Annotated in this window: 108 protein-coding genes and 2 pseudogenes (2 of these 110 only partly in view); 47 read left to right on the top strand and 63 right to left on the bottom strand. The window is 69.7% G+C overall.

The features are described 5' to 3' along the window. Positions 1-154, top strand: the 3' portion of a protein-coding gene (locus ACFY2X_RS08695; protein WP_389934442.1) for a hypothetical protein. The gene continues 158 nt to the left of window position 1, outside the view; only the last 154 of its 312 coding nucleotides appear in the window; its start codon lies off the left edge, out of view; it ends in the stop codon at positions 152-154. Between the two features lie 123 nt (positions 155-277). Here the strand turns inward: ACFY2X_RS08695 and ACFY2X_RS08700 are convergent, their stop codons facing one another. The 3 genes from ACFY2X_RS08700 to ACFY2X_RS08710 form a co-directional block, all read right to left on the bottom strand. Next, a complete protein-coding gene (locus ACFY2X_RS08700) occupies positions 278-580 on the bottom strand; it encodes a hypothetical protein (protein ID WP_389934445.1) in 303 nt (100 codons plus the stop codon). Positions 581-800: 220 nt separating this feature from the next. Then, positions 801-1,088: a hypothetical protein gene (locus ACFY2X_RS08705; RefSeq protein WP_389934448.1), complete on the bottom strand. Its 288-nt coding sequence runs from the start codon at positions 1,086-1,088 to the stop codon at positions 801-803. Then, positions 1,085-1,441, bottom strand: coding sequence for a hypothetical protein (locus tag ACFY2X_RS08710; RefSeq protein ID WP_389934451.1), 357 nt, complete (start codon positions 1,439-1,441; stop codon positions 1,085-1,087). Before ACFY2X_RS08710 ends, ACFY2X_RS08705 begins: the two co-directional genes overlap by 4 nt. 250 nt (positions 1,442-1,691) lie before the next feature. Between ACFY2X_RS08710 and ACFY2X_RS08715 the strand changes: the two are divergent. Next, positions 1,692-1,865: pseudogene (locus ACFY2X_RS08715) on the top strand (helix-turn-helix domain-containing protein); the annotation flags it as partial. A 45-nt stretch (positions 1,866-1,910) separates the two neighbouring features. Continuing rightward, positions 1,911-2,930 carry a hypothetical protein gene (locus tag ACFY2X_RS08720; protein WP_389934802.1) on the top strand — a complete coding sequence of 340 codons (1,020 nt, stop codon included), beginning with the start codon at positions 1,911-1,913 and terminating at the stop codon, positions 2,928-2,930. A 137-nt stretch (positions 2,931-3,067) separates the two neighbouring features. Here the strand turns inward: ACFY2X_RS08720 and ACFY2X_RS08725 are convergent, their stop codons facing one another. From ACFY2X_RS08725 to ACFY2X_RS08735, 3 genes are all read right to left on the bottom strand, one after another. Beyond that, positions 3,068-4,153 (bottom strand): NAD(P)-dependent alcohol dehydrogenase, encoded by a 1,086-nt coding sequence (locus tag ACFY2X_RS08725; protein ID WP_389934454.1) that lies wholly within the window; start codon positions 4,151-4,153, stop codon positions 3,068-3,070. Positions 4,154-4,337: 184 nt separating this feature from the next. After that, entirely contained in the window at positions 4,338-5,312 is a 975-nt protein-coding gene (locus tag ACFY2X_RS08730; protein ID WP_389934457.1) for a permease prefix domain 1-containing protein, read from the bottom strand. Further along, positions 5,309-5,644 (bottom strand): PadR family transcriptional regulator, encoded by a 336-nt coding sequence (locus ACFY2X_RS08735; protein WP_389934460.1) that lies wholly within the window; start codon positions 5,642-5,644, stop codon positions 5,309-5,311. The genes ACFY2X_RS08730 and ACFY2X_RS08735 overlap by 4 nt, the downstream gene beginning before the upstream one ends. Before the next feature lie 153 nt (positions 5,645-5,797). Here ACFY2X_RS08735 and ACFY2X_RS08740 point away from each other — a divergent pair, with 153 nt between their 5' ends. Beyond that, entirely contained in the window at positions 5,798-6,712 is a 915-nt protein-coding gene (locus ACFY2X_RS08740; RefSeq protein WP_389934463.1) for a phosphotransferase, read from the top strand. A gap of 372 nt (positions 6,713-7,084) precedes the next feature. Here ACFY2X_RS08740 and ACFY2X_RS08745 read toward each other — a convergent pair whose 3' ends face one another. Beyond that, a complete protein-coding gene (locus ACFY2X_RS08745) occupies positions 7,085-7,705 on the bottom strand; it encodes a hypothetical protein (protein ID WP_389934466.1) in 621 nt (206 codons plus the stop codon). A gap of 174 nt (positions 7,706-7,879) precedes the next feature. Between ACFY2X_RS08745 and ACFY2X_RS08750 the strand changes: the two genes are divergently transcribed. Both ACFY2X_RS08750 and ACFY2X_RS08755 read left to right on the top strand, forming a co-directional pair. Further along, entirely contained in the window at positions 7,880-11,560 is a 3,681-nt protein-coding gene (locus ACFY2X_RS08750; RefSeq protein ID WP_389934469.1) for a helix-turn-helix domain-containing protein, read from the top strand. 635 nt (positions 11,561-12,195) lie between these two features. Then, a complete protein-coding gene (locus ACFY2X_RS08755; protein WP_389934472.1) occupies positions 12,196-13,080 on the top strand; it encodes a glycerophosphodiester phosphodiesterase in 885 nt (294 codons plus the stop codon). 111 nt (positions 13,081-13,191) lie between these two features. Here the strand turns inward: ACFY2X_RS08755 and ACFY2X_RS08760 are convergent, their stop codons facing one another. From ACFY2X_RS08760 to ACFY2X_RS08780, 5 genes are all read right to left on the bottom strand, one after another. After that, positions 13,192-14,139, bottom strand: coding sequence for an RNA-guided endonuclease InsQ/TnpB family protein (locus ACFY2X_RS08760; protein WP_389934789.1), 948 nt, complete (start codon positions 14,137-14,139; stop codon positions 13,192-13,194). Continuing rightward, positions 14,034-14,300, bottom strand: a complete 267-nt coding sequence (locus ACFY2X_RS08765) for a helix-turn-helix domain-containing protein (protein ID WP_389934475.1) — start codon at positions 14,298-14,300, stop codon at positions 14,034-14,036. Before ACFY2X_RS08765 ends, ACFY2X_RS08760 begins: the two co-directional genes overlap by 106 nt. Positions 14,301-14,799: 499 nt before the next feature. Then, positions 14,800-16,020, bottom strand: coding sequence for a Dyp-type peroxidase (locus ACFY2X_RS08770; protein ID WP_389934478.1), 1,221 nt, complete (start codon positions 16,018-16,020; stop codon positions 14,800-14,802). Then, the gene (locus ACFY2X_RS08775) at positions 16,020-16,583 is read right to left on the bottom strand and encodes a copper chaperone PCu(A)C (protein WP_389934481.1); all 564 of its coding nucleotides are present in this window, start codon (positions 16,581-16,583) and stop codon (positions 16,020-16,022) included. The genes ACFY2X_RS08770 and ACFY2X_RS08775 overlap by 1 nt, the downstream gene beginning before the upstream one ends. Before the next feature lie 374 nt (positions 16,584-16,957). Next, positions 16,958-17,539, bottom strand: coding sequence for an MFS transporter (locus ACFY2X_RS08780; protein WP_389934483.1), 582 nt, complete (start codon positions 17,537-17,539; stop codon positions 16,958-16,960). Between the two features lie 330 nt (positions 17,540-17,869). Here ACFY2X_RS08780 and ACFY2X_RS08785 point away from each other — a divergent pair, with 330 nt between their 5' ends. Next, positions 17,870-18,451 carry an ATP-dependent Clp protease proteolytic subunit gene (locus tag ACFY2X_RS08785; RefSeq protein WP_389934486.1) on the top strand — a complete coding sequence of 194 codons (582 nt, stop codon included), beginning with the start codon at positions 17,870-17,872 and terminating at the stop codon, positions 18,449-18,451. Between the two features lie 7 nt (positions 18,452-18,458). Here ACFY2X_RS08785 and ACFY2X_RS08790 read toward each other — a convergent pair whose 3' ends face one another. Continuing rightward, the gene (locus tag ACFY2X_RS08790) at positions 18,459-18,638 is read right to left on the bottom strand and encodes a hypothetical protein (RefSeq protein WP_389934489.1); all 180 of its coding nucleotides are present in this window, start codon (positions 18,636-18,638) and stop codon (positions 18,459-18,461) included. Between the two features lie 9 nt (positions 18,639-18,647). After that, on the bottom strand, positions 18,648-19,376 hold the full coding sequence (locus ACFY2X_RS08795) for a DUF2470 domain-containing protein (RefSeq protein WP_389934492.1): 729 nt from the start codon (positions 19,374-19,376) through the stop codon (positions 18,648-18,650). Between the two features lie 87 nt (positions 19,377-19,463). On the opposite strand from ACFY2X_RS08795, the gene rpsD reads away from it, so the two are divergent. Beyond that, positions 19,464-20,078 carry a 30S ribosomal protein S4 gene (gene rpsD / locus ACFY2X_RS08800; protein WP_389934495.1) on the top strand — a complete coding sequence of 205 codons (615 nt, stop codon included), beginning with the start codon at positions 19,464-19,466 and terminating at the stop codon, positions 20,076-20,078. A 74-nt stretch (positions 20,079-20,152) separates the two neighbouring features. On the opposite strand, the gene ACFY2X_RS08805 is transcribed toward rpsD, so the two are convergent. From ACFY2X_RS08805 to ACFY2X_RS08815, 3 genes are all read right to left on the bottom strand, one after another. Next, the gene (locus tag ACFY2X_RS08805) at positions 20,153-20,953 is read right to left on the bottom strand and encodes an ion transporter (RefSeq protein WP_389934792.1); all 801 of its coding nucleotides are present in this window, start codon (positions 20,951-20,953) and stop codon (positions 20,153-20,155) included. Positions 20,954-21,063: 110 nt separating this feature from the next. Further along, complete coding sequence (locus ACFY2X_RS08810) at positions 21,064-21,558, bottom strand: nitroreductase family deazaflavin-dependent oxidoreductase (RefSeq protein ID WP_389934498.1); 495 nt, start codon at positions 21,556-21,558, stop codon at positions 21,064-21,066. 64 nt (positions 21,559-21,622) lie between these two features. Beyond that, complete coding sequence (locus ACFY2X_RS08815) at positions 21,623-22,297, bottom strand: TetR family transcriptional regulator (protein ID WP_389934501.1); 675 nt, start codon at positions 22,295-22,297, stop codon at positions 21,623-21,625. Between the two features lie 77 nt (positions 22,298-22,374). Here ACFY2X_RS08815 and ACFY2X_RS08820 point away from each other — a divergent pair, with 77 nt between their 5' ends. Further along, complete coding sequence (locus ACFY2X_RS08820; protein WP_389934503.1) at positions 22,375-23,109, top strand: ABC transporter ATP-binding protein; 735 nt, start codon at positions 22,375-22,377, stop codon at positions 23,107-23,109. Further along, the gene (locus tag ACFY2X_RS08825; protein ID WP_389934506.1) at positions 23,106-23,876 is read left to right on the top strand and encodes an ABC transporter permease; all 771 of its coding nucleotides are present in this window, start codon (positions 23,106-23,108) and stop codon (positions 23,874-23,876) included. Before ACFY2X_RS08820 ends, ACFY2X_RS08825 begins: the two co-directional genes overlap by 4 nt. Positions 23,877-23,881: 5 nt before the next feature. Here ACFY2X_RS08825 and ACFY2X_RS08830 read toward each other — a convergent pair whose 3' ends face one another. Then, a complete protein-coding gene (locus tag ACFY2X_RS08830; RefSeq protein WP_389934509.1) occupies positions 23,882-24,076 on the bottom strand; it encodes a hypothetical protein in 195 nt (64 codons plus the stop codon). A gap of 85 nt (positions 24,077-24,161) precedes the next feature. On the opposite strand from ACFY2X_RS08830, the gene ACFY2X_RS08835 reads away from it, so the two are divergent. Then, positions 24,162-25,118 (top strand): LysR family transcriptional regulator, encoded by a 957-nt coding sequence (locus tag ACFY2X_RS08835; RefSeq protein ID WP_389934512.1) that lies wholly within the window; start codon positions 24,162-24,164, stop codon positions 25,116-25,118. Positions 25,119-25,177: 59 nt separating this feature from the next. Here the strand turns inward: ACFY2X_RS08835 and ACFY2X_RS08840 are convergent, their stop codons facing one another. After that, the gene (locus ACFY2X_RS08840) at positions 25,178-25,411 is read right to left on the bottom strand and encodes a hypothetical protein (protein WP_389934515.1); all 234 of its coding nucleotides are present in this window, start codon (positions 25,409-25,411) and stop codon (positions 25,178-25,180) included. A 4-nt stretch (positions 25,412-25,415) separates the two neighbouring features. Next, entirely contained in the window at positions 25,416-26,774 is a 1,359-nt protein-coding gene (locus ACFY2X_RS08845; RefSeq protein WP_389934518.1) for a S8 family serine peptidase, read from the bottom strand. 173 nt (positions 26,775-26,947) lie between these two features. On the opposite strand from ACFY2X_RS08845, the gene ACFY2X_RS08850 reads away from it, so the two are divergent. Further along, a complete protein-coding gene (locus ACFY2X_RS08850) occupies positions 26,948-28,993 on the top strand; it encodes a spermidine synthase (protein ID WP_389934520.1) in 2,046 nt (681 codons plus the stop codon). Between the two features lie 112 nt (positions 28,994-29,105). Here ACFY2X_RS08850 and ACFY2X_RS08855 read toward each other — a convergent pair whose 3' ends face one another. Continuing rightward, positions 29,106-30,674, bottom strand: a complete 1,569-nt coding sequence (locus tag ACFY2X_RS08855; protein WP_389934523.1) for an LCP family protein — start codon at positions 30,672-30,674, stop codon at positions 29,106-29,108. 329 nt (positions 30,675-31,003) lie between these two features. Beyond that, positions 31,004-32,044, bottom strand: coding sequence for a neutral zinc metallopeptidase (locus ACFY2X_RS08860; RefSeq protein ID WP_389934526.1), 1,041 nt, complete (start codon positions 32,042-32,044; stop codon positions 31,004-31,006). 786 nt (positions 32,045-32,830) lie between these two features. Here ACFY2X_RS08860 and ACFY2X_RS08865 point away from each other — a divergent pair. Beyond that, complete coding sequence (locus ACFY2X_RS08865) at positions 32,831-33,700, top strand: LysR family transcriptional regulator (RefSeq protein ID WP_389934528.1); 870 nt, start codon at positions 32,831-32,833, stop codon at positions 33,698-33,700. 90 nt (positions 33,701-33,790) lie between these two features. After that, a complete protein-coding gene (gene folP, locus ACFY2X_RS08870; protein ID WP_389934531.1) occupies positions 33,791-34,651 on the top strand; it encodes a dihydropteroate synthase in 861 nt (286 codons plus the stop codon). A 243-nt stretch (positions 34,652-34,894) separates the two neighbouring features. Here the strand turns inward: folP and ACFY2X_RS08875 are convergent, their stop codons facing one another. From ACFY2X_RS08875 to ACFY2X_RS08890, 4 genes are all read right to left on the bottom strand, one after another. Continuing rightward, positions 34,895-36,313 carry a pyridoxal phosphate-dependent decarboxylase family protein gene (locus ACFY2X_RS08875; protein ID WP_389934534.1) on the bottom strand — a complete coding sequence of 473 codons (1,419 nt, stop codon included), beginning with the start codon at positions 36,311-36,313 and terminating at the stop codon, positions 34,895-34,897. A 147-nt stretch (positions 36,314-36,460) separates the two neighbouring features. Further along, on the bottom strand, positions 36,461-37,099 hold the full coding sequence (locus ACFY2X_RS08880) for a TetR/AcrR family transcriptional regulator (RefSeq protein WP_389934537.1): 639 nt from the start codon (positions 37,097-37,099) through the stop codon (positions 36,461-36,463). Between the two features lie 58 nt (positions 37,100-37,157). Then, positions 37,158-38,540, bottom strand: a complete 1,383-nt coding sequence (locus ACFY2X_RS08885; RefSeq protein ID WP_389934539.1) for a sensor histidine kinase — start codon at positions 38,538-38,540, stop codon at positions 37,158-37,160. Continuing rightward, positions 38,530-39,204 carry a response regulator transcription factor gene (locus tag ACFY2X_RS08890; RefSeq protein ID WP_389934542.1) on the bottom strand — a complete coding sequence of 225 codons (675 nt, stop codon included), beginning with the start codon at positions 39,202-39,204 and terminating at the stop codon, positions 38,530-38,532. Before ACFY2X_RS08890 ends, ACFY2X_RS08885 begins: the two co-directional genes overlap by 11 nt. 154 nt (positions 39,205-39,358) lie before the next feature. Between ACFY2X_RS08890 and ACFY2X_RS08895 the strand changes: the two genes are divergently transcribed. The 4 genes from ACFY2X_RS08895 (at position 39,359) to ACFY2X_RS08910 (ending at position 44,038) form a co-directional block, all read left to right on the top strand. After that, on the top strand, positions 39,359-40,573 hold the full coding sequence (locus ACFY2X_RS08895; protein WP_389934545.1) for an outer membrane lipoprotein carrier protein LolA: 1,215 nt from the start codon (positions 39,359-39,361) through the stop codon (positions 40,571-40,573). Between the two features lie 5 nt (positions 40,574-40,578). Next, positions 40,579-41,700 (top strand): ATP-binding cassette domain-containing protein, encoded by a 1,122-nt coding sequence (locus ACFY2X_RS08900; RefSeq protein WP_389934548.1) that lies wholly within the window; start codon positions 40,579-40,581, stop codon positions 41,698-41,700. Next, positions 41,687-42,646 (top strand): ABC transporter permease, encoded by a 960-nt coding sequence (locus ACFY2X_RS08905; protein ID WP_389934550.1) that lies wholly within the window; start codon positions 41,687-41,689, stop codon positions 42,644-42,646. The genes ACFY2X_RS08900 and ACFY2X_RS08905 overlap by 14 nt, the downstream gene beginning before the upstream one ends. Before the next feature lie 231 nt (positions 42,647-42,877). Next, positions 42,878-44,038: a glycosyltransferase gene (locus ACFY2X_RS08910; RefSeq protein WP_389934553.1), complete on the top strand. Its 1,161-nt coding sequence runs from the start codon at positions 42,878-42,880 to the stop codon at positions 44,036-44,038. 77 nt (positions 44,039-44,115) lie between these two features. Here the strand turns inward: ACFY2X_RS08910 and ACFY2X_RS08915 are convergent, their stop codons facing one another. Both ACFY2X_RS08915 and ACFY2X_RS08920 read right to left on the bottom strand, forming a co-directional pair. Further along, positions 44,116-44,898: a YcnI family protein gene (locus tag ACFY2X_RS08915; protein WP_389934556.1), complete on the bottom strand. Its 783-nt coding sequence runs from the start codon at positions 44,896-44,898 to the stop codon at positions 44,116-44,118. Between the two features lie 104 nt (positions 44,899-45,002). Further along, on the bottom strand, positions 45,003-45,557 hold the full coding sequence (locus tag ACFY2X_RS08920; protein WP_389934559.1) for an MFS transporter: 555 nt from the start codon (positions 45,555-45,557) through the stop codon (positions 45,003-45,005). A gap of 104 nt (positions 45,558-45,661) precedes the next feature. Between ACFY2X_RS08920 and ACFY2X_RS08925 the strand changes: the two genes are divergently transcribed. Then, a complete protein-coding gene (locus tag ACFY2X_RS08925) occupies positions 45,662-46,138 on the top strand; it encodes a hypothetical protein (RefSeq protein WP_389934561.1) in 477 nt (158 codons plus the stop codon). A 96-nt stretch (positions 46,139-46,234) separates the two neighbouring features. Here the strand turns inward: ACFY2X_RS08925 and ACFY2X_RS08930 are convergent, their stop codons facing one another. Genes ACFY2X_RS08930 through ACFY2X_RS08940 form a run of 3 tightly spaced genes read right to left on the bottom strand, consistent with a single transcriptional unit; the run spans position 46,235 to position 48,602 of the window. Then, entirely contained in the window at positions 46,235-46,999 is a 765-nt protein-coding gene (locus ACFY2X_RS08930; RefSeq protein ID WP_389934564.1) for an ATP-binding cassette domain-containing protein, read from the bottom strand. A gap of 4 nt (positions 47,000-47,003) precedes the next feature. Beyond that, positions 47,004-47,792 carry an ABC transporter permease gene (locus ACFY2X_RS08935; RefSeq protein ID WP_389934567.1) on the bottom strand — a complete coding sequence of 263 codons (789 nt, stop codon included), beginning with the start codon at positions 47,790-47,792 and terminating at the stop codon, positions 47,004-47,006. Positions 47,793-47,828: 36 nt separating this feature from the next. Further along, entirely contained in the window at positions 47,829-48,602 is a 774-nt protein-coding gene (locus tag ACFY2X_RS08940; RefSeq protein WP_389934569.1) for an ABC transporter permease, read from the bottom strand. Between the two features lie 295 nt (positions 48,603-48,897). On the opposite strand from ACFY2X_RS08940, the gene ACFY2X_RS08945 reads away from it, so the two are divergent. Further along, positions 48,898-49,947, top strand: coding sequence for an alpha/beta hydrolase (locus ACFY2X_RS08945; RefSeq protein ID WP_389934572.1), 1,050 nt, complete (start codon positions 48,898-48,900; stop codon positions 49,945-49,947). A 133-nt stretch (positions 49,948-50,080) separates the two neighbouring features. Beyond that, complete coding sequence (locus tag ACFY2X_RS08950; protein WP_389934795.1) at positions 50,081-50,884, top strand: ABC transporter ATP-binding protein; 804 nt, start codon at positions 50,081-50,083, stop codon at positions 50,882-50,884. A 49-nt stretch (positions 50,885-50,933) separates the two neighbouring features. Here the strand turns inward: ACFY2X_RS08950 and ACFY2X_RS08955 are convergent, their stop codons facing one another. From ACFY2X_RS08955 to ACFY2X_RS08965, 3 genes are all read right to left on the bottom strand, one after another. After that, positions 50,934-51,641 (bottom strand): FadR/GntR family transcriptional regulator, encoded by a 708-nt coding sequence (locus ACFY2X_RS08955; protein WP_389934574.1) that lies wholly within the window; start codon positions 51,639-51,641, stop codon positions 50,934-50,936. Positions 51,642-51,727: 86 nt separating this feature from the next. Beyond that, positions 51,728-52,015, bottom strand: coding sequence for an HU family DNA-binding protein (locus tag ACFY2X_RS08960; protein WP_031163487.1), 288 nt, complete (start codon positions 52,013-52,015; stop codon positions 51,728-51,730). Between the two features lie 500 nt (positions 52,016-52,515). Then, positions 52,516-52,689 carry a hypothetical protein gene (locus ACFY2X_RS08965; RefSeq protein ID WP_389934578.1) on the bottom strand — a complete coding sequence of 58 codons (174 nt, stop codon included), beginning with the start codon at positions 52,687-52,689 and terminating at the stop codon, positions 52,516-52,518. Between the two features lie 160 nt (positions 52,690-52,849). Here ACFY2X_RS08965 and mihF point away from each other — a divergent pair, with 160 nt between their 5' ends. Beyond that, positions 52,850-53,158 carry an integration host factor, actinobacterial type gene (mihF, locus tag ACFY2X_RS08970; RefSeq protein WP_389934581.1) on the top strand — a complete coding sequence of 103 codons (309 nt, stop codon included), beginning with the start codon at positions 52,850-52,852 and terminating at the stop codon, positions 53,156-53,158. An 82-nt stretch (positions 53,159-53,240) separates the two neighbouring features. Here mihF and ACFY2X_RS08975 read toward each other — a convergent pair whose 3' ends face one another. The 3 genes from ACFY2X_RS08975 to ACFY2X_RS08985 all read right to left on the bottom strand — a co-directional run bounded on the left by ACFY2X_RS08975 (position 53,241) and on the right by ACFY2X_RS08985 (position 56,980). Next, positions 53,241-55,058: an aminotransferase class III-fold pyridoxal phosphate-dependent enzyme gene (locus ACFY2X_RS08975; protein ID WP_389934584.1), complete on the bottom strand. Its 1,818-nt coding sequence runs from the start codon at positions 55,056-55,058 to the stop codon at positions 53,241-53,243. 121 nt (positions 55,059-55,179) lie between these two features. After that, positions 55,180-56,601, bottom strand: a complete 1,422-nt coding sequence (locus ACFY2X_RS08980) for an HAD-IA family hydrolase (RefSeq protein ID WP_389934588.1) — start codon at positions 56,599-56,601, stop codon at positions 55,180-55,182. A 43-nt stretch (positions 56,602-56,644) separates the two neighbouring features. Next, positions 56,645-56,980 carry a hypothetical protein gene (locus ACFY2X_RS08985; RefSeq protein ID WP_389934590.1) on the bottom strand — a complete coding sequence of 112 codons (336 nt, stop codon included), beginning with the start codon at positions 56,978-56,980 and terminating at the stop codon, positions 56,645-56,647. A 2-nt stretch (positions 56,981-56,982) separates the two neighbouring features. Here ACFY2X_RS08985 and ACFY2X_RS08990 point away from each other — a divergent pair, with 2 nt between their 5' ends. The 3 genes and pseudogenes from ACFY2X_RS08990 to ACFY2X_RS09000 all read left to right on the top strand — a co-directional run bounded on the left by ACFY2X_RS08990 (position 56,983) and on the right by ACFY2X_RS09000 (position 59,680). Further along, a complete protein-coding gene (locus ACFY2X_RS08990; RefSeq protein ID WP_389934592.1) occupies positions 56,983-57,300 on the top strand; it encodes an Lrp/AsnC family transcriptional regulator in 318 nt (105 codons plus the stop codon). A gap of 145 nt (positions 57,301-57,445) precedes the next feature. Then, positions 57,446-57,805 carry a hypothetical protein gene (locus ACFY2X_RS08995; RefSeq protein ID WP_389934595.1) on the top strand — a complete coding sequence of 120 codons (360 nt, stop codon included), beginning with the start codon at positions 57,446-57,448 and terminating at the stop codon, positions 57,803-57,805. Between the two features lie 231 nt (positions 57,806-58,036). Next, a pseudogene (locus ACFY2X_RS09000) lies at positions 58,037-59,680 on the top strand (IS1182 family transposase). 60 nt (positions 59,681-59,740) lie between these two features. Here the strand turns inward: ACFY2X_RS09000 and ACFY2X_RS09005 are convergent. Together ACFY2X_RS09005 and aceA are read right to left on the bottom strand one after the other, a co-directional pair. Beyond that, positions 59,741-60,103, bottom strand: coding sequence for a hypothetical protein (locus ACFY2X_RS09005; RefSeq protein WP_389934598.1), 363 nt, complete (start codon positions 60,101-60,103; stop codon positions 59,741-59,743). 362 nt (positions 60,104-60,465) lie between these two features. Beyond that, entirely contained in the window at positions 60,466-61,755 is a 1,290-nt protein-coding gene (gene aceA / locus ACFY2X_RS09010) for an isocitrate lyase (RefSeq protein WP_389934600.1), read from the bottom strand. Between the two features lie 241 nt (positions 61,756-61,996). Between aceA and ACFY2X_RS09015 the strand changes: the two genes are divergently transcribed. Further along, positions 61,997-63,466: a helix-turn-helix domain-containing protein gene (locus tag ACFY2X_RS09015; protein WP_389934602.1), complete on the top strand. Its 1,470-nt coding sequence runs from the start codon at positions 61,997-61,999 to the stop codon at positions 63,464-63,466. On the opposite strand, the gene ACFY2X_RS09020 is transcribed toward ACFY2X_RS09015, so the two are convergent. Next, positions 63,451-65,319, bottom strand: coding sequence for a hypothetical protein (locus tag ACFY2X_RS09020; protein ID WP_389934605.1), 1,869 nt, complete (start codon positions 65,317-65,319; stop codon positions 63,451-63,453). The genes ACFY2X_RS09015 and ACFY2X_RS09020 overlap by 16 nt on opposite strands. Positions 65,320-65,452: 133 nt before the next feature. Between ACFY2X_RS09020 and ACFY2X_RS09025 the strand changes: the two genes are divergently transcribed. Continuing rightward, the gene (locus tag ACFY2X_RS09025) at positions 65,453-66,409 is read left to right on the top strand and encodes a glucosyl-3-phosphoglycerate synthase (RefSeq protein WP_389934607.1); all 957 of its coding nucleotides are present in this window, start codon (positions 65,453-65,455) and stop codon (positions 66,407-66,409) included. A gap of 93 nt (positions 66,410-66,502) precedes the next feature. Further along, the gene (locus tag ACFY2X_RS09030) at positions 66,503-67,033 is read left to right on the top strand and encodes a Ku protein (protein ID WP_389934610.1); all 531 of its coding nucleotides are present in this window, start codon (positions 66,503-66,505) and stop codon (positions 67,031-67,033) included. A 27-nt stretch (positions 67,034-67,060) separates the two neighbouring features. Here ACFY2X_RS09030 and ACFY2X_RS09035 read toward each other — a convergent pair whose 3' ends face one another. The 7 genes from ACFY2X_RS09035 to ACFY2X_RS09065 all read right to left on the bottom strand — a co-directional run bounded on the left by ACFY2X_RS09035 (position 67,061) and on the right by ACFY2X_RS09065 (position 75,447). Then, complete coding sequence (locus tag ACFY2X_RS09035) at positions 67,061-69,493, bottom strand: AAA family ATPase (RefSeq protein WP_389934613.1); 2,433 nt, start codon at positions 69,491-69,493, stop codon at positions 67,061-67,063. Beyond that, entirely contained in the window at positions 69,490-70,692 is a 1,203-nt protein-coding gene (locus ACFY2X_RS09040) for an exonuclease SbcCD subunit D (protein WP_389934616.1), read from the bottom strand. Before ACFY2X_RS09040 ends, ACFY2X_RS09035 begins: the two co-directional genes overlap by 4 nt. Continuing rightward, positions 70,689-71,570 (bottom strand): hypothetical protein, encoded by an 882-nt coding sequence (locus tag ACFY2X_RS09045; protein WP_389934619.1) that lies wholly within the window; start codon positions 71,568-71,570, stop codon positions 70,689-70,691. Before ACFY2X_RS09045 ends, ACFY2X_RS09040 begins: the two co-directional genes overlap by 4 nt. A 70-nt stretch (positions 71,571-71,640) precedes the next feature. After that, a complete protein-coding gene (gene recA, locus ACFY2X_RS09050) occupies positions 71,641-72,666 on the bottom strand; it encodes a recombinase RecA (RefSeq protein ID WP_389934621.1) in 1,026 nt (341 codons plus the stop codon). A gap of 239 nt (positions 72,667-72,905) precedes the next feature. Further along, the gene (locus ACFY2X_RS09055) at positions 72,906-73,379 is read right to left on the bottom strand and encodes a single-stranded DNA-binding protein (RefSeq protein WP_389934624.1); all 474 of its coding nucleotides are present in this window, start codon (positions 73,377-73,379) and stop codon (positions 72,906-72,908) included. Between the two features lie 84 nt (positions 73,380-73,463). Continuing rightward, positions 73,464-74,447 carry an ATP-binding protein gene (locus ACFY2X_RS09060; RefSeq protein ID WP_389934627.1) on the bottom strand — a complete coding sequence of 328 codons (984 nt, stop codon included), beginning with the start codon at positions 74,445-74,447 and terminating at the stop codon, positions 73,464-73,466. Between the two features lie 412 nt (positions 74,448-74,859). Next, positions 74,860-75,447, bottom strand: coding sequence for a TetR family transcriptional regulator (locus ACFY2X_RS09065; protein ID WP_389934629.1), 588 nt, complete (start codon positions 75,445-75,447; stop codon positions 74,860-74,862). A gap of 83 nt (positions 75,448-75,530) precedes the next feature. Between ACFY2X_RS09065 and ACFY2X_RS09070 the strand changes: the two genes are divergently transcribed. Beyond that, positions 75,531-76,754 (top strand): MFS transporter, encoded by a 1,224-nt coding sequence (locus ACFY2X_RS09070; protein ID WP_389934633.1) that lies wholly within the window; start codon positions 75,531-75,533, stop codon positions 76,752-76,754. A gap of 175 nt (positions 76,755-76,929) precedes the next feature. After that, positions 76,930-78,144 (top strand): acyl-CoA dehydrogenase family protein, encoded by a 1,215-nt coding sequence (locus ACFY2X_RS09075; RefSeq protein WP_389934635.1) that lies wholly within the window; start codon positions 76,930-76,932, stop codon positions 78,142-78,144. Between the two features lie 111 nt (positions 78,145-78,255). Here the strand turns inward: ACFY2X_RS09075 and ACFY2X_RS09080 are convergent, their stop codons facing one another. Together ACFY2X_RS09080 and ACFY2X_RS09085 are read right to left on the bottom strand one after the other, a co-directional pair. Then, positions 78,256-78,906, bottom strand: coding sequence for a formylglycine-generating enzyme family protein (locus tag ACFY2X_RS09080; RefSeq protein WP_389934797.1), 651 nt, complete (start codon positions 78,904-78,906; stop codon positions 78,256-78,258). A 163-nt stretch (positions 78,907-79,069) separates the two neighbouring features. Continuing rightward, the gene (locus ACFY2X_RS09085) at positions 79,070-79,531 is read right to left on the bottom strand and encodes a helix-turn-helix domain-containing protein (protein ID WP_389934638.1); all 462 of its coding nucleotides are present in this window, start codon (positions 79,529-79,531) and stop codon (positions 79,070-79,072) included. 253 nt (positions 79,532-79,784) lie between these two features. Between ACFY2X_RS09085 and ACFY2X_RS09090 the strand changes: the two genes are divergently transcribed. From ACFY2X_RS09090 to ACFY2X_RS09105, 4 genes are all read left to right on the top strand, one after another. Beyond that, the gene (locus ACFY2X_RS09090) at positions 79,785-79,934 is read left to right on the top strand and encodes a hypothetical protein (protein WP_389934641.1); all 150 of its coding nucleotides are present in this window, start codon (positions 79,785-79,787) and stop codon (positions 79,932-79,934) included. A 98-nt stretch (positions 79,935-80,032) separates the two neighbouring features. After that, a complete protein-coding gene (locus ACFY2X_RS09095) occupies positions 80,033-83,062 on the top strand; it encodes a lantibiotic dehydratase (protein WP_389934643.1) in 3,030 nt (1,009 codons plus the stop codon). After that, complete coding sequence (locus ACFY2X_RS09100; RefSeq protein ID WP_389934645.1) at positions 83,056-84,330, top strand: lanthionine synthetase C family protein; 1,275 nt, start codon at positions 83,056-83,058, stop codon at positions 84,328-84,330. The genes ACFY2X_RS09095 and ACFY2X_RS09100 overlap by 7 nt, the downstream gene beginning before the upstream one ends. Positions 84,331-84,341: 11 nt before the next feature. After that, the gene (locus ACFY2X_RS09105; protein ID WP_389934648.1) at positions 84,342-84,929 is read left to right on the top strand and encodes a flavoprotein; all 588 of its coding nucleotides are present in this window, start codon (positions 84,342-84,344) and stop codon (positions 84,927-84,929) included. Between the two features lie 414 nt (positions 84,930-85,343). On the opposite strand, the gene ACFY2X_RS09110 is transcribed toward ACFY2X_RS09105, so the two are convergent. Then, positions 85,344-85,658 (bottom strand): hypothetical protein, encoded by a 315-nt coding sequence (locus ACFY2X_RS09110; protein WP_389934650.1) that lies wholly within the window; start codon positions 85,656-85,658, stop codon positions 85,344-85,346. A gap of 541 nt (positions 85,659-86,199) precedes the next feature. Here ACFY2X_RS09110 and ACFY2X_RS09115 point away from each other — a divergent pair. The 5 genes from ACFY2X_RS09115 to frdD all read left to right on the top strand — a co-directional run bounded on the left by ACFY2X_RS09115 (position 86,200) and on the right by frdD (position 89,715). After that, entirely contained in the window at positions 86,200-86,379 is a 180-nt protein-coding gene (locus ACFY2X_RS09115) for a hypothetical protein (protein ID WP_389934653.1), read from the top strand. Between the two features lie 65 nt (positions 86,380-86,444). Continuing rightward, positions 86,445-88,196 carry a fumarate reductase (quinol) flavoprotein subunit gene (gene frdA / locus ACFY2X_RS09120; RefSeq protein ID WP_389934656.1) on the top strand — a complete coding sequence of 584 codons (1,752 nt, stop codon included), beginning with the start codon at positions 86,445-86,447 and terminating at the stop codon, positions 88,194-88,196. 5 nt (positions 88,197-88,201) lie between these two features. Then, complete coding sequence (locus ACFY2X_RS09125) at positions 88,202-88,945, top strand: succinate dehydrogenase/fumarate reductase iron-sulfur subunit (protein WP_389934659.1); 744 nt, start codon at positions 88,202-88,204, stop codon at positions 88,943-88,945. Further along, a complete protein-coding gene (locus ACFY2X_RS09130) occupies positions 88,942-89,358 on the top strand; it encodes a hypothetical protein (protein WP_389934661.1) in 417 nt (138 codons plus the stop codon). The genes ACFY2X_RS09125 and ACFY2X_RS09130 overlap by 4 nt, the downstream gene beginning before the upstream one ends. A gap of 3 nt (positions 89,359-89,361) precedes the next feature. Continuing rightward, complete coding sequence (frdD, locus tag ACFY2X_RS09135) at positions 89,362-89,715, top strand: fumarate reductase subunit FrdD (RefSeq protein ID WP_389934664.1); 354 nt, start codon at positions 89,362-89,364, stop codon at positions 89,713-89,715. 107 nt (positions 89,716-89,822) lie between these two features. On the opposite strand, the gene ACFY2X_RS09140 is transcribed toward frdD, so the two are convergent. Next, positions 89,823-90,374 (bottom strand): hypothetical protein, encoded by a 552-nt coding sequence (locus ACFY2X_RS09140; RefSeq protein ID WP_389934667.1) that lies wholly within the window; start codon positions 90,372-90,374, stop codon positions 89,823-89,825. A 147-nt stretch (positions 90,375-90,521) separates the two neighbouring features. Here ACFY2X_RS09140 and ACFY2X_RS09145 point away from each other — a divergent pair, with 147 nt between their 5' ends. From ACFY2X_RS09145 to ACFY2X_RS09155, 3 genes are all read left to right on the top strand, one after another. Beyond that, complete coding sequence (locus ACFY2X_RS09145) at positions 90,522-91,202, top strand: response regulator (protein WP_389934669.1); 681 nt, start codon at positions 90,522-90,524, stop codon at positions 91,200-91,202. Positions 91,203-91,330: 128 nt separating this feature from the next. Further along, positions 91,331-92,764, top strand: a complete 1,434-nt coding sequence (locus ACFY2X_RS09150) for an ATP-binding protein (RefSeq protein ID WP_389934671.1) — start codon at positions 91,331-91,333, stop codon at positions 92,762-92,764. Next, positions 92,761-93,258 carry a hypothetical protein gene (locus ACFY2X_RS09155; protein ID WP_389934674.1) on the top strand — a complete coding sequence of 166 codons (498 nt, stop codon included), beginning with the start codon at positions 92,761-92,763 and terminating at the stop codon, positions 93,256-93,258. The genes ACFY2X_RS09150 and ACFY2X_RS09155 overlap by 4 nt, the downstream gene beginning before the upstream one ends. Before the next feature lie 88 nt (positions 93,259-93,346). Here the strand turns inward: ACFY2X_RS09155 and ACFY2X_RS09160 are convergent, their stop codons facing one another. Both ACFY2X_RS09160 and ACFY2X_RS09165 read right to left on the bottom strand, forming a co-directional pair. Beyond that, positions 93,347-94,363: a (2Fe-2S)-binding protein gene (locus ACFY2X_RS09160; RefSeq protein ID WP_389934677.1), complete on the bottom strand. Its 1,017-nt coding sequence runs from the start codon at positions 94,361-94,363 to the stop codon at positions 93,347-93,349. A 293-nt stretch (positions 94,364-94,656) separates the two neighbouring features. Further along, complete coding sequence (locus ACFY2X_RS09165) at positions 94,657-95,067, bottom strand: hypothetical protein (RefSeq protein ID WP_389934680.1); 411 nt, start codon at positions 95,065-95,067, stop codon at positions 94,657-94,659. Between the two features lie 215 nt (positions 95,068-95,282). Here ACFY2X_RS09165 and ACFY2X_RS09170 point away from each other — a divergent pair, with 215 nt between their 5' ends. Then, a complete protein-coding gene (locus ACFY2X_RS09170; protein ID WP_389934683.1) occupies positions 95,283-96,437 on the top strand; it encodes an aromatic ring-hydroxylating dioxygenase subunit alpha in 1,155 nt (384 codons plus the stop codon). Between the two features lie 13 nt (positions 96,438-96,450). Beyond that, the gene (locus ACFY2X_RS09175) at positions 96,451-97,248 is read left to right on the top strand and encodes a TetR/AcrR family transcriptional regulator (RefSeq protein WP_389934685.1); all 798 of its coding nucleotides are present in this window, start codon (positions 96,451-96,453) and stop codon (positions 97,246-97,248) included. Here the strand turns inward: ACFY2X_RS09175 and ACFY2X_RS09180 are convergent. After that, the gene (locus tag ACFY2X_RS09180; protein WP_389934688.1) at positions 97,181-97,609 is read right to left on the bottom strand and encodes a MarR family winged helix-turn-helix transcriptional regulator; all 429 of its coding nucleotides are present in this window, start codon (positions 97,607-97,609) and stop codon (positions 97,181-97,183) included. The two genes, ACFY2X_RS09175 and ACFY2X_RS09180, sit on opposite strands and share 68 nt — an antisense overlap. Before the next feature lie 172 nt (positions 97,610-97,781). On the opposite strand from ACFY2X_RS09180, the gene ACFY2X_RS09185 reads away from it, so the two are divergent. From ACFY2X_RS09185 to ACFY2X_RS09195, 3 genes are all read left to right on the top strand, one after another. Then, on the top strand, positions 97,782-98,792 hold the full coding sequence (locus ACFY2X_RS09185) for an NADP-dependent oxidoreductase (protein ID WP_389934800.1): 1,011 nt from the start codon (positions 97,782-97,784) through the stop codon (positions 98,790-98,792). Between the two features lie 593 nt (positions 98,793-99,385). Continuing rightward, complete coding sequence (locus ACFY2X_RS09190; RefSeq protein ID WP_389934691.1) at positions 99,386-99,715, top strand: hypothetical protein; 330 nt, start codon at positions 99,386-99,388, stop codon at positions 99,713-99,715. Between the two features lie 142 nt (positions 99,716-99,857). Next, on the top strand, positions 99,858-100,622 hold the full coding sequence (locus tag ACFY2X_RS09195; RefSeq protein ID WP_389934694.1) for a dienelactone hydrolase family protein: 765 nt from the start codon (positions 99,858-99,860) through the stop codon (positions 100,620-100,622). A gap of 13 nt (positions 100,623-100,635) precedes the next feature. Here ACFY2X_RS09195 and ACFY2X_RS09200 read toward each other — a convergent pair whose 3' ends face one another. The 9 genes from ACFY2X_RS09200 to ACFY2X_RS09240 all read right to left on the bottom strand — a co-directional run. Beyond that, positions 100,636-101,781, bottom strand: a complete 1,146-nt coding sequence (locus ACFY2X_RS09200; RefSeq protein ID WP_389934697.1) for a cystathionine gamma-synthase — start codon at positions 101,779-101,781, stop codon at positions 100,636-100,638. 68 nt (positions 101,782-101,849) lie between these two features. Beyond that, complete coding sequence (locus tag ACFY2X_RS09205) at positions 101,850-102,788, bottom strand: LysR family transcriptional regulator (protein WP_389934701.1); 939 nt, start codon at positions 102,786-102,788, stop codon at positions 101,850-101,852. 147 nt (positions 102,789-102,935) lie between these two features. Continuing rightward, a complete protein-coding gene (locus tag ACFY2X_RS09210) occupies positions 102,936-104,852 on the bottom strand; it encodes a response regulator (RefSeq protein WP_389934704.1) in 1,917 nt (638 codons plus the stop codon). A 252-nt stretch (positions 104,853-105,104) separates the two neighbouring features. Then, positions 105,105-105,599 (bottom strand): response regulator, encoded by a 495-nt coding sequence (locus ACFY2X_RS09215; protein WP_389934707.1) that lies wholly within the window; start codon positions 105,597-105,599, stop codon positions 105,105-105,107. Then, positions 105,596-107,020, bottom strand: a complete 1,425-nt coding sequence (locus tag ACFY2X_RS09220) for an ATP-binding protein (protein WP_389934710.1) — start codon at positions 107,018-107,020, stop codon at positions 105,596-105,598. The genes ACFY2X_RS09215 and ACFY2X_RS09220 overlap by 4 nt, the downstream gene beginning before the upstream one ends. Positions 107,021-107,099: 79 nt before the next feature. Then, a complete protein-coding gene (locus ACFY2X_RS09225) occupies positions 107,100-108,377 on the bottom strand; it encodes a hypothetical protein (RefSeq protein WP_389934713.1) in 1,278 nt (425 codons plus the stop codon). Positions 108,378-108,862: 485 nt separating this feature from the next. After that, on the bottom strand, positions 108,863-109,567 hold the full coding sequence (locus ACFY2X_RS09230; protein WP_389934716.1) for a response regulator transcription factor: 705 nt from the start codon (positions 109,565-109,567) through the stop codon (positions 108,863-108,865). Between the two features lie 464 nt (positions 109,568-110,031). After that, complete coding sequence (locus tag ACFY2X_RS09235; protein WP_389934719.1) at positions 110,032-110,805, bottom strand: family 16 glycoside hydrolase; 774 nt, start codon at positions 110,803-110,805, stop codon at positions 110,032-110,034. 32 nt (positions 110,806-110,837) lie between these two features. Continuing rightward, a protein-coding gene (locus tag ACFY2X_RS09240) for a glycosyltransferase (RefSeq protein ID WP_389934721.1) crosses the window boundary here: on the bottom strand, positions 110,838-111,583 show its 3' portion. The gene runs 592 nt beyond the window's last position; the window shows 746 of its 1,338 coding nt (coding positions 593-1,338); its start codon lies beyond the right edge, outside the window; it ends in the stop codon at positions 110,838-110,840.

The raw sequence follows: 111,583 nt of genomic DNA on the forward strand, positions 1-111,583 counted from the left end.
CGACGAGGACCGGTACGGGGGTTTGACCTATGCCCAACTGGATCTCGACGAGTTCGCTCCGTACGAGATCAGCGAGCTTGAGTTCCACGAGGAGACGGGACGTTTACACCCCATGCGCTCCGCTCCCCATGACGGGCGATCGGGCGATCGGTGAGGGAGCCCGCGGGGCACATTGAGGGCACATTGCATCGGCGAGCCCAGCAGCGCCAGACGATGACCCACCCGGGGTGTCAGGCCTCCAGGTCGCGGGCGATGTCGGCGGGGGTGCGCAGGGGCGTCACCGGCTTCGGCCCGTCGGGGTCAGGACGTGGCGGATCCGCTGGGCGACGGCGCTGGCTTCGGCGACGGGGGCGATCTTTTCGTGCCAGGACCACCAGAACCACCAGGTTCCTTCCTGCGCTGCGGCGTAGATGCTCTCGGACAGGGCGGGGGTGTCGGGGTTGACGGCGACCAGCTCCGGGGGACGGCGGTGGGCCACGCGGACCCGGGCGTGCAGGCCGTGCTCGCGGAGGCGTTCGGTCAGGCGGGTCAGGTGGGCGGTGGCCGTGGTCGTGGCCTCGGCGTCGGGGGTCATGGCCATGAGGTCGCTCCGGTAAAGGGGGGTGGGCGTGCCGTACCCCACTGGTCGGGATGCGGGCATGGGGCATTGGCGCATGGCGGATCGGTGCGGGTGGCCCCCGATGGTTGTGGGGAAGCGCATCGGGGGCCGGGTCCGACCGGGATGACGGGGGCGGCATCCGGTCGGATGTTCGAGGTGGCTCCACCGCTTCCCCTCCACGAAGAGGCGGAGCCACCCGTTTTTACCGGGCTCTTCCGGACAGCAACGCCGCCCAGATCGCCCGAGCCTCATGGATTGAGCCGACGAAGGTCTCCTGGACCTCGTTGATGTCGTCGCGCTGGATAGTCCGTCGGATGAATGCCCGGCCGCCTCCTTCGCACAGTTCGTATACCGTGGCGCGGCAGAAGCAGGTCCAGGCCACCGGGCGCACCCGCGCGAGCACCGGGTACGGCTTTCGCCGCTCCAACCGCAGGTGGTCACGCTGGGCCATCACCACGTGTGGGCTCAGGCATTCATTCAGCGTGATCATGACATGCTCTCGGCGATCAGCTCCGACAGTGGATGCGTCTCCCGAAGTTCCCGGTAGTGGAAGGTGATGCGACGGGCGGCGCGGTCAGGATCGGCCGCCGAGTGCCAGGCGTAGACGAACCGCCGACGTCGGGCATCCCACCCGGTGCGCCACCAGAACCGTTCTCCGTCGCACCACACCACCAGGCCAACCCAGACCGATACCAGCGCCAGCCCGTAGCCGTCGTGCACGTCGCAGGCGATGCCGTACTTCTCCAGAGTCGTTCGCAGGAGTTCGGCCCGCTGGCAGGGATCGGCCGGGATGGTGCGCCGGGTCTGATGCTGGAGGTTCGTGCCCGTTTTGAGGCTGCTCACGGTGCCGTCCTTCGCCATAGTCATTGACCGCGTCCCTATGTCGGAGCCACCATGGATTGCGCCGTATTCGCGTTACGGCAGTTGCTTTCGATGGTTGCTGAACAGGGAAATGAACTTTCGGGGCGAGGAAGACGATTGATGCCCCTCCGCTCCTCGCCTGTGTAAAAGCATCACGGTCAACATCCGGAAATTCACCGTTGCGTGGTTGCCGCAACAGTCGTTGCCGCAACGATCAGAGAGGGCGTTCGGCGTGGTCAGTGGCCAGGACCTACGGGCAGCTCGTCAAAGCGCGAAGGTCAGTCTCGACGTGCTCGCCGAGAAAATCGGCATGTCAAAGGGGCATCTCAGTCGAGTGGAACGCGGGCAACGCGAGGTCACGCCTTCCTTACTCCGAAGCTACCAACAAGCATTAGGTGTGAATGTTGCGGCAATGGATAGGAAAGACCTCTTACCGGACAATATGGAAGATATGAAACGCAGAAGTGTTTTAGGAATCATCGCGGCGGCCTCAGTAGGATCGGCCGCGCTGGAGCCGCTCACCCGACTCCTGGACGGCCTGGACGGCAAGGACCTGACGAGTGTGGGCATCGCCGAGGTTCAGGCGGTCGAGGCCGCCGCCGACCTCTACACCCGCATGGACCTGGCCCACGGCGGAGGCATGGCGGCAGCCATGGCTCGGGGCTCCCTCAGCTGGGCGATCGACTTGCTGGACAAGCCGATGACCTCACCGATCCGCGAGCGCCTGTCCTCGGCCATCGGGTTGCTGGCCGATCGACTGGGCTGGGCGATCTACGACGCGGGCGACACCGCCAAGGCCAGCAGGGTTCTCACGCTTGCCCTGGACAACTCCGCACGCGGAGCTGATCGGGACCTGCGAGCTCACGTCATGCTCGATCTGTCCACCGTCATCACCGACGCAGGCCGCCCGTCCGAGGGCGTGGAGATTCTCCGGCTGGCGCTGGGGGATGAGCGGATCAGCTCGGCCGAGCGCGCCAACCTGCACGCCGTCGCCGCCCGCCACTGCGCCGCAGCTCATGACCGCCAAGCAGGGCTACGGCACGTCGATCTCGCCGAGGAAGCATTGGCCAGATCGCAACCGGCCTCGTCACCTGAATGGGCACGGCGCATCACCGTCTCTCCCGGCCACCATGACAGTGCTCTGGGTCTGGCGCTGTTCGCTCTCGGTGAGGACACTCGAGCGCGTGAGCGTCTGTCATCGGCTGTGGCGAGGCTGGACACCGGCCGGACCCGGACCGGGCTGCGTTGCCGTACCCGGCTGGCGATCCTGCACATGCGCGCCGGAGATCGGGAATGTGGTGAACGAGAGGCGCGCCGGGCCGTACGGGATGCCGATGGTGTCCGGTCTCGGCGTGTGTCGAGTGATCTTCAGATGATGGTCACCGGCGCCCGTACTTACGGCATGAGCGGGCTTGCCGACGAGCTGACTCGCTCGATCACACAGGGAACAGCAGTTTCGGCAGAGGTGTAGAAGCTTCTTGGGGCGCTGGGCTGGCTCTACGCCCTCCAGAGTCCCTCATCCTTCGGGCGTCTCAGTTCGGAGCGGCGGTGGAGAGTTCGGGTCGTACGGCTTGCTGAAGACTCTTGAAAGGGCGGGTTGAGGCGGGTTCACAGTGTGAGGACGACTTTGCCGCGGGCGTGTTCTGTTTCGAGGGAGTGGATGGCGGCGGCGGTCTCGCCCAGGGGATACGTCTGTTGGATCACCGGGGTGATCTTTCCTGTTGCGACGAGTTCGGCGAGGTGGGTCAGGTCCTCGGTGCTGCGCTTGACGTACAGCCCGCGGAGCTTCTGGCTCACGAACGGTGAGATGACGGCGGCGGCGAGCAGTCGTGGCAGGGGGCCGAGCATCGGGCCGCCGGTGCCGCTGGAGGAGATGTAGACACCTTTCGGGGTGAGCAGCCGGCGGAACTCGGAGATCCGATAGTTGCCCGCCAGGTCGACGATGACGTCGAACCGGCCCGCGTCTCGCCCCGCGTCACGGCTGACGTCATGGCCTGCGCCTTGGGTGGTGTCTCGGTCCGTGTCTCGGGTGACGTCACGGCCTGTGCCCCGGGTGACGTCACGACCCGTGTCTCGGCCCGTGCCTGGGATGAGGTCCTCGCGGGTGTAGTCGATCACGTGATGGGCGCCGATGGAGCGCACCAGCTCCGCGTTGCGGGTGCTGCAGACGCCGGTCACCTTCGCGCCGAGCGCGTTGGCGAGCTGCACTGTGAAGGTGCCGACCCCGCCGGAGGCTCCGTTGACGAGCACCGTCCGGCCGGGACCGACCTCGCCGAGCCGTAACGCCCGCAGCGCGGTCGTCGCCGCCACGGGCAGGGTGGCCGCCTGCTCGAACGTCACCCCTGCGGGTTTCGGGGCCAGGTGTGTTTCCGGTGCCGCCACGTACTCGGCGAAGCCCCGCTGGTTCATCTCGCCGAATACCTCGTCGCCGACCCGGAAGCGCGTCACTTTCGCCCCGACCGCCTCCACCGTCCCGGCGATGTCGCGGCCCAGGATGGTCTCCTTCGGGCGCCGGAGTCCGAACGCTAGGCGCATGATGCTGGGGGAGCCGTGCATGATGGCCCGGTCGGCGTAGTTGATCGAGGCCGCGCGGACCCGTACGAGCACCTGGTCGTCGCCGACGGCGGGCTTGTCGACGTCGGTGTACCGCAGGACCTCGGCTGAGCCGTACTCCTTGTAGACGATCGCTTTCACGAGAGCTCCTTGTTTCGGTTCGTTTCGGTGATGATCGGGACTGTCGCCGGGCGGCAGGCAGCGGACATCGCACCGGCGGCTTCGAGCGGCGTGGTTCTTTGGAGGGGCGACGTGGTTTTCGAGGGCCGACGTGATTCTTCGGAGTCCCAGAGCGGTTCTTCGAGAAGCGGGGATTCGTGACCGTTCAGCGGCGGCGCGACTGGGCGATCCTCTCGGCGACAGTGAGGACGAGCGAGCCGATGGAGATCACGATGAGTACCGTTCTGACCCACTGCGGTACGGCCGGCGACCACCCGGCCGCCTCGGTGAAGGCCGGGTTGAGCACCTTGTCGTTGGTGGCGAGCCAGATCAGCGCGATCGGGCAGGTGATGTCGGCGAGCGACCCGGTGATGGCCAGGGGAACGCTCCAGGGCACGTAGTGCTTCGCGAACGAGAAGCCGAGGCTGACGACCACGAGGGCGATGAAGAGGTAGACGACACCGGTCTCCCACAGCCAGGGCGAGAGCAGGCCGACGGGATCTCCGTTCGCGTCCGTCTCGGTGCTCACCACCGGCGAGAGCAGGATGAAGGTCGTGAACAGGACCGTCATGACGGTCAGGGTGATCAGCTCGCCGTACCGGGCGCGGCGGCTGGGCGGCTCCGGGAGCGCGGCGGGGGTCCAGGGCCGTGCGGGCGTCCGGCGCGGAGCGGCGGTGCGTTCGATGATGGCGAAGACGAGCGTCGTCCAGAAGGCGATGTGGATGCCCGCCGTGAGCGCCGCGCCGAGGGCGTCGCCGATCACGCGGAGGGCGGGGGCGCCCTGCAGGCCCCGCACGAGTCCGACGGCTGCGGCGGCGGTGGGCACGATCGTCGCGAGCAGGGCGGTCAGCAGTCGCGTGTAGCCGAGATAGAGCCCGGGGCCGATGAGCTGGAGCGGGCGATCCGCGTAGCCGGCGGCCAGCCGTACCGGGTCGCCGAGTTCGGTGAGCACCGCGAGCTCCGCTTCGGCGGGATCGCTTCCGGCGTCGAGGCGGTCGTCGACGGCGTCCGCGATCGACGCGCGGAGTTCCTTCTCGATGTCGGGGCGCTGTCTCCCGGGCAGGCGGCGCAGGGTCGCTTCGACGTAGCGATCGGTGAGGGTGCGTGTGGTGGTCACCGTGGTGGTCGCAGGGGATGTCATGGCTCGCCCTTCAGGGTGCGGAATGCGGCGTGAAGCGCATCCCAGTCGTGGCTCAGGGTGTCGGCGAGTGCGAGGCCTTCGGCGCTCGTGCGGTAGAACTTGCGCGGCCGGGACTCTTCGGTGTTCCAGTCGCTGGTCAGGAGCCCCTGCTTCTCAAGGCGGCGCAGGAGTGGGTAGAGGGTGTTGGCGTCAACGGCGAAGCCGCGCCGGTCGAGCAGGTCGAGCAGCGCATATCCGTAGTTCGGCTGCTTCAGGATGAGCAGGCAGGCGAGCACGACGGTCCCCCGGCGGAGTTCCTGAAGGTGTGCCGAGAGAAGCTCGTCGCTTAGCATGTGCGTCACAATAGTGTGTGTCACACAATAATGCAACGGCGAGAGGTGGCAGTCGAAGGGAAGCAGTACGCCCGGTCAACGGCCAAGGCGCCGGGTGGTGGGTGGCGGAAATAATGACAATCGCGACGGCGCCTTTTTGGATACGGTGTGGCCATGATCAGGGATGTGTCGTTGCCGGATGATTGGGAGCCGAGGGTCAGGAGCGCGCTCGGTGGCGTGTTGCCCGAGCTGAGGGACGCCTCGTTGCAGCCGCTGGGTGCGGGGCTGGACAACGTGACGTTGCTCCTGAACCAGGAGATCGTGCTGCGGTTTCCGAAGAACGACGACGGGGCCGAGAGCGTCGAGCGGGAGGCGCGGCTGCTCCCTGAGCTCGTTCTGGACCTGGCGATCCCGCGGTTCCTGTTCACCGCGCCCAACCCGCTCGGGCCCGGCTCCTTCTGCGGCTATCACCTGATCCCGGGGGAGGTGCTCTCGCCCGAGCAGTGGCACACGCGAGGGCTGCCGGACCTGCCGGGGCCGGCGAGGCAGATCGCCTCGGCACTCGACGTCATCCACGCGTTCCCGGCGGACAAGGCGGAGAGCCTGGGGGCGCCGGTATGGGATCTGCGGGAGGAGTTCGCCGAAGACCTGTCCGCGATCAGGGAAGAGGTGCTTCCCCGGCTGACGGTGGGGGAGGGGAAGGCGCTGGCCGCGGCCTGGGAGGGCTACCTCGACGACGACGCCAACTTCGCCTACGAGCCGACGATGACGCACGGCGACGTGAGCCTGGATCACCTGCTGGTCACCGGTGACGAGATCACCGGGCTCATCGACTTCGGCGACGCCGAGGTCGGAGATCCCGACTACGACCTGTCCTACCTGTGGGCCGAGGCGGGGCCGGATTTCGTACGGCGGGTGCAGTCCTTCCGCGGTCTGCCATTCACCGAGCGGCTGGCGGCGAAGCTCGAATTCTGGATGCTGGCCGACCCGGCGCGGGACATCGTGTACGGCCTGGAGACCGACGATCCCGAACTGATCGACGACGCGCTGCGCACGCTCCGCGCCCGCCTCGCCACCGGGACCCGGTAGGGCCCATGACGACGTCGCCCGGTGGCGGGACCCGGTAGGGCTTACGACGGCGGCGGAAGGCGCGGAAGGTAAACGCGGCACCCGCAGGACGGGCGGCGTGGAGGCCGCCCGCCCTCTTTCTGTTGTGACCGGGAAGGTCTACCGGGTTGCGCGCCGTTCGAAGGCGCCGGTCATGCCCGTGCCGCCGCTCGCCGTACCGGCGCCCGGAAACACCACGAACCCGGTGAAGGTATGCGGTCACCGCTTTCTCGGGCACCGTCCTGCTTTCTCGGGTACTGCCCTGCTTTCTCGGGCGCCGTCCCGCTATCCCAGGCGCCGCTCTGCTTTCCCAAGCATGGCCCTGAGAAATCTGCGCCGATTCGAGCAGGAGGCTCAGCAGTCCGGGTCGATCGATCCCGGGCAGTTGCGCCACAGGCGGATGGACACGTTGAACCCGTCGTTGTTGTCGCCGAGGTTGGCGTCGTTGACCTTGAACTCGAACTGCGGGATGTGCCTGGGGTGCGTCATGGTCGCGGTGACCCTCAGACAGTCGCTGTCGGTGCCCACGGTGTACCAGTCTCCCGAGTTCAGGCGCTGGCCGCGGACGTCGCCGCTGACCACCATCACGTTGGCAAGATAGGGGCGGACGAGCAGCGCGTACTTCGGCTCGCCCGCGGCGGGCCAGCGGCCGTCGCCGGGGGCCGGGTCGTCCCAGCCGTTGCCCCACGGGCCCTTGTGGTCGCCCCAGGTCGCGATCTGGGTGCTGCCCGAAGCCCTGAAACGCAGAACGTCCCCCACACGCAGTGCCCGTACGGGTGCCCAATTCAGTTTGCGGTCGCCGGGGACGAACATGGTGCTCCTCAGCCGCCACGTGCCGCCGCGGGCCCAGGAGCCGCTGTTCGCGCAGTCGTCGATCGGGCCCGCCGCGGCGGCGGGCCGTACACCGATCAGGCCGGTCGCGGCCAGCGCCAGACCGGTTCCCAGGGACAGCAGACGACGGGTCATCGAGCGCATGGCTGATTCCTCCTCTTCGACGGGTGGGAGAGACGGTGAGACCGCCTCGCCCCGACCATCGGCTGGGAGAACCGGGACGGGGAAGCGAACGGCCATTATCCGTACAGGCCCGTACACGGTGTAACTCTCCGCGTCCCCAGCGCGACTTCCTGATGACCTGAAGGAAGGAACGCCGTGCCCGACCCCGTGACCGAGTACCCCTCGGCCATCCGCACCCGAGACGACTTCGCCAGACGGCTGTCCGCCCTGCGTGACCGGGAAGGCCTGACGGTTCGGCAGGTGGCGGCGCTGGCGGGCAGCCCCGGCGCGCACAGCACGATCGGCGACTGGTTCGCCGGCAGAGGGCTGCCCTCGCTCGCCCTGCGCGACCTGTTCACCCGCGTGCTGAAGGTCTGCGGCACCGACGACCCCGAGCTGGTGGAGGAGTGGCTGCTGGCCTGGCAGCGAGTACGGCGGGCGCCCGGACGCAGGACGGGAGGGATCGAGCCGTATCGGGGGCTGGCCGGGTTCCAGGCCGAGCACGCCGAGTGGTTCTTCGGCCGCGCGGCACTGACCGGCAGGCTCCTCGCCCGCGTGGCCGAACTGGACGGCGGCGGCGTGCAGTTCGTGGTGGGCGCGTCCGGATCGGGCAAGTCCTCGCTGCTGCGCGCCGGACTGATCGCCGCGCTGCGGGCGGATGGACGCCCCGTGACGCTGCTCACCCCCGCCACCGTGCCCGCGCCCGAGCTGAAGGGGACGCCGGGCCTCGTGCTGGTCGTCGACCAGTTCGAGGAGGTCTTCACCGCGTTCGACGGAATCGCGTTCGATGGAGAGGAGCGGCGCGACGCCTTCATCGCCGCGCTGCTGGAGGCGGCCGCGGACGGCGCGATCGTCGTGGCGGGGCTGCGCGCGGACTTCTACGGCCATGTGCTGCGCCGTCCCGAACTCCTGAAGGCGGTCCAGGAGAGGCAGCTCGTCGTGGGACCGATGACCGGGGAGGAGATGCGCGAGGCCATCGTGGAGCCGGCGCGCAAGGCGCGGATCGACGTCGAGGACGGGCTGGTCGAGCTGCTGCTACGCGAGGCGAGCCGCGCCCACGACACGGGCGTGCTGCCGCTGCTGTCCCACGCGCTGTACGCCGCCTGGCTCCAGGGCCAGGGTCGCAGGCTCACCGTCGCCGGCTATCGCGAGGTGGGCGGCATCGAGGGAGCCATCGCGGCCAGCGCGGGCGACGTCTACGACGACCTGACGGGCGGGCAGCAGGAGCTGGCCCGCCGCCTCTTCCTCCACCTGGTCCACGTGGCCCCGGACACCGCCGACACCCGTCGCAGGGCCGCCACGGCCGAGCTGCTCGCCGAGGACCCCGAGACGGCGACCGTGCTCGACCGTTTCGTCGCCCAGCGGCTGATCACGATCGACGAGGGCACCGTCGAGATCACGCATGAGGCGCTGTTGTCGGCCTGGCCTCTGCTGAAGGGCTGGATCGACGCCGACCGCGTCGGGCTGTTCGTAGGCCGCAGGCTGGTCGCCGACGCCGAGTCATGGCGGCGCGACCAGCGCGACCCCGACGCGCTCTACCGGGGGACCCGGCTGCTGGCCGCCCAGGAGTGGGCGCAGGCGCACGGGCACGGGGTGCCGCCGTCGGCGCGGGAGTTCCTGCAGGCGGGCACCGGACACGCGCGCCGCCGGGTGCGCCGCCTCTACCAGGCCGTCACCGCGCTCCTCGTACTGCTGGCCCTCGCCCTCGTCTCCTCCGGTGTGGCCTTCCAGGCGCAGCGGACCGCCACCAGGCAGCGCGACGAGGCGCTGTCCAGAAAGGTCGCGGCCGAGACCGTCGCCCTGCGGCAGGCCGATCCGGCGCTCGCCGTCCAGCTCAGCGTGGCCGCCTACCGGCTCGCGCCCACCGTGGAGGCGCGCGGCGGAGTGCTGAGCCTGTCGGCCGAGCCGTACGCCACGAGGCTGACCGGCCACACGGGCACCGTGTACGCCGCCGCGTTCGCTCCCGGAGGCCGCCTCATGGCCACCGCGGGTGACGAGGGCGTGGTGCGGGTGTGGGACACGGCCGACCCGCACAGGCCGCGCCCGCTCGCCGCGCTGTCCGCGCATCAGGGCGGGGCGCTGACGGCCGCGTTCAGTCCCGACGGGCGCACTCTGGCGACCGCGGGGGTGGATCGGGTGATCCGGCTGTGGGATGTGACCGATCCGCGCCACCCGGCCGCGCTGGCCACCCTCGAAGGACACGGGGACACGGTCCGCCGCGTGGCGTTCCGCGGCGACGGGCGGGTCCTGGCCAGCGCGAGCTACGACAGGACCGCGCGCCTGTGGGACGTGGCCGACCCCCGGGCTCCCCAGCTGCTGGCCGTGCAGCGAGGACATCGCGACGGGTTGTCGGCCGCGGTGTTCAGCCCCGACGGGCGCAGCCTCGTCACGGCGGGGGCGGACCGGGTGATCCGGCTCTGGGACGTCGCCGACCCGCGCAGGCCCCGCGCCGTGACCACCCTCGAAGGGCACACGGGGCCTGTCCTGTCCGCCGCGTTCAGCCCTGACGGCCGCCTGCTCGCGACCGGTGCGTTCGACAACACGATCAGGCTGTGGGACCTGAAGACGCGCAAGACGCTCACCGTCCTCAACGGCCACGCCAACGGCGTCATCGCGCTCGGGTTCAGCCCCGACGGGCGGACCCTCGCCAGCGGCAGCTACGACCTCACCGTCCGCCTGTGGGATGTCTCGACCCCGCTCGCCGAGCGGCTTCCGCTCATCCTGAACGGGCACGGCGACATCGTCTACACGGTCGCCTTCAGTCCCGACGGCCGCACGCTCGCCTCGGGGAGCAAGGACACCATGGCCAGGTTGTGGGACCTGTCCGCGCTTGCGATGGCGGGGCATCCAGGGCGGGTCTACGCGGCGGCCTTCGCCCCCGGCGGCCGCTCGCTGGTCACGGGCACCGCTGACGGCGCACGGCTGTGGACCGTGGGCGGCCGCCCCGCGCCGCCGGTGGCGCTGGGCGGTCACGACGACTACGTGGTGGCCACCGGGTTTGACCCGCGCGGACGCCTGCTGGCCACCGGCAGCCTCGACTACACGATCGGGCTGTGGGACCTGTCCGCCCCCAAAACCCCGGCCACGATCCTGCGAGGCCACAGCGACAACGTGCTGGCGGTCGCCTTCGACCCGGCGGGCGCACTGCTCGCCACCGGCGGGGCCGACCGCGTGATCAAGCTGTGGGACGTCCGCGACCCCCGGCGGCCTGCGGCCGTGGCCACGCTCCCCGGCCACGCCGCTTCGGTGTCCGCGCTCGTGTTCGGCCCCGACGGTCGCACGCTCGTCTCGGCGAGCCTCGACGGGACGGCGCGGCTGTGGGACGTGGCCGACCCTCGCCGCGCCTCGGTGCTGGCCACCATGACCGGGCACACGGGCGGCCTGTACGCCGTCGCCCGCAGCGGGCGCGTGCTGGCCACCGGTGGTGCGGACGGCACCGTGCGGCTGTGGGACACGAGCGTTCCGGCGCGGCCTGTGGCGCTGGCCACGCTCACGGGACACACCACCACGGTCTCCGGCCTGGCCTTCAGCCCCGACGGGCGCACACTCGCCTCCGGCGGCTTCGACAAGACGGTCAGGCTGTGGGACGTCTCCTCGCCCCGCGCCCCCGTCGCGCTCGGCACGCTCACCGGGCATCCCGAGCGTGTCGAATCCGTCGCGTTCAGCCCCGACGGCGGCACCTTGGTCACGGGCGGCGCGGACGGCACCGCCCGGCTGTGGCCTCTCGACGTGAGCGCCTTGTCCTCGAAGCTGTGCGCGATGGCCTATCCGCCCATCACGGCCGAGCAGTGGCGTGCGTATCTCCCCGATGTTCCCTTCACTCCGCCATGTCCATAAGTGCCCCCACCGTCCTCTTCGCTTCGCCGTATCCATGAGGGCTGACCTGCGCTCCAAGGGCGAGTACGCCTCGCCGTACCTGCGGATCGACAGGCCGCGTCACGCCCGCCGGCAGACCTTCGACGGCGCTGATGCCCTGCCGGTGCCGTGCGTGTTCGGTCGCTCGCCGCGCACGACGAGAACGGCGACGGCCCTCGTTGCACCGTCGTGCCGTCCGGGCGCTCGAATCGGCCGACGGCAAAGAGACGGCAAAGAATATTTAAGTGCTTGACCATGTGTTTGTACTTTAAGTAATTGGACATCTACTTTGCGTGAGCATTGCTGATCAAGTGCCAGGGCTTGGCGTTCCGTGGCCCGGGATCGGCGGAGACGATGCGGACCAAGGGAGATGTTCATGACGCGGATCGCGCCCCTGTCCACCGTGTGTGCCGCCCCGGGTTCGCCGTGATCACCGGCTCGTGCTCGGCCCTCACGACCCCCAAGGGCAGGGTGGCGTCCGGATCCTTGGGCGGCGGGCTCACCTGGGGCTCGGTCACATGCCTGCGGAAAGTGGCGGGCGGGTAGCCGTGGGGCGGTCCACTTCGTGCTTCCGGCGAATCCCGCCGGCCGGGGGCCGGGCATTTCAAGCGAGCGGTGTGCGCGGCCCGAGCGCCGGCCGGGGAGAGTTCCGGGTCCACCGGCGCGGAAGGGCCAGGACGGCGCGGATTCTGGCCGGTGGCAACGGGATCCTGCGGTGGGCCGCGAAGATCTCGCTGCTGTGGGCGATGATGCTGGGCGGGGCGGGAGAAACTCACGACGTCGCCCGCCCGGTTTCCTCCGCCTCCTGTTCGACCCCGGAGGTGGTGTCCCATCGGGGCTACTGGGCCGAAGCCGTGGAGAACACGATCGGGGCGTTCGAGCAGGCGCTCGACGCGGGCTCTTCGCGCGTCGAGCTCGACGTGCACTTCACCAAAGATCACCATCCGGTGCTGATGCACGACGACCTGGTCGACAGGACCACCACGGGCAGGGGCCGGGTCTCCGGCATGACGCTGGCGCGGTTCGGCAGGCTCCGCACCACGGACGCCCAGCGCCCGCCGACCCTGTCCGAAGCCCTGGAATTCCTTCAGGGCGGAGTCGAGGAAGTGCTGATCGAGCTCAAAGAGGTTCCGGACGCCCAGGACCTGCGTGCCCTGCGAAGCGACTATCGCCGGTTCGGCGCCTACCGATGGGCGAGCCTGATGTCGTTCTTCCCGTCGGCTCTGGAGGCCGTCAAGTCCATACCCGCCCGCAAAGGCCTGCTGTCGAGGACGGCACCGCGGCTCTCGCTCGCCATGCAGTTCTCCTTCGTCGGGGTCAGGCACGACAGCCTGACGCGGACGCTGGCCCGCGCATATCTCGACCACGGCGTGGCCGTCTACGCCTGGACGCCCAACGACGAAAGCACGTGGCGACGCCTGGCGGGGTACGGGATCGACAGCGTCATCACCGACGAGACGTCCGCCTATCTGGACTGGTCATGGGAAACATGCCAGCTCTGAGGGCTCGCGGGGATTTCGTCGACGGGGCGGTCAAGCCCGCCGCGGGCAAGTTCCCGGCGGCGAGCGGAGCGGGGGGTGACTCCTCCGCTCCCTGAAGGGAGCGGCTTCTCGCTAAGCCGCTTTCGCGGCCTCACGAAGGGCAAGCCCTGCCCGGAGAATATTGCGGGCCGCGTTCACATCGGCGTGCGCGGCATGCCCGCACGCCGTACACCGGAACACCGCCTGGCTGACACGGTTCTCCGCAGCGCAGTGCCCGCATTGGGCACACGTGCGGGAGGTGTTGGCGGGGTTGACTGCGATCAGCTCACGACCGGCGCTTTCAGCCTTGTACCCGAGGACCCGCAGGAACACCCCCCAACCCGCATCCAGGATCGACCGGTTCAAACCGGACTTGGCCGCGACGTTCGTGCCGGGCGCCTCGAGAGTGCCGGACGCGCTGCGGGTCATGTTCGCGATCCGCAGGTCCTCATACACGATCACGTCATAGCCGCCGACCAGCGCGAGCGCCGCCTTGTGCGCGCCATCGAGCCGCTGGCGGCGCACCTTCGCATGCAGCGCGGCAAGCCGGGCCACGGCCTTACGCCGCCGGGTGGACCCGCGTTCTTTGCGGGCCAGAGCGCGTTGTGCCGCCGCGAGCCGATCCGCGGACGCGGCCAGGTGACGCGGGTTGTCGACGGGGTCGCCATCCGAGGTGGTGACCAGGGAGGCCACCCCCATGTCGATCCCGACCGCCGCGCCCGTGGCGGGCAGCACCTCGGCGGGCACCTCGTCGCACGACAACACCACGAACCAGCGGGAGCCCTCCCGTGTGACGCTGATCGTCTTCACCCGGCCCTTGACCCGGCGGTGCCGGTGCACCCGCACCTGCCCGACGCCCTGCAGCCGCACGAACGTGGCGGCCGGGTGGTGCGGCTGGGCATCCCACCGGCAGCCGTCGCCGTCCCTGGGCCAGGTCACCGTGTCGAACCGGCCGCGCCCCTTGAACCGCGGAAACCCCGGCGCGCGCCCGGAGCGGACCCGGGTGAAGAAGGCGGTGAACGCCGCCTGCAGGCGGCGCAGGGTGGCCTGCTGGGAGGAGAACGACCACCGGCCCTGCGGTAGGCGGTGCGCCGGTGTTCCAGCGCCGCGTTGTACAGGACCCGGTGGTCCTCCAGGCAGGCGGCCAGCGCGGCGGCCTGCTTGCTGGTGGGGCGCAGCAGGAATTTATAGGATCTACGCACGGCCGCTCACCGGGGCGCCGATCGGCTGCTCAAGGCTGGCCCGGATCAACCCCTCAGGGCGCACCTTGACGCGCTCCCCCGGAGCGGGGCGGCGGCATCGGGGGTAGCACGCGCCGCAGCATTCGAGGGCAGACGCCGCGCCGGGGAAAGGGCGTACCCGAGGAACCACCCGATCAATGTAACGGCGCCGCCCGCCCCAGGTCCGGGGAAAGGACCGGAAAGACATCCCGGCGGGGACGGCATTCCCCCGCCGCCTAAAGGCGACGGTCCCCTGCCGAGGTTTTGATGGAGCCGGTCCAGCCGGTTGAGAGGCGCAGAGCTGGAAAGGGAACGAGCTGGTCAAAGCGCCGATCGATCAATGCGGTGGCCGGTCAGAGTGCCGATCGATGCAGTCGACCTGGTCAGTGGGGTCGATCCGGTCGGTGCGATCGATCTGTTCGATCCGGTAGATCTGGCCGGTGCGGTGATCGATCGGCGCTTTGGAGGCTCGGAACGCGGCTCAGGACAGCAGGGTTTCACCGATCCAGCCGCCGGGGGAACAGCCCGGCGGGATGGCGAAAACGGCCGAGCCGATCGGCGTCGTCCACTCGTTCAGCAGGTCGGCCTCGGCCAGCCTCTTCTGGATCGGGATGAACTGCCGGGCGATGTCGGCCTGGTAGGAGGCGAACAGCAGCCCGGAGTCGGAGTGCCCTTCCGGGGTCAGCCCCTCGTCGTAGTTGTAGACCCGGCGGAAGATCCGCATGCCCGGGTCTTCGACGCGGGCCCGGCGGATGTGGGCGTACTCGGAGATGACCGGGAATCCGGCCGGTGTGAGCTTGGTGAAGTCAGGCTCGTCGTGTTCCTTGCTCCCGGTCAGCGGGGCACCGGTGTCCAGACGGCGTCCCACCGAGAACTCCTTGGCCACCCGGTCGGCGGCGTCCCACGTCTCCAGCTCCGCTCGGATGCGCCGCAACACCAGCGTGGTGCCGCCGCGCAGCCATTGCGGGCCCTCGCTGACCCACACGGACCGGTCGAAGTCGGACGTGCCCGGCTTGGGGTTGACGGTCCCGTCGAGCTGGCCCATGAGGTTGCGCTGGGTCATGCCGGGAGTCAGAACCTGCGGACTGCGGCGGAATCCCCGCTGGGTCCAGCGCACCCGTGCGAAGGAACGGGCGTCCTTGATCGTCATGCGCAGGGCGTGCGCGAGGGTGACGCCGTCGTCGGCGCAGATCTGCAGCAGCAGATCCGCGCCCGTCCACCGCTTCTCCAACTTGTCGATCTTGAATTTCGGGAGGGGCGCCACCGACTCGGGGCGCTGGTCCTCCACCCCGGCCGCCGTGAACAGGCCGGGACCGAACCCGAAGGTGACGGTCAGCCGGGAGGGGAGCACGGCGAGCTCCGGTTCGGTGTCCGCCAGGGCGGGTTTCCCCTCGGTCAGGCGGCGCACGTCGTCGGTGAGCAGGTGCATCATCCGGACGATGGCCTCGCGGCCGGTGCCGGGCAGCAGGTCCAGGCCGACGAACGCGGCATGGGTCTGCGGCATCGTGGCGATTCCGGCCTGATGGACACCGTGGAAGGATTCGGCGGCCGAGCCGACCGGGGCCGCTGTCGCCGCGTTCGGTGCCGCCTCGGAGGCGGCCTTGGAAGTGGCTTGCTCGGGGGCGCATGCCGCGAGGGCGCCGATCGCTGTGACGGCGCCCCCCGTGAGCAGTCCCCGGCGTGTCAGTCGGGGTTGGCGCATCAGCCGTGGTCCTTGCCCATGTCCATGCCCGGCTGGTAGTCCTCCTTGCCCCCGGCGAAGTCCTTGCCGACCGCGGTGAACTCCAGCTTCTCGCCGTTCTGGAGGGTGAGGATGAAGGGGATCTGCGCGCCGGGCTTCACCTCCTCGGTGACACCCATCAGCATGATGTGGTCACCGCCGGGCTGAAGCTGGTGCGTGCCCCGGGCGGAGATCACGAACCCGCCCTCCTTGGGCCGCATGACCATCTTCCCCTTGGACTCGACCACCTCGTGCAGTTCGATCTTCGGCGACAGCGGAGAGGCCCCGGAGACGACGGTCACGTCGGCGTCGGTGTTGTTGACCAGGGTGCCAAAGGCGGCGGACATGCCCTCCTTGGTGGTCTTCACCCACGGGTCGGTGATCGTGAGGGGCGGGGCGGTGGCGGAGGGGCTGGCCGGTGCGGCCGCGGTGCTTCCGGAGGCCGGTGCGGCCACCTTCGAGGTGGACTGCGCGCCGCAGGCGCTCACCGACGTGGTGGCCAGGGCCGCCAGCAGCCCAGCGGAAAGAGCACGACGAACGATCATGAAAAAGGCCTTTCAGGTGTACGGCGCCGCGGCTGGAGCCGTGCTCGACATGCCGCGCCAAGGACGCCGGAGAGATCTTGTGAAATACCCGGTGCCGGGTGGTCCGGCCCGGGGCGTCAGATGCGGGGCCCGTCAGGTCCCAGGGGACGAGATGATCAGAAGGCGAGGTGGCCGGAAGACGAGGTCGCCGAAAGCTCAGGCGGCCGGAAGACGAGATTGCCGAAAAGTCCGGGTCGCCTGGAGATCAGGTCGTCGAGGTCGCCAGAAGACCGGCTCAACCGGCCCGACCGGCTCAGCGGAATCGTCAAAGACCAGGTCGCCGGAGGGTACGGAGGGGGTCGCCGGAAGGCGAGACCGCCGGAGGAACGAACTCGTCAGAAGGACGTGACGGGACGGAGCGTGGGAGGGCCGCGCCGGCTCACCACGTGACGCAGCAGGGACGGGCGGAGGACGACCGGCCCGTCGGAGCGGGGAACCGCCGAGGGCGGCACGGGGACGGGGGAGGGCTCGGCGAGAACCGGGCCGAGCCGTGCGCCCAGCCGCCGCAGCAATGCCCAGAGCAGGGCCTCGCCTCGGGCGAGCCACAGCGCGGTCAGCCCCACGGCCCAGCCGTGCATGACGAGCATGGCGAGCCCCGGCAGCAGCCCCGCCGAATGCGGGTGTGCGTGGCCCGGGTGGAAGAGCGCCGAGTCCGTCGTGGTGAACAGCAGATGGAGCGCCGCCTGCGCGCCTCCGAGGAGGGGCAGGATCACCCTGACGCCGCGCTCGCGTCCGGTTGCCGGAAACGCCGCCGTGAACACCAGAGCCAACGCGCCCGCCGCGCTCCACGCCGGCACCGTGCCTCCGGCGAACACGTGCGCGACCACGCTCAGCCCGACGGACACCACGGCGAAAGCCGTGGAGCGGGCGAGGCGGAAGGGCATGGTCGCGGGCATGGTGCCGTAATCATCACACACGACGGGGTCGCCTTCCACGCCGGAGCCCGGCTGTCTCCAGGACGCGTGAGCCCGGGGCCGCTTTCCCCGGGGTGCGCGGGTGGGGGCCTCACTGTCTTCGGGCAGGTGGGAGCCCCGCCGCCCCGGGCAGGTGGGAGCCCCGCCGTCCCAGGCGGGCGGGAGCCTCACCGTCTCCGGGCGGGTGAGCCGGAGCCCGGAGAAATGAATTCACCCGATCTGCGCTGTCAGCGAAAAGCGCTGTCAGCGAACGAGCTGAAATCGCGGCGCCGGACCGCGTTATGGTCGCATCGATTCACCGTTTATACATTTCTGGATTCGGGGTAGGTGAGAATGACCGGTCCACAGCCCACGTTCGAGGACCAGCTGTACCAGCGGCTGCTGCGCAAGCGGATCATCGTGCTCGGCACCGAGGTGAACGACGAGGTGGCCAACCGCATCTGCGGTGAGCTGCTGCTGCTCTCCGCCGACGACGATCAGCGCGACATCTGGCTTTACGTCAACTCGCCCGGTGGCTCGATATCGGCAGGCATGGCCATCTATGACGTGATGCAGTTCGTCCCGAACGAAGTCGCCACCGTCGGCATGGGGCTGGCGGCTTCGATGGGGCAGTTCCTGCTCTCCGCGGGCGCGCCCGGCAAGCGGTACGCGCTGCCGCACGCCCGCGTGATGATGCACCAGCCGTCCGGCGGCGTCGGCGGCACCGCCACCGACATCGCCATCCAGGCCGAGCAGATGCTCTACACCAAGCAGGTGATGAGCGAGCGGCTCGCCTTCCACACCGGCCAGCCGCTGGAGCAGATCGAGGACGACTGGGATCGCGACCGTTGGTTCACGGCCACCGAGGCCAAGGACTACGGGCTCGTCGACGAGGTTATTCGGAGCACCAGGGTGGTGGGGGCGGACAGCCGGTGATTCGCCCTCAGAATAATTTCTTGACGCAATTCCGGTGTATGCCGAGAATCGCGCCGAGTTTTTCCTGGGAGTCACGCGGGGGCTCGCCGCGAAACCGGCGATAGGCCCCGGCGTGGGTGTGGCGGGCCGCCGCCTTCCGAGAGCGGCCCGTCACGCCGGTGTCGCCCACCTCGCGCCGCATGTCCATGATTCGCAGTCAGTGGTGGCAGAGCAGGCAGCGCAGGGCGCGCTCCAGGGATTCGGCGTCGCCGACCGGGGCGGGCCAGGGCAGGCGGATCAGGGTGGGCTGGTCGATCCCGGAGCGGACGGTCGCGCCGAAGCGGTCGAGCTCCCAGAGCCAGGCCTCGGGGGCCGGCGCGGCGAGCAGGGAGCCCAGCGCGCGCTCCAGCTGGCTCCGGTGGACGTTGTTGACGTGGCGGAGCATGCGCTCGGCCTCGCTCATCAGGGGGTCGGGATCGGCCCCGAAATACTCTTCGGCGTCCAGGACGCCTGATTCCGGCCCGGTGAGATAGATCACCTGGCCGACGTCGACACGGAGCAGCCGCGGGCCGTCGGTGCCCTCCAGGATGTCGAACAGCGCCTCGTCCGGGCAGTGCTCGGCGATCGCCACCGCGGTCCGACGAGCCTCCTCGGCCGGTACGGCCTGCACCCACCCCTGCATCTTGAGCAGGCCGCGCGAGAGCTCCCGCTCGCCCAGAGAGCGGTTCGCGGTCAGGTCCACCGTCACCACGGGCTCGTCGCGCACGCCGTGGAGAGGATCTCCCGGCAGGACCAGCAGCACCGGGCGGCCCGCGTCGTCCACGCCGCCTCTGGCGGGCGTCGCCGGCCGGGCCGTACCGGCGAAGGACACGTGGGTGGGGGCGGCCATGGCGGCCAGCGTGCGAACTCGCTCGGGGATCGGCGGAGCGGTGACGGGCTGCTGCATGGTCCGGCTCTCCTTGAGATCGGGGGACTCGGTCAGTTAAGGTAAGCGTTACCTAACTAAGGTAAGCCTAACCATAGAGGAGTGACCGTGCGCTACACCGGACCCAAGGTCCGCCTGTCCCGCCGGGCCGGCGTCCCGCTGACCCGCAAGGCCGTCCGCTACTTCGAGGAGCGTCCGTACCCGCCGGGTGAGCACGGGCGCAAGACCAACCGGCGGCAGACCGGCGACTATGGGCTACGGCTGATGGAGAAGCAGAAACTGCGCTGGTACTACGACGTCTCCGAGCGGCAGATGCGCCGCTACTGGGACATGGCGGTGCGCGGCACCGGCCGTTCCGGAGCCGAGCTGGTCGTTCTGCTGGAGAGCCGTCTGGCCTCGCTTCTCCTGCGCGCGGGTTTCGCCCCGTCCATTTACGCGGCACGCCAGTACGTCTCCCACGGTCACATCACCGTGGACGGCCGCAAGGTGGACATCCCCAGCTATCTGGTCAAGCCGGGCCAGGTCATCGCGGTGCGGCAGAGGTCCCGAGGGATGCAGCCGTTCGTCGCCGCCGCCGAGGGCACCTACGCCGACGACCGGATCGCCCCCTACCTGGACGTCAACCACACCGACCTCCGGTTCACCGTGGTGGACCGTCCCCTGCGCGAGCAGATCACGGTCCCGGTGGACGAGCAGCTCGTGGTGGAGTTCTACTCCCGCTGACCCGTTCGGCCCAGCCACCGGGGCGCCCCCGGTGGATCATTCCCTCCCGAGTCGCCGGAGCGCCCGCGTGCGGATCATCCGCCGCCGGGCGTCACCGGGGCCCGGTCCCGGTCTCGCAGTTCCCGCACCTCCGCCCTGAGGGCGGCCAGCTCCGCGAGCACGGCGACCCTGAGATCATGGGTCGCCTGGACCGACTCCTCGGCGTGCTCCTCATCCATCGCGCTGACCACCACCGCGATGAAGAGGTTCAGCACCACGAAGGTGCACACCAGCATGAACAGCACGAAGAAGATCCACGCCGACGGATGCTCGGCCATCACCTTCCTGGTGATGTCCGACCACGCGTCTCCGGTCATCATCTGGAACAGGGTGAACAGCGAGGTGGGCAGGTCCCCGAAATACTCCGGCGCGGTGGCGTGATAGAGCTTCGTGCCCATCACGGCCGCGACGTAGAGCACCAGGCCGAGCAGCAGCACGATCGACGTCATCCCCGGCACCGCGCTGAGCAGGGCCGTCACCACCTTGCGCAGGCTCGGCACCACGGAGATCAGCCGCAGTGCCCGCAGGATCCGCAGCGCCCGCAGGACCGAGAGCCCGCCCGCCGTGGGGAGCAGGGAGATGGCGACGATCGCCGTGTCGAACAGATTCCACGGGTCCCGGAAGAACTCCCGTCGGTAGACGTAGATCTTCACGATCAGCTCCACCATGAAGATGTAGAGCGCCAGATGATCGACGATGGTCAGCGCCGTGCCGTAGTGCTCGACAGCCGTGGTCGAGGTCTCCAGTCCCAGGGTCGCCGCGTTGATCACGATGACGGCGATGATGGCGTGCTGGAAACGCGATGCCTCCAGAGCGGCGCGGGCGCGCTCGCGCATCGGCACGGATGGCTCCCCGATGGATCGTAAAGGCCGGGTGGACTGCCGGTAGATCATATCGCCCGAGGATCTTCCGCTCCGCCCGGCGGTCCCGGCGGCTCAGCCCGTGATCACGACCTGGGGGTGAGCCGGAAGACGCGGATGTCGCGGCCCGACTTCTCGGTGTAGCGGTCGTAGACGGGCCAGATCCGGAGCAGCCGTGACCAGGCTTCGGCCCGCTCCTCGCCGGTCAGCAGGCGGCCGGTGACGGGGATCTCGCGCCCCCGGAAGCTCACCGTGGCCTCGGGGGTCTTGAGCAGGTTGCCGCTCCAGGCGGGGTGGTGCGCGCGGCCGAAGTTGGAGCCGACCACCAGGAAGCCGCCGCCGTCCCCGTCCTCGGGCAGGCAGGCGAGCGGGGCCACACGGGGCTCGCCGCTCTTGGCGCCGGTCGTGGTGAGGATGAGGGTGGGGATCAGTCCGTCGCTCATCACCAGCCTGCCCCCGGTCAGGCGGTGCGCGACCCGGTCCATCCGCGGGACGACCTTCGGCCCGACCTTCGCGAACACGTCGGTCGCCGCCAGCCACTGGAAGAACGGCTTGAGCATCCCGATGAGGCGTTGACCCACAGCGATCTCACAATCCCGCGCCGCCCCGATCCGATTTTCGCCCCACCGTAGAGCGTAGCAAGCGCTAGGTCAACTCCTTGATCTGGGAGATCCGCGGGCTCTCCTCCCAGCGAACGCAGTAGCCGCCGATCCCGGCCTCCAGGAGGTGGAAGGCGTGATCGGCCTGCTCGCGCAGGCCCGGGGTGATGGTGGCCATGTTCTCTCCGGCGAGCATGCGCTGGATGGCGTGCGCCATCAACGTGTGGAGCGTCGCGCAGATCTGGCCGGCGACGAGTGCGGGGGTGAGATCGCCGGGATCGGCGTCGGCCTCGTCGGCGAGGGCTCGGGCCAGGGCCTCCAGCCGGAGTTCGTTCATCTCCCGCAGCCGGGCGGTGAGAGCCGGGCTGGCGCTGATCATGCGGGTGAAGACATCGCTTCCCTCGTGAAAGCCGTATCTCCAGTCCTGGGCGTCGAGGGCGCCCAGGAAGTCGCGGCGCACCGCCTCCACCGCGCTCTCTCCCGGCCTCCGCGCTCGCACGACCTTGCCCAGCAGCTCAACCGCCTCGTCCTGCCGGTCGAAGAGCAGGTCCTCCTTGGTCGGGAAGTAGTTGAAGACCGTGTTGACCGAGACGTCGGCGGCCCTGGCGACCTCGGCCACCGTCACGTTGTCGAAGCCGTGGACCATGAACAACCCCGTCGCGACGTCGGAGATGCGCCGCCGGGTCTCTCTCTTCTTGCGCTCACGCAGGCCCTCGCTCATGAGGGTCATTCTATGGTGTCAGACAGATTTTGGTGTCACCACAAATTTGGTGCTACTTTAAAAATGGAGGCGATCAAGTGATCAAGACATCTGGATTGACCAAGACCTTCCCCGGCGGCGTCGAGGCCGTCCGAGGGGTTGACCTGACCGTTGAGGCCGGAGAGATCGTGGGCTTCCTCGGTCCCAACGGCGCGGGCAAGACGACCACCATGCGCATGCTGACCACGCTGCTGCGCCCCACCGGGGGCAACGCCATGGTCGCCGGGCACGACCTGCTCGCCGACCCCCGGGGCGTACGGCAGCGCATCGGCTATGTCTCCCAGGGGGGCGGGATCGGCCCGGCGAATCTGGTGGGGGAGGAGCTCGAACTTCACGCCATGCTGTACGGCATGCGTCCCGCCGAGGCGCGCGAGCGGGTCCGGGAGGTGCTCGACCGGCTTGAGCTCGACGGCCTGGAGACCCGGCTGGGAGGGGCGCTCTCCGGCGGTCAGCGCCGCCGCTTCGACCTCGCGTTCGGGCTGGTCCACGGGCCGTCGCTGCTTTTCCTCGACGAGCCGACCACCGGCCTGGACCCGCAGAGCCGGGCCAACCTCTGGGACCACATCAGGCGCCTGCGCGAGGAACAAGGCCTGACGGTCTTCCTGACCACGCACTATCTCGACGAGGCGGACGCGCTCGCGGATCGCCTGTTCATCATCGACCACGGTGTGATCGTCGCCGAGGGTACCCCGGCCGAGCTCAAGGGCGGCACTCGCACGCTCGACGACGTCTTCCTGTCCATCACCGGCCGATCCCTGAGAGAGGAACAATGAGCCATCCGACGACCCCGGCGAACTCGACGAGCCGGGTGAGCGCCCTCCGGGAGATCTGGCTGGTCTTCCGGCACAACGCCCGCATCTCCCTGCGGCAGCGGTTCGGAATCGCCTTCGGCGTCATCCAGCCCCTGCTCTATCTGGTGCTGTTCGGGCCCCTGTTCGCCACGATCGGCACCTGGGAGACGCTGGTCCCCGGCCTGCTGGTCCAGGTCGGCCTGCTCAGCGCGGGCATGGCCGGGTTCGGCATCGTCTTCGACGCCCGCTCCGGCGTGCTGGAGCGGCTCCGGGTCACCCCGGCGCGCCGCGTCTCCCTGCTGCTCGGCCGGGTGCTGAGCAACTCCCTCACGTTGCTGATCCAGTCGGTCATGTTGATCCTGGTGGGATACGCCTTCGGCCTGCGCGCGGCGGTTCCCGGAGTGCTGGCCGGGCTCGTTCTCATGATGCTGCTCGGGGTCAGCTTGGCGGCGCTGTCCAACGCGATCGCGCTCACCATGAACTCCGATCTGTTCGCGCCGATGGTGAGCACCGGGATCGTCCCGCTGGTCCTGCTGTCGGGCGCGTTCCTGCCGATGTCCATGGCGCCGGTCTGGCTGGACGCGCTGTCGCGGGTGACCCCGTTCCGCTACGTGCTCGAAGCCATCCGCGACCTGTTCAACGGGCACTACGCGACCTGGACCGTGGCCGCGGGGGTCGCGGTGACCCTGGTGCTCTCGGTTGCCTGCGTGACCGTCGGCACCCGCGTCTTCAACCGAGAGAACGCCTAGCGTCTTCAGTCGCGAGAACGCCTGGCCGGCGCGAGCGCGGAGCGAAGCACGGAAAGGAAGGAGCGGGAGTGGAATCCGGCGTCCGCGGCTCGGGCGCCGGGTGGCGGGGCGGAGCGGTGGACGATCAGCTGAATGAGCGAGTGGTCGGGGGTCATGGTGAAGCGGGCGTCCGGATCCGGACGCCGGAGATGGTGGGTCATGTGATCAAGCGTGGCGGTGAAACAGACTCCAGGTCCAACACCGGATATTTCGTGATTAACGCATTTCTGTTGTTAATCTTCTGGCGTGCCCGCTGACATCCACCCCCGCCTCGTCAGGACCTTCGTCGCCGTCGCCGAGGAACTGCACTTCGGCCGCGCCGCCACCCGCCTCTACGTGGCCCAGCAGGCGCTCAGCAGGGACATCCGCCGTCTGGAGGAGCAACTCGGCGTCACGCTGTTCGCTCGCAGCACGCGGCGGGTGGAGCTGACCACGCACGGGCACCGTCTGCTGCCCAAGGCCCGCCGCCTGCTCGCCGCCCACGACGACCTCTTCGATGACGGCTCGCGCCCCCTGCTGGTGGACCTCAACGGCCCGGGGTTCACCACCACGCGCCTTCTCGCCGAGGCACGGGCCCTCGCTCCGGACGCGGAACTGCTCGCGCGTTTCGAGGGAGGGCTCGCCGCGGGGGCGGCGAGCATCCTCGCGGGACGGCTCGACGTCTCCTTCGGCAGGTTCGCCGGGCTCGATCTGGGGCTGCGCTCACAGTTCAGACAGACGCCGATCCGGCTGGAGCTGATGAGCCTGCTGCTTCCCGAAGGGCATCCGCTGGCGGAGCTGGAGGCGATCCCGCTGCGCGACCTGCGCGGTCATCAGGTGGACGCGAGCGCGGGAAACCCGGCCACCACCGAGTGGACCGGTTTCGCCCTCATCCTGTTCGGCGAGCACGGTGTGCGTCTCGCGCCGCCGCGCACTCCGCCGGTGGGCATCGAGGAGATGGCGCTCTATCTCGCTAGGCATGGCGACCCGGTGCTGTTCAACATGGCGGGTCCGGACATCCCCGGCGGCGTGGTCCGGCCTCTGGTGGATCCGGTCCCGCTGAGCCTGGTCAGCATGATCCACCTGCCGAATCTGCGTCATCCCGGCCTCGACGCGCTCCAGGCCGCCGCCCGCGACCTGACGGCGGCCGAGGGATGGCTGCGTCGCCCGCCGGGAAGCTGGCTGCACGTCGCCGACGAGGAGTTGCTCCGGCCGGTGACATGACGGCGGGCCGCCCTGATCGGCGGAGCGCCTCCCCGGCGCCCCGCCGCGTCCGAAGCCCCCTACTGGGGCGGGCCGTAGGGCTCGATCCTCGGGTCGGAGTAGGGGCCGCCGCCCACCGCCGGGTCGATCCGGCGGGCGGCCGCCTCGGTGACACGCAGGCCGTACAGGCCCTGGCCGGGGTCGATCAGGACCAGGCCGTAGCCGGTGTCGACCTCCTCCTCCGACAGTTTCAGGCGGCGCATGGCCTGTGCGAGCGTCGCCTTGGGCGGAAGCCGTACGGTGACAAGAACCATGACCTCACGGTACGCGCTTGGCCCTGCGCCGCAACGAGGAGAGTAGCCCCGAGGTGTCGACGACGCCGTAGCCGTAGTCGTGGTCGAACCCGACGTCGCTGCGGTCGTCGGCGGTACGGCGGAGCAGGGTGCGCAGCTGGGCGGGCGCCAGGCGGGAGGACGGCCACAGGGTGCGGATGGCCGCGACCAGGCCGGCGGCGACGGGGCAGGCGGCCGAGGTGCCCGAGTCGGGCTCGTCGGCGCCGAAGGCCTTGGAACCGGAGAAGTGGGTGTAGGAACAGATGTCCGGTTTCCGGTCGGAGAGGCGGCCGGGTCCCTGGGAGGAGTATCCGACCCGCTCGCCGTCGGTGTCCACGCCGCCGACGGACAGCACGCTCGGATGGGAGTTGGCACCCGTGATCGGCCGGTCCGGGTAGGCGCACCGGCCGTCCTTGCATTCGCGCCCGCAGTTTCCGGCGGCGAACAGCACGTCGGCGCCCGCCTGCTCCAGGCTGGAGATGATCAGGTTGAAGGGGTGGGCCGGGTTGTCGGAGTAGTTGCCGGGGTGGCCGACGGGGAAGTCCCAGCGGGGGGAGAAGGACCCCCAGCTGTTGCTGATCACCAGGGACCGGGACTCCTCGGGCTGGGCCTCGAGGACGGTGCGCAGGTGGGCGAAGGCCGCGACCGCGTCCGACAGCAGGCCGTCCAGGGCCGAGCCGCCCGGGCGGCGGGAGAGCAGCACGGGGATGTCGATCAGCGACGCCTGCGGGGCGGCGATGAGCGTGTCGAAGGCGCACATCGTGCCGTGGTTCACTGCGAACTCGCCCGGCCTTCCGGTCACCCCGTCGGGGTTCCAGCTGCGCTCCCTGTCGAGGGTCAGGCTCCGGCCGAGGTGGTCGGTGACGTGTGCGACGTTGATGCCGGTGTCCAGCACCGCCAGCGCGACCCCGGCCCCGTTCATGCCCTCGGCGTGCAGCTCGGTGATGCGCAGCAGCCGCTCCACGTCGTGCCAGTCGCCCACCGGGGCGCTGCCGCCGCAGGTGAGGTTGGTCTCGATGACCGGGTCGGCGAACACCCCCACGACGTCGCGGCGGAGGGAGGGCAGCAGGGAGAGCCGGGTGGACAGCTCGTCGTCGGAGATCTCCCCCCGGACCATGACCGAGGCGTCGCCGGGGGCCATGGAGAAGGTCAGGGCCTGGTTCAGGGAGAGGGGGTCGCCTCCGGCCGGGGGCACGGGGCGGGGAACGGCCACCGGCGTGAAGGAACGGTCCAAAACGACCCCTGGCAGATCGTCGGCGACGTCGGCCGTGGTCGCGGTCACATCGGGGTCGGCCACGGCCGCCACGATGTCGGGGGAGGGGCGGAGCTGGAGCAGGACTCGCATGATGCACCACCGAGATTCGAGGGTCGGCGAACGCCACCACGTTCCTCCATCGACCTCGATCTCGTCCACCCATACAATGCATCCGCTATCGGTATCTATACCTGTCGAACCCCGCAAACGATCGGCACTGATTTCCTTCCCTGAGGGGACGGCGGTCACTAGCGTTGGGCGGCATGACCGCAGCGGCGGAGACAACGCCATCCCCATATTCCGACGCCCCGCCCGCGCATTGGCTGAGCACACGGCCGAGGCTGATCGTGGCCAGCGCCTTCATGCTCTTCCTGGAGCTGGCGTTGATCCGGTGGACCGGATCGAACATCGTGCACCTGAGCTACTTCACGAACTTCGTCCTGCTCGGCTCGTTCCTCGGCATCGGGCTCGGCTTCCTCAGGGTCGGGCGCACGACGCGGCAGCCGTACTACTCGCCGATCGTGCTGGCCGTCCTCGTGGTGGTCATCCTTCTCTTTCCCGTCACCGTGGACCGGCAGACCGAGGGCGTCCTGTACTGGACGAGCCTCGGCACCCACGGGCCGCCGCCGTGGCTGATCCTGCCGGTGATCTTCGCCGCCGCCGCGGTCGTGCTGATGGGCCCCGCCGAGCTCGTCGGCCGGTGCTTTCCCGAGCTGGACCGGCTGGAGGCCTACCGCTACGACCTGATCGGCAGCCTCACCGGCATCGGGCTGTTCACAGCGCTGTCGTTCCTCAGCGCGCCCCCGGTCGTGTGGGGGGCGATCGCCGCGCTCGCCTACACCGTGCTGCTGCGGCCCCGCAGGCTCTGGGGACGGATCGCGCTGGTCGTCCCGTCCCTGGTCGTCGTCGGGGCGCTGGCGGTGGAGACGCTGACCGCGGGAGCGCTCTGGTCGCCCTACTACAAGGTGACCTACAAGCGCTTCGAGCACGACGGTGTCCCGGTGATGGACATCCAGGTCAACGGCATCCCGCACCAGCAGGCCATCCCCGCGGCCAACCGGTTGGAGTGGGAGCGGCAGTACGCGCTGCCGTACGAGCGGGCGGCCGCGCGGAAGCTCGACGACGTGCTCATCGTCGGCGCGGGCAGCGGCACCGACGTGGCGATCGCGCTGTCCAAGGGCGCCAAGCACGTGGACGCGGTGGAGATCGACCCCAAGCTTCGCGAGCTCGGCGGGACCTACCACCCGGACAAGCCATACGACGACCCCCGGGTCACCACCGTCGTCACCGACGGACGCGCCTTCCTCGAACGCACGTCCAAGAAATACGACCTGATCCTCTTCGCGCTGCCCGACTCGCTCACCCTGGTCGCCGGGGCGAGCTCGCTGCGGCTGGAGAGCTACCTGTTCACCCAGCAGGCCATGGAGGCGGCCAGGGAGCATCTCAAGCCGGGCGGCACCTTCTCGATGTACAACTACTACCGGGAGAGCTGGCTGGTCGACCGGCTCGCCTCCACCATGCAGGCCGCCTTCGGGCACAAGCCGTGCGTGGACATCGTCAGCGAGACCGGTCAGCAGGCCGTGATCACCGCGGGTCTCGACGCCCGGGCCCAGAGCTGCGGCGAGGAATGGGCGGGTGCCACCGCCGACACTCCGCCGCCGACCGGCGACGACCGGCCCTTCCTCTACCTGAAGGACCGGACGATCCCGCGGATCTACATCATCACCCTCGGCCTGATCCTGATCGTGAGCATGCTCGCGGTCCGGGCGGTCGCCGGGCCGTACACCCGGATGCGCCCCTATACCGACCTGTTCCTGCTGGGCGTGGCGTTCCTGCTGCTGGAGACCAAGAGCGTGACCGGGTTCGCGCTGCTGTTCGGGACGACCTGGGTGGTGAACGCGATCGTGTTCGCCGGGGTGCTGGTCGCCGTGCTCGCCGCGGTGGAGGTGACGCGCCGCTTCAGGACCCCGCCCCTGCCCGTCATGTACGGCGTGCTCCTGGGGGGCCTGCTGCTGGCCTGGCTGGTGCCGAACTCCTGGCTGCTGAGCCTGCCGCTGCCGCTGCGGGCGGTGGCCGCCGTGGCCGTGGCCTTCCTGCCGATCTTCGCGGCCAACGTGGTGTTCGCCAAGCGTTTCGCCGACTCCGGCGACGCCACGGTGGCCTTCGGGGCGAACCTGCTGGGCGCGATGGTCGGCGGCTGCCTGGAGTATGCGGCGCTGGTCATCGGCTACCAGGGCCTGCTGATCGTGGCGGGCGTGCTCTATCTCGGAGCCTTCGTCCTGCTGCCCAGGGCCGCCCGGACCGCCTGAGCGTCCGGGCTCCCGAACCTCCGGACTGCCCGGGTGTCCGGGTGAAAAGGCGGTGGCCCGGCCCCCGGGAAGGGGAGCCGGGCCACCGGGCGATCGGGTGCCTGTAAAGGGATCAGAGCCCGCAGAGCTCGTTGAGGGACTTGGCGCCCGCCCTGCCGTTCCTGGTGGGGGTCTGGCTCGGCTTCGCGGTCCTGGGCGCGGTCATCGTCGGCGTCGGCGAGGCCTCGGTCGTGCCGGGGGAGGCGGTCACGTTGGCGGCCTGGACGCGGCTGGAGGACTGCTGCGTGGACTGGCGCACTGCCCGGGCGGCGGCGGCACGGATCTTCTGCCAGTCGGGGGAGCCGCTGTAGAACTCCGGCGGCACGAACTGCAGGCTGGTGATCTTCGCGTTCTTGACCTTGAGGCCGAGCCCGGCAAGGTGCTCCAGGAGCTCGCGCGGGATGTTGGTCTGAGCCATCCGCTTGGCCACGCTGGCGATCTTGGAGAGTTTGGTGATGACGACCTGGGGGGTGGCCTGCTGGGCGAACGCGCCGATGACGCAGCGCTGACGGGCCATCCGGGAGAAGTCGTCGCTGCCGACACGCGAGCGGCCGTACCAGAGGGCCTGCTCACCGGACAGCCTCTGGTAGCCGGCCTTGATCGTGCCGGCGGTGCCGAACGTGCCGCCGTATTTGACGTCGCTGTCCACCCGGATCTTCAGGCCGCCGATGGCGTCCACGAGGTGGGCGAAGCCGTACATGTTGACCAGGGCGTAGTAGTCGATCTTCAGGTTGAGGGTGTAGCCGATGGCGTCCATGAGCGCCCGGGGCCCCTGGTGCTTGCGGCCCATGATCTGCGGGTTGTCCTCGGCGTACTGCCAGACCTCGTTGAGCAGGCCGCCGTTGGGCAGCTCACGCATGAAACCGTTGGGGAACTGCTTGCCCAGCGGGGTGTTCGGCGGGAAGTGCACGTGCTGCATGTTGCGGGGGAGGCTGAACATGACCGTGTTGCCGGTTTTGACGTGGACGCTGGCCACGGTCATGCTGTCGGTCCGCACGCCCTGCCTGTTGCCCGCCCCGTCGCCGCCGACGAGCAGGAAGTTCACCCGCTCGCGCCCGCCCCACGGGTCCTCGTGCTTGATCGGAGCCGCGGTCGGATCGGTCTCGGCGCTCGGGAAGATGGCGTTGGCCGTCTCCTTGAAGGTCAGCACGGTGTTCGCGGTCAGCGCGAACGGCGCCGTCACCGACACGCACAGCACCCCGATCACGATGCCCGACACGATCTGGCCCGCGCCGGTCAGCTGCTTGGGCTTCAGGGTGATGTAGGACGACAGCACCAACAGGAACCAGGCGAGCGCGCCGACCCCGGCGAGGATCGCCCCGATCAGGAGCGCGCTGTCGCGGGCGAGGAAGGCGGCGTTCTCATCCTTGGTCAGGATGAGAACGCCGACCGCCGCGGTCGCCAGCAGCAGGCCGAAGACGCCGAGCAGGATGTAGCCGGTACGGCGGCGCCCCGAGCGCAGGTGCGCCGCGCCCGGGAGGATCGCCGACAGCACGGTCCAGCCGATGAGCGAGGCGGTCGTCATCGGCTTGGCGAACCGCATCCGGTCCTTGGGACCGTGGCCGGGAGGCGGAGCCTGAGGCTGCTGCGCCGGGCCCGGCGGCAGGGTCTGGGCCTGCTGAGCCAGGCTCGGCTCCGTCATCTGCGGAGCCTCCGTCTGTCCGGGTTCCCGCGCGTGGCCGGTCGCCTGGGCCTGGTCGGCCCGTGCGTCGGAAGAGTCCTGCGCGCCGGGGTGAGGTCCTGCGCCGCGGCTCTCGCCGCGCCGCCGGGTGCGCCGTTTCCCGTCCTCACCGGCAGGATCCCCCGAGTCTTGCCCAAGGCGCATCGTCACACCGCTTCCTAGTACGTTTATCCAGGTCAACCTGGCAAAACGGCCATGGTTCCCTGATTACACGGAATTTGCCAGGATTCTAGCCCCCATATCTGGACATGACAGACAGATGACCAATCCTGGGTTAATGGCCATCAAATCTAGGATGTCGTCGATGAGGGGGCCAGCCAGGTGTTGCACTGGAAGGTCTGGTTCTTCTCAAAGCCCTGGCGGAACCAGCGATTGTTGTTCGTGGGCGTGCCGTGGTCGCGAGGGTGGCCCGGCCCGTCACCGACCTGGGAGTAGAAGTAGTAGAGGATGTTGCGCTGCGCGGGGGTGACCGGGTAGCTGGCCGACACCGAGCGCATGAACATCCCGGCGAAGCAGGTGGCCTGGAGCTCGTGCCGGCGGCCCAGCGCGAGCTTGGCGCTCGTGCCGGAGGTGTGCAGGGTCTGCTGCCACCAGCTGTTGGAAATACCGGACAGCTCCTGGATGTGATGCCCGTACTCGTGGGCCATCGCGCTGATGAGCCCGCCGTGCCAGTCGGTGAGCGAGCCGTATCCCTTGGTCATGGCCGTGGTCGAGCCGTAGATGGTGTAGTTCTGCGGGCAGTAGTAGGGCACGGTGCTGCCGGTCGGGGGGAAGTCCCCGCAGGCGCCGCGACCCCTGGAGGCCGTCAGGACGTAGCCCGGACGACGCCAGGGAATGCCCTGCTGGCTCATGATCTGCGACCAGCCCTTGTCCAGGCATCTGGAGGCCTTCAGGATCAGCGCCTTGAACTGGCTGTGGTTGTAGATGCTGGCCGAGCCCGCCGGGCAGTAGATCTTCGGCAGGCCTCCGGTGCGGTAGAGCGTGTTGTTCTTCACGCTGGTGTTCAGGACCTGCTTGGCGGGGGGATCGACGGTGTCCTCGGTGGGTTCGGAGGAGTGCGTCGCGGTGGGCTCGGAGGAGCTCTCCGACTCGGCGGGGGTCGGCTCGTCGGTCCTCGCGAAGGTGGGCCGCTCAAGCGGGGTGAAGGTGGGGATCGCGACCGGGGAGATCGGGTCCGAGCGGTGGCTGCTCTTGATCAGCGCTCCGACCACCACGAGCCCGACGAACACCAGGGCGACCACGCCGAAGATCCCGCCGATGATCGCTCCGGCGCCGCCACGGGAGCGGGCGCGCTGCGGCTGCCAGGGGGGCGGGGGCTGGCCGTACGGCATCTGCCCCTGCGGCGGGGGCGGCGGAGGGTAACCCTGACCCGGTGAGGGCTGGGCCGGATACCCCTGCCCCGGCGGGGACGGGTATCCCTGGGGCGCGGGCGGCTGGGACGGGTATCCCTGCGGTGGTCCCTGAGGAGGAAAGCCCTGACCCGGTGACGGCGCGGGCGCGTGCGGCGGCGGATAGCCGTAACCGGGGGGAGGGGCCTGGTCCGGACGCGGCGGATACCCCTGCCCCGGCGGGGGCGGGTATCCCTGGGGCGGTCCTTGGGGCGCGGGCGGCTGCGGCGAGTACCCCTGGGGCGGGCTCTGCGGCATGGCCGGCTGGGATCGATGGCCCTGCGGTGCGGGCGGTTGAGACGGATATCCCTGCGGTGCGGGTGGCTGGGAGGGGTATCCCTGAGGCGGTCCTTGGGGCGCGGGTGGCTGGAAGGGGTGGCCCTGCGGGGCGGCCGGGGGGTAGCCCTGGGGTGCTCCTTGAGGGGGATGACCCTGGGGTGCGCCCTGAGGTGGGGCGGGGGGCCAGGCGGGTGGCGGGGCGGGGTGTGGATGCCCCTGAGGTGGGGGTTGTTGCGGAGGATATTGCCCGTTGCCTGTCACACTTTCTCCCCGTTAACCCGAGCATCCGATATGACCTGAAGGTCCGGACCTTTGCCGAATTTGGGGCGTAAGCATACTGATTTCTCACCCGTCACGGATGTCGCCGTGGTTGATTACATTGCGTAATCGTTCGAGGTGATCTCAGCGATGTGCAGGACCGGGCCGGGCGCTGTGACCTAGCTTCAAGTCATGAATCTGCAGCAGCTCCGCTACGTGGTCGCGACGGCGGAGCACCGCACCATGACCGACGCGGCCAGGTCGCTGTACATCGCGCAACCAGCGCTTTCACGTGCGATCAGAGATCTGGAACGAGAGCTCGGGATGACGTTGTTCGCCCGTTCGGGGCGCGGCGTGGTCGTCACGGCGCAGGGTCGCCGGGTGGTCAAGCTCGCCCGTGAGGCGCTCGACGCCGTCCGCGAGATCGAGGCACTGTCCACCCACGGCCATCCACCCGAGGCGGAACTGCGTATCGCCTCGATCCCCAGCCTTGAGCCGGGGCTGGCCGGACGCCTCCTCCCCGCCTACACCGCGGAACATCCTGAGGTGCGTGTGCACATCGTCCGCTGTGACGGACGGGACGGCGTGATCAACGCCATCAGGGACCAGCGGGCCGACCTCGGCCTCACGGACCTGCCCGTCCCCACCGACCTGATCAGCCATCCGCTGGAACGCCAGGAGATCGTGCTGATCTCCCCGCCGGGCGTGGACCTGCCCAGCCCGGTGCCGATGAACAGGCTCAACGGCATGCGTATGGTTCTGCCGGCCCCCGGCAGCACCCGGCGCAGGGAGCTCGACGCGCTGTTCGCCAAGTACGGCATCGCCCCGGTGGCGGCCGCGCATCTGGAGGAGCGCGGCAACTGGCTGAACGCGGTCCGTTCGGGCAGGGCCTCCCTGCTCTGGTACCGGGGGGTGGCCGAGCAGGCCGCCCGGGCCGGGCTGACGGTCCGCCCGCTCGATCCCTCGGTCCGCCGGGTGATCGCCCTTGTCCACGCGCGACGGCGGCTGCCCGCCATCGCCCAAGAGTTCCTGTCCGTGGCCGAAGGTGGGTCGGCCGCCTAGGAACGCCTGGTTCGACCGTTCCAAAACCCACAGAGGCGGCGCAGGTGGGAGCGCCGGCCTCTCCGGCACCGGGCGATAGGCTCGGTCTCGATGAGTATCTTGCGCCTACGCGGCCGTGAGTTCCGGCCCGGCGAGTTCGCGATCATGGCGGTGGTCAACCGCACTCCCGACTCTTTCTTCGACCGGGGGAAGACATACGGCTTCGCGGCCGCCCTGGAGGCGGTGGACAGGGCCGTCGGCGACGGCGCGGACATCGTGGACATCGGTGGAGTCAAGGCGGGCCCCGGCGACGAGGTGGACCCCGCCGAGGAGATCCGCCGGGTGGCCGATCTGGTCGCGGCGGTCCGGGAGCACCACCCCCAGCTGATCATCAGCGTTGACACCTGGCGTGCCGAGGTCGGCGAGATCGTCGCCCAGGCGGGTGCCGACCTGCTCAACGACACCTGGGGCGGGGTCGACCCCGCCCTGGCGGACGTCGCCGCCAAACACCGCATCGGGCTGGTCTGCGCGCACGCCGGACGTGTCGTCCCCCGCACCCGCCCGCACCGCATCGCCTACGCCGACGTGGTCGCCGACGTCATCGGCTACACCACCGATCTCGCCGAGCGGGCGGTGGCGGCCGGGGTCGCCAGGGAGTCGATCCTGATCGACCCGGCACACGACTTCGGCAAGAACACCTGGCACTCCCTGGAGGTCGGCCGCCGCCTGGACGAGATGGTCGCCACCGGCTGGCCGGTGCTCGTCGCGGTCTCCAACAAGGACTTCGTCGGGGAAACCCTCGGCGGCCTCCCGGTCGACGAGCGCCACGCCGGCACCCTGGCCACCCTGGCCGTCTCCGCCTGGCAGGGCGCCCGGGTCTTCCGGGTCCACGACGCCGCCTCCGCCCGCACCGCGCTGGCCACCGTCGCCGAGCTGCGAGACCAGGGCGAAGATCCACGAAACGCGTCGTAGCCTCACGGCGCCGGAAAAGGATCAGGCCACCCACCGGGGGAGAGGCGGGTGGCCCGATCGCGAGACGGGGGGCACGTCTCGCTTTTCGCGAAGGCTCGTGTTCGACGATCGTGATATCGCCGCCCCGGACTCCACCAGGATCGAACCGGCGGGAGGGGTATTCCCATCGTCGGCTGACGAGATATTTACCGCAATATCATTACAGGAGTAAATTAATTTGTTATCTACTCTCGTCGCACACGGTCAGGTGTAGATCACCGACAGGAAGCGGAGCAGGATCGCCTCACGCCTGTCAGCCGGGAGCGCGTCCAGGACCGCGTTGACCACGGCCATCTCCGGCTGGCCGGACCCGCCGAGATCCACCCCGACGGACGCGGCGAGCTCGCCGAAGGTGCCGTCGTCCAGCGCGTCGAGGTCCAGGCCCGCGATGAGCTCCACCAGCCCCTCGGGCAGCGTGACCGGACCGCGTTCCCGCGCCGCCTCGGCGGACCGCGCGATCACCTCCAGCATCGCCTCCACGCCCTGGAGGGTCACCCCGGTCACCGTGATGTGGAGATTGGCCGGGATGCCCGCGTAGGAGAGCTGCGGCTGCAGGAACCAGCCGCGCTTCCTGGCCTCGTCGGACAGCACGAACACGTCCACCTCGTCCGAGCCGAAGGCGACCAGAGCCGACTCGGGGTCGCCGAGCACCCGCAGACCGGGGATCCCGGCGATGCCCTCACGGAGCCGGCGGGCCGCCGCGAGGGTGGCGCGGCCGAGTTCGAGGTAACCGTCCCGGCCGAGGGCCTGCAGGGTGGCCCAGGCGCCGCCCAGCGGACCGGCGGACCTGGAGCTCTGCACCGTGGCGTTGACGATCGTGTAGCCGGGCCATGAGGCCGACGCGAAGTACGCCCGGCGCCGCAGTTCCGGATCCGCGAACAGCACCACCGAGGCGCCCTTGGGGGAGTAGCCGAACTTGTGCAGGTCGCAGGAGAGCGAGGTGACTCCGGGCACCGACAGGTCGAACGGCGGAACCGGCGCTCCGGCCTCGCGCAGCCACGGCAGCAGCCACCCGCCCACACAGGCGTCCACATGGCAGGGCACGCCGCGGGCGGAGGCGATCGAGGCGATCTCGGCGACCGGATCCACCACGCCCTGCGGGTAGGACGGCGCCGAGACGACCACCAGCACGGTGTCCTCGGTGATCGCGGCCTCCACGGCCGCCGGGATCGCCCGGAACGTCACCGGATCCACCGGCACGGCGTCCACCACCAGTCCCAGATAGTGCGCGGCCTTGTGGAAGGCCGGGTGCGCGGTGACCGGGACGGCCATCCGGGGACGGCCCCCGACCGCCCGCGAGTCCCGTGCCGCCTTCACGGCCAGCATGACCGACTCGGTGCCGCCGCTGGTGAAGATCCCGGAACCTCCGCCGAGCAGCCCGGCGACCGCGCCGACCACCTGCCTCTCCATCTCCACCACGCTGGGGAACGCCGTCGGATCGAGGGCGTTGACCTCCAGCATCTCGAAGTAGGCGCGGGACGCGGCCTCGTGCACCTCCGGCCGCCCGGTGTCGTACACGTACGCGGTCACCTTGCCTCCGCGCACCGGCAGGTCCTCCTGCTTGATCCGGGCGATCTCGGCGAGCAGCTCCTCAAGGCCGCGGCCCTTCTCGGGCAGGCTCATGAATCTCCTTCGGGGGGTACGGCTTGCGCAAGCCGGAGCGAGCGGCACAGCGGTCGCGGAGCCGCAAGGAAGATCAGGTGCCGCCGACCCTAGGGCCTGGCCAGGCGGCCGTCCACGGGCGGAACCGGGGGCGGCGGAGCGCCTGGGTCAGGGAGGGTTTCCGGGAAGGCCGATGGTGCGATGGATCATCTTGTGGAGGTAGGTGCGGAACCTGCGCAGGGCCTCCGGGTCCTCGGTGCCCCTGCGGTTGCCCTCCGCGTCGAGAACTCCGCCCCGGGCGAAGCCGTGCACCGACCAGATCACCGACTGCAGGACGTACTCCACGTCGGTGTCGGAGTCGATGTACCCGGCGGCTATCGCCGGGCCGAACGCGTCGGCGACGAGCTTGATCAGCGGCTGGACGTACTGCCGTTCCAGCTCGGTGACGTCGCTGGCGTCGGAGAGCCACCGGTGCATCCAGAGCGCGGGGACCTCGGGATGGGTGAGGCAGAAATCGAGGTAGCGGTCGATGACGCGGTGGACGGCGACCGCCGTCTCCTCGGGGCTCCTCGCCGGGGGCCCCTTGATCGCTCCCTCCATCGACGCGCGCTCGGCCCGGTTCGAGCGCTCCATGACCGCCAGATACAGTTCCCGCTTGCTGCCGACATGCTCGTTGACACTGGCGACGTTCAGACCGGCGGCCTCGGCGATCTGGCTGGTGGAGGTCGAGTCGTAGCCCAGCGCAGCGAACAGTCGAGTCGCGACCCGCAGGATCAGCTCCCGCTGGCCGCCGTCAGCGGAAGTCATGGAAGTGACGCTAAATCTGGAACGTGCCGCCGCCAATCATCAGACGGGCAATCCTCGGTCAAGAAAGCGGAAGTCTCACCACCGCCCGGAGACCGGGGGAGGCGTCCTCCAGGTGCACCGCGCCGCCGTGGGCGTGAACGGTCTCGCGGACGATCGCCAGGCCCAGCCCGGCTCCGCCGTCGTCGCGGCTGCGCGCGCTGTCCAGGCGGGTGAACCGGTCGAAGACCCGCTCCCGGTCGGCCTCGGGGATGCCGGGCCCGTCGTCGGTGACGGTCAGCACCGCGTCGGCGCCTGCGGCCCGCAGCTCGACCACCACCGGGGCGACCGTGTGCCGCAACGCGTTGTCCACCAGGTTGACCAGCACCCGTCCCAGGTCCAGCGCGTCCCCGGTCACCACGATCGGGTCGTGCCCGACCTTCACCGTGACGGCCTCGCCGTACCGCTCGGTGGTCTGGGGGACCAGCTGGTCCAGCTCCACCGGCTCCCTGCGGGCCAGGGCGCCGCCGCGCTCGTCCAGGCGGGCGAGCGCGAGCAGGTCCTCGGCCAGCCGGGCCAGGCGCATGGTGTCCTCCAGGACACCCTCGGCCGTCTCCCGCCAATCCTGTCCCTCCGGATGGCCGAGCGCCACCTCCAGCTGGAGCCGGATGCTGGCCAGCGGACTGCGCAGCTCGTGCGCCGCGTCGGAGACCAGGGCCCGCTGCCGGGCGTCGGCCTTCTCCAGCCGCGCCAGCATGTCGTTGAGCGTGACGGCGAGGCTGTGCACCTCGTCACGGGCCTCGGGCACCGGCAACCGCCGGGAGCGGGCGGTGTCGGTGATCTCCTCCGCGCCCCGGCGCAACGAGGCGATGGGCCGCAGGGTCCTGCCGATGATCACCCAGCTGGCCCCGGCGAGCAGCACCAGCAGCAGCGGCGTGCCGACGAGCAGCACGTGCCCGGTCGTGGTGATGCTGGCCTGCACCTCGCTGAAGGGACGCGCGGCGATCACCGTGCGGTTCCGGTCGGCGCTGAGCACCCGCACGCGCAGCACGTGCGGGATCCCGTACGGCTGGCCGTCCAGGAACCGCGCCTGGCCCTTCTGGATCGCCCTCGCCCGCTCCCGGGCGTCCAGCAGCGGGACCAGCCGGTCGGTGCCGGTGGTGGCGTGGGTGATCCGCCCGGCGCCGTCGATGACCTGCAGAAGGGTGCCGTCGGGCGAGGTCAGCTCGTCCGGCAGCCGTTCGGCGTCGGAGAGCGAGACCGTCTCCCGCGCCCGCTGGTAGATCGAGTCGTCGATGGCGGAGATCAGTGACCTGCCGAGCACGCCGACCATCACCCAGGCCGAGACGGCCAGCGCGACCGCGAGCACGGCCGAGGCCACCGCGGTCAGCCGGAAGCGCAGGCTTTTCCGCCGCCACCAGCCGACCGGGCGCCGCCTTCCCCGCGCGGGCGGGTCAGCCTCCATCGCCGGCCAGCCGGTATCCGGCCCCTCGCACCGTCTGCAGCGCGTTCCTGGAGAACGGCGCGTCGATCTTGCGGCGCAGGTAGCCCACGTAGACCTCGACCACGTTGGGATCGGTGTCGAAGGTGTCCCAGACGTGTTCCAGGATCTCCACCTTGGAGACCACCTCGTCGTGGCGGCGCATCAGGTATTCCAGGAGCGCGAACTCCCGGGGCGTCAGCTCCACCGGCTTCTCGCCCCGCGAGACCCGCCGTCGCGCGGGGTCCAGTGACAGGTCTCCGGCCCGCAGTACGGCGGGGCGCCGGTTCGCACCGCGCCGCAGCAGCGCCCTCAGCCTGGCCACCAGCACGACGTAGGAGAACGGCTTGGTCAGATAGTCGTCGGCGCCCAGGTCGAGACCGTCGGCCATGTCGTATTCGCCGTCCTTGGCCGACAGCATCAGGATCGGCACCCAGTTCTCCTCGGCCCGCAGTTGCTTGCAGACGTTGTAGCCGGAGAGCCTGGGCAGCATGATGTCCAGCACGACCACGTCGTAGTCGCCGTGCCTGGCCAGGTGCAGACCTTCCTCGCCGTCGTGCGCCAGATCGACCGCGAACCCCTCGGCCTGGAGCCCGCGCTGGAGCGCCGCGGCCATCCGCCGCTCGTCCTCCACGACGAGAACCCGCATGCCACCTCCTTCGTCGAGGTTCCATCTTCGGCCAGCCGACCTGAGAGGCGGCTGAGAACCCTGTGAGCCCTCTCAGTCTGTCTCAGCTTCGGCACAGGACCTTTCACGCAAGCTGCGGATGACAGTGATCGACGCAATACCGTGAAGGAGTGACATGTCAGAGCAAGCGAGACGGGGCCGCGTCGTGAGGTGGGGGGTGCCGATCGCCGCGATGGCGCTGGTGGCCGGGGCCATCACCGCCGGTCCGGTCATCGCCGCGGTTCAGGGGGATCCGGCGCTGCCCGAGCGCACCGCCGAGCAACTGCTCGCCGACGCCGCCCAGGCCACCAGGGCCGGTATGAAGCCCATGTCGGGCACCCTGATGCAGACCGCGTCCTTCGGCCTGCCCGGACTGCCGGATATGTCGGGCATGGGCGGTGCTTCGCCCGCCACCCTGTTGGCGGGCTCCCACGAGATCAAGGTCTGGTACGGCGGCGCGGGTCAGGTCCGGCTCGCTCTCCCCGGGCGGATGAGCGAGACCGACCTGATCGTCAACCGCGACCAGATCTGGCTGTGGGAGAGCGATGCCAACAAGGCCACCCGGATCAAGGCGAGCGGCGGGGAACTGCCGCCTGCCAGGCCCGAGAACGCCGTGCCCTCGGCGACGACCCCGCAGCAGGTGGCCCAGGAGGTGCTGAAGAACGCCGACGCCGACACGGTGGTCAGCGTGACCAACAACGAGAAGGTGGCCGACCGTCCCGCCTACCAGCTCGTCCTCGCGCCCAAGGACAGCTCCTCGCTGGTCAGGGAGGTCAAGCTGGCGCTCGACGGGGAGACCTTCGTCCCGCTGCGGGTCCAGCTCTACGCCAAGAGCGCGGCCGAACCGGCCTTCGAGGTCGGCTTCACCTCGGTCACCTTCACCCCGCCCGCCCAGGACAACTTCACCTTCACCCCGCCCGCGGGCGCGAAGGTGGAGGAACGGTCGATCGGCGACCTCGGCCAGGGGATGAAGGCCCGGCACGAGAGGGCCGAAGGACTGAAGGACAAGGTCAAGGTCGTCGGCGACGGCTGGACCGCGGTCGCCGTGCTTCCCGTGTCCGAGCAGGACCTCAAGGGCCGGCTGTCGCAGCAGGGCGAACAGCCCGGCGGGCAGAACCCCGAGGGCGCCTCCGAGGGCGAGGCGTCACGGTACGGTGGCCGGTTCGGCGGGGCGGACGCGAGCGGGATCGTCGACGCCCTGCTGAAGTCGGCCAAGCCGGTCAGCGGGGCGTGGGGCAGCGGCAAGGTCATCCAGACCAAGCTGATCTCCGTGTTGCTGACCGACGACGGCCGCCTGCTGGCCGGCGCGGTCACCCCCGAGAAGCTGGTCGAGGCGGCCGGACAGAAATGAGCGGGATGCCGGGAGACACACGACTCCTGGCGGGCAGCCGTGGGGATCGCACCGCCGCGACCCACGGCGTGGAGCTCGACGAGAGCCCTGGGGCGCCCGCGAGGGCGCCCCAGCCCGCCGCAGAGGACGCGAAGATCAGTGGGGGAGCCGTGCCGACGGTCCAGGAAGCGATGCCGCCCGGCGAGGCCTCCGCGGAGGAGTGCTCGATCGTCACGCGCGGGCTGACCAAGCGGTTCCGGGGCGGCCAGGTGGCGGTGGACAACCTGGACCTTGCCGTGCCCAGGGGGTCGGTCTTCGGTTTCCTCGGACCGAACGGCTCGGGCAAGACCACCACCATCCGCATGCTGCTCGGCCTGGTCACGCCGACGGCGGGCACCTGGGAACTGCTCGGCACTCCGATGCCGGGCGGGATGCCCGCCGTGCTGTCCCGGACGGGGGCGCTGGTGGAGGGGCCGGCGTTCTATCCCTACCTGTCGGGCGAGGCGAACCTGCGCCGCTACGACGCCGCCGATCCGGCGGCGGACCCGCGCACGGCCACGGCGAGGATCGGGCTCGCCCTGGAGCGGGTGGGGCTGGCCGCCGCGGCCCGCAAACGCTACCGGGCCTACTCGCTGGGCATGCGCCAGCGGCTGGCGATCGCGGCCGCGCTGCTGGGGCCGCGGGAACTGCTCATCCTCGACGAGCCGACCAACGGCCTGGACCCGCAGGGCACGCGTGAGGTGCGGGGGCTGGTCAAGGAGATCGCCGCCGAGGGGACGACCGTGTTCGTCTCCTCCCACCTGCTGGCCGAGGTGGAGCACATGTGCTCCCACGTCGCCGTCATGCGGGCCGGGCGGCTGGTCGCCCAGGGCCCTATCGCCGGGCTCCGGGACGCCGAGGCGGCCAGGATCCGGGTGGAGACCCCGGACACCGCCGAGGCGACGGCCGTGCTGGGCTCTCTCGGGTTGCCGCAGGTCCGCGTCGGTGACGCGGAGGTCAGCGCCGAGCTGGGCGCCGAGGCTCCGGAGCGGGTCTGCGCGGCGCTGGTGGCCGGTGGTGTCGCCGTGCGGGGCCTGGCCGTGCAACGGCCGAGTCTCGAGGACGTGTTCGTGGGCCTGACCGGGGAGGGTTTCGATGTCGACGGTTAGCGAGGAAAGGCCGGTGGCCGGCGGGGAGGAGGCCATGCCCGCTCGCGGTGCCGAGGCCGTTCCGGCCGTCGCCGGGGCGGTCACGAGTGCGGTACCGGCTTCCCGGACGCGGGTCGCGGCCGCTCCCCGGGCATGGCTGCGGCTGCTCGGCTCGGAGCTGGGGCTGACCTTCCGGCGGCCCAGGAACATCGGCATGCTGGCCGTGCTCGCCCTGGTGCCGGTGCTGGTCGGCATCGCGCTGCGGGCGTTCGGCGGGCCGGACGGGAACGGCGAGGGTCCCGCGCTCATCGGTCAGGTCACCGGAAACGGGCTTTTCCTCACCTTCGTCGCGGTCTCGTTCCTCGTGCCGCTGTTGTTGCCGGTCTCGGTCGCGGTGATCGCCGCGGACTCGGTCGCGGGAGAGGCGGGCATCGGCACGCTGCGCTACCTGCTGGCCGCGCCGGCGGGACGGGGCCGGCTGCTGGCCGTCAAATACGTCAACGCCGTGGTCTTCTGCCTGGTGGCCGTCACCGCGGTCGCGCTGTCCGCGCTGCTCACCGGGCTGGTGCTGTTCCCGGTCGGCCCGATCACCCTGCTGTCCGGCGGGACGATCCCCTTCCTCGACGGCCTGCTGAGGATCGGCCTCGTCGTGCTGTACGTCACGGCGGGCATGGCGGCCCTGGCGGCCGTCGCGCTGGCGTTGTCGACGCTGACCGAGGTGGCCGTCGGCGCCATCGCCTCGACCGTGGTGCTGGTCATCGTCGGGCAGGTGCTCGGCGCCATCCCGCAGCTCGCCGGGCTCCGGCCGTACCTGCTGATGAACTGGTGGGGCGGCTTCGACGGGGTGCTGCGCGATCCGATGGCCACCGACCAGATGGGCCAGGGCCTGCTGGTCTTCGCCGCCTACATCCTGGTCTTCGGCTCGACCGCCTGGGCCCGCTTCACCGGCAAGGACATCACCTGCTGACCGTAGACCGGCCGGGACCACCCGCTGCCGGGCCCGGAGCGGGCGCGGTGGCCGAGCGTGCGGCTCGGCCACCGTCCACCGGCAGGTGATCGCTCCGGTGTTCGGGGCGGCTTCCTCTCTCGTAGCAAATTGGATCTTCGTTGAAACTCCGGGTAGCGTGCGCGGAGCCGTCGAGTACGTCGATGCGGCCGAGGTACGACGATGACCGTAACGCTGAGAGGACACGCACGTATGAACGCCGGAAACCGCCGAACCCTGCGGATGCTCGTCACCGGAGGCGGGACCGGCGGACACACCTACCCCGCGTTGACCACCGTCGCGGCCGTCCGGGAACAGACCGCCGCGCGGGGGATCGACCTCGACGTGCTCTGGGTGGGTACGGCGAGCGGCCTGGAGGCCCGCATCGCGGCCGAACACGACATCCCGTTCCGGGTGATCAAAGCCGGAAAGCTGCGGCGCTCGCCCAGCGCCCGCGAGCTGGTCACCAACCTCGCCGACATGTTCCGGATCCCGGTCGGGATCCTGCAGGCCTTCGGCGTCGCCGCCGGCTACCGGCCTGACGTGGTGCTCTCCACGGGAGGGTACGTGTGCGTCCCCCTGGGGCTCGCGTCCCGGATGCTCGGCCGTCCGCTGGTGATGCACGAGCAGATCACCGCGCTCGGCCTGGCCAACCGCATCCTGTCGCGCTTCGCCACCCGGATCGCGCTCACCCATCCGTCGTCGATCGAGCACCTGCCCGCCTCGGCGCGAGGCCGGGCCGTCGTCACCGGAAACCCCGTCCGGCCCCACCTGCTGCACGGCAACGCCCCGTCCGGCCGGTGGCACTTCCGGCTGTCGCCCGAGCTGCCCGTCGTCTACGTGACCGGCGGCGCCCAGGGAAGCCGCCAGATCAACACCATGGTCGAGCAGATCCTGCCCTGGCTGCTCACCCGGACGCAGGTGCTCCACCAGTGCGGTCCCGACTGGATCGCCCAGCTCACACAGGCCGCCGCCGGGCTTCCCGCCCAGTTGAGGGAGCGCTACCAGCCGGTGGCCTACGTCGGTAAGGAACTGGCCGACGTGTTCGCCGCCGCCGACATCGTGGTCTCCCGCAGTGGCGCGGGCACCATCGCCGAGCTGACCGCGGTGGGCAAGCCGTCCGTCCTGATCCCCCTGGTCCCGTCCGCGGGAGACGAGCAGCGCCAGAACGCCCGCTACCTGGCCGAGGCGGGAGCGGCTCGGGCTCTTCTTGAGGACGGCCCTCGCGCCGACCGGCTTCTCGCCGAGCTCGACGCGCTGCTCGGAGATCCCGAGGCGCGCGCTCTCATGGCCAAGACCGCCAGGTCGCTCGGCCGCGTCGACGCGGCCGACGCCCTCGCCCGGGTGATCCTCGAAGAGGCCGGCGTCGCCTGAACGGAACGGCCCCGCGAAGGGGTTCGCGGGGCCGTTCCGTCAGATCTCGATCTCGCGGGGCCCGGTTTCGCCGGGACTCAGGAGGCGCGGCCGCCACGGCGCAGGCCGAGCACGCCGACCACGGTGCCGATGAGCCCGACCAGCAGGCCGGCGCCGCCGAGCAGCCGGGCGGTGCCGTCGGAAGAGGCGGTGTGGCCGGTGTCGCCGGTGGCCGCGAGGGAGCGCACCGAGGGAGCGGCCGCGGTGGCCGACGACGACGGGCCCGCCGCCGGGTTCGCGGCGGCCGGGTCGTGACCGTGACCATGGCCGTCGCCCTCGGCGGGGGCGGGCGTGAGCTTCAGGACCGGAGCCGGGCGTTCGGGCTCGGAGCCGTCGGCCTTGGGCTCGTCGTCCCACTTCACGACCTCGCCGCCGGTGTAGGTCTGGGTCGCGGGGAAGACGAGATGGTCGGTGTCCTTGGGCAGCGCTCCCATGGAGACCTCGAACTCCTGGAACTGGCCGGGCTCGATCTTCCCGCCCGACCAGGTGATCTTCGTGACGGCCTCGGTGATCTCGCCGTACTCGGTGGCGACCGGCTTGGGCAGCTTGCCCTCGGTCACCTTGACCTCCCAGCCGGGAAGCGGCTTGACCGAGACGAACGAGAGCGGGTGGTCGACGGGGAAGGCGACCTCGACCTTGCTGGTCGAGGCGTCGTCCTTCTCGTTCGGGACCCGGAAGGCGACCTTGGTGAAGCCGCCCTGCTCGGCGCTGCCGGGATCGATGGTCACGTGCGCGAGGGCGGGCAGGGCCAGGCCCAGGGTGAGGGCGGTGACACCGGCGGCGACGGCCACCGTACGACGGCACGCGGAAGAAAGCGACATGGGGTTCTCCACTTCGGGGCTTCGGGAACGCGCTTCGGGAACGCGTTTCAGGAACGCGTTTCGGGAACGCGGAACTCGCGGTGACGAGGGTGATGAGAGGGGAGTCAGGCGGCGGGAAGTGGAGGACCGCGCCGGCTGACGGTGTGGCGGAGGACGCCCCGCGGGGGGATGACCGCGAAGGCGGGGAAGGCCGCACGCCCGGGAACATCGGGCGTCACGGGGAAGGGGAGCAGGCGAAGCATCAGGCCGAGGCGCCGTCCCGCCCTGCGGAGCAGCGCCCACAGGACGGCCTCGCCGCAGGCCAGCCACCAGCCGGTGATCAGGGTCGCGGTGAGGTGCGCGATGAGCATGCCCAGGCTCTCGCCCAGCCCCTGCCCGTGGAGGTGCGCGGCCAGTGAGCTCCCCGACGGGTCGCTGAAGGCGAACAGCTCATGCAGGAACAGCTCTGTGGCCGAGAGACCGACGTTGATCGTCGTGGCGGACCGCTCGCGCCCGGCGAGCAGCACCGCCGTCGCCGTGGTCGCCGCGCCCCCGGCGGCCATCGCCCATGGCGCGGGCCCCGAGCCGCCCGCGGCCAGATGGCCGAGAGCGGCGAGCGTCACGCAGACGGCCGAGAAGACGGCCGCGCGCATGAGGCGTAGCGGGAGGTGTGCGCGCATGGTGCCCCATATGCTCTCACGCTCCCGCGACGCCTGCCCTTTTGCAGCTTTTATCGCTAGGGTTGCCGCGACCGTGACAGGCGGTCCGAACCGAGGTGGTGACGATGCGGCATTTCTTCGGGCTGGTCATAGGGCTGGTCCTGACTGCCGTCCTGCTGATCGGCGGAGGCTGGGCCGTGCAGGAGGGCGGGGCGGCCCTGAGCTCGCCCGCCGCTGAGAGCGGCCCGAAGACCTGGGCCGCGCTGGGTGCCATGGCGGTGATCGGCCTTCTGGTCGGCCTGGTGCTCGCGGGCCGGGCCTCTCCGGTGACCACCTTCGTCCCGTCGATGGTCCTGCTGTCCTGGACGGTGGTCTACGCCCTCGACGTCAGGCGAGCCATGGACCTGATCCCCGACGACCCCTCCTTCCACCAGGCGCTTGTGCAGTCCGGCCGCGGCATGGGGCTGCTGCTGACCACCGGCGTCTACGCCCTTCTCGGCGTCGCCCTCTTCCTGCCCGTTCTCATGCCCTCCCGCTGGGCCGGCCGGGCCCGCGACGATGACGACGAGTACGAGCGGTTCGAGGCTCTGAGCCACCGCTGAGCCGGACTCCGCCGCCTCGGTGAACGGCTGGACCGCCGGAGGCCGTGCGGAACCCCGGGCCCTTTGAAGGGGACGCCGGGCGTGCCGGCGCGATCGTCAGGGACTTGCGGTCCTCTCGGTGTAGAGGCGGGCGACGACGTCCTCGATGGAGGCCTCGTCCGGGGCCGTGGCACGCAGGTCGTCGACGGTGCCGTCGAAGGTCAGGCGGCCGTGGTCGATCAGCATCACCCGGCGGCAGAGCTTCTCGATGTCGCCCAGGTCGTGGGTGGTGAGCAGGACCGTGGTGCCGCGGTCGGCGTTGAGGCGGCGGAGAAACCCGCGCATGGCGGCCTTGCTGACCACGTCGAGGCCGATCGTGGGCTCGTCGAGCACCAGTACGGCGGGGTCGTGGAGGAGAGCGGCGGTGACGTCGCCGCGCATGCGCTGGCCGAGGCTGAGCTGGCGGACCGGGGTGTTCATGAACTCGGCCAGGTCGAGCAGGCCGGTCAGCTCGTCCAGTCTCCTGCGGAAATCAACCTGATCTACTTTGTAAAGGTGTCGGATCAGCTCAAAGCTGGCCTTGAGCGGCAGATCCCACCACAAGGTCGTCCGCTGGCCGAAAACCACGCCGATCTTGCGGGCGAGAGCCGTACGGCGCCGCGTCGGGTCGAGCCCGGCCACCTGGATGCGGCCCGAGGTCGGCGCCAGGATGCCGGTGAGCATTTTTATGGTGGTGGACTTGCCCGCCCCGTTGGGGCCGAGGTAGCCGACGAACTCTCCGGCGTCCACGGTGAACGACAGATCCCGGACGGCGTGCACGGTCTTGCGCGAGCGGCGGCGGCCGACGGTGAACGAGCGGCCGACCCGGTCGACTTCGATCATGTGATCAACTCCCCGTTGAGCGGTAGCGGCGGATGCCCGTCCGCCAGGCGAGCGCGGCGGCGACGGCGAGGCCCAGGGCCGCGAGGGGCGCGGCGAAGCGGAGCCAGTACGGCAGGCCGAAGGGGTCCTGCCGGTCCAGCACGAACAGGGCGGGCTGCCAGTTCACGAACGCCAGCGGCACGATGAACGTCACGCCCTTGACGAGATCGCCCCTGTAGACGCTCAGCGGGTACTGGGTGAGCGTGCTGCCGCCGTAGGTGAAGGCGTTGCTCACCTCGGGCGCGTCGGTCAGCAGGAACTGCAGCGCGCCGCCGATGGTGAAGATCGAGGTGAAGATGACGACCCCGCACACGATCATCAGCGGGATCATCCACGCCCGGCTCCACGCCACGTCGAGCCGGGGAAGGGCGATGCCGAGCACCGCCACGGCCTGGGCCAGCCGGCCGAAGCGGTGCACGCCGAAGCGGTCGGTGGCCATCTGGACGAACGCGCTGACCGGGCGGATCAGCATGGTGTCGAAGGTGCCGGCCCTGATGTGCCGGCTGAGCCGGTCCACGTTGCCGAAGGCCATGTCCGCCAGCCCGAAGGACAGGCCCGCGGTGCCGTACAGGAACATGACCTCGGCCCGGTTGAAGCCGCCCAGCGAGCCGGTGTGCTCGAAGATGATCCAGATCGCCGCGACGTCCAGCGCGTTGACGGCGAACGAGCCGAGCGTCATCACGATCAATGGTCCCGGGTACTGCGCCGAGGCTCTCAGCCACGTCCAGGCCAGCAGGAGATAGGTCCTGATCATCTGCTTCCTCCGCCGGCCGTGCGCCCGCTCGCGCTCTCACCCACCCTGGATCACGACCTTGTGGCGGGCGGCGCGGGTGGCCGCGGCGCCCAGGGCCAGCAGCGCCGCCGCCCACGCGGCCTGGAATCCCAGCGCCGAGAGGACGTCCTGCTTGCCGAGGTAGACGTCGGCGGGGACCTGGACCATCGCCGCCCAGGGGAGGGCGTTGGCCAGGGTGCCGAGCCAGCCGGGGAAGAGGTTGAGCGGCAGGATCATGCCGCTCAGGAAGAACGTCATCACCGTCGACACCGACTGGACGCCCCGGTCGTCGAGGATCCAGCAGGCGGACAGCTCGATCAGGTAGCGCCAGCCGAAGCTGACGATCACTCCGAGCACGAAGCTGGCGGCGAAGAACGCCCAGGCGGCCGGGGTGGCGGGTATGACGATGCCGAACAGGGCGGCGCCGATGGCCGTCGGCGGCAGGCTGCGCAGCAGGAACAGGTAGGCCGCCCGGCCGAGGTCGTCGGAGAGGCTCCACAACTGCATCGACGCCGGGCGGACGAGGTCGATGGAGATGTCTCCGGTGCGGACCCGTTCGGCCAGGTCCAGGCCACCGCCGAAGATCTGCATGGGGCCGATGAAGGCCTGGCTGAGGAAGCAGAAGGTGACGGCGTCCGTGACGTCGTATCCGGCGAGTTCCGGGCGGGTCTCCCACAGGGCGATCAGGACATAGGCGCGGAGGATCCCGAAGACGGTGTTGGTGAAGGCTCCGGCGAGGGCGGCGGCGCGGTAGGCGGAGTGACGGCGGAAGCCGTACCCGGCGATGCGCATGTAGAGCAGGAAGACGGCCTCCCCCGAAGACGTTCAGGCAACCGTCCCATTTTCCTCGGCGTCTTTGGAGGGGGCAATCGATTTTTTCGATGGCCGATGGCGGCGGTCGGCGGTCGGCGGACGACGGGCCGGGAGGCGGCGGCCGGGTTTGTTTCGGGTTTGTGAAGCTGCCGGATATACCGGTCGCGCCGTAAGCGCACTGTGGGGAGGGCCGACATATGTCCGTAATCGTCACCTTCCGCTTACCGGCTGAATAGAAGGATGTTCTGCGGGAATCCTCGTGTCGGAGGCCCCCATGCACGATGAACTCGACCTGGACGTTTGCCCCGGCTACCCCGTCAGCTGGCAGGCCGCGGCCCTCAACACGGTGATGCGCGGCACCTTCAAGCCCATTTCCGGTTTGTTACTGAGAACCGACGCGAGCGTCGTCGCCGCCTCCCGCCTCGTCGCGCTGGCCGCGAAGGTGCCGCTGCGCCTGCCCGACCACGTGAGGCTGGCCCAGGACCGGATCGGGGAGTGTCCGGGCGAGTGGGTGCGCACCGGACGGGGGATCGACGAGAGCAAGGTGCTGCTCTACTTCCACGGCGGCGCCTATTTCCTCTGTTCCCCGGCGACCCACCGGCCGATCACCTGGCGCCTGTCGGCCGCCGCCCGCCGTCCGGTGCTGGCCGTCGACTATCGCCAGGGCCCGGTCCACACGCTGGCCGAGTCGCTCCAGGACGCGATCGCCGCCTACCTGTGCCTGCTGGAGCGCGGCTACGATCCGTCCGGCATCCTGTTCGCGGGCGACTCAGCCGGTGGCCATCTGACCCTGGCCACGCTCCTGGCGTTACGCGACCGGGGCCTGCCGCTGCCCTCGGCCGCGGTGTGCCTGTCGCCGTGGGCCGACCTCACCGATGTGCCCCGCCGGGTCAATCGCCTGCTCGACCCGATGATTCCGGCCGGTCGCGTCGACTGGCTCGCCCGCCGCTGGACCGCCGGTCTCGACGCCCGCGATCCCCTGGTCTCCCCGGTCTTCGGCGACTACACCGGCCTGCCTCCGCTCATGATCGTCACCGGTTCCACGGAGGTTCTCCGTGACGAGGGCCGCCGCGTCGCCGTGCGGGCCCGTGCCGCCGGGGTGCCGGTCACCTATGAGGAGTGGCGCCGCATGCCCCACGTCTTCGCCATCCTCGCCGATGTCCTTCCCGAGGCCCGGCGGGTCTTCCAGCACATCGCCCGCTTCCTCGCCACCCGGGACGTCTCCGCCCGCCCCGGCTCCGACGCCGCCCGGGACGTCTCCGTCGGTCCCCGCCCCGACGCCGCCCGGAACCTGTCCGAGCGGCCTGGCTCCGCGGCGGCCTGACCGGCCCTTCTGCGCGGCCGATGAGTGATCATGGAATCTCGCCGTTCACCGGGAACGAAGGAGAGGATCCGTTAAGGTAATCGGCGCGTATCGAGGCGTATCGAGTCATAGGGGGAGACCGGTGGGCGAACGCATGCCCGGTGCGGTGGAGCTGAGCGACGTCGGTGTGCGAGCGGTCGGGCGGACCCTCCTGGCCGGCATCGACTGGCAGGTGGGGTACGGCGAGCACTGGGTGATGCTCGGGCCCAACGGGGCGGGCAAGACCACGCTGCTGTCGCTGGCCGCCGCCGTACGGCATCCCACCGAGGGCGCCGTCACCGTGCTCGGCCAGCGGCTGGGCCGGGTCGATCTGAGAGAGCTGCGCCGCCACATCGGCCTGGTCGCCGCCAGCCAGCGGCTCGTCGACGAAGAGCTGCTGGAGGAGGAGGACGCCACCGCGCACACCGTCGTCCTGACCGGATACACCGGAACGAGCGCCCCCCTGTGGGACCGGTACGGCCCGGCCCAGCACGAACGGGCTCATGACCTGCTGGCCGACATGGGGTGCAAGGACCTCGCCGGCAGGCCCTTCCGCGTCTGCTCCCAGGGAGAGCGGGCCCGGATCCGGATCGCCAGGGCGCTGATGGCCGATCCGGTGATCCTGCTGCTGGATGAGCCGTTCGCCGGGCTCGACCTGCCCGCTCGCGAGGACCTGATCACCGCCGTGGAGGGCCTCGCCGCGACCCGCCCGGTGCTGACCACGATCACCGTCACCCATCACCTGGAGGAGGTCCCGGCCACCACGACCCATGCGCTGCTGCTGCGCGACACCCGCGTTCAGGCGGCCGGCCGGGTGGGGGAGGTCCTGACCGAGGCGAACCTGTCGGAGTGCTTCGGCCGGCCGCTATGGATCGAGAGCCTCGACGGGCGCTGGTCCGCCCGGGCCGTGCGCGGCTGAGGACCCGGGACCGGTGGGGCCTGCCGGTCGCCGAGGTCCACGCCCCCGTTCACCTGGCGGCGGACTTCGCCCTGTGGAGCTCGGAGCGCACCTGCCGCATGTGCATGCGCATCGCGTCTTGGGCCGCCTGCGGATCGGCGGCTTCGATGGCCTCCATCATGTGGGTGTGCCAGACGACCGTGCGTTCCGGGCTGCCGGGGACCTGGGCCGCGACGGATCGTGAGCGGTGTCCCAGTGTGACGAGCGCGGCGTGCATGGCCACCAGCAGCGGGTTGTGCGTCGCCTCGGCGATGGCGGTGTGGAAGGCGATGTCGATGTCGCCGAACCTTTCGAGGTCCCGGGCGCCGGCTTCGACCTGCTGGTCGAGCAGCCCGCGCAGTCTGGCCCTGTCTTCGGGGGTGGCCCGTTCGGCGGCCCAGCCGGCCAGCACCGGCTCCAGCGCGTCCCTGGCCTCCATGAGGTGCCCGCCGGCCAGTTCCGGCATGCCCTCCTCGCCCACCCCGCAGCGCAGATAGTCGGCGTCCAGCTCGTTCCACCTGTCGCGCGGGGTGACGCGGGTGCCGCTGCCCTGCCGTACGGTGACGAAGCCCTTGCCCGCCAGCTTGTGCACGGCTTCGCGCACCGCGCTGCGGCTCATGCCGTACCGCTCGCACAGCTCGGGCTCGATGGGGAGCGTGTCGCCCGGTTGGAGCTCGCCCCTCGCGATCTGGGACAGGATGTCGTCGATGATCACCTGAGCCAGGTTCTGTTTGGGCACGCGTTGATGATACCTATCGCGGTTCTCTCCGGCCGATCTTACGGAAATCACATCAAATCAGATGATGTTAGGTCCGCAGGGCGGGGTCAGTCCTTCTTCCGCTGGCGGATGAGGCCCATGAAGCCGGGGCTCGGCTTGAACTTGGCCGTCCAGGTCTCGGCGATCTCCAGGGGCTCGCCGGTCTGCGGGTTGCGTCCGGTCCGCGCTGGTTTGTGCACGATCTCGAAGGACCCGAAACCGGGGATCGCGACCTTGTCCTCGGCTGCCACGGCCGTCTGGATGGTTCCCAGGATCGCCTCCAGGGCCGCGGCGGTCTGCCGCCGACTGAGCCCTGCCTCTGCCGCGGCCTTCTCGATCAGCTCGCGCTTGTTCATCGAAACTCCTTGAGCGTGGAGGCCCCGGGCTTTGGTCCTGAAGAGGAAACACGGCACGGTGCTGCACGGTGACTTGATAAGGCCCTGATTGTTCGGCGGCGAGAACCAAGCCGTCAAACCTACCGCTGGGCTGGCGGAATGTGAAGCCTGTGGAGGCCGCGTAAGACCGTTGGGCGGTTCCTCGTCCTTCGCCTGCGGGCGGGCTCACCAAGCGTCGCCGGCGCTGTGCGGAGACCGCATGGAGAGTGCCTGTCAGCTCCCCGCGATGACAGGCACCCTTCGCTGTTCAGCGGTCGGACTGTGCGGCGAGTCGTTCCGCTTCCCCGTGCAGGGCCTCGATGAGGATGAGCTCCAGTCGGAGATCTTCGTCGATGAGGCCGTCCAGAACTTCCATACGGGCCTCCCTGACTACTCCGACGTCTCAACGACCGCAGAAGTTCACAGCGATATCGAGTCGGATTCGGCCATAATCCAGATGTGGTCATTCGTATGGCCGATTCCTAAGTCGCGATGAGTTCCGCCAAGTCGACATGCTCGCCGACTTCACCCACATCCCTGCAGTACGCCAGCAGCACCCGTCGCCCGCCGATGCGCCGGGTCACGCGCAGACATGGGCGATCGTCGAGCACGATCGCCTCAACCTCGATGCCGTCCGGCCCTCGCCAGATACCCATGAGGTTGAGGCTACGAAGAGACAGGTAAGGCCGGGGTAACCAGCCGGACATATCGTGATGGTTTGTGAAAGATGTGCGGTTTCCCATGGCGCGGTGATGATTAGCCCCATCGCTGCGGGTAACAAAACGTCGTAATCAGGACAATCGCGGAGAAAACAACATGGCTTTGCCCAAGCTAACTCCTGAACAGCGTCAGGCCGCCCTTGCCAAGGCCGCCGAGACCCGAACGGCGCGCGCCAGGCTTCTGGCCGAGGTCAAAGCCGGGTCGATAAGCCTTGAGCAGCTGCTCGGCCGCGACGACGACATCGCCAAGCGCATCAAGGTGTCGCAGGCGCTGCGCGCGCTGCCCGGCATCGGCAACGCCAAGGCCGCCCAGCTGATGGCGCAGGCCGACGTGGACGAGGCCCGCCGCCTTGGAGGGCTCGGCGCGCAGCAGCGCCGCAGGCTGATCGAAGCCCTCGCCACCTGAGACGGCCGGGCGCGGTGATCCCCGCCGGGTGGACGCGTCTGGACAGCGGGATGGGACCAGTGAGCTCGCACTCCCGTGGCACTCAGCGGCTGTGCCCGGTTCGGGGACCGTGACCGAGCTCGGTGAGGGCGCGGCCGAGGGCGTCGGTGAAGAAATCCACGGCGGCGGCGTCGATGCACAGCGGCGGCTTGATCTTGAGAATGTTGAGGTGGTCGCCCGTGGGCTGGACGACAACGCCGAGATCGAGCATGCGGTCGCAGAGCTCGTCGATCACCCGGACCGCCTCGGGCGCGTAGCGGGCGGCCTCGGCACCACGGTGGCGGCCCCGGTAGGAGTTGGGCGAGTCCACGGTGTGCACCCAACTCGGCCGGCTGGCAAGCGCGTCGGGGTTGTCCTGGAGCGAGGTGGAGACCGCATCGGAGGCGTACGTCCAGCCGTGGTAGGCCTCGCGCAGGGCGACGACGTCGTGCTGCCCGGTCGCGCCGATGGCCAGGCTTATACCCAGATCCACCGCCTCGGAGCCGGAGTCGACCAGGAAGACGGTGTCCAGCGGATCGGGCAGCAGGGCCGCCAGCCGCTCGGAGAACTCCACCACCGAGGCGTAATGGAAGCGCGAGTTGGTGTTGAGCCGGCGCAGCTGCCGGGAGACGGCCTGCTCGACGCCGGGGTGGGCGTGGTCGAGCGGGGTGACGTTGTTGACGATGTCCAGGTAGGACCGGCCGTCTGCGGACACCAGGTGGTGCCGCCAGCCGCGTTCGATGCGCGGCGGGTTGTCGTAGTAGTGCTCCTGGACGGCCTCGCGGCGGCTCAGCAGACCTGTCTGGGGCGTCGCGTCCGCGCCGGTGAGCCCGATGAACGGGGAGGGGTCGGCCGTGAGTGCGAGCCAGCCCGGCGCAGACTCCTTGATCTCGCCGGCGGCGGGGGCCTGCAGGACGGCCGCCCGGGCGAGCCAGAGGTCGAGTCCGGTGGCCACGGTCGCGGGTGAAGCGGTGGACAGGGCCGCGGCTTCCTCGGCGGACAGCGGGCGGATGGCGTGGAAGGCGCGGACCGCGGGCGGGACGTGGTGCGGTTCCATGCCATCGTGGTGAAGCATTGAGGAGAGCGGCATCGCGAGTTCGCCGACCGCCCAGCTGGTGGTCAGGTCACCGAAGTCGATCACCCCGTCGGGCAGCGGCAGGCGGCTGCCGGGTGAGCGGACCATGTTGTCGTCGGTCAGGTCCAGGTGGACGGCCTGGCGCGGCAGCAGCGCGGCCACCTTCTGGAGCTGCGTCCAGGCCTCGGCGGCCGCAGCCCGGACGGCGTCACGCCGGTCCTGCTCGGGGATGTGGTCCAGGAGCTTGTCGACGACGCGGTCGGCGTACTGCGGATCCCACTGCAGTACACGGTCCAGGCCCGGGTGTTGGAAGTCGCGGAGCGCGGTGGTGACGTGACCCGTGATCGCACCCATGGCTGCCACCGTGCGCGGGGAGAGGTACCGCGAACCCGAGAGCGTCCCACCGGGCAGATGGCGCAGGAGTCGCGCGACGACCGGCCCGTGCTCGGTTTCCACGGTGGCGATCCGGCGAGCGCCGTCCGGATCGCACAGCACCGTCGCCAGACGCAGCTCGGGGCAGGCGGCGGCGGTCAGGTCGGCGGCGGTCAGGTCGGCGGCGGCGTCCTGGGCGTCGATCTCGGTCGTGCCGAACGCCGGATTCGCGAGCTTGAGGACGGCCGGGGGCGTCCCGTCGTCGAAGTGAAGCAGGAAGTTGGCGTCCTGCTGGCTTCCCAGCGGCTCGGCGCGCGCGGTGAGCCCGAAGCTCTCGGCAGTGATCTGTTCGGCCCGGGCCGACGTCACCCGCGGAGCGGGGAGGGCCTCGTGGGTGAAGAAGTCGACGGTGGAGTGCTTGATGCTGTGCGGCATGCCGGATTCCTGGGCTCGGAGTGCGGGGAGCGTGACAGGGGACGGAGTCGGGTCGTGGGCGCGGTTGGGTGAGCCGTCGTACGGTGCGGCGCCAAGGGCCTACAGACGGTGTCGTTACTGCTCAGCGCAGAGTGAAGGTGGTGATGACCGCGGCGTGGTCGGAGGGCCAGGTGTTGCCCGCGACGTCCGGCTCGGGCCGGGGCTCGCCCGTGACGTGGGTCGTGGAGTCCTGCACTCGCAGTCCGCGCCCGGTGTAGAGGATGTAGTCGATCCGGTCCTGCGGCTCGGGTGCTGGGATGACGGGTGACCACGTCGTGCCCGGTGCTCGCATGGGGTCGGGGTGGGCCTCGCGGTAGGAGTCGCGGAGCCCGGCCGCCTCCGCGGCCAGGGTGACGGGCCACGGTACGGGGCCGTAGCCGCCGTGCAGCGGCGTCGCCTCGGCGGTCCAGTCGAGGTGGGACGGCACATTGAAGTCGCCGACGAGCAGCACGGGAGTGGTGTCGCGGGCCGCGAGGTCGTCGCCCATGGCGCGCAGGATCTCCTGGATCTCGCCGAGCCGACCGGCGGCGGACTCGCGCTCGACCAGGACCTCGACCGGCTGCCGGTCGTGGATGGCGTCGTACGGGCCGTACGGCGTCCAGTTGAGGTGGGCGCTCCACATCGTGACATCGCTGCCCGAGCCGAGCTGGACCGTGGCGCTGATGGCGACGTGCAAGGTGGTCGCGGGCACGCCGTGGCGAACGACGAGCGGGTAGCGGCTGATGATGCCGAGGTTGTCGCCACCCTGGTGGTAGTCCCAGCCCAGAGCCTCGGCGAGCTCCTTGGCGGAGTGGGCGTGGGCTTCCTGGAGGCCGACCACGTCCACGTCCGTCTCCAGCAGGATCCTCAGCTGCTTGTCGCGGTAGTCGTCGACCTCGGTGCCCCCGAGCCACAGGTTCCAGCTCATGACGCGCAGTTCGCGTACCTTGGGCTCGTCCTCGGCGACGACCGGCACGCGGACGGTGATCGTGGCCGTGCGCCCCTCGCCGTCCGTGGCGGTGACGGTGACGGCGGTCTCGCCTGCCGTGTCCGGGACGCCGCTGATGCCGCCGTCGGCGCGGACCCGCGCCCAGGCGGGGCCGCCGGTCTTGGTGTATGTCACGGGCGCGCCGCGTAGCAGCCCGGCGACGGTGGCCCGGAACGGCTCGCCGACATGGACGCGGCGGGTGGTGAAGGCGGGCACCAGGAAGGCCGGCGCTCGGAAGACCAGCTCGTGCAGCAGGGAGACGTCGGCCTGCTCCAGGCTGCGAAGCACCGTGCGTCCGGCACCTGGCGCGATGGGCGCGAGCGACGGTACGGCCAGCACTCTGCAGCCCGCTGCCTCGGCGGAGGCGACGCCCGTAGGAGTGTCCTCGACCGCCACGCATGCCGCGGGCTCGACGCCGAGGGCGCGGATGGCGGCGAGATAGGGATCGGGGGCGGGCTTGGTGCGCACGGTGTCGTCGGCGGTGAGGCAGACCGCGAACCGCTCGCGCCCCAGGACGTCCAGGACCGTCTCCACCACGTCGCGCGGCGACGCCCGACGCCGTATGGCGGTGCGGCCGGGGTCACTCGGCGCGCGCGGTGACCAGGACGGGCCGGTCGGGCAGGGACACGGCGACGGCGCCGCCGGTGGGCAGCCGGCGGCCCAGCACCTCCACCGTGCCGTCCTCGCACAGGCGGCCCGGGATGCGGCTGTTGGTGCCGACGAACTCGGCGACAAAGGCGGTGGCCGGGTGGTCGTAGAGCTCGGCGGGGGCGGCGCACTGCTCCAGGCGGCCGGCGTTCATGACCGCGACGCGGTCGGCCATGGACAGCGCCTCTTCCTGGTCGTGCGTCACGAAGAGCGTGGTGATGCCGAGTTCACGCTGAAGGCGGCGGATCTCACGCAGGTTCGTCCGCACCTTTGGAGACGAAGGCCGTCCAGGTCGTCGGCGTCACCGACCCCATCGCCATGGGCAACCAGGCCATGGCCCTTCTAGGGATCCGAGCCGATGCGGATCCGCGCGCGATCGCCGATGTCCTCTCCCGGCAAGAGGAAGTCATCTACGTCGTCCTGACCGCCGGCCCCTACGGCCTCTTCGCCGAGGTCGTCTGCGCCTCTCCTCCCGACCTGCTCGACTTCATCAACGACGTGGTCCGCGACATCGACGGCGTGATCGGTGTCGACGCCTTTCCCTACTTCGGTATCCACACCCACCGCTTTCTGTGGGGTGTGGGCTGAGAACGGCCGCCCCGGCCCGGCCCCCGCCCCCGGCCCTGGCCGGGGGCGGCTGGCGGAATGGGTTGTGAAGATCTCCTGAATCGGCCCCTTATCCCCCGCGAAATTTTCTCGGCCCCTGCCGATAGTGTTGATTCAGGGGGTCGTCATGAAGCAGATCATCGCTATGGTGGCGTTACTCACGGCCACCGCGGCCGGACTTGTCATCACCAGGACCACGGCTCAAGCGGTGGACAAGACACCGGTGAGCGAATCGCAATACCGGACTCTCCTCGACCAGTGCCAGTATGCGAACACCTCGCAGCTCCGCGCCGGGTGCCAGGCCGCGGTTGGGCACCTCTACCGGATCGGGGCGGAGAATCCGAACCTGGACTGCCGCACATACTCCGGCATTCACGTATGCGGCGCATTGGCACTCAGCCCGGATGAGCGTGAATGCGTGAGGAAATCGGTGAATGGCGGCCTGACATACCGGCGCGCCGAAGTGGAGTGTTACGCGTTCTCGTAGTCCCGGCGATGAGGCGGATGCCTTTCCCGAGCCCGTTTGAGCCTGTTAAAGCACGGGCCTGTTCGTCATGTCCGGCCGCTGGGGAAGGCTCCGGTCCGGTGAAACGGGACACCCCGCCTCCCCCGGGGAGGGGACACCGTTGGCGAAGTAGATCAAAAAAGCAGCGGCCCCATGATCACGGATGTGATCATGGGGCCGCTATTGTCGTTCTGCTCGCGGATGGAGTCGTGGGTGTCGCTGCGTTCGACTGGTGCAGACCAGATCCCGGCCGCCACTCTGGCGGTAGCGCGGGCGGCCTTCCCAAAGGGCAGCCTGGCGATTCGTATACGAGATGCGTTGGGTGTCCTGTTCCAGGATGGGGATTTCGCCGCGGCCTTCTCCACCCGCGGTCGCCCGGCACTGTCCCCTGCCCGTCTGGCGTTGGTGTCGATCCTGCAGTTCGGAGAGGGATTGTCCGATCGGCAGGCGGCCGAGGCGGTGCGAGCGCGGATCGACTGGAAGTACGCGCTCGGGCTGGAGCTGACCGACGCGGGCTTTGACTACTCGGTGCTTAGTGAGTTCCGTGATCGCCTGATCACAGGATCGCTTGAACAGAGCCTGCTCGACACAATCTTGGAGCGCGCCGTCACCGCCGGGTTGCTACGAGCCGGCGGTCGGCAGCGGACCGACTCCACTCACGTGCTCATGGCCATGCGCACGATGAACCGGCTGGAGCAGGTGCATGAAACGGTGCGAGCCGCGCTCAACGCGCTGGCCGCCGCCGCACCCGACTGGCTGCTCGCTCAGGCCGAACGTGGGTGGTTCGAGCGCTACGAGGCCCGCATTGAGGACTATCGACTGCCCAGGAACAAGGCTGAGCGCATCCAGCTCGGCCACGAGACCGGCGCCGACGGGAACGGCGTCCTGCGCGCGGTGTACTCGCAGGCCGCTCCCGGATGGCTGCGCGACCTCCCTGCGGTGCAGACCCTGCGCCACGTATGGATCCAGCAGTACGTCACCGTCGACGATCGACTGCGCTGGCGAACCCCTGATGAGCAGCCGCCAGGCACGATTCGCCAGATCTCACCCTACGACGGCGAGGCCCGATCCGGAACCAAGCGCGACTCACACTGGGACGGCTACAAGGTGCACCTCACCGAGACGTGCGACACCGACGCCCCGCATTTGATCACAAACGTGATCACCGCCCCGTCGCCGGGCAGCGACTACGAGGCCACCGGCCTGGTTCAGGAGGCCCTGGCCTCGCACGAGCTGACGCCGGCGGTGCATCTGGCCGACAAGGGCTACATGAGCGCGCACAACCTCGCGCGCGCCGATCGCCGCGGCATCGAACTGCTGGGACCCATGATGCCCGACAACGCCTGGCAAAGCGCCGAGGCCAACGGCTTCGCCGTCAACGACTTCACCATCGACTGGGACAACCGCGTCATGACCTGTCCCGCCGGAGCCACCAGCCTGCCGTGGGCCAATGAGACCGATCAAGGCGGAACTCCGGTCATCCGCGTGCGCTTTTCGATGCGTGACTGCAAGGACTGCCCCAGCCGGGAGCTGTGCACACGCGGAGCCAAAGGCCGACGCATCACCCTGCGCCCGCGGGAGGAGCATGAAGCCCTGCAACGCGCACGACAGCGGCAAAGGACCGACGAATGACAGCAGCGCTATGCCCATAGGGCAGGCGTGGAGGGCACCATCGCCCAGGGCGTCAAGGGCTTTGGCCTGCGCAGATCCCGCTACCGCGGGACCGCCAAGACCCATCTCCAACACATACTCATCGCCGCGGCGATGAACCTCACCAGGCTCGACGCTTGGCTTACTGGAACGCCGCTGGCCCCGACCCGCACCTCGCATTTCGCCGCTCTGCTTCCGGCAGCATGATGAGACTCTGCTCAGAAGGTTTCTCTAACTCCTATTACCAGTCTTCAGAGCAAAGACCTGTCAGTGCAGCGGAGCGTACGGCTCCCACAAGGCCGCGAGCGCCGCCATGGCTGCGAAGGCCATGAACTGCATGACCACGATGCCATTACGTCGGCGCCGCCAGGCAGCAACCACAGTGACGATCAAGATCAAGGCCATGACTGTGAAGGAGCCGTAGGCGACGGTGGAGCGAAAGGTCATCTCCGCCTGCCACTGCGCGGGAGAGGGGTCTCCGCCCGAGCAGAGCACAGTGGCGCCGTCGCACAGCACGCCCCGGTTGCGTGCCCAGTTGATGGCGAACCCCGTAGCCATCAACAGAGCCACGTCCCCAATCAGCACTGCGACAGTGGCGACGATGCGCCCGGTTAAGTCGTCCGTCTTCACGGGCAAAGCCTAGAGGCCGCGCGGATCCGACGTGCATCCCGGAGCTGGTTCTCATCCCCGTCCTCACAGGCGTATTTTTGGTGGTCTCAGCGGTGAAGCTGGCCAGGCGCACCCCCTCAACACGTGAAATGGCCCCGTGATCACATCAGTGATCACGGGGCCGCTTCTGTCTTATCTACTTCGCCAACGGTGTCTCCCGGGGAGGGGAGGCGGGGCGTTTCGTCCTGATCAAGGTGTTCGACGGCGGGAGCGGACGGGGAGCGATGATCGTGCGTTACGCGGCGCCGGATGGCCTCCGCATGCCCTGAGAGGAGCACCGGCCCGTGTGAACCCTGAAATCCCGGGCCCCGCCCGCCACCGGTTCAGTGAGCCTCGAACTGCTCCTCTTCCGTGGAGCCCTTGAGGGCGGTGGTGGAGGAGTCCGGCGCGATGGCCGTGCTGACCAGGTCGAAGTATCCCGTGCCGACCTCGCGCTGGTGGCGGGTGGCGGTGTAGCCGCGCGATTCGGCGGCGAACTCGGCCTCCTGGAGCTCGACGTAGGCGGTCATGCCCTCCTCGGCGTAGCCCTGGGCCAGGTTGAACATCGAGTAGTTTAGCGAGTGGAAGCCCGCCAGCGTGATGAACTGGAACTTGTAGCCCATGTGACCGAGCTCGCGCTGGAACTTGGCGATGGTGGAGTCGTCCAGGTGCTTCTTCCAGTTGAAGGAAGGCGAGCAGTTGTAGGCCAGCATCTGGTCGGGGTACTCGGCCTTGATCGCCTCGGCGAACTCGCGGGCCACGTCCAGGTCCGGGGTGGAGGTCTCCATCCAGAGCAGGTCGGAGTGGGGCGCGTAGGCCAGGCCTCGGGCGATGCAGGAGTCGACACCGTTGCGGACGCGGTAGAAGCCCTCCGCCGTGCGGTCGCCGGTGGTGAAGACACGGTCACGGGGGTCGACGTCGGTGGTCAGCAGCGTCGCGGCCTGAGCGTCGGTCCGCGCGATGATCAGAGACGGGACACCCGCCACGTCGGCCGCGAGGCGGGCCGCGTTCAGGGTCTTGATGTGCTGGCTGGTCGGGATCAGGACCTTGCCGCCCAGGTGGCCGCACTTCTTCTCGGAGGCGAGCTGGTCCTCCCAGTGCACGCCCGCAGCACCCGCCGCGATCATGCCCTTCATCAGTTCGAAGGCGTTGAGCACGCCGCCGAAACCGGCCTCGGCGTCGGCCACGATCGGGGCCAGCCAGTGCGGCGCGTCCTGGTCGCCTTCCGACCAGGTGATCTGGTCGGCGCGCAGCAGCGCGTTGTTGATGCGGCGCACGACGGCCGGGACCGAGTTGGCCGGGTAGAGGCTCTGGTCCGGGTAGGTCTGCGCGCCGAGGTTGGCGTCGGCCGCGACCTGCCAGCCGGACAGGTAGATCGCCTTCAGGCCCGCCTTGACCTGCTGCACGGCCTGGTTGCCGGTCAGCGCGCCGAGCGCGTGCACGTAGTCCTCGGTGTTGAGCAGGCTCCACAGCCGCTCCGCGCCGAGCCGGGCGAGGGTGTGCTCCTCCTGGACGGAACCCCGAAGCCGAACCACGTCCTCAGGCGTGTAGGTCCGCTCGATGCCCTTCCAGCGGGGGTTGGTCTCCCACTCGTGCCGCAGCTCGTCTGCGGCTCCCTTGAGGCGATCGTTCATTTTTTCACTCCTTGTCGTCCCCTGGGTGCCTTGATCTGAGTCTGTGCTCGGGCGAAACGGGCAAACAAGGCCGATCTTTGTGAAAGAACCGCTATTTTTCTCATCAGGCTAATACTCGTCGGTATTTGACAGAGAAGAATTTGAGAGTTTGCGCTATGGACTAGACCAATTCCTGTGGCACGAGTCACAGCTACCCCGTGAGGGGTGAAATATCCTGCGAAATTTCGTTTAGCATCGTGGTATGGCATCCTTGGTCGGTGAAGAACCGCTGTCCTTGACGCAGGAGCTTGATCTCATCGCGTTCGGCCAGCGTCTGAGACACCTTCGCAAGCAGCGCGGGCTCACCCTCTCCGACCTCGGAGAGCGCGTCAGCCGAGCGCCCAGCCAGCTCTCCCTGCTGGAGAACGGCAAGCGCGAGCCGAAGCTGTCCCTGCTGAAGTCCCTCGCCGCCGCGCTCAACGTGCCGGTCGAAGAGCTGCTGCGCCGCCAGGCGCCCAACCGCCGGGCGCAACTGGAGATGGCCCTGGAAGAGGCGCAGCGCGACCCGCTCTACGCCGGACTCGGCCTGGCCAAGCTGAAGGTCTCCGCGCGCGTCCCCAACGACGTGCTGGAACACATCCTGGGCCTGTACGGCGAGCTGCGCTCACGCCAGGCCAAGGGCACCGCCACACCCGAGGAGGCGCGCGCCGCCAACGCCGAGCTCCGCCGCATGCAGCGCGAGCGAGGCAACTACTTCGAGGAGATCGAGAAGGCGGCGGCCGAGGCGCTCTCCGCGGTCGGCTACCGCACCGGCGCGCTGTCGCAGAGCACCGTCCAGGCCCTGGTCACGCACTTCGGCTACACCGTGCAGACGGTCCAGGACCTGCCCCGCTCCGTGCGTTCCATCACCGACCTGCGGAACCGGCGCATCTACGTCAAGCACGAGCAGCTCGGCATGCACACGCCGCGCACCATCCTGCTGCAGACACTCGGCCACCTGGCCCTCGGCCACCACAAGCCCCGGGACTTCGCCGACTTCCTCCGCCAGCGGACCGAGGCCAACTACTTCGCCGCCGCCGTGCTGGTGCCCGAGGCCACGGCCGTGCCGTACCTCCGGGAGGCCAAGCAGGACCGGGCGCTGAGCGTGGAGGACCTGCGAGACGTCTTCGCCGTCTCCTACGAGATGGCGGCGCACCGCTTCACCAACCTGGCCACCCACTTCCTCGACCTGCCCTGCCACTTCGTCCGCAACGACGCCGGCGGGATCATCTACAAGGCCTACGAGAACGACGGCATCGTCTTCCCCGCCGACGAGCAGGGGGCGATCGAGGGGCAGCGGATGTGCCTGCAGTGGTCGGGGCGCCAGGTCTTCCTGTCGCCCGACAGGTTCTCCGTCTTCTACCAGTATTCGGACTCGCCTACCGGGACCTACTTCTGCGTCGCCCACGTCGACCCCTCGCGGGAGCGGGACTTCGCCATCACCCTCGGCGTGCCGTACCGCGAATCACGCTGGTTCCGCGGCCGGGAGACCACCCACCGCACCAAGTCCGGCTGCCCCACCGGCGACTGCTGCCGCCGGCCGCCCGCCGAGCTCACCCAGCGCTGGGAGGGCTACGCCTGGCCCTCGGCCCGCGGTAACTCCCACGTCCTCGCCGCCCTGCCCCCCGGCTCCTTCCCCGGAGTGGACGAGGCCGACGTCTACACCTTCCTGGAACGTCACGCCCTTGACTGAGCCCGCGACAGCGTGAGCGAGGGGTGACCGAAGAACTGGTAGGCGGACGCCGTGGCGGGTGCCTGGCAGCGCAGGGAACGCAGGACCTCCGCGGGAGGCTCGCCGGCGGAACAGCGGCGGTAGAACTCCGGCGCCAGGCCGTCGCCGACGGGCCAGAGCGGGGCGACGACCCCGCTCGCCCCCGCGAGCAGGAACGCCTGGCAGTCCGCGGGCTCCTCAAGGAAGACGAACGAGCCCGCGCCCATGCCCCGGCCCAGGGCCTCGGACACTGTACTGCCGGCCGTGAAGTGGATCATGTCCGGTGGCTCGGCGAACATGGCCAGAACGTCGCCGAGCACGGGGCTGACCCGGGTGGCGCCGAAGGCGGTGACCAGGGGATGAACCTCTGCTCCGCCGTACACGACCGCCATGCTGTCGCCGCCCGTCCGCGCGGGCGGTGGCAGCTCGGGGCGCCGGCCGCCGAGAGGCCAGCGGCCCGTCACCGCCTGGCAGTTCAGGAAACCGGGGATGGAGGAGTCGAACGGCCGCTCCAGAGCGGCCAGTTCCCAGGGAACATGCGGCTCCTGGGAGAGGATGAGCACGCTCGGGCGGCGCGGGGCCACCCGCCCGGCCACCGCGTTCAGCAACTCCCAGAATCCCCGGGGGATCGTTGACGCGATCCGCCGCCCCATGTCCTGGAGGTTCTGGGCCTGCCCGGCCAGCTGCCGCCCGAACTCCGAGGTCCGCATCCCCAGATCGCAGATCTCCGCCCGGTCGGGGGTGGTGAAGTGCGGGGACTGGTAGGTCCACCACAGTCGCCCGGGCCGGTCCCCGTGGACGATGACCGCAGTGACGTCCGCCGGTTCTCCGGCATCGGCCAGCCGGACCCGGGTGCCCGCGACCGGCTGCGGGGCCGCCTCCTGACCGAGCAGGCCGGGGGAGTCGAGGACGGCGAGCGCGCGCACCCCGAAACCGGTCACCTGGCCGCGCACCACGTGGATGGCCTGGATCTGCCGGGCGGTCACCGGCTGGTCCTGCGGGAGGGGGAACAGGCGGAGCGTCGCCCTGGGGTACGGCGAAGCCTCGCCGACGCGGAGCCGGACCCGCCACCCGCCGGGCGCCTCGAAACCCTCGGCGACGATCTGGATGTCGAGATCGACCGGCTCGGGGGCGGGCGAGGCCGCCGGAGCCCCGGGGATCTCGCCGGGGGAGAGGCCGATCTCCATCTCCGCCTCCCGCCCCGCGACGACCTCGTCGGGCACCTCGATCAGCGGGAAGACCTCCGGCTCCGGCCCGGCAGGAGCCTGCTCCACGTGTTCCACGCGCCGTCTGCGGAAGGCTCCGGTCAACCGGCCGATCACGGAGGGGCCGCGGTCCCGGGCGGGACGCGCCGGGGGCGGCTCCGGCTGGGGCTCGTGCTTCAGGGCCACGGTGGCCGGGTCGTCGAGCCGTGGCCAGTCCGGGCCGGTCTGGCCGGGCGGAGGCCAACTCGGGTTCGTGGAGCCGGAGGATGAGGAATCGGGGCTCGCGGAGTCGGACGGGGCCGGGCCGGCGGGGCCGGGAGGCAGGGAGTGGGGGCCCGTGGAACCGGGCGCCGGCAGGTCCGGGCCGCTCTGTCCGGTCGAGGGCGGGGCCGACTCCCCGGCCGTGGCCTGGTCGTTCGAGCGGAGCAGCAGGGTGAACCGTTCCCAGGCGGGGCCGTACTGGGCGATGAGCATCACGACGGCATCCGCCAGCGGTCCGGGAGCCTGGCCGCCCTCCTCGGCCAGGAGCGGGTCGAGCCGGTCCCTCAGCTCGCCGGAGGAATCGCCCAGCAGGCTGTCAAGCTCGTCGCGGATGGTGCGTGCCGCCCTCATCACAGCCACTGGATCCATGGCGCCCCTTCGCTCTGGTCTCTGCTGATCTTCCCACCTGTGCGGAACTAAGCGGACGGAGCCGGTACTCGGTAAGAATTTGCGCCACATAGGGTAATACCCGTGAGTTCCAAGATGGTGGAAAGGGTGGGCTGTGCTGCCTGAGGTGGAGGCATGGCTGCGCGGGCGCACCTCATCATCGGACGACTGGTCGTTGCCGTGGTTGATGGAGGCCAAGGGAAACACGACGATCAGCGTCGTGCTCCCCGCACGCGATGAGGAGGAGACGGTCGGGGAGATCGTCACCGCGATCCGGCACGACCTGATGGAAACGGTGCCGCTCGTCGACGAGCTCGTGGTCATCGACTCCCGCTCCATCGACGACACCGCCGCGCGCGCCGCGCAGGCCGGGGCCACGGTGGTCGCGCAGGACGAGATCCTGCCGGACCTGAAGCCGCTGGACGGCAAGGGGGAGGCGCTGTGGAAGTCCCTCGCCGTGACCTCCGGTGATCTGCTGGTCTTCGTCGACGCCGATTTGCGGGAGTTCCGGACGTCCTTCGTCACCGGACTGCTCGGCCCGCTGCTCGACGACCCCGGCGTGGTCTACGTCAAGGGCTGCTACGACCGGCCGCTGCAGAACGTGCAGAGCGGTGGCGGCCGGGTCACCGAGCTCGTCGCGCGCCCTTTGCTCAACCTTCACTGGCCGCTGCTCGCCGGGTTCGTGCAGCCCCTCGCGGGAGAGTACGCCGGGCGGCGGTCCGTGCTGGAGAGGATTCCGTTCGTCACCGGTTACGGTGTGGAGCTGGCCCTGCTGATCGACCTGCTCGAACTCGCCGGACTCGACGCCCTCGCCCAGGTCGACCTGGGCCGCCGTGTCCACTCCCACCAGTCCACCGAGGCCCTCGGCGGCATGGCCGCCCAGATCCTGCAGACCTCCTGGTCTCGTCTGGAACGCCAGAACAAGATGATCCCCCTGCACGAGCCCTCTCCCCGGCTGGCCCAGTTCCGCCGAGGTTCGGGGGGTCACCACGTGACCGTCCGGGACGTGGCCGTGGCCGAACGCCCTCCGATGATCACCATCACCGGTCGCACCCCTCGCCTCACGGACTGACCGGCCTCCGCTCGATCGTCGCATCGAGGGCCGCCCCGCGGCCGTCGGCTGTCGCCGTGCCCCTCTGCGGGTTAACCTGCTGAAGGGGGAGAAATGAAGGCCACCTGGGAAGGGATCATTTCCTTCGGCAACATCGATATCCCCATAGCCCTCTACAAAGCCACCGAGGAGCACGGCGATCTCGACCTGCACCAGGTCAACGCCAAGGACCTGGCGAGCCTGCCCCTGCCGGACAAGAAGCGGATCAACGTGCTGGCCTCCGTCGACGCGGGCAGCATCGACCCGATGCTGCTCGGGCAGGCCTACTACGTCGGAGGAACGGATCCGATCACCGATCAGTGGTACGTCCTGTTCCGGGATGCGCTGCGGGAATCCGGGCAAGTCGCCGTCACCAAGGTCACCCTCGGTGCCCGCGAATCCCTGGCGGTGCTCCGCGCCTACGACGACCTCCTCGTCCTGCAGAGCATGAGCCGGCCTGGAGGGGTTCGCCGCCCGACCGGCATCGCCCCCAGAGGCGACATCACTGTGCGGCCGGAGGAACTGAAGATGGCCATGCACCTCATGGACATCCTCTCCGTGGGATTCGACCTGGACGAGGTCCAGGTCCACGACGACTACCCGTAGGCCCCGCGACAGCGGCGGCGCGCGGGGTCACGGGGCCTCTCGCCGTACCGAGGATGTTCGCTGGTCCCGATGGACGGCGAAGCGGATCGGCACCCGTTCGGCCAGGGAGCTACTGTGCGTGACGATGCCGACCATCTGATCCTTGCGGGCCGCGAGTTCCTCCAGCGTGACGGCGACCGTCTCAAGTGTCGTCTCGTCCAGCGTGCCGAAGCCCTCATCGAGGAAGATCGATTCCAGTTGGACGGCGCCGGCCGTGGCCATGGCCGGCAGCTGCGCCGAAAGTGCCATGGCGAGGGCGAGGCTGGCCTGGAAGGTCTCGCCGCCGGACAGCGTCTTGACCGGCCGGTGATTGTCCGCGTCGGCGTGGTCGACGACGAGGAAGTTCCCGTCGTCGTGGATCAGCTCGAACTGCCCGCCGGACAGCTCGGCGAGCGTCTCGGAGGCATCCGTGACGAGTATGTCGAGGGCCGTTGCGACAAGCCAGCGGGGAAACCCGTCCGCGCGCAGGAGGTGGCCGAGCGTCTTCGCCACCTGATGTCTCCGCTCCGCGTCCTGCCGCCGCAAGCCGAGTTTCGCGGCCTGCTCTCGTCGTTCGACGAGACGCCGCACCCCCTGCCGGGCTCCCTCCAGCGCCGCCGCGACCGCCGGCTCGGCCGTCTCGGTGAGCGGCCGTCCCGTATCGAGGTTCACCTCGTGGGCGGCGAGCACACCGGCGAGCCGGCCCTCGGCGGCGGCGAGCTTGCCGCAGGCCCTCGCCAGCCTTTCGTGTGCGTCGGACAGCGCCGTTCTGCGGGTGGCGGCGGCGTCGGCCGCCCAGGAGACGAGGGCCGTCCACGCCGCGGTCAGGTCATCACGGTCCAGCGTCGGCGCCCCGAGCGCGACGAGCGGGTCACGAGCGCGCTCAAGCGCCGACCAGGCCGCCTGCACCTCCCGGCGGACGCTCGCCGCGGCCTCCTCGGTGCTCGCCCTGGTGGCTCGCGCGCGCCGCAGCCTCGCGTCCGCCTCGCCGGCCGCCCTTTCCAGCTGCTCTCGGCGGGTGAGCGCGGCGGTCACCTGCTCCAGGGCGGGGGCGTCGGCGAGAACGGAACGCAGGGCGGCGATCCGGCCGGTGAGCGCGTTCAGCTCGCTGGTGGCCTGCTGCTCGATCCGGGACATCTCCGTCCACTCGTCGCGTAGCCGCTCCACTTCACGGTCGGCCCGGACCCGCGCCTGCTCGGCCGTTTCGAGGTCGGGCGCGGCCAGCGGGCCGGGTATGACGGTGACCCGCTGCCCACATACCGGGCACGCCGCGCCGCCCTGCAGATGCGGTCGCAGCGCTGCCGCGAGATGGGACCGCGCCGTGGCCTCCTCCGCCCGTCGCGCCCGCAGGGCGAGCCTCTCGGCTTCCTCCCTGGCAGCGGTCACCTCAGAGAGCGCCGTGGCATGGCGCTGTTGCAGCGCCTGCGCTGTGAGCAGCCTCCTCTCCGCTTCGTCGAGCTCCACGTGGTCGCGGCGGGCCTGCTCAAGCGGGGCCCGGGGCGGTGCTGCCGCGAGTTGCTCACGGGCGGTCGTGTCGGCTGTCTCAGCCGCGGCGAGTTCCTCGCCGACCAGCTCGCCGACCGTTCTGATCTCGCGTTCCCGCTTTCCGAGTTCCTCGAGTCCAGCCGGTACGGCAACCGCTCCCAGCCGGTCTCGCTCTGCGGTCAGCTTCTCGCACGCTTTCCGCGCCTCGGTGACAGCCGCGCCATGCTTCGTGAGTCCGGGCAGTGCCGTACGGACCCGCGCGGAGACCTTCTCCAACGTGGCCACTCGGCCTTGGGCTGCCTGCTGGGCGCGTTCGGTCGCATCGCCGTACTCCTCAAGCTGCTGGGCGAGGAGTACGGCGCGCTGCTTCTCGCCTTCGGCCTCCGCGTTCGCCGCCTGCGCGATCCGGGAGTAGATCTCCAGCCCCATCAGTTTGACGAAGATTTCCTGCCGCTTGGCCGGCTGCGCGTGCAGGAATTCGGCGAAGTCCCCCTGCGGCAGCACCACACAGGTGAGGAAGTGCTCGAACGACAGCCCGAACAGCTTCTCCACCGCAGGTGTGACCTCGGAGTCGGAGGCGAGCACTTCGGTGGCGTCGCCCGGCGTGCCGAGCGCGTCCGGGTCGGCGAGTCGTTCCAGCCGGGCGTTCTTCACGTGGACGCCGCCGCGGGCGGTGCGACGCACCTCCCGGGCGGCGACGTAGCGGTGTCCGGCAAGGTCGAAGACGAGCCGGACGGTGCCCCGGTCGGTGGTCGGCGCGAGCGCGTTCGTGACCGTGCGCCGGTTGTCCCAGCGCGGCGCCGATCCGTACAGGGCGAACGTGATCGCGTCGACGACGGTGGACTTGCCTGACCCGGTCGGGCCGACGAGCGCGAAGTAATCCACCTCGCGGAGGTCCACCGCGGCCGCCTCCCGGAACGAGGCGAAGCCGTTCATCTCCAGCAGCACCGGCCTCATCGAGGGTCCTTTCTGCTATCGATGTTCCCGGTGGTGACCTGGTCATGGAGCCTGGCGAACAGTGCCTCGACCCGTTCGTCGACCAGGTCCCGGGTGACGCAGTATTCGTGGAACAGCTCGGCAGGGCTGCGTTCCACGACGGCGGCCGGCGTGGACGGCCGGGCAGTGTTCACCGTGTCCGCTGACGCGGCGAACTGCGGGTCGATGCGCACTTCCAGCGCATTCGGGAGCAGCCGCCGCACGTCCTGCTGCAGACCCGCGCGCGCCGGTTCACACAGCAAGACCCTCAGATAGTCGTCGCCGAACGAGCCGGCGAGCCGGGTCAGTTCGTCAACGGTGCCACGTACGGTGCGCAGCCGCCGTCCGGACCTGATCGGCACCTCGGCGGTAACGCGGGCGAGCGCACCGACCTCGGCCTCGACAACGAGAACCACCGAGGGGTTGTCCTGCTCACCGAAATCGAGGGCGATCGGGCTGCCGCAGTAGTGAACCGGACATGGCGCGGGCAGCGACTGGCGACGGTGCAGGTGTCCGAGCGCGACATAGTGCGCGTCGGGTGGGAAGGCGTCATCCGGCACCCAGTACTCGACGATCGACTGGGCGGACCGTTCGCCCCCGCCGAGCTTTCCCCGGGCCGCCATCAGGTGCGCCACCACCAGGTTGACCGCGTCATCGCGGAAGCCGACGGTGAGCGCGGCGAGCAGGTCCCGCACCAGTCGGCCGTAGTCGGCCGCAGCCTCCCTGGGCGTCTTGGTGACCAGCTGGGCGGCACGCACCGCGTGGCGCTGGGAGAGGAACGGCAGCAGGGCGACAACGACCGGTTCCCCTGTCGAGCGTGCGGTGAACTCCACCACCCCGCCGTCGGCCGCAACGCGAGCACTGCCGGCCAAGGTGATCCCTGCGCTCGCCATGAGCGGCCGGTAGGCGTCGAAGGTGGCGGCATGGTCGTGATTGCCGGCGATCGCGATGACCTCGGCACCGGTGCGCCGGAGTGCGAGGAGCACCTGAACGACCAACTGCTGGGCGTCTGCCGACGGGGCGGGCGACTCGTACAGGTCGCCGGCGACGAGAACCGCGTCGACTTGGTGGTCCCGTGCCACCTGGACGATCTCGCGCAGGACTGCCCGCTGCTCATCGAGCCGGCTGCGGCCCTTGAGCACCTTGCCGACGTGCCAGTCGGACGTGTGCAGGAACTTCATCTCTCCTCGTCGGGCGGGATTCGCCCGTCGGCCTCGGCTCTCGGCTCAGGCGGCATCAGTTCGTCATACACGGCCTGGTGTTCCTCGCCGTCACGCGGGCAGATCGCCCGTCCGTCGGTCAGGCACATCCAGCGGTGCCGTAGCACGTCCTGCACGGCCTCCTCCGGGTTGTCGAACACCAGGACGCCGTCGCCGTCCTCGTCGTAGACGTAGGCACAGACATCGCAGACGACGGAGTGCATCTGGCGGGTGGGGAAACGTATCGGCTGATTCCTTCCCATGTCCGGCCGGTACGGGCGGTAGCCGCGATTTTCCGGCCCTCGGCGACAGGCGGTGAGGGTGAGCAGATGCTCATGCAGGGTGCGGTAGTAGCGGGCATGTGTGAGCGCGTGGCGCTTTCCGCGGGGCTGCTTCGGCAGTGGCGGGTTCCCGGCCTGGACGACGAGGGACCGCAGCTCGTGGAACCAGCGCGGCACCGCCGGCGGCATCACCTCCCAGTCGTTGTCCCACAGGGAGTGCAGACGGCAGATGTGCTGGCCGCCGCAGGCGGCATACAGGTGAGTCTCCGGGGGACCGCAGGCGAAGTACGTCTCCACCTCGTCACGTATCTCCTTGATGAGCTTGACGTCGGGGTGGATGCGGTCGAGGAGGTAGGGGTAGCCGTCGGCGGTGCACCGCGGCAGACAGGGCCACACGTCGTCGACCATCCACGGGACGTTGAGCACGGCGGTGAAGTCCATATCGTTGTTGACGGCGTAGTAGTCGCGGCCGGCGTCGTCGGTGAGGCCGATGGAGATCAGGCCGCGTACGGTGGGGTCGGCGGGAAGGAATTCACAGGCGAGGTAGACGCGGCGAACAGCCCAGGCGGTGTCGCTCATGTGATACTCCTCGGCATCCGAGAACGTCGCTGAGGGTGCGGCGTATGCGCGTGGGGCGACGGCCACCAGATCAGCATGCGGCCGGCAGAGCGGGGGCGGCACTCAGGCTCGGCCCGATGCCCAGCTTCTCCTTGATCTTCTTCTCGATCTCGTCGGCGAGGTCGGGGTGGTTCTTCAGGAAGTTGCGGGCGTTCTCCTTGCCCTGGCCGAGCTGGTCGCCCTCGTAGGTGTACCAGGCGCCGAGCTTGCGGACGAAGCCGTGCTCGATTCCCATGTCGATCAGGCCGCCCTCACGGGAGATGCCGAGTCCGTAGAGGATGTCGAACTCGGCCACGCGGAAGGGCGGGGCGACCTTGTTCTTGGCCACCTTGACGCGGGTGCGGTTGCCGACCGGCTCGGTGCCGTTCTTGAGGGTCTCGATCCGGCGGACGTCCAGGCGCACCGCGGCGTAGAACTTCAGCGCCCGGCCCCCGGGGGTGGTCTCCGGAAACGGCGTGCCGATCTTCTCACGGAGCTGGTTGACGAAGATCGCGGCGGTTCTCGACTGGCTCATCGCGCCGGTCATCTTCCGCAGTGCCTGGCTCATCAGCCTCGCCTGCATGCCCACGTGGGAATCGCCCATCTCGCCCTCGATCTCCGCGCGCGGCACCAGGGCGGCGACGGAGTCGATGACGATGAGGTCAAGGGCGGCGGAGCGGATGAAGGTGTCGGCGATCTGCAGGGCCTGCTCGCCGTCGTCGGGCTGGCAGACCAGCAGGGCGTCGGTGTCCACGCCCAGCTGCCTGGCGTACTGGGTGTCGAGGCCGTACTCGGCGTCGATGAAAGCCACCGTGCCGCCGGCCCGTTGGGCGTTGGCCAGTGCGTGCAGGGCGAGCGTGGTCTTGCCCGAAGACTCCGGGCCGTAGATCTCCACCACCCGCCCGCGGGGCAGCCCGCCGACGCCAAGGGCGAGGTCCAGGGCGATCGACCCGGTCGGGATCACCTCGGCCGGGGTTCTCGGGTCGTCGCCCAGGCGCATGATCGAGCCCTTGCCGAAGCGCTTTTCGATCTGGGCGAGGGCGAGTTCGAGCGCTCTCTCGCGGTCCTGTTCTCTCATGGGTCCACCTTGGGTGGGATGCTGTGCGTGTCATTGCCGCGGCGCCGTCGGGCTCCGGGTCGGTGGCGGGACGCCGCGCCCCCTGGCATTCCCCGGAGGGTGTCCGGGCGGGCCGAGGCGTCCTGGTCCTCGGGATGGCAGCGGTCGCAGGGCAGAGCGAGGGTCGCCTGCGGTGTTCAGGCCGTCGGAAGATCTGTCGGTACCGAGATGGTCATGTCGATCAGCCTTTGCTCTGACGATCAGAAGGGCAGTTCACCCTTCTGAGGTGCATGCGGCCCGTCCTCGTCGTGCTGGATGAACGGGTCGTCGGCGAGTGGGTTGGCGCGGGCGCGGGCAAGGACGCCCACGCGCGGGGCCTCGGTGACGCGCGCGGAGGCGAACCGCAGCGAGAGACCGACCTCGTCGACCTCACACTCGATCACGGTGCGGCGCTCGCCTTCCTTGTTCTCGTATGTTCGTTGGCGCAGTCGCCCCTGGACGATGACGCGCGCGCCGCGCACCAGGGACTGGGCGACGTGCTCCGCCTCCTTCCGCCAGACCGAGCAGCGCAGGAACAGCGTCTCGGCGTCCCTCCACTCCCTGGCCTCCCGGTCGTAGACGCGGGGCGTGGACGCGACGGTGAAGTGCGCGACCGCGACTCCGCTGGAGATGAAGCGCAGTTCGGGGTTGTCGGTCAGGTTGCCGACGACAGTGATGACGGTTTCATCGGCCATGGGTTTCCTCCCGTGCGACGGGTGATTCCTCACCCATGCCTGTTCGAGTTCGACGGCAGCCTGGAGCCAGGACGGCGAGGAGTTTCACACCACCTCACCCTTTTTCCCCCGCTCGGTCCCGGTCTTCGACGCGACGTCCTGGGTGGCCCGGTTCCGTGCTGCGGTGTCGTCGACGTCTTGGGTGGCCCGGTTCCGTGCCGCGGTGCCGTGGCGCACGATCAGCTCGCCGAGCGTGTGGGTCTCGCCGTTTCTGTCCAGGACGGCGGCACCGAGCAGATTGTGCCGGCGGGCCTGCTCGTACAGGGTGCGCAGCTCGTCGGGGGTGGCCTCCGGGGCCGTGGCCGCCGTGATGTAATCGGGCACCGACCGGGTCGGCTTGCCGGCCTCAAGCCAGCTGAAGACGGCCTCGGCGAACTCCATGCCCGGCTTGTTGAACACCATCCCGGACAGCGACTTCGCCCGGGACTTGGAGATCACCAGGGTGTTCTCGTGGTCGAGGTCGCCGACGATGTCGAACTCGTACTCGATGCCCTCGCGCTGATCCGGTTTCAGACCGACCTTCCGCGGGACTTTCCGGCCGCGCTGGTCTTCCTCGATGACGTACTCGGTCTTGGTGCGCATGGTGACGATGAGATGGCCGGGATAGGCGAGCAGGGCGTCGATCATCGCCCGCTCCTGGGGACGGGCCTCCTTCCAGCCGGCGAAGTTGCCACCCGCCCCGACGCGCTTGGCCGCGTCGTCGACCTGCTCCAGCATCCCGCCGGTGCCGGACCAGAAGTGGCTCAGGGAGTCGACGATCATGACGTCGTAGCCGTCGTGGGCGGCCACCGCGAGCACGTCGACGAGCGTGGTGGGCTGGAACGCCGTGAGCGGGAGGGTGTCGAAGGCGAACTCGTCGGCGTACTTGGCGGCGCTGCCGTGTTCGGTGTCGACGAGGGCGATCCGCTCGCCGAGTCCGGTGGCGGTGACCAGGGCGGTGTAGGTCTTACCCGACCCGGTGGGTCCGATGAGCGCGATGCGGGCCTTGGCCCGTTCCTTGGTCGCGGTGGTGAAGGTGAAGTGGTTCACGCCGTGCCCCCTGGCGTCTCGGACGGCGATTCGGGATGAGCCTGGGGGAGGGACGAGATACGGCCCTGCTCGGCAGGATGTGCATCCCGACGATCGCCGCCTTGTTCGAATATTTATTCGAAATGCATGAAACCTCACGCTAGGCATAGGTGGAGTAGGGAATCAAACCCTTTTGCCGAAAGCTTGCTTATTAGTAGTACGACCTAGAATGAACTGGTTTGCGCCCGGGTCGCGGCCGGCATTGGAACGCGCAAGCAGCGCAACGTGCATCGAGCCCGCACGAGGACGGCACGGGGCCACGGCCGATGGGCTCTCGTTGACGAGACCCGTCTGTGCCTCGGCCGGCAGGCGGCCCCAGGCCTGCTCGGTGCCCGAGGCCGAGCGGCGTAGGTGAAGATCTGTGGGGCCGACTCTAGGCCGTGTGGTCCGGCTTCTGGATCAGGGCCGCCCGGACGAAATCGACGAGGTGCTCACGCATCCGCCGGTGCCCCTCCTCGGTCCCCGCCTCCTCGCCGACCACGATGCGGTTGAGTCTGGGCATGACCATCGGCCAGGCGGCCAGCCCGATCAGGGTCAGCATCGTGCGGGCCATCTCCGCCGAGGGCTCGCGGCCGAGCCCGGAGGCGAGCGAGTCGGCCTTCTTGGCGCATCGGGCCACCCGAGCCTCCTGGCCGTCGAGGTCGTCCTCGCGGTAGTGCAGCGACTCCCACATCAGGAGCCGGGTCAGCTCCGGGTTGGCGAGGTGGAAGTCGTAGATCTTGCCGACGTAGTCCACGGGATCGTCGCCGGGCATCGCCACGACCTCGGCCATCTTGTCCAGCACGGAGGCCATGACGAGGTCGAACAGCTTTTCCTTGCTGCCGAAGTAGCCGTAGATGCGCTCCTTGTTCACTCCGGCTCGCTCGGCGATGCGGTCGACTCGGGCGCCGGCGATTCCGTGGGCGGCGAACTCGGCGCGAGCGGCGGCGAGGAGGGCGTCCTTGGTGGATTCCTTCGACATGGGCTGAGTCTATTGGACCGGCCGACTATTTGAACCAACTAGTTGGTTGACTTCCAACTAGTTGGTTGGTTACGGTCTTCCCCATGACCATCTCCTCCCTCTCACGACCCGGCGTGGCCGCCGACCCCGGGGATTTCGCCCCCTTGGGACGCACGCTTGCGGTCTTCTCCCTGACGGCCGTGCTGTCCAGCGGCCAGCTCTATATGGTGATCCCGTTGCTGCACGCCATGGCCGCGGGATGGGGTGCCGCGGAAGGAGGGCTGACCTGGCTCGTCACCGCGTTCGGCGTGGGGTACGCCGCCGGTTTCCTCTTGTTCGGCCCGCTGTCCGACCGCTACGGCCGCAGGCGTCTGATCTTCCCGGGGCTTCTGGTCGCGGCGGTGGCCACCGCCCTGGTCGCCCTGAGCCCGGGGCCCGAGACGGCGATCGCGCTCCGCGTGCTGCAGGGCATCGCTGTGGCGATCTTCCCTCCGGCCGCGATGGCCTACATGGCCGAGCGGATCGAGCCGCGCCGCCGTACGGTGGCACTGGCCACGGTGACGAGTGGCTTCCTGGCCGCGGCCGTGCTGTTCCAGGTGGCGGCCCAGGCGCTGGTCGGAGTCGTCGGCTGGCGCGGCGTCTTCCTCATCTCCGCCGCGGCGTTCGCGGTGGCCGCCGTCGCGGTTCGGGCGGTCATGCTCCCCGACCCCTCGCGGGAGGTCTCCGGGTCGTTCCTGTCGGCCTACCGGGCCGTCCCCGTCCTGCTGGCCACCCCCGCGCTGCTGCTCCGCTATGTCGCGACGATCACCATCCTGGCCACCTTTGTGGCGGTCTACACCGGGCTGCAACTCGCCGGGCCGGCCGGCATCGCGGGCTCGCCCGACGCGCTGATGGCCCTGCGGATCAGCGGCCTGCCGTCCATGCTCGTCGTCCCGCTGCTCATGCCGCTGCTCGGCCGGGTCTCCGCACCCCGGCGTGCCGTGTACCTGCTGTCGACGGCGGCCCTCGCGCTCGCCGCCATCGCCGCGACCGGCCCCGGCGCGGTCGGGCTCGCCCTCCTCCTCGCCGTCTACGTGCTGGGCATCGCCGCGGGCGCGCCCGCCATGAACGAGAGCATCGGCATGATCGCCGGTCGGTCGCGCGGCACGGCGCTCGCGCTGTTCACCTTCTCCCTCTTCCTCGGCGGAAGCCTCGGCCCGCAACTCGCCACCATGTTCGCCGCCGGTGGCTTCGGCCTCCTGATGTACGGCATGGCAGGTCTGCTCTTCCTCGGCGTCCTGATCCTGCTGGCGGCCTCGCGTGCCGGCCGTACCCTCCAGGATCGCTGAACGGGCGGATCGCGCCGGAGACTGAACGGGAGGGATCGCGCCCCGAAAGGCGTGCCGGAGACGGGGTGACGCGGACTTTCCGGGGCAACGCGTCCGCCGGGTTGCGCGAAGAGACCTACCCGCCAGTAAGGTGAGGGTGTTACCGTTGGTAACGTACCCCCTGGAGGAGCAGACGATGAGCGAGACCGGCTTCTGCGCGGAGCTGAGCGACGGCGTGTGCGAGGTGCGTGACTGGGTGCACGAGTTCGCCCGGTCGGTCATGCGACCGGCCGGCGCCGAATGGGACGAGCGCGAGGAGACTCCCTGGCCGATCATCCAGGAGGCCGCCAAGATCGGCCTCTACTCGCTCGACTTCTTCGCCCAGCAGTGGCTCGAACCGAGCGGCCTCGGCCTGACGGTCGCGTTCGAGGAGCTCTTCTGGGGAGACGCGGGTATCGGCCTGTCCATCGTCGGCACCGGCCTCGCCGCCGCCGCCCTGGCCGCGGGCGGCACTCCCGAGCAGATGGGGGAGTGGCTCCCGCAGATGTTCGGCACCCCTGACGACGTCAAGCTCGGCGCGTTCTGCGCCTCGGAGCCGGACGCAGGCTCCGACGTGGGCGCCATCCGTACCCGCGCCGTCCGCTCCGGTGGCGACTGGGTTCTGAACGGGGTGAAGACCTGGGCCACCAACGGCGGCATCGCCGACGTCCACGTCATCGTCGCGTCGGTGGACCCGTCGCTGGGCACCCGAGGCCAGGCCTCCTTCGTCGTCCCTCCCGGCACACCGGGGCTGTCGATGGGGCAGAAGTTCAGGAAACACGGCATCCGCGCGTCCCACACCGCCGAGGTGATCCTCGACGACGTCAGGGTGCCGGGTTCATGCCTGCTCGGAGGTCAGGACAAGCTCGACGCCAGGCTGGCGCGCGTCCGCTCCGGGGAGCGGGCCGGGGAGCAGGGGGCGATGCGGACGTTCGAGACCACCCGCCCCTCGGTGGCGGCGATGGCCGTGGGCATCGCCCGGGCAGGCTTCGAGTACGCCCGGGACTACGCCCGCGAGCGCGAGCAGTTCGGCCGCAAGATCGGTGAGAACCAGGCGGTCGCGTTCCTGCTGGCCGACATGGCCACCCGGGTCGACATCGCGCGCCTGATGACCTGGCGTGCCGCCTGGATGGCCCGCAACAACCGCGCCTTCGACCAGGCCGAAGGATCGATGGCCAAGCTGGTGGCGGGCGAGACCGCGGTCTGGGTGACCGAGCAGGCCATCCAGGTCCTCGGCGGAGCCGGTTACACCCGCGAACACCCCGTCGAGCGCTTCCACCGGGACGCGAAGATCTTCACCATCTTCGAAGGCACGTCCGAGATCCAGCGTCTGATCATCGGCCGCGCCGTCACCGGCCTGCCCGTTCGCTGAGGCGCCGGTTTCCCGGAACCTGCTTCCGGGAGTCCTCGCGAGGCCGGCGATCCCGGTCCCGGGGAGAGTCTCACCTGCGACCCGGTCGGCCGGCTCGTCGCCGCCGGGACCTCACAGCGATCGGGCGAGCCGGAACCCGAGGTCGTCGATGCGGAAGGTCGGGTGACTCTTGCGCCGGCACGACGCCCGGCACCCCCGGGGCCGATCGTGTCCCCCTCCGCCGCGGAACACGCGGTAGGGGCCGTAGACCCTGGGATCGTAGACATCCCAGCACCACTCCCACACGTTGCCGATCATGTCGTAGAGGCCCCACGCGTTCGGCGTCCTGGTCGCGACGTCGTGCACCGCGCCGCCGGAGTTCCCGCGGTGCCAGGCGATCTCGTCCAGCTCCCCGTAGCGGACGCCGGAGGTCCCGGCCCGGCACGCGTATTCCCACTCCGCCTCGGACGGGAGGCGATAGCCGTCGGCCTCCCAGTCGCAGACCACGTCCTGCGCGTCGGGGTCGTCGCCCATCGAGTAGCAGGGTTCAAGCCCGCTCGCCTGCGAGAGCAGGTTGCAGAACCGAACGGCCTCCTTCCAGGAGACGTCGGTCACCGGCGTCCGCGGCCCCGCCGGGCTCGCGGGCGCCTCGCCCCGAACGGCGAGGTACAGCTCGCGGGTCACGGGATACGGCGCCAGCCGGAAGGCTCCGACCTCGACCTTCCAGCTCGTCCTCGTGCCCTCGTCCCGCAGGACGATCTCCCCGGCGGGAATCCCGATCATGCGCTCAGGCGACGGCGCGCAGCCGGACGCCGAGCGCGTCGAGGGCGGGACGAACCACATGTGGCCGGTCTGGTTCGACTCGTGGACGAGCTGCATGGTGGCCACCGGTGGTCCGTCCGGGTCGCACACCGGCACCGGCACCCCGGCCCGCTCCTGCATCGCGTCAGGCACCGCCGACCTTCCTGGTGAGCAGGCCGTTGTCACCGTCGAGTATGGCTTCGAGCAGGTGCAACACGTCGGCCGTGGCGGCGGCGCCGCCCAGTATCACGATCTTCATACGGTTCCGTTCCTCGTCGTGGACGGTCTGGACGCGCAGCGGGCGCGCGGGGTCGTGGGCGGTGTTCGCCCCGGCCAGGACGAGCGTGCTCAGCCGTTCGGCCGCGGCCCGGTCGACGCCGTCGATCTGCACGATGCTCGACACCTCCACCGCCGAGGCACCGGTGGGTCGAGGCGCTGCGGGCTGTGGCCGTCCGGTCAGCGCATCGAGGTCGGCGCGGGCGATCCGGTATTGCTTGCCGATCCGTACGGCCTTGAGCCGGCCGGCGCGGATGTAGCCGCGCACGGTGCGCACATGCAGGCCGAGCAGGTCGGCCACCTGCTCGACAGAGTATATTTCTTCCCTCATCAGTCCCTAACTTAGGGCATATAGGGAGTGATAGGGAAGTTTTCCACGTCGCACCGGGTCGCTATGAAGCGTCACGGGCGTGTCACCTTCGCGGACGCCCGGAAACGACCCTTATGAGTGCGAAGGAAGTCACCCTTGTTCGACCCCTGATCAATTCGCGGCGCCTTGGCCGTATTTTGCGGGTCCGCTACAACCGAAACGTCGATTGGATCTCGGGAGAACCCCGGGCTCCGTGTTTCCACCGGGAGGACCCATGGCACCGTACGCAGCCCAGGAGACGGCCGACGTCTTCGACCTCGACACCCAGATCGAGACCGTTCCCCTGCAGGAGGCCGCCTGGCCCACATCGTCCTGCATCTGCCCGTCGGCGTTCCCCAGCACCTGCGCCTCGCGCTGCTGCTGACCGGAACCCACTGACCGCACCACTCCGCATCACGCTGATCAATCCGTGAGACGTGGGCCTGAACGGGGTTCAGGCCCATATCGGACAGGAGGCGACAGGTGACCCCCTTCCGCCCGGCCAAGATGGCCTTGCTGCGCTCACCGGTCCGCGGCGCCGAGGACCGCCTGACCGACCAGGCCCACGAGGGAGAGCCCGACCGCGCCGCCTGCGTGCGCCTCCTGCGCAGGGCGGCCGACGACGATCTCCTGATGGAGGCGCTGAAGGTGGCGAGCCCGTCCCTGGCGCGGCTCGTCGCCGACCCGCACGGCAGGAAGACCGCCCAGCTGCGCCGAGCCGCGCTGGCGGTGATCCGCTACGAGCTTCGCATGCGCTCGCGCCCCACCCCCTTCGGCCTGTTCGCCGGGGTGACCGAGGCCAGGTTCGGTCCCACGGCCAAGGTCTCGTGGAGCGAGCCGGGCACGACCAGGACCAGGGTGGATCTCAGCTGGCTGCTCCACCTCGTCGTCGGTCTCCAGTCCGACCGTGAGGTGCTGGCTCAGCTCGTCGTCCGCACCCACGCCGGGCTGACCTTCAGCGGCGGGCGCGTCCTCATGACCCAGCACACCAACGCCGGGCTGACCGCGGGCCAGGAGGCCAGGAGCGAGCTGTCGATCAGGGACACCAGCGCGGTGCGCGCCGCCTTCGAGCTCGCCGGAGACGGCATCCACGTCGGGGAACTGCTCGCCGAGCTCGGCCGCCGATACCCGCAGGCCGACCCCGAGGCGATCGAGTCGATGGTCTCCGCCCTCGTCGACCAGGAGTTCCTCATCACCGGGCTGCGCCCGTGCCTCGACGAAACGGACCCGCTGAACCACGTGATCGACGTGCTGGCGGGCCTGCGGCGGCCCCCCGCGATGCTGCCGCGCCTGCGTGAGATCGCCGCGGCGCGCGAGGAGTACGACCGCTGCCCGCTGGACCGGCGCTCGGCCGCCCTGGAGGTGCTCCAGGAGCGGATGAGGGCGCTGCACCGCTCAGATCACCTTCTCCACGTCGACCTGAGGCTCGGCGCCGACGTCCACCTCCCCGAGGAGGTGGCCGCCGAGGCCGCGCGCGCCGCCGGGGTGCTCTGGCGCCTGCTGACACCCCGGCTGGGTCCCTCACCGCTGCGCGAGTATCACGAGGAGTTCGTCGAGCGGTACGGAACCGAGCGGCTGGTGCCGGTCCGCGACCTGCTGAACGAGGGCGCCGGGCTGGGCCCGCCCGCCGGATACGACTGCCCGGCGGGGCCGCGACCGGTCCCCGCCTACCGCGGGGAGCGGCGTGAGTCCGATCGCCTGCTGGCACGTCTGGTGGCCGAGGCCGTCCGCGACCGGGCGCCGGAGATCGTCCTCGACGACGAGCTCGTCGCGCGCATCGAGCCGGAAGCCCCGGACCCGTCCACCGTGCCCAGGTCGGTCGAGCTGTACCTGTCCCTGGTCGCGGCGTCGGCCGACGACCTCGCCGACGGCCGGTTCCGCCTGTCGGCCGGGCCGAACCCCGGCTCCCCCGAGGCCGGCGCCACCTTCGGGCGGTTCGCCGGGCTGGTGTCCGTGGACGAGATCGCGGCCGAGTGCCGGGCGGGCGACGCCGGAGAACTGCGGCTCAACGTCGCCTGCCAGCCGCGCTATCCCCGTTCGGCGAACGTCGGCCACGGACCGTCCTGGACGGGACACCGGATCTCGATCGGCGTGCCGCCCGACCCGGCGGCCGTCGAGATCCCCGTGGACGACCTCGCGATCGGTGCCGAGGCCGACCGGCTCTACGCGGTCCACCTGCCCACGGGCCGGCGGGTGGTGCCGACGTCCGCCACCATGCTCGACCCGGTCACCCAGGCCCCCAACCTCGCGCGGTTCCTGCTCGAACTCGGTTTCGAGGGACGGCGGATGTGGGCGCCGTGGGACTGGATCACCGATGGCGACCACCCCTACGTGCCGCGCGTCCGCTACGGCCGTACGGTGCTCTCACCGGCCAAATGGCGGCTCGACGAGCTCAGCGGGCACGCGGCGGCCCCGCCGCGCGAATGGGCGAGGCTGGTCGGGGAGTGGCGCGATCGCTGGTCGGTGCCGAGGCACATCGTCCTCACCGACTTCGATCACCGGATCTCGCTCGACCTCGGCAACCCCTGGCATCTTGAGGTGCTCCGGGACGACCTGCGGAAGAAAGACTCGCTGGTCGCCTGGGAGCCCCCCGGGGGAACCGGCGAGGCGGACGGATGGCTGCGTGACGGCGAAGGGCTGCCGCATCTGGCGGAGCTGGCGATCCCGCTGTTCGGCGACGTGCGGGAGCCCGCACCGCCCGTCGCCGCGGTGGACGAGACCCCGCCCTCCCGGCGGCTGCATCCGCCGGGAGGGGAGTGGCTCTATCTGAAGCTGTACGGCCCGGCGCGGCATGCCGACTCCCTGCTCTGCGAGCACCTCGGCCCCCTGCTCGCCGGGGCCGACCGCTGGTTCTTCGTCCGCTACCGCGACCCTGCCCCGCACCTGCGCCTGCGCCTGCACGGTTCGCCCGCCCTGCTCTGGGGCGAGCTGCTGCCGAGGTTCCGCGCGGCGGCCGGCGGCTGGCTCGACCGCAACCTCGTCGACCGCGTCGTCCTGGACACCTACGACCCCGAGCTGGAGCGCTACGGCGGTAAGGAGGTGATGGAGTGCGCCGAGCGGTTCTTCCAGGCCGACAGCGAGGCGGTCACGGCGCTGCTCGCCCTCGAAAGATCCAGGCGCACCCGGGAGGATCTCGTCACCCTCGGGGCCGTCGCGCTCGCCTCGCTCGCCGACGCGTTCGGGCGGGAGCTCCCCGGCGGCCCGTGGGCTCTCCCCGGCGGGTTCCGTCCCCGGCGTGAGGCGTTGCTGCGCCTCATCGACCCCGGCGGCGGCTGGCCGTACCTGGGCGAGGAGCTCCTGGAGATCCTCCGCCCGCACTCGGACGCCGCACGCGAGTACGGCTCCCGCGTCCGCGCCCTCGATGACGCCTCCGGGGACCGGATCCTCGCGAGCCTCCTACACATGACCTGCAACCGCCTGTTCGGCACCGACAGGGAACGCGAAGGGGAGGCCCACGCCCTGGCGCGGGCGTGCGTGCTCGGCAACCTCAACCGGCGGAGGCACGGATGCTGACCGTGGAGGACGTCGTCGGCCAGGTGGCCGCACGGCTGGCGGATCCGGCCGGAGTGCGGCGGGGAGACCCGCTCTCCACCGACGGCAGCGCCGGTGTGGCGCTCTTCTACGCCGAGCTGGCTCGCCACGAGGCGAGCTGGCTGGGGGCCGCGCACGCCCATCTGGCGCTGGCCGCCGGGTCGCTGACCCGGGCGCGCTCGGCGGGCCTGCACCACGGCCCGGCGGCGGTGCTCGCCGCGACACAGTCCTGCGGCGCGCTCGGCGGCCACTACCCGGGGCTTCGCCTGCGCCTGGTCCGGTGGCTCGCGGACGACCAGCGCCGGAGGCTGGAAGCGGAGAACACCGGCCGGGAGCCCGGCACCAGCTGGACGGCCTACGACCTGATCAGCGGGCTCACCGGCACCGGCAGGCTCCTGCTCGCGGCGGTCATCGAGGGCGGGCGCGAGGAGCGCGAGACCGCCCTGCCCGCCCTGCGCGCCACCCTCGGTTATCTCGTCGGGCTGGCCGGGACCGTCCGTGTCGACGGGCACGACGTCCCCGGCTGGTGGGTGCCGCCGGAGCGGCAGCCGACGGAGTTCGACCGCGGGACCTTCCCGCGCGGCGACTTCAACCTGGGCCTCGCCCACGGCATCCCGGGCCCGCTGGCCCTGCTCGCGCTCTGCGCCGGGCACGGCATCCGCGTGGAAGGACATGACGCGGCCATGCACCGCATCGGGACCTGGATCGCCGGCTGGGCGATGCACGGCGAGGACGGCCCCTACTGGCAGCTCAGGATCCCGTTCGACGACGAGGTCGCCGGGACCGCCCCGCGGCAGGACACCATCGCCGCGTGGTGTTACGGGACGCCCGGCGTCGCGTTCAGCCTGCTGCGCGCGAGCGAGGTCCTGGCGATCCCCGAGTGGCGGCGGCTCGCCCTCGACGGCCTCCACGCCGTCCAGCCGGGCCCCTACGGGCCAACCGTCTGCCACGGCCACTCCGGGCTGCTGCAGGTGTTCGTCCGAGCCGGTCAGGCGGCCGCGGACCAGCGGCTTCTGGACCGCGCGGCGGAGCTGGGACGCCAGGTCATGGACGCGGCCGATCCCGAGGCGCCTTTCATGTTCCGCCACCTGCAGCCCGAGGCCGACGACACGGGCTGGATCTCGGAGAGCCGCCTGGAGGAGGTGGACACCGCCGGAATCGTCGAGGGCGCGGCCGGAGTGGCCGCCGCCCTGCTGTCCCTGCTGCCGGGAGGCGACCCGTACTGGGACCGCGTCCTGATGCTGTCCTGACTGGAGGTCCCATGACCAACGCGATCCCCAAGATCGAACTGCCCCGCGGGCGGCTGCTCATCGTGGGCACGGGAGCCTTTGAGGTGATCATGCTGCCGCACTGGGTGATGCTGCTGCAGAAGTGGTACGGCTGGTCGATCCGGGTGTGCCTCACCCACGCGGCCGACGAACTGGTCTCGCGGCAGGCGATCGCCGCCGTCACCGGGACCCCGGTCGCCGGGCCGGAATGGCCCACCGAACTCGGCGGTGTGCCGCACCAGGAACTGGCCGAATGGGCCGACCTCGTCTTCGTCTTCCCCGCGACCACGAACTTCGTGGCCAAGTGCGCTCTCGGCATCGCCGACAGCCTCGCCCTGAACACCGTGATCAACGCCGAGGTGCCGGTCGTGTTCGCACCGGCGATCCCCGCCGCCGCGCTGCGGCGCCCCGCCGTACAGCGCAACCTCAAGGCGCTCGAACAGGAGGGCTACCACGTCGTCCCGGGGCAGCCCGGCCTGGAGGTGCACAACCGTCAGGAGGGGGTCGGCCTGACCTCCGACATCGGAGGCGCCCTCCTGCTGACCGCCAAGCTCCTGGGATCCAGGCACGAAGGGACGTGAGGCGGTTTCGCGCCCGGTCGACCGCTGGTCCGTGACGTCACGATGAAATGAATCGGGTGATGGCTCCACTTGTTCGAAGGGTGGAAAAGCGACTGCTCGGAATGCCGCCGATAAATGAATCCTTTCTCTCGGAGGGGTCGGAGTTCGGAGTGCCCGTGTTCCCTGTGCGACCATTCTTCTTCCATGAAGAACCGTGATCTGGGAAACACGGGCACTCGGCCCTCCGCCATGGGCTCGGAGCTCATCGCGACCGCGAATTCGGTCGTGCGTGGTCGCATATCCTGACCGTGCGCGGTGCTCAAGCTGGAGCGCGGCCCCGGAGCCGGTGATTATCCGGCGCCCGGAAGGGTGACACCCCCCGCCAAGGCCGACGCCGAAAGCCTCAATACCCCGGCCGCGCTCTGGTCGTCTTGTTTACCAGTCCCACTCGCTGTCGTGGTGCTTCTCCTCCTGCTTCTGGACGTTGCGGAGGATGTTGTTGTTCACGTTGACGACCCTGACCTTGACCCGCTGGTGACCGCGACCGCAGCAGCGCCGGCCGCAGCCGCAGCCCCAGCCGCAGCGCCGGTGGCAGCCACAGCCGCCCCAGGTCTGGAAGCCGACGGCGGCGGTCTGGGCCACGCTGGCGTTGGCGGCGGTCGTGGTGGTCGCGGCGCCCAGGCCGACGATTCCACCGGCCAGTGCCGTGCTGATGGCGAGCCCTGCGAGGACACTCTTGAACTTAGGCATTGCGTTTTCCCCCCGAAAGGATCGGTTGCCCCGTTCTTGGCATTTTTCTGATTGGTCGGAAAGTGCTCCAGGTGGTCGATGATGGACCATCCCGTCTGAAGTCTTGATATCCGCGTACGTAGGGCAACAAACAGGGACATAGCGGCTTTTATCCTATATTTATCTCTATGTCGGAGCAGAAGATGGCGGAGTCATTGATCGCCAAGAGGGCCGCAGCCGCCGATTCCTCGCGACGCAGTGGGTGTTTTGTCCTGTTTTGTGTGCTTGGCGAATGGGGCCGGGTTCCGAACCCGGCGAGGAGCCGGGGCCCAGCGGATCTCGGCCGAGAGGTCTTCTCCCGGCGCCTGGTCGGTGAGACGCTGGAGGTACACAGGGCTGACCAGACGCGTTCCAGGTGTGCCGGGGCACGGCCCCGGTTCGCCGCGGCGCGCGAAGCCGGCGACCCCCGGCTGTCTGTGGCGCCCAGCCGTCTGCAGGGGAGCGGACGATGGTTGGCACAAGGACCCGTTTCACAGGTGAGAAGGCTCCGTGCGGGAAGATCGTGGACGGTGAGCACTACCTGGACGACGACGAACAGGGCCTGATCATCAGGGATGAGTATTTTGCCTGCGGCTGCCGCAAGATCCGTCATGAATATCACGACGGCAGCATCCAGGTGATGGCCATCCGCCACGACGGGAAGGTCGTGCGGGATGAGTTGGATGCGGACCACGGGTCCTGAGGGCGTGAACCCGCGGCCGGCGCACGAAGCCGAAGACGCCGTCGCCCGTGAGCTGGTCGAGCGCCATGACGCCTTCGCATGACGTCCTGATCGTGGGTGGCGGCGGCGCCGGAGTGCGCGCCGCGATCGCCGTCGCGGAGGCCGACCCGCGGCTGAGCGTGGCGATCGTTTCCAAGGTGTATCCGATGCGCAGCCACACGGTCTCGGCCGAGGGCGGGGCCGCGGGGGTCGTCCGGCCCGATGACAGCTTCGACGAGCACGCCTACGACACCATCTCCGGCGGTGACTGGCTGTGTGCCCAGGACGCGGTCGAGGCCTTCGTCAAGGAGGCACCCGAGGAGTTGCTCCGGCTGGAGCACTGGGGGTGCCCGTGGAGCCGCGAACCCGACGGGCGCGTGGCCGTACGGCCGTTCGGCGGGATGAAGAAGATGCGCACGTGGTTCGCCGCCGACAAGACGGGTTTTCACCTGCTCCACACGCTGTTCCAGACCTCCCTCCGATACGAGCGCATCGCCCGCTACGACGAGTGGTACGTGACGAAGCTGCTCGTCGACGACGGCCGGGTGGCCGGGGTCGTCGCCATCGAGCTGATGACGGGCCGGATCGAGGCCATCACCGCCGGCGCGGTCATCCTGTGCACGGGCGGGTGCGGTCAGGTCTACCCGTTCACGACCAACGCGGCCATCAAGACCGGCGACGGCATGGGCCTGGCCTACCGGGCGGGCGCTCCGCTCAAGGACATGGAGTTCGTTCAGTATCACCCGACCGGCCTGCCGTTCACGGGCATCCTCATCACCGAGGCGGCCCGGGCCGAGGGCGGCTGGTTGATCAACAAGGACGGCTACCGCTACCTGCAGGACTACGACCTCGGCACACCCTCGCCCGAACCCGTGCTGCGCAGCATGGAGCTGGGGCCGCGCGACCGCCTGTCGCAGGCGTTCGTCAAGGAGGTCGAGAAGGGCCGGACCGTCGGCACGCCGTACGGGCCCGTCGTGCACCTGGACCTGCGCCATCTCGGAGAGACGGTCATCGACGCCAGGCTCCCCTTCGTGCGGGAGCTTTGCCGGAGCTACGAGAACATCGACCCGGTCCGCGAGCTGATCCCGGTGCGGCCGGTCGTGCACTACATGATGGGCGGGGTCCACACCGACATCCACGGCGCCACCCCTCTCGCGGGGCTGTTCGCCGCCGGAGAGGTCGCCTGCGTCAGCATCAACGGCGCGAACCGCCTCGGCTCCAATTCGCTGCCCGAATTGCTCGTCTTCGGCGCCCGCGCCGGGCGGGCCGCCGCCGCGTTCGCCTCGGGTGTGCGAGAAATCGGCTCCGCCGTACGGCCCGCCGTGTGGGCGCAGGCGGAGGACGAGCGGCGGAGACTGGAAGGCGACCTGCTCCATCGCGACGACGGAAAGGAACCGATCTCCGCCATCCGCGAGGAGATGCGGGCGACCATGGAGGAGAGCACGGGGATCTACCGTTCGGGAGACTCGCTGCTCAAGGCCGCCGAGAGGCTGGACGCCCTGCGGGAGCGATTCCGCTCCGCCCGCCTGGAGGACCGCAGCCGGACCTTCAACACCGAGCGCGTCGCCGCCCTGGAGCTGTCGTTCATGCTGGACGTGGCCGAAAGCATCGTTCATTGCGCGTTGCTGCGCGAGGAGTCGCGCGGGGCGCACCAGCGCGTCGACTTCCCGGACCGGGACGACCGCAGATTCCTCGCCAACTCGTTGATCTACCGCGACGCCGACGGGTCGCGGCGGGTGGAGTATTCGCCGGTGACGATCACCCGATGGCCGCCGGGGGAGCGGGTGTACGGGAGGTAATGCTCATGGCGGATCGCATCACCCTGCGGGTGACCCGCTACCGGCCGGAGAGCGAGACCGAGCCGGTGATGCGGGAGTACGAGATACCGCTGCGCAAGGAATGGTCGGTCCTCGACGGCCTGAACCACGTCAAGGACCATCTGGACGGCACGCTCTCCTACCGCTGGTCCTGCCGGATGGGCGTCTGCGGGAGCTGCGGCATGACCGTCGACGGCGAGCCGAAGCTGACCTGCGCCACCTTCCTGGGGGACTACGCGCCGGGCCCGGTGCGCGTCGAGCCGCTGTCCAATTTTCCCGTCGTGCGTGATCTCGTCGTGGACATCGGCGACTTCATGAACAAGCTGCCGCGGGTCAAGCCCTGGATCATCCGCTCGGAGGGGGAGGAGCCGGCCGGGAGGGAGTATCCCCAGCTGCCGGCGGAGCGTGAGGAGTACGAGCGGTTCAGCATGTGCATCAACTGCATGCTCTGCTACGCCGCCTGTCCCGTCTACGGGATCGACCAGGAGTTCATCGGCCCGGCGGCCATCGCCCTCGCCCAGCGCTACAACCTCGACTCGCGTGACCAGGGCGCCGCGGAGCGAATGGACGTCCTGTCGGCGGCGGAAGGCATCTGGGCCTGCACGTTCGTGGGCGAGTGCAGTGCGGTCTGCCCGAAGGACGTCGATCCGGCGGGTGCCATCCAGCGCTACAAGTTCACGGCGGCCATGGAGTCGCTCAGGGCCTTCCTGCTGCCGCGGGGGTCGCGATGAGCGAGAAGACCGAGTACGCGCAGCTCCACCCTCGACGGTACCGGCCTCGCGTCCCGATCTTCTGGTGGCTGCGACGCCGCTCGTACCTGCTGTTCGCGCTCCGCGAGCTGAGTTGCGTCTTCGTGGCCTGGTTCGTGGTGTTCCTGCTGGTGCTGGTGAACGCGGTCGCCCGGGGGCCGGAGGAGTACCGGCGGTTCCTGGACTGGAGCGCCGCGCCGGGGCCGCTCCTGCTGAACGTGGTCGCGCTGTGCTTCGTCCTGCTCCACGCCGTCACCTGGCTGTTCACGCTCTCGCCGCACGCGATGGTCGTACGGCTGCGCGGCCGGCGCCTGCCGCCGGTCGCGATCGGCGTGGGCAACCTCGTGGCCTGGGCGCTCGCGTCGGCGCTCGTGGCTTTTCTGGTCCTGGGGTGAACGATGGCCAGACGTCCGGCGGAACCGTTCCTGTGGCTGCTGTTCAGCGCCGGTGGCGTGCTGTCGGCGCTGCTGATCCCGGCGCTGCTGTTCCTTTTCGGCGTCGCGTTCCCGCTGGGCTGGGTGCCGCCGCCCGGCCACGCGCATCTGTCCGCAGTGCTGGGCCACCCGGTCACGCGTGTCGTTCTTCTCGGCCTCTGCGTGCTGGCGCTCTTCCACTGGGCGCACCGCTTCCGCTACACCCTGCGTGACGGGCTGCGGCTCAAGCGCCTCGAAAAGGCGGTCGACCTGCTCTGCTACGGCGGAGCGGTGGCCGGATCGGCGGTGGCCGGCTATCTCCTGCTGTCGGCCTGGTGATGTCCGCGAGTTGGATGTCTGTGATGCTTTCCGCCGACCATGTCCTTGCCCGCCCGAAGTGACCGCCGTCCCCGTGAAGGCGGTCACCCCGGGCTCGGCTCGCCGCCCTACTGCTCGTACGGCGCGGGCGGCGCGAGGTGGGCGCAGCCCCGCAGGACCTTCTCCGCGGCCGCGGCGTCGACTTCCTTGAAGTCCTTCGGCTTCTTCTCGTCCTTGAGCGGCTGCCAGACACCACCGTCACGCAGGCACTGGGCGTATTTCGCGAAGGCCGCGTCCTCCTCGGGGGTGGCCGGCTCGGAGCCGCCGAGCAGGACCGAGTCCCACTCCTTGCACGCCTTCATCGCCTTGGTGAGGGTCTCCTGGCTGACCTTGGAGACGTTGCCGGTGTCGATGTCCTGGCCCACTTCGGGGTCGGGGATGTCGATCCCGTTCTTCCGCATGCACCCGGCGAACTTCACCGCGGTCTCCCGCCACGCGACGGCCTTGGGGCCGGGCGTCTTCCGGGCGGCCGAGCCGGTGGAGCCGGGCGCCTGCTGGGCATCCGCGGCGGTGGAAGCGGGTGCTTTCTGGGCTGCCGAGGCGGTGGAGCCGCAGGCCGCTGCCAGGCCGAGCAGCGGAAGGGCCGCGAGCGCCGCGAAGCGGAGGTTGAAAGTCTTCATGGAGGATTCCCCTCGTTCGGTCGTCCGGTTGGGCACGGCACCGACTCTGGCGGGCCGATATCCGCGGACCATGAGCGGAATGTCATGAACGTGTAATAGCTCCGGAGATGGGCCGCTTCAGTGATGAGGCGCACCGATACTGGGGCAATGGCGCGAGTGATGTTGATCGAGGATGACCTGTCCGTACGGGACGGCCTGGCGCTCGCGTTACGGCACCAGGGGCACGAGGTCGAGGCCGTGTCCTCCGGGGAGGAAGGACTCGCGCGGCTGTGCGGGTTCGCCGCCGACATCGTGGTGCTCGACCTGATGCTCCCCGGCATGGACGGCTTCGAGGTCTGCCGCCGGATCCGCGCCGCCGGTTCCACCTCGATCGTCATGTTGACCGCCCGCGGCGACGACTTCGACGTGGTGGGCGGCCTGGAGGCGGGGGCCGACGACTACGTGGTCAAACCGATCCGTCCCCGGGTGCTGGAGGCGCGGATCAGGGCGGTGCTGCGGCGGGGCGAGCTGGAGGCACCCGTTTCCTCCCTGGAGACGTACGGCGCGCTGACGCTGGACCGTTCCTCGCTGACCGTGACCAGGAACGGCGAGGTCGTCGCGCTGCCGCCGATGGAACTGCGCCTGCTGCTGGAGCTGTCAGCCTCGCCCGGTCAGGTTCACAGCCGTCAGCAGCTGCTGGAGACTGTCTGGGACCACGACTACCTGGGTGACTCCCGGCTGGTGGACGCGTGCGTCCAGCGGCTGCGTTCCAAGATCGAAGACGTCCCGGCGCAGCCACGCTACATCCAGACGGTGAGAGGCTTCGGCTATCGGTTCGGTCCCCTGTGAGCAGCCGCGACGGTCGCGATGATCGGGGCGGTCGGGGCGGTCAGGGCGGCCGGGGCGGGGGACGCGGGGGACGTCGCTCCGCCGCGCGGCCCCGTCTGAGCTGGCTGCGCGGCCTGCGAGCCCGCCTGATGATCACCTTTGTGCTGCTGGCCGGGCTGAGCGCGGTGTCCGCCGCCGGGCTCACCTACTGGGTGGCTCGGAACAAACTGCTCGACGGCACCCAGGTCCGGCTCCTGCAGGACTTCCGCGCCCGGGTGCTGCTGCTTTCCCGCGACATGGGAGCCCCACCGACCCGGGACGAACTCAAGGAACTGGTCGACGACCTCCAGGCGGGCCGGGACGGTGAGGTCTTCGCCGTCCTCGGAGACGACGTGCCGGGCAACGCGCTGATCTCGGCGGAGCTTCGGGCCGCCGTCGCGGCGAACGACAGGCTCCAATGGCAGCGGGTCGTCAGCGGCGGCACGCCGTACCTGGTGGCGGGCAGCCCGGTCATGTTCCGGACGGGGAAGGGCCGCTCGGGTGTCAGCGTCTATTTCGCCGAGCCGCTCCACCGGGCCAGAGACGACGACGCCGCGCTGGTCGACGCCGCCCGCACGGCGGCGATTCCGATCGTGCTGCTGGCAGCCGTCGCCGGACTGCTGGCCGCCAGGGGAGTGCTCCGGCCGGTGGCCGATCTGGGGCGCGCGGCCCGGCGGCTGGCCGCGGGAAGGCTTGACACCCGGCTGCCGGTGCGGGGGAGCGACGAGCTCGCCGGGCTGGTCCGCACGTTCAACGGGGCCGCGGCCGAGCTGGAGCGGTCGGTGGGGGAACTGCGGGAGATGGAGGCCCGGTCCCGGCGGTTCGTCGCCGACGTCTCGCACGAGCTGCGCACGCCGCTGGCCGCCGCGACGGCTGTCAGCGACGTGCTCGCCGAAGGGGCCGACCGGCTCGGCGGTGACGCGGCGGTGGCCGCCCGGCTGGTGAGCGCCGAGATCGAGCGGCTGACCCGGCTCGTGGACGACTTGATGGAGATCTCCAGGTTCGACGCGGGGGCGGCGGTGCTCAACCTCAACGAGGTGGACGTCGGAGAGGCCGTGGCCGCGTGCCTGCGGGCGCGCGGCTGGATTCCCCACGGCGCGGCCGATACGGGGAACCACACCCGAGGGAACGCGGCTGATTCCCCACCGGACCCGCCGGATGCGCCGGGCCAGGCCACGGGCGTCCGGCTGGACCTGCCGCCGGGCGTGCGGGCCACGATCGACCCGCGGCGGCTCGATGTGATCGTGGCCAACCTCGTCGGCAACGCGCTGCGCCACGGCGCGCCCCCGGTGACCGTACGGCTGCGAGAAGAGGAAGGGGTCGTCGTGATCGAGGTCGCGGACGAGGGGCCGGGGCTTCCACCGGAGATCCTGCCGCACGTCTTCGAGCGCTTCTACAAGGCCGACTCGGCGCGCGCCCGTTCCGAGGGCAGTGGCCTGGGCCTGGCGATCGCGAGGGAGAACGCTCTGCTGCACGGCGGCGACATCAGGGTGGAGAACCGGGGAGGTGCGGTGTTCACGCTCACCCTGCCGCGGGTGCCATGAGGGTCCGGGCACTGGCGCTCCTGCTTTTCACGGCCTGTACGGCGTGCGGAATCCAGCCGAGCCCGGTGGTGGACGCGGGGGAGCCCGCGAGGGGGTTCGAGCCGGGAACCCGGCTGTACTTCGTGGAGGACGGTCGCCTGAAGGCCGTCACCCGGCCGGGCGGGGGCGCGCTGCCGTCGGTCAAGGCGGTGGCCCTGCTCCTTGAGGGAACCACGGCGGGAGAACGCGGCCGCGGCCTGACCACCAAGATCGCCAACGATGTCCTGATCCGTGTCACCGACGGCGCCTTCACCTTCGAGAAGGGTCCGCCGATACGCGACGGCGACAGGCTGGTCGCCGCCACCGGCCGTCTCCCCCGGCTGGCCGAAGGCCAGATCGTGTGCACCATCGCCGCCGCCGAAGCGGAGCGCCTTCGCGTCCCGCTCAGCGAGGTGAGGGTGACGCTCCCGAACCGCCGGCGGGCGTCCTGCGCCGACTACACCGGCGCCCCGTAGCAGCCCGGCCGATGTGTCCTCAACGGTGTGGTCTATAGGGGTTTCCCGGGGGTCAGTAGTCCGGCTGGGGTGTTCTCAACGGTGTGGTTCATGGGGTCTCCCGGGCGTCCCGTACGGCCTGCGCCCACTGCTCGTGGCGGATTCGCGGGTCGATCAGGGCGCAGTCGCCGCACTTGCCGCCGCCGGGCAGGCGGTAGTACAGGCAGCAGCCGCGCCGGACGAAGAAGGGGCGGCCCGGTGCGGGCTCGGCCAGCTCGCCGCCCTTCAGGACTCCCCGGGAGAGCAGCTCGCGGCCCAGCGTGATCGCGCGGCCTGCGAGTTCGGGGCGCTGCCGGGCGATGGTCCCGACGGCTCCGGCCAGGGCGGAGGCGGCGTTGTCCCACAGCAGGCCGGGAGCGATCTTCACGACCTCCTGGACGACCCGCGCCAGCGGCTCCAGCAGTTCGGTGACCACGCTGCGGTAGAGCGGCCCGGCGACGCGGCCAGGATCCGTGATCTCCCAGCCCGTCAGGCCGGCCGCCCGCAACGGAAGCGGGCCGGTGGACACCGGTCGCCAGAACACGTGGGCGGAGGACAGGCCGACGAGCAGCCCGTGGGCGACGGCCACGCCGACGACCGGCGACCACAGGCGGGCGGCCAGGCCCTGGAACAGGATGGAGGCGGCGACCCTGGTCTCGGTGGTGCCCAGGCGTCCGGCGACCTCGGAGATCATGTCCGGCAGGGCGCCGGCATCGGTGAGCAGGCCGGTGAGCGGCCGCCATCCGGGCCCGGCCGGCCCCGTTTCAAGCTCGAAGTAGGCATTGATCTCCGACACGTCGGCCAGGGCGTCCTCGACCAGGCGGCTGCCGACGGGACGTGGACCCGGCTCGTGTCCAGGGTGGCCGGTGGGTCGTGGATCCGGGCCGTGTTCGGGGTGGCCGGTGGGTCGTGGACCTGGGCCGTGTTCGGGGTGGCGGGCGGGTCGCGGGTCCGGCTTGTAGCCGGGGTGGTGGGCGGGTCGCGGGTCCGGCTTGTAGCCGGGGTGGTGGGCGGGTCGCGGGTCTGGCTCGCGTCCGGTCGGAAGGTTGTCGCTTTCCGCGGCCGGGTCAGCGGGGTCGTCGGTCATCCTGGTTCAGCCCTGCCTGGTCAGGAGGCGTTCCGGCATCGGCCGACGGGCACACCCATGGAGCATGGCGACCACCGCCCTCGGCCTTCGTTCTCGGCACTCGCAGGTGCGCGATGTGATGTCAGGGGTCGATTATTCACGTCGGCGCGTACGGAGGGCCGGGCGGGTTATCCGGTGGTCTCCGGCGTGCGGAAAGAGGAACGGCCGGTGCGCACTACGGCCCGGAACGGGTGCCGCTGCTGCTGGATATGTTCGCCCGGGTCGCCGAGGCCTACCGGTCGGCCGCCAAGGAGCTACGAGAGAGCGCGATCTGAACCACTGGCCAGGGCGCGCAGGCGGGGAAGGGCTTCCTCCAGAAATCGCCGGTCCTCGGCGGTCGCCGCGTAGCCGTTCCCGGGCAGTCCGATGAGCATCCGGTGGTGGTCGAGCACGATCTCGGCCGCCAGCGACGCGGAGGCCAGCTCACCCGGCCTTCCGTCTGTCAGGGCCGCGCGGATCAGGGTCACGACCTCGGCGAGATAACGCAGCCAGGAACGCTGGGTGCCGTGGAGCACCAGCAGCTCCACCCGCCGCTTTTCGACGGCCAGCTCCAGTGGAGGTGGGGGAGGAGCGGTCCCCGCGCGCAGGGCGGCGACGATCGCGGGCAGCTCGCGTTCGGGTTCGGGAGTAAGGCTCAGCCAGGCCAGCCGCGCATGGTCACGCATGGACGCCTCCTGCGAAGCAGCAGGTCAAGAAAGGGCAATGATGATCTCCGGTGCGTCACCGGCGAATACCCAGAACGCTAACTAATCAGTTAGTTAACATACAAGCCTCGAAAATTTATCCATCGGTAACCATTGACGTGCGACCTGGGGCGTATTGACTTTAACTAACCAATTAGTCAGCAGCGACGCCGTGCTGCTGGAAATCGGAGTGCGTGATGCCGTCCAACACCTCCGAAGTGACCGACCCGGCGCGTGCCCCGGAGACCATGGTCTCCCCGGCCCTGCCTGCGCGGTACTACACCGATCCTCAGGTCTTCGACCTGGAAAAACGTAAGATCTTCGGCAGATCGTGGCAGCTGGTGGGCCACGAGTCCGATCTTCCCCGGTCCGGTGCGCGCATAGTCGGCCGTGTCGCCGACCAGGAGGTCCTGGTCGTCCGTACCGAGAGCGGTGGCCTGGCCGCGTATCTCAACGTGTGCCGCCACCGCGGATCGCGTCTCGCCGTCGGCCCGGAGCCGGAGGGCAAAGCGATCCGATGCCCCTACCACGGCTGGACCTACAAGCTGGACGGCCGCCTGGTCGGCGCGCCGGAAGGACGCCGGATCCCCTGCCTGGACAAGGCCGGTCTCGGTCTGCATCCCGCCCGGGTCGAGTCGTTCCTCGGCCTGCTGTTCGTCAACCTCGACACGGACGCCGTGCCGCTGGCCGACCGGCTCCCCGGGCTGCCCGAGAGGATCAGCCGGTACATGGACCGGCTGGAGCCCATCGGATCCCGTCGAATCCACAACATGGAAGGCGCGGAGAGGCAGCCCGCCAACTGGAAGATCGTGGTCGACAACTACCTGGAGGGCTATCACGTCCCGGTGGCCCATCCCGGTCTGATGCGGCTGCTCGACTACCGGCGCTACACGGCCGAGGTGCACGACTCGTATGTCCTGTTCGAGGCGCCACTGCGCGGCAAACCCTCCTCCAATCGGCTCGAACGGCTCTACCAGCAGGTTGTCGAGCCGATGCCCGGCCTGGAGAAGAGCGACCGCCGCGTCTGGCGGTACGTCACCATCTATCCGAACACGATGATCGACCTCTACCCCGACCACGTGCTGGCCTGGTCGATGGTGCCCACCGCCGTCGATCAGGTGGCCGTACCCGGCGCCTACTACGGCCGGGCCGGGGCGAGCTGGCGCACCCGGGTCGCCCAGCGGCTCAACATCCGTATCGGCAACATCACCAACGACGAGGACATTCTCCTGGTCGGGCGGGTACAGCGAGGGCTGGCCATCTCGGGTTACGAGATGGGCCCGCTCTCCGAGCGTGAGATCGCGGTCGGCTGGTTCGCCGATCGTGTCCGTGCCGACCTCGGGAAGCTCTGATGAGATGAGCGCCATGACCATCCCCCCGAAGTTCACCGGCAAGGCCGGCAGACCAGCCGGAGCCGTCAAGCCCGTCAAGCCCGTCGAGACCGTCGAGGCGGCGGACAGGGCAACGGGCAGGACGGCCGACAAGGCGGCCGAGACCCGCCAGCAGATCCTCGTCGCGGCCTGCGACGTGATCGCCGAAATCGGGTTCGAGAAGGTCCGGATGCGGATGGTCGCCGAACGCGCCGGGGTGTCCACCGCGCTGCTGCACTACCACTTCGAGAACCGCGAGCGGCTGTTCGCCGAGGCACTGCGTTACTCCTTCGAACACTCCGGCCGTGAGGAGTACGACGCCGTACCACCGGCCGAACGGCCACTGACCTGGAAGCTCGCCCGGATGATCGAAGCCTGTCTGCCGATCGGCGCCGAGACCCGCCGGGACTGCCTCCTCTGGGCGGAGCTGTGGCCGCGCGCGGCACGTGACGCCGATTCGCGGGACCTGACCGTCCGGCTCTACCGGGACGTTCACCGCTGGTTCGTGGAGGCGATCGAAGCCGGTGTCGCCACCGGCGAGTTCACCTCCTGCGACGCTCCCGCGGTCGCCGAGCTGATCCTCGTGCTCACCGACGGCTACGGCGTCCACCTGCTGTTCGACGATCCGCTGATCAACCTTGACCGGGCAAGGAACGAGATCTGGCAGCAGCTCGGCAGCCGGATCGGTGTCCGCGGTCCCTTCCCGGCGTCGCCGGCGCCCGGGGTCAGTGGGGGAGGAGCCCGCCCAGGCGGTTCAGCAGGGGAAGCAGGGTGGCGCGCTCCTCGGGGGTGAGAGCCCCCAGTGCGGTGTGGACGGCGCGCATCTCGGCTCGGATGCGATGGGCGAGCTGTTTCCCTTCGGCGGTGGCGGTGACCACCTTGATCCGGCGATCCTCGGGGGAGAGGGCTCGCTGGACCAGGCCACGGGTCTCCATGCGGGCGATGAGCCCGGTCGCGTTGGAGGCGTCGCACACGAGATGGTCGGCGAGAGCACGCATCGACAGCGGCTCTCCCAGCGCGATCAGCACACGGGCCTGCGCGGTGGTCAGGCCGTGGTGCGCCGAGACGACGGCGAAGTCGTCGTAGTAGCCCCGGACTATGCGCGCCAGTGGCTCCATCAGGTCGTCAGGGGTCGGCGGCGTGGTGTCGGACATGATCTCATCGTACTTGACATCCTCAAGTATCGGCGCTTACATGAAATAGTTACTTGACGATGTCAAGCTCTTTCCCGGTCACCTCCCGTCACATCGACGCGCCGCCGTGGAGTCAGAACAACCCATCCGTCGCGCATGCCGCGCGACGGGCAAGGAGATAGCCGTGTCCACTCTGCCCGCCACCAGCCGCGAATGGCATCTGGTCGCTCGTCCCCACGGGGTGCCCGCACTCGCGGACTTCGCCCTGCGCGAGATCGAGGTTCCCGAGCCGGGGCCCGGCCAGATCCTCGTGCGCAACCTGTATCTGTCCGTCGACCCGTACATGCGCGGCCGGATGAACGACGTGAAGTCCTACGTCCCGCCGTTCCAGCTCGACCGCCCCATGGACGGCGGCGCGGTCGGCCGGGTGGTGGCGTCCAACGCCGAGGGCATCGCCGTCGGCGACCATGTCCTGCACGGGCTCGGCTGGCGTGAGTACGCCCTCGTCGGGGCCGCACACGCGGTGAAGATCGACCCGGCGCCGGCCCCGCTCAGCACCTACCTCGGCGTGCTCGGCATGCCAGGCCTGACCGCGTACGCGGGCCTGCTGCGGGTGGCGGAGTTCGCCGAGGGCGACACCGTCTTCGTCTCCGGTGCGGCGGGTGCGGTCGGCAGCCAGGTCGGCCAGATCGCCAAGCTCAAGGGTGCCGCGCGCGTCATCGGCAGCGCGGGCTCCGACGAGAAGGTCAAACTCCTGGTGGAGGAGTACGGCTTCGACGCCGCGTTCAACTACAAGAGCGGCCCCGTCGCCGAGCAGCTCGGCCAGGCCGCGCCCGACGGCATCGACGTCTACTTCGACAACGTCGGGGGAGATCACCTGGAGGCCGCGATCTCCGCCCTCAACCTTCACGGCCGCGCCGCCCTGTGCGGGATGATCGCCCAGTACAACGCGACCGAGCCGCCCCCGGGCCCCCGCAACCTCGCCCTGGCCATCGGCAAGCGGCTCACGTTGCGCGGCTTTCTGGTCAGTGACCACCATGACCTGCGGCCGCAGTTCATCGAAGAGGTCGGCGGCTGGATCCGCGAGGGCAGGTTGCGTTACTACGAGACCTTCGTCGAAGGTATCGAGAACAACGTCGACGCCTTCCTCGGCATGCTCCGCGGCGACAACATCGGAAAGATGGTCGTCACCCTGCCGGAATGAGCCGTGATTCACCGGAGAACGGCGGGCCGGTGACCTTGACGCGGGTGAGGACCTTATTCGCCGGGCTTTCCCTGAAATCAACCACCCGCGTCATCGTTCTTCGAAGGCCCGCGAGCCCATGAGGCAGCGGGCCTGGCCGGTCGCATAAGTCTTCACCTTCTCGAAAAGACGCGATTCCAGGTTTCGCGCCCCACGGTCTCGCCGCGGGCTATGCCGCGTCGGCCGTCCCGATGCGCTCTCCGCCGGTATCCACGCACGACTTTCTCGTCCGCGGGAATGGCCGTTCGTGGCGGGGCATCCATTTTTGTCGGACGTCTGCCGTAGCTTGACATCTTGTGGATGATCTGCGGACAAATGCGACATCGTTCCCTCGCAATGAAGCGAATCTTCTGCTAATAGAGGCGCGGCGCGAACTGGATTGGGCCCAGCACCGTTACGGGCAGGCGCAGCGTGCGATCGGGGCGGGCCACGGATCGCCCTTCGAGCTGAACCATGCCCGTCAGCTGTGGAGCTGGGCGCTGACGGAATGGACGCGCGCACTGATCGCCCGTGAGAAAGCCCATGACCGGAGAGGTCTTCCGGCCAGGGGAGACGTGGGGGCCGCCCCGCCGGACGAAGGAGGGCCTCCGGCCGAGCCTCGCCCGCTTCGCGAAGCGCGCCGCGAGGTCGAACGGGCCACCGCCGAATACGAGCGGGCTCGCCGCGGCGGCGGATCGCCGGCTGAGCTGATCAGCGCGAGGGAAGCATGGAGTCGGGCGCTGACAGTGTGGGCCCGAGCGCTGATCGCCCGGGAGGAGGCTCAGGACCGCATGCGGCTCGCGGCGCTGGACGACTGGGAAACGCCCGGCATGCATGTCGCCCCCGCCGCCGGTGCGCCGAGGGAGGGTGCCCTGGAGGTCTGGGAAGGCGGCGAGGTCGCGTAGGCGGTGGAATCGGCCGCCGCACCGGGTGGCGGATTCGCCGGTGTGTTCTCGGACATGATAGTAAACCTAGCATTGCAAAGCTGGCTTTACTTATTTGCCCGTCTGTGGCCTCGGCCACCGCGCCTCCCCGGAGGGATGCCCCATGTGTTACGACGCCAACGCCCAGCCCCCGATCCACAGCGCGCCCGTCACCGCCGCCCACGGGACGGAGCTGATCCTCACATCCGCCGACGGTGCCCGGTTCGCCGCGTACGAAGCGCGGCCCGAGCGTCCTTCCGGGCTCGGCGTCGTCGTCCTGCCGGACAACCGGGGCCTGCGGCGCTTCTACCGGGATCTGGCTCTGAGGGTCGCCGAGCAGGGCCACGCCGCGATCACGCTGGACTACTTCGGTCGTAGCGCCGGAACCGACACCGCCGATCGCGACGACCCGGACTTCCCGTTCATGCGGCATCTGGCCCAGCTCACGCCGGACGGGCTGTACGGCGACATCATCGCGACCGCGGATCACCTGCGCTCCTCGTGCGGCGCGCTCGCCGCGCTCGGCTTCTGCCTGGGCGGTCGTCTGGCCTTCCAGACCGCCGACGCGCGCTTCGGGATGGCCGGAGTGATCGGCTTCTACGGCTGGCCCGGCCAGCTGGGCGACGCCCCGGGCCCGACCCAGCTCGCCCACCGGTTCACCGCGCCCATCCTGGGCATCTTCGGCGGTGCCGACGAGCACATCACCGCGCCGGTGGTCGAGGCGTTCGAAACCGCGCTCACCACGGCCGGCGTCGAGCACGAGATCGTCACCTACGACGGAGCCCCGCACAGCTTCTTCGACGTCACCCAGGAGGAACACGCCGAGGCCTCCGCCGACGCGTGGAAGCGCGTGCTGGCCTTCCTGCGACGGCGCGTTCCCACCCTCTGAGGCGGCGAGTGACTCAGGAGAGGGCCTGGGTCAGGTCGGCGATCAGGTCATCGGCGCTCTCGATCCCCACCGAGATGCGCACGAGGTCGGCCGGCACCTCCATGGGGGTTCCCTTGACAGACGCGTGCGTCATCCGGGCCGGGTGCTCGATGAGGGATTCCACCCCGCCAAGTGACTCGGCGAGGGTGAACAGCCGGGATCGGCTGCACACGTCGAGCGCCGCCTGCTCTCCGCCGTCGACGCGGAAGGAGATCATTCCGCCGAAACGGCGCATCTGCTTGCGGGCGATCTCGTGGCCCGGATGGCCGGGCAGCCCCGGATAGAGGACCTGGGTGACCCGAGGGTGGTCGGTGAGCATGTCCGCGATGCGCTCGGCGTTGTCGCAGTGCCGGTCCATCCGCACGCCCAGTGTCTTGATGCCGCGCATGGTCAGCCAGGCGTCGAAGGGACCGGCGACGGCCCCGACGGCGAACTGGTGGAAGTGGATGCGCTCGCCGAGTTCCTGGTCGCGGACGATCGCCGCTCCGCCGACGACGTCGGAATGGCCGCCGATGTATTTGGTGGTGGAATGCACGACGATGTCCGCGCCCAGCATCAGCGGCTGCTGCAGATAGGGGGAGGCGAAGGTGTTGTCGACCGCGAGCAGAGCGCCCGCCTCATGCGCGATCCCCGCCAGCGCCGCGATGTCGGTGATGCCGAGCATCGGGTTGGTCGGGGTCTCGCACCAGATGAGCCTGGTCTCGGGACGGATCGCCGCGCGTACGGCATCGGCGTCACCGAGAGGCACCGGAGTGCAGGTCAGCCCCCAGCGTGCCAGGACCTTGCGGAACAGGCGAAGGGTGCCGCCGTAGGCGTCGTCGGGGACGACGATGTGGTCGCCCGGGGCGCAGACGGCGCGGATCACGCAGTCCTCCGCGGCCAGCCCGCTGGCGAAGGCGCTCGCGTGGGCACCCGCCTCGATGGCGGCGAGACACTCTTCGAGGGCGGTCCGGGTGGGGTTGGCGGCACGACTGTACTCGTAGCCGCCGCGTAGCTTCCCCACGCCATCCTGCTTGTAGGTGGAGGTCTGGTGAATGGGCGGGACCACCGCCCCGGTGACCGGGTCGGGCTCCTGACCGGCGTGGATGGCGAGTGTTTCAAAACCGTGGGGCTGCGACATGCCCGCAGTTTGCCCCGCCCGAACCTAAACGGTCCAGTTCGGAATTCTTCTCTGTCTTATAGAACGGCTTATGTGTGCGGCTGAGGTTTTCTCGGGGTCCGGCGGCGATGACGCGACTGATCCGACGCGCTCCGCAACGCCTCCAGCAGCAGCCCGACGACCGGGATCTCCTGGTGACCCGGCAGCGTGTAGGCCGACACCCGCCGGTGGGCCGCGGGGTTCAGGGGACGGCCGGCCACCTTGGGGTGCCGCATGAACGACAGCACCAGTTCGGGCATGAGCGAGACGCCGAACCCGGCGGCCACCAGGCCCTGGACCGCGAGATTGTCGTCCGTGGTGAAGGCGATGTCCGGCTCGAAGCCCGCCTCCGCGCAGGTCTTCACGAAGTGGCCGCGGCAGCGCACGCATCCGGCGATCCACCGCTCGTCCGCCAGCTGCCTCAGCTCCACCGACCTGCGCCGCGCGAGAGGATGTCCCGCGGGCATCAGGACGACCAGCGGGTCGTCCAGCAGGGGGATCTCCAGCACCTCCTCCGCCGGTTGCTCGGGGGCGTCGCCGTAGGAGAAGGCGAGCGCGATGTCGCAGTCGCCACGGCAGAGCGCTTCGAGCGAGAGGGGCGGCTCCTGCTCCGTCAGCTCGATCCGGATGCCGGGATGGTCTTTCGTGATCAGGGATGCCGCCGCGGGCACCAGGGTCGCGCTCGCGCTCGGGAACGCGCAGATCCGTACGCGCCCGGCCTTCAGCCGCTTGATCGCCGTCATCTGCTTCTGCGCGGCCGAGATGGATCCGAGGATGCCCGACGCGTGGCGCGCCAGGACCTCTCCGGCGTCCGTGAGCCGCAGCCCTCGGCCTACGCGGACGAACAACGGAGTGCCGACGGCCCGTTCGAGCGCCTTCATCTGCTGGCTGATCGCGGGTGGCGTGTAGCCGAGACTTCTGGCCGCCGCCGAGTAGGAACCCGTGTGCACGACCTCGGCGAACACTCTGACCTGGCGCGAGTCGAACATACGGGAAGGGTAAGCGATCCTTTAAGAGGTGCAAAGAAACTGGTTTCTGTCTTTCGTCAGGCCCCCGGGCCGGCGTTCACCCTCGCTGGGAGGCGGGTGCCTTGGCCGTTCCGTCGCAGGCTGTAGCCCCTCCGGCCGGGCGACCGCTCACGCCGTGCCGTCGACGACGTCGCGAAGGCGGTCGAGCAGAGCCGCCTTGGTGAAGGGCTTGGGGAGGAAGGCGGTGCGGGCCGGCAGGTCGACCCCACCCGCCAGCGAGCCGGACATGAGCAGGACAGGCATGGTCGGGCGTTTCCGCCTGATGAGACCGGCGAGTTCCAGTCCCGACATTCCGGGCATGACGACGTCTGTGAGCAGCGCGTCGATCCGGGTGCCGACGGCATCGGCGATCCGGAGTGCCTCGGCGGGAGAGGCGGCCTCGATCACCTGGTAGTCGGACTGGGACAGCATCCGCCTGACAAGGCTCCGGACGTCGTCGTTGTCCTCGACCACGAGCACGATCCCGTTTCCGCCTCGCGGCAGGGACGTGATCGGGTGCACCACGGCGGGTACGGCCTGCCCGGCGGCCGGTAGGTCGATCCGGATGGTGGTGCCCGATCCCGGCTGGGAGGCGAGGGTGGTCCTGCCCCCGGCGTCCTTGACCGTGCCGTAGACGGTGGACAGGCCGAGCCCGGTGCCCTGGCCGCGTTCCTTGGTGGTGAAGAAGGGCTCGAAGGCGCGTTTCGCCACTTCGGGAGGCATGCCGCAGCCCGTGTCGGAGATGCTGAGGCGCACGCTGAGGTCGCTTCCGGCGCCGGTGCCCGGAATGTTCACCCTGGTTGTCTCGATGGTCAGCCGGCCGCCCTGGGGCATGGCGGTCCGTGAGTTGATCAGCACGTTGAGGAGTATCTGCTCCAGCTTGCTGCGGTCGATCCTGACGGAGGGAAGGGCGGGGTCGAGCAGGATGACGAACTCGATGTCCTCACCCAGGGTGGGACGCAGCAGCTGTTCCGTCTCCTCGACCACGGCGTTGAGGTCGAGCACCTGCGGCTGGGACGGCTCAAGCCTGCTGAAGATCAACAGCTGGCGCGTGAGCGCCCCGGCGCGTTCCGCCGCCTGCTGGATGCTCTCCAGATCGGCTCGGCCGGGTGCGTCTTCCGGCAGGGTGTCGAGAGCCATCTCGGTGTGGCCGAGAATGACCGCGAGCAGGTTGTTGAAGTCATGCGCGACTCCGCCGGCGAGCTGGCCCAGGGATTCCAGCCGTTCCACCTGGCGCAGCTGCTGTTCGAGGCGCTCGCGCTCCTGCTGGCCGTTCATCTGGGCGGTGACGTCGCGGAGAATGCCCTCGACCGCGAGCAGTCCTCCTTGTTCGTCATAGATGCCGACCGCCCGCTGCTCGGTCCAGATGACCGTTCCGTCCGGCCGCCGCCAGCGGACCACCAGCGGCTCGCGGCTGGGCGATCGCCACGACTCTTCCAGTCTGTGGCGGTCGTCGGGGTCGACGACGGAGAACACGCGGCTGGGATCGCCACCCAGCTCACGGGGGTGGTATCCGAGGATGACGGCCGTGGCGGGGCTGAAGTACTCGACCTCCGCCTGCGGGACAACCCGGTAGCGGAAGATGATGTCAGGGGCGTTCTCGGCGAACAGTCGGAAACGTTGCTCGCTCTCCCGCAGCGCGGCTTGGGCCTGCCGCCGCTGGTGCCGGCCCTCCGCCTCCCGAAGCTCCCGCTGCACCACGGGGGTAAGCCGGGTCAGATGGTCCTTGCGGACGAAGTCATGAGCGCCGACCCGCATGAGCGCCGCCGCGCGTTCGTCGCCGATCTGCCCGGAGACCAGGATGAACGGTATGTCCAGCCCGGTGTCGTGAAGCAGCCGCAGCGCGTCTTCGGCCGTGAAGGCGGGCATCCTGTAGTCGGAGATCACGACGTCCGGCGGGTGCAGGCGCAGTGCCGTCGCCGCCGCTTCGGCGGTCTCCACCCGCTCGTAGGTCACGTCAAGGCCGTCACGCCGCAGCCGGGTGACGATCAGCACCGCGTCATCGTCGTTGTCCTCGCAGAGGAGGAGGTGAATTGGGGCGGTCATGGCGCGGTCGTCCCGGAGCTCGTAGAACGTGAGATGGCGGTTTCGGTCTCTGAGGCCACCCGGTGGTGGGCCTCGGGCGATCGTGATGTCACTCACGGTATGAAAACGGATACCTTGAGTAAGGTCTATCAGAGCAGGTGCCACCGTGCCCAGCAAGCCGTACGCGATGTGCGGTCGCGCGGCGCGCGAGCGTGACGACGGAACGGGTCGCCGCCCCGGCGAAGGAAGGACGGCTTGCCGTGACGGGAGGCGTCACCCGGGCGCGAGGCCGCCACCCGGGTGCCGCGGTTCCCGGGGAGCCCTCGCTCGCGGCTTCGTCTCGGTGGTGGGGAGCGGCTCGTTGACCCGGAGCCAGTACGCACCGAGCACACGTATGGTTTCGAGGAACTCGCGATAGGCGACCGACTTGCGGACGAAGCTGTTGGCTCCCAGCCGGTAGCTCTCGATGACGTCGCGTTCTTCCCTCGATGTGGTGAGCATGATCACCGGAAGACAGCGGGTGCGCTCGTCTTCCCGGATTCGCCGGAGCAGCTCAAGCCCGTTGATCTTGGGAAGATGTATGTCCATGAGGATGATCGCAGGGTGCAGCGCGTTCGTGCCGTCCTCGGGCAGCAGGCAGGCGAGGCAGGAGTCACCGTCCGGCACCACGATGATCTCGTTGCCGATGCCGTTCTTCGCGAACGCCCGCAGGGTGAGGGTCACGTCATCGGGATTGTCCTCGACCAGCAGGATCGGAGCGTCTCTCACCGCGGATCCTCCGGACTGGGGGTCAAGGTGAAAAAGAAGGTGGCGCCACGGTTCGGCTCACCGTCGGCCCAGGCGCGTCCGCCGTGCCGGTTGACGATGCGCGCCACGATCGCGAGACCGACGCCGCTGCCTTCGAAGTCGGTGACGGAATGGAGACGCTGGAACGGGACGAACAGCTTGTCCGCGTGAGCCATGTCGAAACCGGCACCGTTGTCCCGCACGAAGAAGGTCTCGGCTCCGTCCTGCTCGATCGAGCCGACGTCGATGCGCCCGTCCGCGCGCTTCCTGGTGAACTTCCAGGCGTTGGAGAGCAGGTTCTCCAGCACGAGCCGGAGCAGGTCGGGGTCGCCCAGGCAGGTGAGCCCGTCCTTGACGCCGACGTCGATCTCCCGTTCCGGGTCGGTGCGTTTGAGCTCGGCGACGATCTGGCGAGTCAGCGCGCTCAGGTCGACCGGTTGACGGCTCAGCTCGGCTCGGGTCGCGCGGGACAGGTGGAGCAGGTCTTCGATGAGCCCTTCCATGCGCTGTGTCGCCGCCTGGATCCGGCGGAGGTATTCCCGGCCGGTCGCGTCGATCCGGTCGCCGTAGTCCTCCGACAGCATCTGGCTGAACCCGTCGAGGGCGCGCAGCGGAGCCCTGAGATCATGCGAGACCGAATACGCGAACGCGTCGAGTTCGCGGGTCGAGGCTTCGAGCTCGGCGGTCCGCTCGCGAACCCGGAGCTCCAGTTCGGTGTTGAGCCGGCGTACCTGCTCCTCGGCGCGCTTGAGGTCCGTGATGTCGGTGGAGATGCCGCAGATCGAGCTCGATCTGCCATTTTTGCCGCCAATGGGATACTTCACGGTGACATACGAATGCGGCCCGTCCGGCTGCGGCGCGATCTCCTCCATCATGATCGGAGAGCCTTGCGCCAACGCTCTGAGATCGTTGGCTCGGAACTCATCGGCGATCTCCTTGGGGAACAGATCGTGATCGGTCAAACCCACGAGATCCTCCCGTCTGACGTTGAAGAGTCGCTCGTACTCGCGGTTCACCAGCAGATAGCGACCCTCGTGGTCTCTCATGTAGATCACGGCGGATGTGCCGTCGATCACCTCGAGCAGTTGGTCGCGGTCCTCACGCATCTGACGTTCGGCCTGCTCGGCCTGGGCGCGGGCCATGCCGCGACGCACCATCTCGCGCCCGGTCAGCAACGCGGTCCCGCCGAGCACGGCGACGTTCGCGAGCAGGTACGTGAGGACGACGTCGTTACCGTGGAGCCATCCCGCGACCAGATCCGCGACACCGACGGTCAGCGTTATCGCGACGACCCGCCGCGGGAAGCGACGGCCCGCCGGTGGTGGGCTCTCCGGCGCCGGGAGGTCTCCCGGGGCGGCGCGGCGGGCCGGCTCGCCGTGGCCCGCCGGGCCGCGCGCGGTCAAGGCGCGGCCCGGACGTCATCACGGCCGGTCAGTCCCACCATCGTCCCCCCGTCGGTCATGCTGGTGAGCACCACTGAGCTCATGCGTGGTGCGTCACGAACCTGACCGTCGCGGGGGGATTCGAAGTGCCGGCCGGCCTTGGTACGGCGGAAGCCAGGCGTGTGACGTCTCCAGCGTACAGATGTCCGACGCGACGCAGCGGATGATGCTGGCGTGCCCTGGCCAGCCGTACGAGCAACGGTTCGTCCATGCCCGTCGTGCCTTTGCGGTTCGATACCAGGAGCCGGTCCCCGACGCCGGCGTCGTCTCTGCCGCGTTGCGGTTTGAACAGGTACTTCTCCGCGAGCATGAGGTGTACGGCCCCCACCTTCGCGTTGGCGGCGAGCAGCAGGCACCACGCGCCGAGTATCGAATGGCGGTGCAGGGTCGCGAGCATCTGATCGCCCGGCATCGTCTCCAAGGTGACGTCGTCGAGTCCCAGCGACGTCAACAGGACCGTCGTCAGCGACGGACGTTCCATGTGCTCCGCCAGAATCCTGCGCTCGTCTTCGAGCAGTGCCGGGAAGACCTGCTTCACGTGCAGGTCGTAGTCGGGGAAGGCGATGCCGAGGAGGAAGTCGCGGCGCAGGAACTCGGGATCCTGGGCACCGCTGGGCGGCAGGTCGCCGGTCTCCCAGTGCACGGCGAACTGGCGGAAGACATCCATGAAGTGCTCGGTGCTCAGGCCGCCCTGTCCAGGCGGAAGCCGGACGAAATCCCGGTTGAGCCGGTACAGCGCCGTCAGCAGCAGCGCAGCCGATCGTGCCCGCTGCTCGGCTTCGGCGGACAGGATGTCCACCGTGCCGGCCGAGATCGGTTCGAGGATGTCGTTGGCGGCCAGTTCGAGGGCCTCTGACTTCTTCAGCAGCTCGAAGAACGAGACTTCACCCGGGTCGGCGGTGTAGGTCCTGATCCGTGCGTCGTCGAAGGCTCCAGGCATGACGGCGACGACCTGGTCACCCAGGCGGACTTCGGTCGTTGGCACGTTCCAGCGGACCAGTGAGGCATAGGAGTCCCGGCCGCAGTGCCCGGTTCCGGTCCTGTCCACGAGCCTGGCGAAGTATTCGAGGAACGGGATCTCGCCGGGTCCGACGTGCAGCGACGCGAACGCCTCGCGCGGTCTCGCCTTACGTGAGAGATCCTCCTCCTGGTAGTGCCGTGCGACGGAGGCGCCGGACAGCCCGAGAAGCGTCACGAGCCGCCGTGCCTCGCCGGGCGTGAAGGCCTCGGGAACCGGAAGGCCGGCCAGTGCGGACCGGGCGAATTCCGTGGCCAGGGCGGAGGGGCGCTCCCCGCCGGACAGGATGGCGCGATTCAATCGCGGTAATTCGGTTAGCGCCCATTGGTTCAGTCGTTCCAGCATCATTGGAACCTCCTCGGCTGGATCGAGGTGAAATATGGCGATAAGTCCGATAAGTCCGATTAGTGACTACGGTCGTGAGGCATTCGAGGAATGATCCGCTCTTGCCTGACTTCGCCTGTGTGTGCGGCATGCCGCTTGAGTACAAAGCTATGCCTTGTCGGCCCGAGATGGGCTGGTTACGGCAAGACCAAATAGCTTTTTTCGGAAATCATGATGTGTTTGACTTTATTTCTGAAGATTTGCGATGAAGGATAATATTGGTCATATCTTTCGCAATTTTAAGGGCAGCCTAATTAGGCAAATAAAGTCGACCGGAATTAGGTGTCCCATGAGTGTGAGGGGCGGGCGCCCTCAGGTATGCACCGGCTGCTTACCGGATACCGGGGCTGCTGCCGTCCTCCGTGCCGCGCGCGAAGCCTCGGGAGAGGCCGGCGGCGGGCCTATTGACCCCCGAACCTGTAGCCCACTCCGTGGACGGTGCGGACCCAGCGGCTGGATCGCGCGTCGTCGCCCAGTTTGCGGCGCAGGTTGGCGATGTGAACGTCGATCGCGTGGTCGTTTCCCGGCCAGTCCGTGTGCCATATCCGCCGCGTCAGCGTCTCCCGCTCCCATACGCGCCGCGGATTGGAGGCCAGTGCCACGAGCAGGTCGAACTCGGTGCGAGTCAGCGCCACCGGCCTGCCCGCCAGATGCACCTCGCGGCTCTCCTCGTCGATGACGAGGTCGCCGAACGTGATGATCTTCGGCTTGCCGTCGGTGCCCGGCTGCTCGGCCGTGCGTGGCCGCCGGAACATCGCCGCCACGCGTGCTCGCAACTCGCGGGGAGAGAAAGGCTTGGTCATGTAGTCGTCGGCGCCGACCTCCAGGCCGATCAGCCGGTCGGTCTCCTCCGCCCGTCCCGTCAGCATGATCACATACGCGGTGGTCATGCTCCGCAGCCGCCGGCACACCTCGATCCCGTCCATGTCCGGCAGCATGAGATCGAGCGTGACGAGGTCGGGCCGCACCTTGCCGACCAGATCGAGGCCCTGGGCCCCGGTCGCCGCCTCGGAGACGTCGAAGCCGGCCATCCGCAGGAGCTCGCACAGCATCCTGCGCACGTCCGCGGAGTCTTCGATGACCAGTGCTCCAGGCTGTTCCGCCACCGCTCTCACCTCTGGGTAAGGGAGCGATCGCCAGGCAGCCTCCCACGGTGGCGGATCACGCGCATGACCCTGACCCCGGCAATCCCATCCTCGTTTCAACCGTGATGTACCACGGCGCGGTATCGCGAAACCCGCGCGCGCACCGGCCACGCCGGCTGCTTTCGGGAATCGGCCCCGGCGCGTATGCGGCGGGAACGGGTCGCGGGTCTGCCGGCTTTCACCTCCCGAGCCGGTCGGCGCGTCTGGGAGGCTGTCGCCGAGGCGTCGATGACACCTTTTCCGCGAATGGCCGCGACGGCGGTGGCATGCCTTGGACTTATCGGCTGGAACATGCGACAGCCCATATCGCGGTCTTGTGGGCGAACGTGTTTTCCGTGCGTTTGAACAGTATGTGTTGAACGCCGGAGACGGGATCGCCCCGGGAATTCGAGGCATGGTCGCTGAACTTCCGTTTCCGAATATCGTCATTTCAGATCGGGAGCCTTTCGAATCCGGCACCCGGACGTGGCATCGGATCTCCCGGGACCACGTCCGCTCGCCTTCTGGTCGGTGTGAGGGACCACTGGCCGGACGCGCAGATCCGTGAAGTCCGCCGTGGCGTCCTCGGTGTAGATGCCGACTTGGCCCTTCCGGTAGGGATGTTCCAGATCACGCAGGTGGATCAGCCGGCAACCGTTCACGTCGGCCGTGATCGTGTCCGCCACCTGCCGGATCTCGATCGTGTGCCAGAGCCCGGCGTCGTAGGGCTGGTTCCCGGTGGCGAGGAAGCGCTGGCCGCCCGGGTAGCCGGGAGTCACCTTGCCGAGTTCCCACCCGTTCGGCTTGAGGATCAGGTAATAGAAATGGTGGTTGTCGGTGTAGTGCCAGACCATCCAGGCGACCTCCCACGGGTTGGGGGCAGGCAGGCGGAGCTGACGTGGGGTCCTGGCCCTGACACGGAGTTCGAGGTCGGAGTGGGTCGCGGTGGTGACGGCCAGTGCGGCGTGGGTCTCATCCGGGGTGTGCGCCGGCTTCGGCGACAGCCGCCACAACCACTCGCCGTCGCGCCGGCACGCGCTCGCCGTCCCGTAGCCGTCGAACTGCAGCAGCAGGCCGCCCCTGACCGTGCCCTGCCGCCAGGAGACGCAGGAGTCGGGTGGAGGCTTCGCCGCCGAGACGGCGAATGCGGAGGCCACGACGGCGAGGCCGGTCAGGGGGGCGAGGACCGCCCTTTCCAGGCCGCGCCGGAGAGCGGACACATGAGCCGGTGTCCTGCGGCATCGGCGGGGTGTCATGTCGGCCCCAGTGCCACGCCGGCTTCTCTGTCGGCAAGCCGTTCGGTCTTCAGCCAGCCGCGCCGTCCGATCACCGCGCGCCAGAGCCCCCACCAGCCCGCGACGAGCCACACCAGGCTGTACAGGATGAAAAGGTGGCCGTAGACCAGGCCGCCCGCCCACCGCAGATCACCGCTCACCCGCGCGTAGAGCGGGCCGAGCAGAAAGGCCGGTGCGAAGGTCAGCACATACCAGGACACGATCGGCAGCGGCTGGAACAGCTGCTCACGCGCGGTCTCCGAGAACGCGGCCCCGGTCAGCGACGCCAGCAGTGACATCGTCATGAACGAGGCGACGAAGATCAGTGAAGGGCTCAGGAGAACGTTCAGCAGATCGGCCGCGACCCGGCCGGACGCTCGGCTGACCACTGACGGCACGAGCCGCCAGGCCTGCAGATGTCCCTGGAACCAGCGCGAGCGCTGCCGCACGAGCTTGCGCAGGCTGACCAGTCCCTGCTGACGCACCGCCACGTGGGGGAGGCACTTGGTGCGCCAGCCGGACAGAACGAGCCGGACGCCGAGGTCGAGATCCTCGGTCAGGCTCTGGGACCACGGATTCTCGCCGAGGTCGAGCAGCGCGCTGAGCCTCATGAACTGCCCGTTTCCGCCGAGACCCGCGAAGCCCATCCGGCTGCGGGTGCGCTGGAAGACGTGGGCGTGGACGACGAACTCCATGTCCTGCAATCGCGCGAGGATATTTTGCG

Origin of the sequence: Streptosporangium sp. NPDC000396 (assembly GCF_042898655.1) — a bacterium.
GTDB lineage: Bacteria > Actinomycetota > Actinomycetes > Streptosporangiales > Streptosporangiaceae > Streptosporangium.

Bases quoted from the DNA above. Each gene is read 5' to 3' on its own strand.
- ACFY2X_RS09100 (WP_389934645.1), top strand. From the start codon at position 83,056: ATGCTGACCGTGGAGGACGTCGTCGGCCAGGTGGCCGCACGGCTGGCG.
- ACFY2X_RS08915 (WP_389934556.1), bottom strand. From the start codon at position 44,898: ATGTCGCTTTCTTCCGCGTGCCGTCGTACGGTGGCCGTCGCCGCCGGT.
- ACFY2X_RS09070 (WP_389934633.1), top strand. From the start codon at position 75,531: ATGACCATCTCCTCCCTCTCACGACCCGGCGTGGCCGCCGACCCCGGG.
- ACFY2X_RS08960 (WP_031163487.1), bottom strand. From the start codon at position 52,015: ATGAACAAGCGCGAGCTGATCGAGAAGGCCGCGGCAGAGGCAGGGCTC.
- ACFY2X_RS08865 (WP_389934528.1), top strand. From the start codon at position 32,831: ATGAATCTGCAGCAGCTCCGCTACGTGGTCGCGACGGCGGAGCACCGC.
- ACFY2X_RS08965 (WP_389934578.1), bottom strand. From the start codon at position 52,689: ATGGGTATCTGGCGAGGGCCGGACGGCATCGAGGTTGAGGCGATCGTG.
- ACFY2X_RS09055 (WP_389934624.1), bottom strand. From the start codon at position 73,379: ATGGCCGATGAAACCGTCATCACTGTCGTCGGCAACCTGACCGACAAC.
- ACFY2X_RS09125 (WP_389934659.1), top strand. From the start codon at position 88,202: ATGGCGGATCGCATCACCCTGCGGGTGACCCGCTACCGGCCGGAGAGC.
- ACFY2X_RS09075 (WP_389934635.1), top strand. From the start codon at position 76,930: ATGAGCGAGACCGGCTTCTGCGCGGAGCTGAGCGACGGCGTGTGCGAG.
- ACFY2X_RS08950 (WP_389934795.1), top strand. From the start codon at position 50,081: ATGCCCGGTGCGGTGGAGCTGAGCGACGTCGGTGTGCGAGCGGTCGGG.
- ACFY2X_RS08815 (WP_389934501.1), bottom strand. From the start codon at position 22,297: ATGAGCGAGGGCCTGCGTGAGCGCAAGAAGAGAGAGACCCGGCGGCGC.
- ACFY2X_RS09085 (WP_389934638.1), bottom strand. From the start codon at position 79,531: ATGAGGGAAGAAATATACTCTGTCGAGCAGGTGGCCGACCTGCTCGGC.
- ACFY2X_RS09165 (WP_389934680.1), bottom strand. From the start codon at position 95,067: ATGCGTGACCATGCGCGGCTGGCCTGGCTGAGCCTTACTCCCGAACCC.
- mihF (WP_389934581.1), top strand. From the start codon at position 52,850: ATGGCTTTGCCCAAGCTAACTCCTGAACAGCGTCAGGCCGCCCTTGCC.
- ACFY2X_RS09020 (WP_389934605.1), bottom strand. From the start codon at position 65,319: ATGGATCCAGTGGCTGTGATGAGGGCGGCACGCACCATCCGCGACGAG.
- ACFY2X_RS08845 (WP_389934518.1), bottom strand. From the start codon at position 26,774: ATGCGAGTCCTGCTCCAGCTCCGCCCCTCCCCCGACATCGTGGCGGCC.
- ACFY2X_RS08910 (WP_389934553.1), top strand. From the start codon at position 42,878: ATGAACGCCGGAAACCGCCGAACCCTGCGGATGCTCGTCACCGGAGGC.
- frdD (WP_389934664.1), top strand. From the start codon at position 89,362: ATGGCCAGACGTCCGGCGGAACCGTTCCTGTGGCTGCTGTTCAGCGCC.
- ACFY2X_RS08785 (WP_389934486.1), top strand. From the start codon at position 17,870: ATGACCGGTCCACAGCCCACGTTCGAGGACCAGCTGTACCAGCGGCTG.
- ACFY2X_RS08995 (WP_389934595.1), top strand. From the start codon at position 57,446: ATGAAGCAGATCATCGCTATGGTGGCGTTACTCACGGCCACCGCGGCC.
- ACFY2X_RS09130 (WP_389934661.1), top strand. From the start codon at position 88,942: ATGAGCGAGAAGACCGAGTACGCGCAGCTCCACCCTCGACGGTACCGG.
- ACFY2X_RS08855 (WP_389934523.1), bottom strand. From the start codon at position 30,674: ATGACGGAGCCGAGCCTGGCTCAGCAGGCCCAGACCCTGCCGCCGGGC.
- ACFY2X_RS08740 (WP_389934463.1), top strand. From the start codon at position 5,798: ATGATCAGGGATGTGTCGTTGCCGGATGATTGGGAGCCGAGGGTCAGG.
- recA (WP_389934621.1), bottom strand. From the start codon at position 72,666: ATGAGAGAACAGGACCGCGAGAGAGCGCTCGAACTCGCCCTCGCCCAG.
- ACFY2X_RS08940 (WP_389934569.1), bottom strand. From the start codon at position 48,602: ATGCGCATCGCCGGGTACGGCTTCCGCCGTCACTCCGCCTACCGCGCC.
- ACFY2X_RS08880 (WP_389934537.1), bottom strand. From the start codon at position 37,099: ATGACTTCCGCTGACGGCGGCCAGCGGGAGCTGATCCTGCGGGTCGCG.
- ACFY2X_RS08720 (WP_389934802.1), top strand. From the start codon at position 1,911: ATGAAACGCAGAAGTGTTTTAGGAATCATCGCGGCGGCCTCAGTAGGA.
- ACFY2X_RS09045 (WP_389934619.1), bottom strand. From the start codon at position 71,570: ATGAGCGACACCGCCTGGGCTGTTCGCCGCGTCTACCTCGCCTGTGAA.
- ACFY2X_RS08975 (WP_389934584.1), bottom strand. From the start codon at position 55,058: ATGCCGCACAGCATCAAGCACTCCACCGTCGACTTCTTCACCCACGAG.
- ACFY2X_RS09015 (WP_389934602.1), top strand. From the start codon at position 61,997: ATGGCATCCTTGGTCGGTGAAGAACCGCTGTCCTTGACGCAGGAGCTT.
- ACFY2X_RS09040 (WP_389934616.1), bottom strand. From the start codon at position 70,692: ATGAAGTTCCTGCACACGTCCGACTGGCACGTCGGCAAGGTGCTCAAG.
- ACFY2X_RS09065 (WP_389934629.1), bottom strand. From the start codon at position 75,447: ATGTCGAAGGAATCCACCAAGGACGCCCTCCTCGCCGCCGCTCGCGCC.
- ACFY2X_RS08770 (WP_389934478.1), bottom strand. From the start codon at position 16,020: ATGCGCCAACCCCGACTGACACGCCGGGGACTGCTCACGGGGGGCGCC.
- ACFY2X_RS09210 (WP_389934704.1), bottom strand. From the start codon at position 104,852: ATGACCGCCCCAATTCACCTCCTCCTCTGCGAGGACAACGACGATGAC.
- ACFY2X_RS08745 (WP_389934466.1), bottom strand. From the start codon at position 7,705: ATGCGCTCGATGACCCGTCGTCTGCTGTCCCTGGGAACCGGTCTGGCG.
- ACFY2X_RS08735 (WP_389934460.1), bottom strand. From the start codon at position 5,644: ATGCTAAGCGACGAGCTTCTCTCGGCACACCTTCAGGAACTCCGCCGG.
- ACFY2X_RS08925 (WP_389934561.1), top strand. From the start codon at position 45,662: ATGCGGCATTTCTTCGGGCTGGTCATAGGGCTGGTCCTGACTGCCGTC.
- ACFY2X_RS08805 (WP_389934792.1), bottom strand. From the start codon at position 20,953: ATGCGCGAGCGCGCCCGCGCCGCTCTGGAGGCATCGCGTTTCCAGCAC.
- ACFY2X_RS09180 (WP_389934688.1), bottom strand. From the start codon at position 97,609: ATGTCCGACACCACGCCGCCGACCCCTGACGACCTGATGGAGCCACTG.
- ACFY2X_RS09035 (WP_389934613.1), bottom strand. From the start codon at position 69,493: ATGAGGCCGGTGCTGCTGGAGATGAACGGCTTCGCCTCGTTCCGGGAG.
- ACFY2X_RS08775 (WP_389934481.1), bottom strand. From the start codon at position 16,583: ATGATCGTTCGTCGTGCTCTTTCCGCTGGGCTGCTGGCGGCCCTGGCC.
- ACFY2X_RS08795 (WP_389934492.1), bottom strand. From the start codon at position 19,376: ATGCAGCAGCCCGTCACCGCTCCGCCGATCCCCGAGCGAGTTCGCACG.
- ACFY2X_RS09150 (WP_389934671.1), top strand. From the start codon at position 91,331: ATGATCACCTTTGTGCTGCTGGCCGGGCTGAGCGCGGTGTCCGCCGCC.
- ACFY2X_RS08830 (WP_389934509.1), bottom strand. From the start codon at position 24,076: ATGACCCACCATCTCCGGCGTCCGGATCCGGACGCCCGCTTCACCATG.
- ACFY2X_RS09155 (WP_389934674.1), top strand. From the start codon at position 92,761: ATGAGGGTCCGGGCACTGGCGCTCCTGCTTTTCACGGCCTGTACGGCG.
- ACFY2X_RS08920 (WP_389934559.1), bottom strand. From the start codon at position 45,557: ATGCGCGCACACCTCCCGCTACGCCTCATGCGCGCGGCCGTCTTCTCG.
- ACFY2X_RS08700 (WP_389934445.1), bottom strand. From the start codon at position 580: ATGGCCATGACCCCCGACGCCGAGGCCACGACCACGGCCACCGCCCAC.
- ACFY2X_RS08895 (WP_389934545.1), top strand. From the start codon at position 39,359: ATGTCAGAGCAAGCGAGACGGGGCCGCGTCGTGAGGTGGGGGGTGCCG.
- ACFY2X_RS09160 (WP_389934677.1), bottom strand. From the start codon at position 94,363: ATGACCGACGACCCCGCTGACCCGGCCGCGGAAAGCGACAACCTTCCG.
- ACFY2X_RS08790 (WP_389934489.1), bottom strand. From the start codon at position 18,638: ATGGACATGCGGCGCGAGGTGGGCGACACCGGCGTGACGGGCCGCTCT.
- ACFY2X_RS08935 (WP_389934567.1), bottom strand. From the start codon at position 47,792: ATGATCAGGACCTATCTCCTGCTGGCCTGGACGTGGCTGAGAGCCTCG.
- ACFY2X_RS09195 (WP_389934694.1), top strand. From the start codon at position 99,858: ATGTGTTACGACGCCAACGCCCAGCCCCCGATCCACAGCGCGCCCGTC.
- aceA (WP_389934600.1), bottom strand. From the start codon at position 61,755: ATGAACGATCGCCTCAAGGGAGCCGCAGACGAGCTGCGGCACGAGTGG.
- ACFY2X_RS08885 (WP_389934539.1), bottom strand. From the start codon at position 38,540: ATGGAGGCTGACCCGCCCGCGCGGGGAAGGCGGCGCCCGGTCGGCTGG.
- ACFY2X_RS08730 (WP_389934457.1), bottom strand. From the start codon at position 5,312: ATGACATCCCCTGCGACCACCACGGTGACCACCACACGCACCCTCACC.
- ACFY2X_RS08875 (WP_389934534.1), bottom strand. From the start codon at position 36,313: ATGAGCCTGCCCGAGAAGGGCCGCGGCCTTGAGGAGCTGCTCGCCGAG.
- ACFY2X_RS08850 (WP_389934520.1), top strand. From the start codon at position 26,948: ATGACCGCAGCGGCGGAGACAACGCCATCCCCATATTCCGACGCCCCG.
- ACFY2X_RS09170 (WP_389934683.1), top strand. From the start codon at position 95,283: ATGCCGTCCAACACCTCCGAAGTGACCGACCCGGCGCGTGCCCCGGAG.
- ACFY2X_RS08890 (WP_389934542.1), bottom strand. From the start codon at position 39,204: ATGCGGGTTCTCGTCGTGGAGGACGAGCGGCGGATGGCCGCGGCGCTC.
- ACFY2X_RS09175 (WP_389934685.1), top strand. From the start codon at position 96,451: ATGACCATCCCCCCGAAGTTCACCGGCAAGGCCGGCAGACCAGCCGGA.
- ACFY2X_RS09200 (WP_389934697.1), bottom strand. From the start codon at position 101,781: ATGTCGCAGCCCCACGGTTTTGAAACACTCGCCATCCACGCCGGTCAG.
- ACFY2X_RS08905 (WP_389934550.1), top strand. From the start codon at position 41,687: ATGTCGACGGTTAGCGAGGAAAGGCCGGTGGCCGGCGGGGAGGAGGCC.
- ACFY2X_RS09030 (WP_389934610.1), top strand. From the start codon at position 66,503: ATGAAGGCCACCTGGGAAGGGATCATTTCCTTCGGCAACATCGATATC.
- ACFY2X_RS09140 (WP_389934667.1), bottom strand. From the start codon at position 90,374: ATGAAGACTTTCAACCTCCGCTTCGCGGCGCTCGCGGCCCTTCCGCTG.
- ACFY2X_RS09080 (WP_389934797.1), bottom strand. From the start codon at position 78,906: ATGATCGGGATTCCCGCCGGGGAGATCGTCCTGCGGGACGAGGGCACG.
- ACFY2X_RS08825 (WP_389934506.1), top strand. From the start codon at position 23,106: ATGAGCCATCCGACGACCCCGGCGAACTCGACGAGCCGGGTGAGCGCC.
- ACFY2X_RS08930 (WP_389934564.1), bottom strand. From the start codon at position 46,999: ATGATCGAAGTCGACCGGGTCGGCCGCTCGTTCACCGTCGGCCGCCGC.
- ACFY2X_RS08900 (WP_389934548.1), top strand. From the start codon at position 40,579: ATGCCGGGAGACACACGACTCCTGGCGGGCAGCCGTGGGGATCGCACC.
- ACFY2X_RS08860 (WP_389934526.1), bottom strand. From the start codon at position 32,044: ATGCCGTACGGCCAGCCCCCGCCCCCCTGGCAGCCGCAGCGCGCCCGC.
- ACFY2X_RS09110 (WP_389934650.1), bottom strand. From the start codon at position 85,658: ATGCCTAAGTTCAAGAGTGTCCTCGCAGGGCTCGCCATCAGCACGGCA.
- folP (WP_389934531.1), top strand. From the start codon at position 33,791: ATGAGTATCTTGCGCCTACGCGGCCGTGAGTTCCGGCCCGGCGAGTTC.
- ACFY2X_RS08945 (WP_389934572.1), top strand. From the start codon at position 48,898: ATGCACGATGAACTCGACCTGGACGTTTGCCCCGGCTACCCCGTCAGC.
- ACFY2X_RS09145 (WP_389934669.1), top strand. From the start codon at position 90,522: ATGGCGCGAGTGATGTTGATCGAGGATGACCTGTCCGTACGGGACGGC.
- frdA (WP_389934656.1), top strand. From the start codon at position 86,445: ATGACGCCTTCGCATGACGTCCTGATCGTGGGTGGCGGCGGCGCCGGA.
- ACFY2X_RS08840 (WP_389934515.1), bottom strand. From the start codon at position 25,411: ATGGTTCTTGTCACCGTACGGCTTCCGCCCAAGGCGACGCTCGCACAG.
- ACFY2X_RS09205 (WP_389934701.1), bottom strand. From the start codon at position 102,788: ATGTTCGACTCGCGCCAGGTCAGAGTGTTCGCCGAGGTCGTGCACACG.
- ACFY2X_RS08705 (WP_389934448.1), bottom strand. From the start codon at position 1,088: ATGATCACGCTGAATGAATGCCTGAGCCCACACGTGGTGATGGCCCAG.
- ACFY2X_RS09090 (WP_389934641.1), top strand. From the start codon at position 79,785: ATGGCACCGTACGCAGCCCAGGAGACGGCCGACGTCTTCGACCTCGAC.
- ACFY2X_RS09105 (WP_389934648.1), top strand. From the start codon at position 84,342: ATGACCAACGCGATCCCCAAGATCGAACTGCCCCGCGGGCGGCTGCTC.